The sequence below is a fragment of the Streptomyces xantholiticus genome (assembly GCF_014651015.1).
Lineage (GTDB): Bacteria > Actinomycetota > Actinomycetes > Streptomycetales > Streptomycetaceae > Streptomyces > Streptomyces xantholiticus.
Genome location: NZ_BMWB01000003.1, coordinates 295841 through 411183, shown reverse-complemented (window position 1 = coordinate 411183; position 115343 = coordinate 295841). Strand labels below are relative to the sequence as shown.

Genomic DNA, 115343 nt, shown 5'->3' with positions numbered 1-115343 from the left:
CGGCGCGGGGACGGGGCGTATCTGATGGTCTCCGGCACCGGCGGCGAACTCGACGCCGGGTCGGGGCTGCGTGACGCGCCCTGGCTGGCAGTCGCCGTCGCGGACCGCCCCGCCACCGCCGCATCCGCGCGCATTCGGCTTGCCGCCGTTCTCGACGAGGACGGCGCCCGCGATGCCGCCTCGCATCTGCTGGCCGGTGGCGAGGAAGTGCACTGGGAGGACGGGGACGTCGTCGCCCGCCGCGTGGAACGGCTCGGTGCCGTCGAGCTGTCCGTACGGCCGCTGAGCTCCCCCGATCCGGCGCTCGTGCGGGAGGCGATGCTGGAGGGGCTTCGCCGGGAGGGGCTCGGTCTGCTGCACTGGACGCCCGAGGCGCGGGGTCTGCGCGAGCGGTTGGCGTTCCTGCACCGGGTGCTCGGCCCGCCGTGGCCGGGGGTGTCGGACGCCGAGCTGCTCGATGCGGCCGGCGAATGGCTGGAGCCGGAGCTGTCCCGGGCCCGGCGGCGGGTCGATCTCGGCCGTGTCCGGGCGGGTCAGGCGCTGCAGCGGCTGCTGCCGTGGGCCGGCGGCGAGGCGGCAAGGCTGGACGAGCTCGCACCGGAGCGGATCGAGGTGCCGAGCGGGTCCCGGATACGGGTCGACTACGGTGGCGAACAGCCGGTGCTAGCGGTCAAGTTGCAGGAGCTGTTCGGTCTGCGTGAGACGCCCGAGGTCGCCGGTGTGCCGGTGCTGGTGCATCTGCTCTCGCCCGCCGGGCGGCCCGCGGCGGTCACGGCGGACCTGGCGTCGTTCTGGCGGGAGGGGTATCGGGCGGTGCGGGCCGAGCTGCGGGGCCGCTACCCGAAGCACCCGTGGCCCGAAGACCCTGCCACGGCGGAGCCCACCCGGTTCACGAAGGCCCGGCTCAGATCCTGACCGGCTCGGCGGCGGGCGCTTGTGCCGGGGTGTCCGGGCGTCGGGCGCGTGCCTCGAGCCACAGGGCGAGCCCGAGCAGACTGCCTCCGAGGGCGACGAAGCCCCACGGCAGGTACGAGGTCAGCAGAAGCACCAGACGGCGCTGGGAGGTGACGAGTTCGACGGTGGAGTCGATGTAGTCGGGCCGCATCTTCACATGCCCGGCGAAGGCGGTGACCTTGTCCCGGCCGCCGAGCAGGGAGCCGCCCCGCAGCTCCTCCTGGTGGATCTCCTCGCCGTTGACGGGGGCTCCGGTGACGGGTTCGACCCAGAACATCCGCCTCGTGGTGTACCAGCGGGTGGTGCCGGTCCGCTTCTCCAGGGTGGTCGCGTCGATGCCGGGGATGGGCATCTTCTTCGGATAGGGCACCTTGGTCCAGGGGATGGTCTGCTCGAAGTAGTAGACCTCCAGTCCGCGAAACTGCCGGGTGCCCTTGTAGTGGATGGGGGCGGATGTGCGGGCCTGCGCATCGAAGTACACGTAGTCCCGTTTCTCGGTGAGGAACGGCCACTTGAACTCGATGCCCTCGCGCCGCACGGGTTCGCCGTCGACCGACTCGCCGGTGGCATGCACGGGCTCCTGGGTGTGCGCGTCGAAGATGTAGCGCTCGGGGATCTGGGAGACCGTCCTGCCGTCGGGTCCCTGGACGTAGGAGAGGGAGTCCCAGACCACGACGTCGCGTCCCGCGGCCTGCTCGACCCTTTCCGACTCCGCCACATTGCCCTTGAGGGTCTGCACGATGGTGACGTTGTCGACCTCCTTCGCCTTGAGGGTGCCGTAGTCGAGGAGGGTGGCGGGCTTCGCCTCGAGCACCATCTCCTGGTACTGGCCGGCCGGGACCTTGACGAGCCGCGGGAAGGCATACCAGCGCAGCAGGGGCGCGAGGGCGGCGAAGAAGACGGCGAGTGCGACAAGGACGAGTCCTGCTCTGCGGCGCACGGTTTCCCCCTACTTCCTCTTACTTCTTCGGGCCGGGGACGGTGGTCAGCAGCGGCTCGGGCGAGGTCCGACCGGCGGGCGCACCGATCGCCGTGAGGGTGAGCACGAGTGCGAGGGCGGCGGCCAGTCCGACGGCGGCGGCGACGAGGGAGCGCATGCTCGGCCTCCCGGAACACAGAACTGATAGGGCGTCAGGCCTGGGGCACCGTAGCAACGCGGCTGGAAGAAGAGAACACGCGACACCGCCCCGTCCGGGGTGCGGGACGGGGCGGCGCTGTGGCTCTCTCGGTCAGGCGGTCGGCGAAGGGGAAGGGGCGGGCTCCGGAGTCTGGCTCACCGGCGCCGTGACCTTCAACTCGATGTCCAGGCTGCCGCCACCGGGGGCGGTGAGACGGAGCAGGAAGGTGCCCTCTGTGTCGTCCGCGAAGACCTTGGGCAGTTCGAGGACACCGTCGGCGCCGGTCCTGAGCCCGGTCAGCGTGCGGACGACCTTGCCGTCGCTCTGGAAGTACGGGCCCTTGCCGTTCTCGGCCGCGTTCTCCTTGGAGACGATCATCGTGGCGGTGACCCGGACACCTGAGGCGGCCACACCGTCGCACGCCGCCCTGACGCGGATGACGTCGGCGAACTCGCCACCCGTGGTGGCCTCGAGCGCCTCGGTGTCGGTCCGGACGATGCTGTCCGCTTCCCGTTCGGTGACAGTTGCCGTGAACTCGACTCCGGGCAGGTTGCGCTCGACGACCGTGGCCCGCACCGTGAAGTCGCCGGTCTGCTCACCGGCGATCAGCGCCGGGGCGCTGACCGTGCCGTCGGCGCCGGTGGCCACCACGACACTGGTCCGCTCACCGGTGAAGCGGGTGTCGGTCTCGCCGACGATCATGAACCGGATGGCGACCTTGGTGACGGGCTGCCCCTTGGCGTTCTCCGCGCGGACCGTGGCCCGCTCGGCGAACTCCCGGCCGGCCACGGCCGTCAGCGGCCCGGTGCCGGCGTTCTCGATGCGCGACACGGGCGCCGGGGTCGGCGTGGGTGCCGTCGACGGAGGTGGGGTCGGCGTGGGAACCGGCGTGGGCTTCGCCGGGGTCGGCTTCGGCTCGGGGCTCGGGGTCGGCTTCTGTGCGGGTTTCGAGGGGCTCGGCGTCGGCGTGGGGGGCGGCAGCGGGTCCGAGCTGTCGGGGCCGTCGCCCACCGGCAGCACACCCTGGCCGTCAGGAACCTCGTGCGTGCCGCGCTTGTAGTACTCGAACCAGGAGAGCACCGTACGCAGGTACTCGCGCGAGTGGTTGTAGCCGAGGATCGCCCTGTCGAGGTCGTCCTTGTTGCCGAGGTCCCGGCCGCCGGCGCAGAGATAGCGTCCCGCGGCGAGAGCGGCGTCGTAGATGTTGTTGGGGTCCTTGCGGCCGTCGGCATTGGCGTCCTGGCCCCAGGTCTGCCAGGTCTGCGGGATGAATTGCATCGGCCCGACGGCCCGGTCGTACACCGGGTCGTCGTCATAGGCGCCGTCGTCGGTGTCCGAGATGTTCGCGAAGCCGACGCCGTTGAGTACGGGGCCGAGGATCGGGGAAAGCGTCGTGCCGTTGGCGTCCACCCGGCCGCCGCGGGCCTGGCCGGACTCGACCTTGCCGATCGCGGCGAGCAGTTGCCAGGGGAGCCGGCAGGCGGGGTCGGACGCAGCGATCGTCTGCTCGGCCTGCTTGTACGCGGCGAGAACCGATGCGGGTATACCCGCCTCCCCCGCGCCGAGCTCCGGCAGATCGACCGAAGTGCCGGGCTTGTCCGGTGTGTTCAGCGGCGGAAGGTCCGTGTAGTACGGCGAGTTGCCGGTGACCGGCGTACCGGGTGGCGGGGTGACGTCCGACGCCTCCTGACCGGTACCCGAGGTGGCGGGCGTGACACCGGGCGCCTGTGACGCGGAGAGTGCGGCCACTGCCGCGGCGGCCACGGCCGTCGTCGTCGCTCCCCTGCGCAGCCGGCGTCCGAATTGCGCTGCCATACGTCGTTCCCTCCCCGTCAGCGGCTGTTCGCGCTCTCCCCAGCGCGGACCCACGTGACCCTAGTGCACGGTAAGACATCGGAACACCGGGCGCTGACCGGTTTTCACCACTTCGCCACCTCCTGCTCGTCCCGGATTTCGGACCCGCATTCCCGCAAGGTCATCACGCATACTGGTCGGCACTGATCAGCAACGGTCGCAGGGGGCGTCGCCATGCCGTTCACACTCAGCCACGCCGCGGCGGTGCTGCCGGGCATCCGCAGGGACGGGACCGCGCGCGGACCGCTGTTCGCCTCCGCTCTCGTGCTGGGTTCGTTGGCACCGGACATGACGTACTTCGCGGCCAGTGCCCTTCCCGGCGCGATGGGGTTCGGGACCGTGACGCACGGGCCTCTCGGTGTGCTGACGGTCGACGTCGTCATCACCGCGGCACTGTTGGCGCTCTGGCTGCTGATGCGTGACCCGCTGGTGGCGCTGCTGCCGGCGGCCTGGCGGGGGCGGGCGTACGGCCTGCTGCGGGGCCGGTCCGCGGCCGACCGGCCGCCGCTGGCAACCGCACTGTGGTTCTACGTCTCGGCGGTGATCGGGGCGAGTACGCACGTGGTGTGGGACGCGTTCACCCACTTCGACCGGTGGGGGGTGCGGATGGCACCGGTGCTCGGGGAGACCGTCGCGGGCTTTCCCGTCTACTCGTACGCGCAGTACGGCAGTTCGGCAGTGGCGCTCGTCGCACTGGTGTGGTTCGTGGCCACCGCGCTGCGACGCGTGCCGGCCATGCCTGCCCCGCCCGTTCCCCTGCTCGGCCGCGGTGCCCGCCTGTTGGCGGCCGGGCTGGTCGCCGTGTGCGTGATGGCGGGCATCGTGCACCGCTGCTTGCGCTATTACCAGTACTGGGGCCGGATCAAGACACCGCTCGACATCATCCCGACGGCGTGCTTCGGCGCGGGTGCGGGCCTGGCGGCGGGCCTTGTGCTGTACGCGACGGCGGTACGTCTGCGGGAGCGCAGCCGTCCGCCGGCCGACGCGGATGTGCGGCATGCCGCCGACCTGGACCGCACGGGGGTGTGAGGCGGGGAGAAGCCCCCACCCACCCTCCCCGATAGGGCCTGGCGGCTGTGGGAGGCCTCCACATCCCGGACCTGGGGCTGTCAGCCCCGGAACCCGGGAGCACACGTGGACGCCGACGCCCCCGGTAGCGGCAGCTTCGCGCCGCCTCCTGTGCCTTCCCGGGCGGGCGGGGACAACGGCCGGTTCCCGGGCCGACCAACGGCGCCCTCGGGCCCGCGGCCTGAGGGGCTGGGCTGTAGGAGGGGCGCCCGGAAGTGGAGCGACGCGACTCGCGCGAAGTGAGCCGACCATGCGGCGGAGCCACACAGGTGGTGCAGCACCCTTCCGGACACCTCCCTCCGGAGGCCCGAACCCACTCCCTGCGTGGCGCACGCCCGCAGGGGCACAATGCCAGGATCCGGGCCACGCCCTGAGGGGGCGTGGCCCACCGGGTGCAGCGCGCTCAGTGCGCCGCCGATTCCCAGTCGGGTCCCGCGCCCACCGACACGTCCAGCGGCGCTCGGAGCGACACCGCCGACGACATCTCGCGGCGCACCAGTGCCTCGACCTCCTCGCGCTCCCCCGGCGAGACCTCCAGCACGATTTCGTCGTGGACCTGGAGCAGCAGCCGGGACGACAGCTTCGCCTCCGTCAACGCCCGGTCCACGTTCAGCATGGCGACCTTGACGATGTCCGCCGCCGTGCCCTGGATCGGTGCGTTGAGCGCCATCCGCTCGGCGGCCTCCCGGCGCTGGCGGTTGTCGCTGGTGAGGTCGGGCAGATAACGCCGGCGTCCGAGCATGGTCGCCGTGTAGCCCGTGGCCCGCGCCTCGTCCACGACGCGGCGCAGATAGTCCCGCACGCCGCCGAACCGCTCGAAGTACGTGTCCATCAGGACGCGCGCCTCGGCCGGTTCGATGTTCAGCTGCTGGGAGAGGCCGAACGCGGAGAGCCCGTAGGCCAGCCCGTACGACATGGCCTTGATCTTGCGCCGCATCTCCGCGTCGACGGCGGAGCGCTCCACGGAGAACACCTGGGAGGCGACGGTCGTGTGCAGGTCCTCCCCTGAGGTGAACGCCTCGATGAGGCCCGCGTCCTCCGACAGGTGGGCCATCACCCGCAGCTCGATCTGGCTGTAGTCCGCGGTCATCAGGGACTCGAAGCCCTCACCGACCACGAACCCGCGGCGGATCGCGCGGCCCTCGTCCGTCCGAACCGGCACGTTCTGCAGGTTCGGATCGGTGGACGACAGGCGGCCCGTCGCGGCGACGGTCTGGCTGAACGTGGTGTGGATCCGGCCGTCGGCGGCGATCGTCTTGATCAAGCCCTCGACCGTCGAGCGCAGCCGGGCCTGCTCGCGGTGGCGCAGCATGATGACCGGCAGCTCGTGCTCCGTCTGGGCCGCCAGCCACGCGAGCGCGTCCGCATCGGTGGTGTAGCCGGTCTTGGTCTTCTTCGTCTTCGGCAGGTTCAGCTCGCCGAAGAAGACCTCTTGCAGTTGCTTGGGGGACCCGAGGTTGAACTCGTGTCCCACCGCGGCGTGCGCCTCCTTCACCGCCTGCTGCACGGCTCCCGCGAACTGCTGCTCCATCGCCTCCAGATGGGCGCGGTCGGCGGCGATGCCGCTGCGCTCCATCCGGGCCAGGAGCAGCGAGGTGGGCAGCTCCACGTCGTGCAGCAGCTCGGCCGCACCGACCTCCTGCAGCTTGTCGCCGAACGCCTCACCGAGGTCGAGCACCGCCCGGGCCTGGGCCATCAGCGCGTCGGCCTCGGCCTGCTCGTCTGTGCCGAAGGCCAGCTGCCCGTCCGCGGCGGCCGGGGCCAGCTCCCGATGCAGATACTCCACCGACAGGGCGTCCAGCGCGAAGGACCGGCGCCCCGGCTTGACCAGGTAGGCCGCAAGCGCCGTGTCCATGGTGACGCCGGCGATCTCCCAGCCGTGCTCGGGGAAGACCCGCAGCGCGTCCTTGGCATTGTGCATGACCTTCGGCCGGGACGGGTCGGAGATCCAGGCCGCGAAGGCCCGCTCGTCGGTCTCGTCGAGCTGGGTCGTGTCGAACCAGGCCGCCTTGCCGTCCGCGGCGGCCAGCGCCACCTCGCTGACACTGCCCACACCCAGCGCCCACGCCGAGACGGTGGCCACGCCCAGCGGCTGCGTGCCGTGCTGGTCCAGCCAGTACGCGACCTCCCCCGCGCCCAGCACGGTGCCGTCCAGCTCCACACCGGCCTCGGGCGCCGGGGCCTCCTCCGCCGCGGCTCCGGGGTCGACCGCGAGCAGCCGCTCACGCAGGCTCGGGTTCCGGATCTCCAGGACCTCGAGGAAGCCCTTCAGCGCGGTCCTGTCGTACGGTGCGCGCTCGAGGTCCGCCACGGCCTTGGGCAGCTCCACGTCGCGGACCAGCTCGGTCAGGTGGCGGTTGAGCTTGACGGCCTCCAGGTGGTCGCGCAGCGCCTGGCCGACCTTGCCCTTGACCTCCTCCGCGCGCTCGACGAGCTGCGCGAACGAACCGAACTGGTTGATCCACTTCGTCGCCGTTTTCTCCCCCACGCCGGGAATGCCGGGCAGGTTGTCCGACGGGTCGCCGCGGAGGGCGGCGAAGTCCGGATACTGCTGCGGGGTGAGCCCGTACTTCTCCTCGACCTTGGCCGGAGTGAAGCGGGTGAGCTCGGAGACGCCCTTGGTCGGGTACAGCACCGTGGTGTGCTCGCTGACCAGCTGGAAGGAGTCCCGGTCGCCGGTGACGATCAGCACCTCGAAACCGGCCGCCTCCGCCTGGGTGGCGAGGGTGGCGATGATGTCGTCCGCCTCGAAGCCCTCGACGGCGAACCGCTGTGCGTTCATCGTGTCGAGCAGCTCGCCGATCAACTCGACCTGGCCCTTGAACTCGTCGGGGGCCTTGGAGCGGTTCGCCTTGTACTCCGGGAAATCGGCCGACCGCCAGGTCTTGCGGGAGACGTCGAAGGCCACCGCGAAATGCGTGGGCGCCTCGTCACGCAGGGTGTTCGCCAGCATCGACGCGAAGCCGTAGACGGCATTGGTCGTCTGGCCGCTCACGGTCGTGAAATTCTCCGCGGGCAGCGCGAAGAACGCCCGGTACGCCAGGGAGTGCCCGTCCATGAGGAGCAGGCGCGGTCGGTTGTCTGCCGTCTTCTTCGATGCCGTCTCAGCCACGCCCCCGATCCTGCCATGCACCACTGACATTCCCGACCGCACCGACCTGGCCGCCGTGACTGTCAGCGGGGCGTGACAGGATCGGAGGCACAGCATCGGACGCAAGAGCACAGGCACGGCTCGAAGGAGAGCGCGATGGCCAGCAAACCGCCCGCAGGGGACCCGGTCCAGGATGCCCCTCAGGTCGCGGGCCCACAGCACGCGGCGGTCGGCCTGTCCGCCATCGGCCACACCCTGCGCGTCGCCCAGCAGCAGATGGGCGTGGGCCGCGCGGCCCGCACGCTGCTGAAGGTCAACCAGAAGGACGGCTTCGACTGTCCGGGCTGTGCCTGGCCGGAGGGCGACGACCGCCACGTCGCGGAGTTCTGTGAGAACGGCGCGAAGGCCGTCGCCGAGGAGGCGACCCTGCGCCGGGTGACACCCGACTTCTTCGCGGCGCACCCGCTGTCCGACCTTGCGAGCCGCAGCGGCTACTGGCTGGGCCAGCAGGGCCGGCTCACCCGCCCGATGTATCTCGCCGAGGGCTCCGACCGGTACGAGCCGGTGAGCTGGGAGAGGGCGTTCGCGATCCTGGCCGAGGAGCTCGGTGCGCTCGGCTCCCCCGACGAAGCGCTGTTCTACACCTCCGGCCGCACCAGCAACGAGGCGGCGTTCCTGCTCCAGTTGTTCGCCCGCGAATTCGGCACGAACAACCTTCCCGACTGCTCCAACATGTGCCACGAGTCCTCCGGCTCCGCGCTCACGGAGACGATCGGAATCGGCAAGGGCAGTGTCTCGCTGGAGGACCTGCACCAGGCGGACCTGATCATCGTCGCCGGTCAGAACCCGGGCACCAACCACCCCCGCATGCTCAGCGCCCTGGAGAAGGCCAAGACTTCCGGCGCTCGGATCATCTCGGTGAATCCGCTGCCCGAGGCGGGCCTCGAACGGTTCAAGAACCCGCAGACCGCCCGAGGCATACTCAAGGGCACCGCGCTGACCGACCTCTTCCTGCAGATCCGCATCGGCGGTGACCAGGCGCTGTTCCGGCTGCTGGGCAAGCTGATCCTCGAGACCGAAGGCGCCGTCGACGAGGAGTTCGTCCGCGAACACACCCACGGCTTCGAAGAGTTCGCGGCAGCCGCCCGGGCCGCCGACTGGGACAGCACGCTCGCCGCGACCGGCCTGCGCCGGGACGAGATCGAGCAGGCCCTGCGGATGGTGCTCGCCTCGCGCCGGACCGTCGTCTGCTGGGCGATGGGCCTCACCCAGCACAAGCACTCCGTCGCCACCATCCGCGAAGTGGTCAACTTCCTCCTGCTGCGCGGCGACATCGGCCGCCCCGGCTCCGGCGTGTGCCCCGTGCGCGGCCACTCCAACGTCCAGGGCGACCGCACGATGGGCATCTTCGAGCGGCCCTCCCCCGTCTTCCTCGACGCCCTGGAGAAGGAGTTCGGCTTCGCTCCGCCCCGCCACCACGGCCTGGACGTCGTCCGGTCCATCGAGGCACTGCGCGACGGGAAGGCGAAGGTGTTCTTCGCCATGGGCGGCAACTTCGTGTCCGCGAGCCCCGACACCGCGGTCACCGAAGCCGCGATGCGCCGCGCCCGGCTGACCGTGCACGTGTCCACCAAGCTGAACCGCTCGCACGCCGTCACCGGCCGACGGGCGCTCATCCTGCCCACCCTGGGCCGCACCGACAAGGACGTCCAGGCCGGCGGCCGGCAGGTGGTCACCGTGGAGGACTCGATGGGCATGGTGCACGCCTCCCGCGGCAACCTCCCGCCCGCGAGCCCCCATCTGCTGTCCGAGCCGGCGATCGTGGCCCGGATGGCCCGCGCCGTGCTCGGTCCCGCGTCCACCACGCCCTGGGAGGAGTTCGAGAGGGACTACGGCACGATCCGCGACCGGATCGCGCGTGTGGTGCCCGGCTTCGAGGACTTCAACGCGAGGATCGCCCGCCCCGGCGGCTTCACCCTGCCGCACGCGCCTCGCGACGAGCGCCGCTTCCCCACCGCCACCGGCAAGGCCAACTTCACCGCCGCCCCCGTCGAGTACCCGGAGATCCCCGAGGGCCGGCTGCTGCTGCAGACGCTCCGCTCGCACGACCAGTACAACACCACGATCTACGGCCTCGACGACCGCTACCGCGGCATCAAGGGCGGTCGCAGGATCGTCCTGGTCAATCCCGAGGACGCCCTCGAGCTGGGCCTGGCGGACGGCTCCTGCACCGACCTCGTCGGCGAGTGGAAGGACGGCGTCGAGCGCCGCGCCCCCGGCTTCCGGGTCGTCCACTACCCCACGGCCCGTGGCTGCGCCGCCGCCTACTACCCGGAGACCAATGTGCTGGTCCCGCTGGACTCCACCGCTGACACCAGCAACACCCCCGCCAGCAAGTCCGTGATCGTGCGTCTGGAACAATCACCCACCGTCTAAGCGTTCGCTCAGGCGGCAGGACAAGCGGACAACCACCAGGACCAGACGGTACGACGAACGGAGCCGGCCTCATGGGCGAGCAGACCAGCGTGAAGTTCCCGCAAGGGGTCATCGACGAGTACGCCGAGCTCGGCATGGACCTCCCCGCGCTGTTCTCCGCGGGAAACCTGGGCGCTCGCATGGGGGTGCAGATCGTCGAGGCCTCCGCGGACCGCGTCGTCGGCACCATGCCCGTCGAAGGCAACACCCAGCCCTACGGCCTGCTGCACGGCGGTGCCTCCGCCGTCCTCGCCGAGACCCTCGGCTCCGTCGGCTCCATGCTGCACGGCGGCCCCTCAAAGATCGCCGTCGGTGTGGACCTCAACTGCACCCATCACCGGGGCGTCCGCTCCGGCCTCGTCACCGGCGTCGCCACCCCCGTCCACCGCGGCCGGTCGACGGCCACCTACGAGATCGTGATCACCGACGAGCACGACAAGCGGGTCTGTTCGGCACGCCTCACCTGCCTGCTGCGCGACCTCTCCCAGGAGTGAACACAACGGAGCGGGGCCGGGAAGCCTCCAGGCTTCCCGGCCCCGCTCTGCTTCACCGGCCGTCAGGCCGCGCCCTCACCGAGGTAGGCCTCCCGGATCCTGGAGTCCGCCAGCAGATCCGCCGCCGGACCCGACATCGCGACCTCACCCGTCTCCAGGACGTAACCGCGGTTCGCCAGGCCAAGAGCCTGAGTCGCGTTCTGCTCGACCAGCAGCACCGTCGTGCCCTGCTTGTTGATCTCCTCGATGATCTCGAAGATCTGCTGCACGATCAGCGGCGCCAGACCCATCGACGGCTCGTCCAGCAGCAGCAGCTCCGGCTTGCCCATCAGGGCACGGCCGATCGCCAGCATCTGCTGCTCACCGCCGGACAGAGTGCCGGCCTGCTGCGAGCGCCGCTCGGCCAGACGCGGGAAGAGCGTGAACACCCGGTCCATCTCCGCCGAGTCGACGGAGCTGAAGCGGTACGCGCCCATCTCCAGGTTCTCGCGCACGGTCATCGTCGAGAAGACACGCCGGCCCTCCGGCACATGACCGATGCCGAACTGCACCAGCTCGTGCGACTTGATCCCGTCGATGCGCTCACCGCGGTACAGCACCTGACCGTGCCGCGGCTGAAGCATCCCGGAAATGGTGCGCAGCGTGGTCGTCTTGCCCGCGCCGTTACCGCCGAGCAGAGCGACGATCTCGCCCTTGCGCACCGTCAGATCGATGCCCTTGATCGCCTCGATGGCGCCGTAGAACACCCGCATGCTCTCCAGCTCGAGCAGCGTCTCCTCCGAAGTGCCCGCCGTGCCGGCGTCCTTCTGCAGCTCAGTCGTGGTGCTCACTTGCCGCTCTCCTCGTCCGACGCGGTCCTGCCCGGCGCCGCCTCGTCCGACGACACCGCCTCAGCCGACGCCTCGTCCGGCGCATCGGCCGCCGCAGGCTCGTCCGAAACAGGCTCCTCGGGGCCGGTCTCGTCAGAGGCGGACTCGGCCGACGCCGCCTCCGCCGCCTGCTGCTCCGCGATGACGGCCTGCACCGCCTCCGCCTCCTGCGTCGACGCGCCCAAGTAGGCCTCGATAACCGCCGGGTGCTGCTGCACCTCGCTCGGCGTGCCCTCGGCGATCTTCTTGCCGAAGTTGAGGACCATCACCCGGTCCGCCACCGACATCACCAGACGCATGTCGTGCTCGATCAACAGCACGCTGATGCCCAGCTCGGTGTTGATCCGGCGGATCAGCTGCTCCAACTCCAGCTTCTCCGTCGGATTGGTACCGGCCGCCGGCTCGTCCAGCAGCAGGATCTGCGGATCGGTGGCCAGCGCCCGGGCGATCTCCAGACTGCGCTGGTCACCGTACGACAGGCTGCCCGCGATCTCGTTGAGCTTGTCCTCGAGACCCACGAACTTCAGCAGCCGGTGCGCACGCTCGTCACTGAGCCGCTCCGCCTTCCGGGCATTCGGCAGACCCAGCATGATCGAGACCGGTCCGGCCTTCAGACGGGTCTCCGCCGCGATCTTCACGTTCTCCAGCGCCGTCAGCGCAGAGAACAGCCGGATGTTCTGGAACGTACGCGCCAGACCGATCCGGTTGACGACATGCGGCTGACTGCCCAGCAGGGACTTCTCGTCACCGTCCTTCGAACGGAAGACGATCCTGCCCTCCTGCGGCGTGTACGCCCCGGTGAGCGAGTTGAACAGCGAGGTCTTGCCCGCGCCGTTCGGCCCGATCACCGCCAGGACCTCGCCCCGGCACATATTGACGTCCACATGGTCCAGGCAGGTCAGACCGCCGAACCGCAGCGTCACGTCCGAAGCCTGCAGCACCAGGTCGGTACCACCGGCCGCCGGCTGCGCGCCCGCCGCCGCGTCGCTCTTCACATCGGTGCTCATCAGAACTTGCCTCCCGCCGGCTCGGACATCGCGTCCGCGTCGCCGATGCCTTCCTCCGCCATCTTCAGCTCACGCTGCCTTCGGCGAGAGGGCCAGACACCCTGCGGCCGGTAGATCATCATGATCACGAGCAGCGCGCCCAGATACATGTACCGGTCGGACGGATCCACCCAGTCCTTCAGCGCCTCCGGCAGCCACACCAGGATCGCCGTACCGATCAGGACACCGGGGATCGAACCCATGCCACCGAAGATGACGTAGGCCAGGATCAGGATGGACTGCAGCAGCGGGAAGACCTCGGGATTGATGTACCCGTACTTGCTGGTGAAGATCACGCCCGCGACACCCGACGTCGACGCACCGATCGCGAACGCCATCAGCTTGAACTGCACCGTGTTGACGCCGTTCGCCGCGGCGGCGATCTCGTCCTCGCGAATCGCCGTCCAGGCGCGTCCCACCCTCGAGTGCTCGAGACGCGAGAACAGAATGATCACCAGGACGATGAAGAAGACCAGCAGATACCAGTAAGGCAGCGGCTTGATCGACCACTTGTACTCGATGCCCGCGAAGTCGATCGAGAAGTCCGGGATCAGACGCGCACCCTGCGGACCACCGGTCAGACCGTCCGCGTTCTTGGCGACCAGATAGATGATCTCGTGGAAACCGAGCGTCACGATCGCCAGATAGTCACCCCTGAGCCGAAGCGTCGGAGCACCCAGGAGCAGACCGCAGATCAGACAGGTGACGACGGCGACGGGAATGACCCAGAAGTTGTTCAGCACCACTGGCGGCTCGATCGGCAGCCGGCCCGTCCAGTACGCCGTCGAGTACGCACCCACGGCGAAGAAGGCGAAGAAGCCCAGGTCCAGCAGACCTGCCCAGCCGATCACCACATTGAGGCCGATCGCCAGCAGTGCGAAGATCGCGATCTGGTCGACCAGCACCGTCTGCCAGGTCCGCTCCAGACCCGACGGAATGACCAGGACAAGGATCAGCAGGACCGCGATACCGCCCAGCTTCAACCGCTTGTCCGACTGGAACCGCGTCCGCAGCGAGCCCACCGGGCCGGCGGACGTGGCCGACTTGGCCGACTCCTTCGCCTTGGTCGCGGCGCCCTTGATCGGCGTCGCCGCGAACTCCCGCAGCGCCCACACACCGACCGTGAAGGCCAGCCACAACCACAGCTTGGGGCCCGTGAACGTCGACTCGATGGAGTAGAAGATGTCACGGGTGTTGCCCTGCTCGCCCGTCACCAGGGCCAACAGCACGCCGAGGGCGATCATCGCCCACAGCCGTGAGTAACGCTCCGTCTGGTACCACGCCGTGCGGCGCAGCTTCGCCGCCGCAGACGGCGTCAGACTCTTCGAAGTCTCGGTCGTACTCATGCCGCCCTCCCCACTCGCTCACCGAGGATGCCCATCGGGCGGAACATCAGCACCAGGATCAGCACCACCATGGCCGAGACGCTGCGCCACTCGTCACCGAGCAGCGGCACCGTCATCGTCTCCACGATGCCGATCAGGATGCCACCGAACATCGCACCGCGGATGTTGCCGATACCGCCGACGACGGCGGCGGCGAACGCGGTGATGCCGGGAATGAAGCCCATCGTGTACGACACCTGGTTCAGGTTGGCGAACAGGAAGCCCGCCACACCTCCCAGGACGCCGCCGATGATGAAGGTGCGGGAGATGACCTTGTCGATGTCGACACCCATCAGGCCCGCGACCTCGGCGTCCTGCGCGACAGCGCGGATACCCTTGCCGAGCTTGGTCCGGTTCACGACCAGGTCGAGACCGATCATCATGACCACGGCAGTCGCGAACTGCAGCAGCTGCGTGATGTTCACGCCCGCGCCGAAGATCGTGAAGACGTTGTGGTTGTCGTACATCTCCGGCAGCGGCAACGGGTCACGCCCGAACAGCTTGCCGGCCAGGTTGTACAGGAAGAACGAGGCACCGATCGCGGTGATCAAGAAGATCAGCCGTGGAGCACCACGTCTGCGCAGTGGTCGGTACGCGACCTTCTCCAGGCCGTACGCCGTGACACCACCGAACAATGCCGAACCCGCCATGGCGAGAGCGACGAAGCCTATGGAGGCCACAGCGGTCGGATTGTCCCCCGGATTGACCAGCTGAAGGACGATGAGACTGCCGTAGGCGCCGAGCATGAAGACCTCGCTGTGCGCGAAGTTGATCAGCTGCAGCACGCCGTAGACAAGGGTGTAGCCGATGGCGATGACGGCATACAGCGAGCCGAGCATCACCCCTAGGACGAGATAGTCCCAGAATTCCTGAAGGGACATGGAGCAGACTTCCTTGTGGGAGCTGAGCGGGCCCGGCGCTCGTGGCGACGAGGGCGGCCCGCGGGCGAAACATTCGAATCAGTGAGGCGAACCAGTCAGGGGCCGATCGCCCCACTCCGCGGACGGGGGCCGGGAGAACAACCGCCTCCCGGCCCCCGGTCGCATGGCATCAGCCACTCAAGCCCCAGCGTCAGCCGGCCAGCTCGTTGATGTTGCCCTGGTATCCGATCTTGCCGCCCTTGACCTGGTACAGGTAGACGTCGGTGCCCTTGAACTCACCGTTCTCACCGAAGGAGAAGGTCTTCGTCAGACCCTTGTACGACGCCTTCGCCAGCGCGTCGCGCAGAGCCTCGCGCTCGACGTCGGCGCCCGCCTTCTTGATCTCGGCGATGATCATGTTGGTGATGTCGTACGCCTCGGCGGAGTACGTACCGGGGGCCCGGCCGAACTCCTTCTGGTAGTCATCGGCGAACTTCTTCGTGCCCGCCTCGACGGTGGCGTCGGTGCAGGGGCAGGTGAGGAACCAGTTCTCGGCGGCGTCACCGGCGAGCTCGACGAACTTCATGTCGTTCGAGCCGTCGCCCGAGATGCCCGCGCCCTTGTAGCCGGCGTCCTTCAGCTTCTTCGCGAACGGCGCCAGGTCCTGGTAGTAACCGGCGTAGATCAGCGCGTCGGCCTTGGAGTTGACGACGTCCTTCGCTGTCGCGGAGTAGTCCGGCGTCTTCTGCGGGACGGACTTCTTGACGACCGTGATGCCGGCGTCCTTCAGCCCCTTCTCGGCGACAGTCGCCAGGCCCACGCCGTAGTCGGTCTTGTCGTCGATCAGGTAGACCTTCTTGGCCTTCAGCTTCTTGGCGTAGTAGGTCGCCATGCCGGCGCCCTGCATGTTGTCGTTGGGGACACCGCGCAGGAAGCTGGTGAAGCCGTTCTCCTTGTCCGTCAGCAGCGGGTTGGTCGCCGACGGCGAGACCGTGACCAGACCCGACTCCGCGTACAGCGGCGACGACGTGTTGGTCGGGCCGGAGAAGGCGGGGCCGACCACCGCGGCGACGCTCTCGTCGTCGATGATCTTCTGCGCGGCGGCCGTGGCCTTGTCCGGCAGGCCCTGGTCGTCACCGGCGACGTACTCGAGTTTGAAGTCGAGGTCGCCCTTGGCGTTGGCCTGGTCGATGGCCAGCTTGACGCCGTTCTGCATGTTCTCGCCCAGTGCGACGTTGTCGCCGGAGAGCGGTCCCTGGAAGGCGATCTTCACGGCGCCGTCACCGCTGCCGGAGTCGCCACCACACGCGGTCAGCGCGAGGGCACTCGCTGCCAGCGGTATAGCAAGCTTGACGATGGTCTTGTTCAGCACTACGAACCCCTTGGAGCCGCCCGAACGATCTGTCTGCGGAGGAGATTGGTTTCTCTCCGCAGGACACCGCCAATCGGTGCGGTGTGCGGGGAATGTAATCGCGCGTTCGGGCACACGGATAGGTGACCGAACGATGTGTGATCGCCCTGTGACCTGAGTCATGTGCCGGAAACAGAACACTCCTTACCGGCGACCGGACATCTCAGCAGTGATCCAGAACTTCCCGACATACCTCTACGCGATCTTCACGACCCCTGCGCCGCACCCCTCCGCAAGGCCCTGAACAGGCAATCTCTCGCCTCCGCCACCCCTGCGGTCCGGTCGGAACATGCCCCCGGGCAACCCGCCCCACACACCTCGGACAGCCCCGCCGTCTCACCGGACAGCCATCTCCTGCCTGAACGCGCACCGTAGCGTGCAGCCGTCCGCCGCGCGGCCGAATCGAAAGCCTCCTTCACAACATCCCCAGGAACATCACAGGGCCTCCGGTCACCATGTGACCGGAGGCCCTGCCCGACTTCGCCCGCCGCTACTGCCCCTTCGCGGCCTTCTTCTCCTCGGCGTCCTCGATGACCGCCTCCGCGACCTGCTGCATCGACAGCCGCCGGTCCATCGACGTCTTTTGGATCCACCGGAACGCCGCCGGCTCCGTCAGCCCGTACTGCGTCTGCAGAATGCTCTTCGCCCGGTCCACCAACTTGCGCGTCTCCAGCCGCTGCGACAGATCAGCGACCTCCTTCTCGAGCGTCTTCAGCTCGGTGAACCGCGACACCGCCATCTCGATCGCCGGCACCACGTCGCTCTTGCTGAACGGCTTCACCAGATACGCCATGGCTCCGGCGTCCCGCGCCCGCTCCACGAGGTCGCGCTGCGAGAACGCCGTGAGCATGAGCACCGGCGCGATGGACTCCTCGGCGATCTTCTCCGCCGCGGAGATCCCGTCGAGGACGGGCATCTTCACGTCCATGATCACGAGGTCCGGCCGATGCTCCCGCGCCAGCTCGACCGCCCGCTGCCCGTCGCCCGCCTCTCCGACGACGGAGTACCCCTCCTCCTCGAGCATCTCTTTGAGGTCGAGCCTGATCAGGGCCTCGTCCTCGGCGATGACGACACGGGTCGTCAGCGGCGGGACGTGCGACTTGTCGTCGTCATCGGCGATGGGCTGGGGCGACTCGGGGGCGGTCACGGGGCTCCTCGTTTCAAGACAGGGTGCTCCTCAGAGCCTACCGAGGGGCGACGGACTGCGGGGAACCGGTACACTCCCTTGCAGCTCCCCGCCTGCCCGGTTGGAGGAACTGGTCAGACTCGCGGCACTCAAAATGCCGTGCCCTAGGGCATGTGGGTTCGAATCCCACACCGGGCACCAAAAGCGGATGTTCACCTTTTCGTGAACATCCCTTCTTCACCACTCGGCACACCGCGATCACGCAGAGTGGCACCCATGGATCTCCATGGCACCTGCTCCGAGAGCAGGACGGGGCTCATCGAACGGTGCCCAGCAGCAATGCGGCAAGCGGACGCACCACGCCCCCAACGGCAGCCCGTACAGCATCTCCGTCGCCCGACCGGCGTCCGTCGAGCCCGTGGACGCGCGCCTCGGGCCGAAGTACTGGGTGCCGCCCGCTACTTCAGGCTCTCGCCGATGCGGTGGACGCGGACCAGGTTGGTCGAGCCGGGAACACCCGGAGGGGAGCCGGCGGTGATGATCACGATGTCGCCCCGCCGGCAGCGGCCGATCCTCAGCAGTTCCTCGTCGACCTGGGCGACCATCGCGTCCGTCGATTCCACGTGGGGGCCGAGGAAGGTCTCGACGCCCCAGGTGAGGTTGAGCTGGGAGCGGGTGGCGGGGTCGGGGGTGAAGGCGAGGAGCGGGATCGGGGAGCGGTAGCGGGAGAGGCGTTTGACGGTGTCGCCGGATTGGGTGAAGGCGACGAGGAACTTGGCGCCGAGGAAGTCGCCGATCTCGGCTGCGGCGCGGGCGACGGCGCCGCCCTGGGTGCGGGGCTTGTTGCGTTCGTTCAGCGGCGGCAGGCCCTTGTCGAGGACGTCCTCCTCGGCGGCGGTGACGATGCGGGCCATGGTGCGAACGGTTTCGACGGGGTATTTGCCGACGCTGGTCTCGCCGGAGAGCATCACGGCATCGGTGCCGTCGATGACGGCGTTGGCGACGTCGGATGCTTCCGCTCGGGTGGGGCGGGAGTTGTCGATCATCGAGTCGAGCATCTGGGTGGCGACGATGACCGGTTTGGCGTTGCGCTTGGCGAGTTTGATGGCTCGCTTCTGGACAATGGGGACCTGTTCGAGGGGCATTTCGACGCCGAGGTCGCCGCGAGCGACCATGATTCCGTCGAATGCGGCGACGATGTCGTCGATGTTCTCGACGGCCTGGGGTTTCTCGACCTTCGCGATGACAGGGAGGCGACGGCCTTCTTCGTCCATGACGCGGTGGACGTCGTCGATGTCGCGGCCGTTCCTGACGAAGGAGAGGGCAATGACGTCGGCGCCGATACCGAGGGCCCAGCGAAGGTCTTCGACGTCCTTGTCCGAGAGGGCGGGGACGGAGACGGCGACGCCGGGGAGGTTGAGGCCCTTGTGGTCGGAGACCATGCCGCCTTCGACGACGGTGGTGCGGACGCGGGGGCCGTCGACGGCGGTGACTTCGAGGGCGACTTTGCCGTCGTCGACCAGGATGCGCTCACCTCTGGCGACGTCGGCTGTGAGGCCCCGATAGGTGGTGCCGCAGGTGTGACGGTCGCCTTCGGTGTACTCGGTGGTGATGGTGAAGGTGTCCCCGCGTTCAAGGAGTACGGGGCCTTCGCGGAAGCGGCCGAGACGGATCTTCGGGCCCTGAAGGTCGACGAGGACTCCGACGCTGCGGCCCGTTTCGTCCGAGGCTTTGCGGACGTGCTGGTACCGCACCTCGTGGTCGGCGTAGGTGCCGTGGCTGAGGTTGAAGCGGGCGATGTCCATTCCGGCTTCGACCAGTGCCTTGATCTGGTCGTATGTGTCGGTGGCGGGGCCCAGGGTGCAGACGATTTTCGCTCGGCGCATGTTTCGAGCCTATGTCTTACCGGTCGGTAGAGAATTGGTCGCGTATGACTACTCAACGGCCTTCGCATGAAAGGCTATTGACAAGTGTTGAATTGTGCGCGAGGGCGCTCCGATGAGCGCAGGACGCATGGCGGTCAGAGTTGCGGCGGTGTCATGGTGAAGCGGGCGTTGACCTGGGCGTAAAGCGTCTGGCGTTGTGGTTCGAGGTCCAGGGCGGGGGCCGCCTCTGCGGTTGCGGCTCCGCCGAAGCCACGCATGGAGCCGGGTGCGGCCGGCATTCCGTAGGCAGGCATGGGGGCTTCTGCTCCGATGTCGGCGAGTTCCACGAGGGCGGAGAGCCGGCCACCGATCGCTTCGGCGTATTCACGGGCGCGTTGGACGGCTTCGCGTACCGCTTGGCGGCGGGTTTCACCGTGGGCGGGCGAGTCGGGGCGCAGTGACCACCAGGGGCCGGTGACGCGGGTGAGTTCCAGGTCGGCGAGGCGGGTGGTCAGTTCGCCGAGCGCGGTGAAGTCGTTGAGCACGGCGGTGATGTGGACGCGGCCGTGGTACGCGTGAATACGTTCGCCGCGGCCGTGCTGGGCGAGTTCGGGGGTGACGGAGAAGGCGCCGGTTTCGAGCTTTTCGACCGCTTGGCCGTAGGTCTTGACGAGGTCGAGAGCGGCGGAGTTGCGGCGTGTGAGGTCTTCGAGGGCGGTGCGGCGGTCCTTGCCGCGGGCGCTGATGCTGATGCCGATGCGGGCGATCTCGGGGTCGAATTCCAGGCGCGCCTCGCCTCGTACGGCGACCCGTGGCTGGTCGGGGGTGGCGAACGGGGCGGTGGGAGTGGGGGGTGCGGCATCGGTCATGAGTGGCTCCCTTGTGCGCCGGGCTGGTTGTCCCACTCTTGCATCCGGGTGTGACGACCGGGTCGGACATCGGATCGAAACCCCGCAGGGGTGTTGCGGGAATGGCACGTGGGCCAGAATCTACGCGCGTTGTGCACGTGGGTTGCGCAGGTGATCGAGGGAGACGAAATGCCGTTGAACCGTAGGGCGTTCCTTGAGCGGTCGGCCGCCGCCGGGGCGGGTGTCGCGGTCGCGGGTGCCGGTGCCGCACCCGCCGTGGCCGAGGAGCGGGGCGAGGACCATGGGCACGGGCGTCCGCGGAAGCGGTACTCGTTCACGGTCATGGGCACGACAGATCTGCATGGAAATGTCTTCAACTGGGACTATTTCACGGACCGTGAGTTCGACGACAAGGCACACAACGACGTGGGCCTGGCGAAGATCTCGACGTTGGTGAACCAGGTGCGCAAGGAGAAGGGCCGGCCCAACACGCTGCTGATCGACGCCGGTGACACGATCCAGGGCACCCAGTTGTCGTACTACTACGCCAAGGTCGACCCGATCACGGCGCAGAGTGGTCCGGTGCACCCGATGGCGCAGGCGATGAACGCCATCGGCTATGACGCCGCGGCGCTCGGCAACCACGAGTTCAACTACGGTATCCCGGTGCTGCGCAAGTTCGAGGAGCAGTGCGACTTCCCACTGCTGGGGGCGAACGCACTGGATGCGCAGACGCTGTGTCCGGCGTTCCCGCCGTACAGCATGCACCGGCTGCGTACGCCGCACGGGCGTGATGTGCGGGTGGCGGTCCTGGGGCTGACCAATCCGGGCATCGCGATCTGGGACAAGCAGAACGTGAGCGGCAGGATGGTGTTCCCGGGGCTGGAGGAGCAGGCGGCGAAGTGGGTGCCGAAGCTGCGGTCGATGGGAGCGGTCGTCGTGATCGTGTCGGCGCACTCGGGCTCCAGCGGCACGTCGTCGTACGGTGACCAGCTCCCGTACGTGGAGAACGCGGCGGGTCTGGTGGCCGAGCAGGTTCCCGGTGTCGACGCGATCCTGGTCGGGCACGCGCACACCGAGATACCGGAGTACTTCGTCACGAACAAGGAGACAGGCAGGCAGGTCGTGCTCTCCGAGCCGCTGAAGTGGGGGCAGCGGCTGACGCTGTTCGACTTCGACCTGGTGTGGGAGAGGGGCCGCTGGACGGTCGAGAAGGTCGCGGCGAAGGTCCTGAACTCCAACACGGTCGCGGAGGACCCGAAGATCACCCGGCTGTTGGGTGACGAGCACAGGGAGGTCGTCGCGTACGTCAATCAGATCATCGGCACGTCGACGGTGGCGATGTCCACGGCCGACGCGCCGTGGCGGGACGAGCCGATCATCGACCTGATCAACCATGTGCAGGCTGTGACGGTGAAGGCCGCGCTGGCGGGCGGCGAGTACGCGGGGCTGCCGGTGGTGTCGCAGGCGTCGTGCTTCTCCCGTTCGGCGGTGATCCCGGCGGGCAAGGTGACGATCAAGGACGCCGCGGGGCTGTATCCGTTCGAGAACACACTCGAGGCGCGGCTGATGACGGGTGCGCAGCTGAAGGAATACCTGGAGTTCTCCGCGCGGTACTACGTGCAGACTCCGGCCGGGGCGCCGGTCGACACGTCGAAGCTGACGAACGCGGGCGGGACGCCCGACTACAACTACGACGCGGTGTCGGGACTGACGTACGACATCGACATCGCGAAGCCGGCGGGTGAGCGGATCGCGGGTCTCTCGTTCGAGGGTGCGCCGATCGATCCGGCGGCGCGGTTCGTGCTGGCCGTCAACAACTACCGGGCGAGCGGCGGCGGGAACTTCCCGCATGTGGCCGCGTCCCGGCAGTTGTGGGCGAACTCGGAGGAGATCCGGAACACGATCATCGCCTGGGTGCAGGCGGAGGGCACGGTGGATCCGGCTCGGTTCGCGTCGGTGGGCTGGAGGCTCACCCGGGACGGTGTGCCCGTCTTCTAGGGCCCGTCCGCCGGAACGGCTCATACCTCCGTTTCCAGCGGGGTGAGCGCGGGCGCCTGGCGTGGGATGCCGGGCGCCTCGCGCCGGTCGAGGCCGAAGGTGGTGAAGGCGGTGCGGCGGGGCAGGGGGTAGGGCTCTTTGCCGGTGAGGGTGTTGAGGATGCTCGCGCTGCGCCAGGCGGCCAGTCCGAGGTCGGGGGCGCCGACGCCGTGGGTGTGCCGTCCGGCGTTCTGCACGTACACGGATCCGGTGACGGCCGGATCCAGCTGCAGCCGGAACTCGGCGTCGACGAGGTGCCGTCCGGCGCTGTCAGTGCGCATGTACGGGTCGAGACCTGCGAGGAGGGAGCCGAGCGGGCGTTCGCGATAGCCGGTGGCGAGGACGACGGCGTCGGTGGTGAGCCGGGAACGGGTGCCCTGCTGGGTGTGTTCGAGGTGGAGCTCGACCTTGGTGCCGGCGACGCGGCCGGCGGTGCGGACCGTGACGCCGGGAGTGAGGACGGCGTCGGGCCAGCCGCCGTGGAGGCTGCGGCGGTAGAGCTCGTCGTGGATGGCGGCGATGGTGTCGGCGTCGATCCCTTTGTGGAGCTGCCACTGACGGGGGACGAGGTCGCCGCGGGTCTGTTCGGGCAGGCCGTGGAAGTAGTGGGTGTAGTCGGGGGTGAAGTGCTCCAGGCCGAGCTTGGAGTACTCCATCGGTGCGAAGGCTTCGGTGCGGGCCAGCCAGTGCAGCTTCTCGGCTCCGGAGGGCCGGGCGCGCAGCAGGTCCAGGAAGACCTCGGCTCCGGACTGGCCCGAGCCGATGACGGTCACGTGTTCGGCGGCCAGCAGCCGGTCGCGGTGGTCGAGGTAGTCCGCGGAGTGGATGACCGGGGCGGAGGGTGCGTCGGCGAGGGGGCGCAGCGGTTCCGGGACGTAGGGCTCGGTGCCGACGCCGAGAGCGACGTTGCGGGTGTAGGTGCGGCCGAGGGCTTCGGCCTCGCCGTCGGCGTCGAGCTGGGTGAAGTCGACTTCGAACAGGCCCCGTTCGGCATTCCAGCGGACGGCGTCGACCTGGTGGCCGAAGTGGACTCCGGGCAGACTGTCGGCGACCCAGCGGCAGTAGGCGTCGTACTCGGCGCGCTGGATGTGGAACCGCTCGGCGAAGTAGAAGGGGAAGAGCCGGTCGCGGGAGCGCAGGTGGTTGAGGAAGGTCCAGGGGCTGGCGGGGTCGGCGAGGGTGACGAGGTCGGCGAGGAAAGGGACCTGGAGGGTGGCGCCTTCGATGAGCAGGCCGGGGTGCCATCGGAAGACGGGCCGCTGATCGTAGAAGCAGGCGGCGAGTCCGCCGGGCACGCCGTGGGCCAGGGCGGCGAGGGACAGGTTGAACGGGCCGATGCCGACGCCCACGAGGTCCTGGGGCAGGTCGGCCTGTTCGGTCGGTGGCGTGCCGGTCATCGGGGTGTGCTGCCTTCCACGAGTCGGGTCAGGGCTTCGAGGGCTTCGAGGGTGGTATGGGGGTTGAGCAGGGTCGCCTTGAGCCAGATCCGGCCATCCGCGCGGGCACGGCCGAGGACGGCTCGGCCCTCGGTGAGCAGGGTGCGCCGGATCTGGGCGGTCTCCTCGTCGGAGGCGTCGGCGGGCCGGAACAGGACGGTGGAGAGGGTGGGCCGTTCGTACAGTTCCAGCCGGGGATTCTTCTCGACGAGGTCGGCGAGGTCGTGCGCCGCGGCGCAGGTGCGGTCGACGAGGGCGCCGAGACCGGCGCGGCCGAGCGCTCTGAGGGTGACGGCGATCTTGAGGATGTCGGGCCGGCGGGTGGTGCGCAGGGAGCGGCCGAGCAGATCGGGCAGGCCGGCGTCGGTGTCGTCCTCGGCGTTGAGGTACTCGGCCGTGTGCCCGAGCGGTGCGAGGCGGCCGGCGTCGGGTACGGCGAGCAGCCCGGCAGCGACCGGTTGCCAGCCCAGTTTGTGCAGGTCGAGGGTTACGGAGTGGGCGCGCTCGAGGCCGGCGAGGAGGTGGCGGCGGTCGGCGCTGAAGAGCAGTGGGCCGCCGTAGGAGGCGTCGATGTGCAGTTCGGCGCCGTGGCGGTCGGCGGCGCCGGCGATTGCCGAAAGCGGGTCGATGCGGCCGGTGTCGGTGGTACCGGCGGTGGCGACCACCAGGAGCGGGGGGCCGTGGTGGGCGGCGAGCGTGGCGAGCGTGGCGTCGAGTGCGGCCGGGTCGTGGACGGGGGCGGTGACCGGTTCGGGGAGACCGAGGAGCCAGGCGGCGCGGCGCACCGAGTGGTGGGCGGTGTCGCCGCAGACGGTCCGGACCATTCCGTGACGCTCTCTCGCGAGGAGCAGGGCGAGCTGGTTGGACTCGGTGCCGCCGGTGGTGACCAGGGCGTCGGGAGCGGTACCTCGCGGATACACCTCGCGCGCGAGGACACGGGTGACCCTGGTCTCCAGTTCGGAGGCAGCGGGGGCCTGGTCCCAGGAGTCCATGGACGGGTTGAGCGCGGAGGCGGCGAGGTCGGCGGCGACGGCGAGCGCGAGCGGCGGGGTGTGCAGGTGTGCCGCGCACAGGGGGTCGGCGGGGTCGGCGGCGCCGTGGGCGACGGCGCGGACGAGAGTACGCAGGGCGTGCGCGGCGCCGTCGCCGTGTTCCGGCAGTACCTCGCCAACGGCCTGCCGCACGCGTGCGGCGACGGCGTCCGGCCCGCCGGCCGACACCGGCCCGCCGCGCGCGACGGCGCCCTCGCCGAGGGCGTCGAGCACGAGAGCAAGCAGGGGGCGCAGGGCGTCGGGGCCGGTGATTCCTCCCGCGAGGGGCGGGGTGTGCGGCATGAGGCGGGTCCTTGAGCGAGACGCGGGTGTCACCCAACGGTGACGAGGGGCCCGATGGGGCGCCCGCAGATCTCAACGATCACGACCCGAAAGTGGTATTGCCTTGTGGGAGGGGTGGTTGGGAGCGGTCGGTGCGGTATCGGCTGCCGGGCGGGCGCCGGGCACAAGCGGATTGCTGCGGGTACGGCTCGGCACGGGTGAAGGCCGCTGCGGCCGTGTGGAGGCCGCTGCGCGGCACCTCCCCACCCCGCCCCTTCCCGGAATCGGGCTCCGCCCGGAGCCGGCCATCGCGCGCCCCAGGTGTTCAGAGCCTCGGCCCTGAACACCGCCCCGCGCTCCGCGGGCCGGACCCCGCCCAGGACCCCCGTTACCGCTTCTTCGCGCGGTGTTTTCGGGGACTCCCGCCCAGGGCCGGGTATGCGCAGCGTCGGCAGGACCGGGCACCGCCCGGGCACCGTGCTGCGCTCCGCGGGCAGCACCGGCCCCGAGCCCCGTACCCCACTGCGCGAGCAGCACCAGGCACCCCCGTGGCTCCGTACCGCGGTCCGCGCGGTGTCATCGAACGATGTGCGCGCCTCCATCACGACCTGTGGCCTGGAGGCCGCAGGTGGGTGAGGGCACTCCCCCGGGCGGGCTCCGGCGGAGCGCCGTCGGCGACCGAGGCGCGGGTATCGGGCGGATCACCGGCAGGACGGGCACGCTCCGGCGCCGCCGGGGCTCCCGCAAGGGCCGCGAGGTCGTAGGGGCCCGGGGGGCGGGGCCCACCCCAAAGCTCACGCTCCCCGCACGCGCAGCGCCCTGCGCAAGTCGTCGAGCTGGTCGGCCAGTTTGCGGCGCAGCGCCGGGAGGATGTCCGGTTCGGCGAGGCACGCTTCGCCCGCGCGGAGCGCCTCCGGGTCGACGGCGTGGACGGGGAAGGCGTAGCGGCCGCACGCTTCGGCGATCGCCGGGCCGCGACGCGCGGCGAGGGCGACCGCGTCGGGGTAGAAACGGGGTACGTACTCGCGTACGAGGTCGGCCTGTTCGGGCTGCCAGAAGCCTTGCGCGGTCGCCGCGAACAGGTAGTTCGACAGGTCGTCGGCGGCGAAGAGCCGGGCCCAGGCCGCTGCCTTGGCCTCCGGTGTGGGGAGGGCTGCGCGGCAGCGGGCGGCACCTTCCTGGCCGGTGGCGCTCGGATCGCGTTCGAGTTCGGCGGCGATGGCCGCTTCGTCGGTGGCGCCGAGGACGGCGAGGCGCCTGAGGATGCGCCAGCGCAGTTCGGGGTCGAGCTCGGGGCCGCCGGGCACGCTGCCTTCGGTGAGCCATTCCTGGATCGGTTCCGGCTGGCCGGCGGCGTCGATGTAGTGGCGTACGGCGGTCAGACGGAGTCCCGGGTGGCTGCCGTCCTCGGTGCGGCGCAGCAGGTCGCGGCAGATGCGGGTGAGGGTGGTGAGCGCGGCGGGGCGCTCCTCGGCGGGCAGGTAGCAGTCGGCGATCTGGCCTGCGGCGAAGGCGAGAACGCCTTGGACGACTGCGAGGTCGTTCTCGCGCGGCAGGTGTTCGCAGGCTGCGTCGAGGTAGGCGGTGGCGGCGAGTTCGCCGTCACGGACCATGTCGCGTGCCGCGTTCCACACGACGGCGCGGGTGAGGGCGTCGGGAATGCCGGACAGCAAACCGAGGGCGGCGCGCCAGGAGGTGTCGTCGAGGCGGACCTTGGCGTAGCTGGTGTCGCCGTCGTTGAGGACGACGAGCGCGGGGCGGCGTCCGGGGTGCGGCAGTGTCTCGCCGTCGTTCGGCACGTCGGTCTCGAAGCGGTCCCGGAGCACGAGCGTGCCGGGGTCGATGGGGTCGGTGTCGTATGCGCCGACGGCGATGCGGTGGGGGCGGCTGCCGTCGCGTGCGACGGTCAGCGTCCAGCCGCCGGGTGTGTCGGTGACGGTCGGGGTGAGGGTGTCGACGCCGGTGGTGCGCAGCCAGGACTCGGCCCAGGCATGCACGTCGCGGTCGGTGGCCGCGGCGAGGGAGTCGATGAAGTCGGCGAGCGTGGCGTTGGCGAACTTGTGCCGGGCGAAATGTGTGTTGATGCCGGCGAGGAAGTCCTTCTCCCCGAGCCAGGTGACGAGCTGGCGCAGGGCGGAGGCGCCCTTGGCGTAGGAGATGCCGTCGAAGTTGAGCATCGCGGAGGCGGTGTCGGGGACGGCCTCGGGGTCGGGAGCGACGGGGTGGGTGGAGGGCCGCTGGTCTGCGTCGTAGCCCCAGGCCTTGCGGGCGATCGCGAAGTCGGTCCAGGTGTCGGTGAAGCGGGTGGCTTCGGTGAGCGTCTGGTAGCCCATGTACTCGGCGAACGACTCGTTCAGCCAGATGTCGTCCCACCACTTGAGGGTGACGAGGTCGCCGAACCACATGTGGGCCATCTCGTGGGCGATGACCATGGCACGGGTCTGGCGCTGGGTGTCGGTGACGGCGGAGCGGTAGACGAATTCGTCGCGGAAGGTGACGAGGCCCGGGTTCTCCATGGCGCCGGCGTTGAACTCGGGGACGAAGGCCTGGTCGTAGGAGTCGAAGGGGTAGGGCTCCTCGAACTTCTCGTGGTATCGGTCGTAGCACTGCCGGGTGATGTCGAGGAGTTCGTCGGCGTCCGCGTCGAGGTAGGGGGCCAGCGAGCGTCGGCAGTGGATGCCGAAGGGCAGTCCGGCGTGTTCGGTGCGTACGGAGTGCCAGGGGCCGGCGGCGACGGCGACGAGGTAGGTGGACAGCAGCGGGGTGGGGGCGCAGGTCCAGCGGCCGTCGCCGTCGTGGGTGGCGACGCCGTTGCCGAGCACGGTCCAGCTCCGGGGAGCGGTGACCGTGACCTCGAAGACGGCCTTGAGGTCGGGCTGGTCGAAGGCGGCGAAGACGCGCTGGACGTCGTCCATGAACAGCTGCGTGTAGACGTACGCCTCGCCGTCGCTGGGGTCGGTGAAGCGGTGCATGCCTTCACCGGTGCGGGAGTAGCGCATCTGCGCGTCTATGCGCAGTTCGTGCTCGCCGGCGGTGAGGCCGGTGAGGGGGAACCGGTTCTCGGTGAGGCGGGCGGGGTCGAGGGGCTGTCCGTCGAGCGTGATGGAGCGGAGTTCGGCGGGCTTCATCTCGACGAAGCTGTCCCCTGCCGCTTTCGCGGTGAAGTGGATGACGGTTCGTGAGTCGAAGTTCTCGTCGCCGGTGGTGAGATCGAGGTCGATCGTGTACCGGTGTACGTCGAGTTGACGGGCTCGGGTCTGCGCTTCGCCGCGCGTCAGTACGGACATGGGCCCATGCTGCCTGATGGGCCCGGCTCAGCACACGGGGTGGTGATTGCGCTGTCAGCGCACACCGGGCTCGCGCCGGCCCGGCCGGTCGGCGATCTGCTCATGGTGGCGGATGACCTCGGCGACGATGAAATTCAGCAGTTTCTCCGCGAACGCCGGGTCGAGTTTCGCGCTCTCCGCGAGGTGCCGCAGCCGTTGGATCTGGCGGGCCTCGCGGGCGGGGTCGGCGGGCGGCAGATGGTGTTCCGCCTTGAGGTGGCCGACCTGCTGGGTGCACTTGAATCGCTCGGCGAGCATGTGGACGACGGCCGCGTCGATGTTGTCGATGCTCTCGCGCAGGCGGTTCAGCTCGGCGCGCACGGATTCGTCGATGTCCCTCGTGGTCATGGTCAGGCAGCTTACGTCGAGGTGGCGTGGACGGTCGGCGGGTGTTCAGGGTCCGGGACGCGGCTGCTCCAGCCGCCGGGGACTCCTGCCCTGCTGTTCCCGGAAGCGGATTGGGGCGAGGCCGAGACGGCGGGTGAACAGGCGGGAGAAGTACGCCGGTCTTCGTATCCGACGCGGCGGGCGACGGCGGCGACGGGCAGGTCGGTGCCGGCGAGGAGTTCCTCGGCCCGGCCCAGCCGGATGCCGAGGAGATGGTCCTTGGCGCTGCATCCTGCGCCTCGGCTCATCCCCGGCGTCCCCCACCACTACGGGCCCGACCCCGCCGCAGGCTGGGACGAATGCTTCGCGGGTGCGATGACGATCCGTCACTGGTCGGCCGGGCCGGTCCCGCCGCTGTACGTCCCGGGGCCGGTGCTGCGTACGGGCGGGAACGAGGTGTGGGTGCTGGAGCTGGAGCGTGCGGCGGGCGGAACGCGCGGTGCGCCTGCGGGGGAAGGGGCGGACGGGCAGGCCACGGGGCCTGCCCGTCCTGTGTGCCCGGTGCTCTACAGGTTCGCGGCGGCGGACCTGATCGCGGAGGCGAAGGTGGACACCTCGGTGTAGACGCCGGGGTACCCGGCCCTGGCGCAGCCGTAGCCCCAGCTGACGATGCCGACCTGGATCCAGGCGCCGGCGGTGTCCCTGCGGAACATGGGGCCGCCGGAGTCGCCCTGGCAGGTGTCGACGCCGCCCTCGTTGTAGCCGGCGCAGATCTCCTCGTTCGCGACGAGTTCGTCGTAGGCCTGCCCGCAGGCGGCGTCGGAGACGAACGGGACCTGGGCCTTGAGCAGGTAGCGCTGCTGCGTGCCGCCCTCACGGGCAGCGCCCCAGCCGGCGACGGTGAAGGTGCCGTTGTTGTAGGCCGTGGTGTCGGCGATCTTCAGAGTGGGCAGGTCGATGGGCCGCTCGAGCTTGATCAGGGCCCAGTCCTTGCCGGTGCCGTTGTAGCCGGGGGCCTGCAGGACCTTGGTGGAGCGGACCTTGATGGCGCTGGAGCTGCGGAGATCCACGACGCCGGCGGTGGCGGTGATGCCGGTGTCGTTGCCGGAGCCGCTGACGCAGTGGGCGGCGGTGAGCACGATGTCCTTGGCGTAGAGCGCACCGCCGCAGCCCATGGAGAGCCGGACCATGAACGGGAACTCACCCTGGGCGGCACGGGTGCCGCCCACCACGGGCGGCGGGGCGGCAGAGGCGGAGGTGGGCTGGAGACTGACGGCGGCGAGGACGACGGCACCGGCGGCGAGACATCTCTTGAGCGTGCTCAGAAACTTCAACGGACTGCCTCTCGTGGGGGGTTGAGGGGAACGCCCGCCAGGCCAGAGCTTTATGACATGCGCCCGACAACACGTTGTCCGGAGTATGGGACCGGTCAGCGGACACCACAAGAAGCACCTTTCGGCCAATCCCCCGGCCCCGCGGACGCCGCCCGGCCCCGCCCCGGCCGTAGAGTTGCCGGGCCGTGGGTTCAAGGCCCGTTCGGCCGAGCAGGCGCAGCAGCCGCCAGGCGTGCATGGGGGTACGGGACGTGGCGAACCGCAGCAGCGAGGTGGTGCACGGCTTCCCGCACCTGGAGACCGTGCGGTCGGCGATCACCGCGCTGTACCGGCGGCTCTCCCCCGAGAGCGTGCTCTCCTACGCCCCCAGCGTGCTCCCCGCCGACGTGGCCTTCGGGGAGGACGACGATCTGCATCTCGGCGCGCAACGCGTGGCCCGCGCCCTCGTGCACCATCTGCGGCTGCCGGACGCCCGGGTGATCGTCAGCTTCCGCGAGATGGAACATGCGGCGAGCGTCGAACTCACGGCAGGACCCGAGTACTTCATCGAGCTGAACGACCGATTCCGCACCCATCGGCGGGACATCGGCGCGGCCCTCGCGCACGAGATCACCCATGTGCTGTTGCACCGGCTCGACCTGTCGTTCCCCGGCACCCGCGACAACGAGATCCTCACCGACACCGTGACCACCTACCTCGGCGCGGGCTGGCTGCTGCTGGACGCCTTCCGCGAGGACGCCGTCTCCAGTCAGAAGCTCGGCTATCTGACCCCGGAGGAGTTCGGCTACGTCCTCGCCGGCCGGGCACTGGCCTTCGACGAGGACCCGCGCACCTGGTTCACCAGCCCGCAGGCGTACCACGCCTACACCAAGGGCCGGGCCAGGGCACTGCTCGACGCTCAGCAGCCCCCGCTGACCACCGCCGGCCGGCTGGGCCGCCTCCGCTACGCCAAGGACCGGCGCCGCGCCCAGGAGCACCCGGGCGACCAGCCCGCAGGACCGTATGCGTACGCCTTCGAGCAGGGACCGGACGGACTGCGGGTCTCCTTCCCGTGCTCCACCTGCCACCAGCGCGTCCGGGTACCCGTGCGGGGACGGGTGCGGGCCCGTTGCGGCCTGTGCCGGACCGTTCTCGAATGCGACACCTGAACCCGTTTCCAGGTGCCCCGGACCGGCCGGAACCTGCCCCTCATGTCGAGGACTGCGCTCCCGAACCCGCGCCTCGAACGCCGACGAGATGAGATTCGCCGCCGGGCGGGGCCGGCTCGCCGCGCGCAGCGGAGATTCCATCCCGTCCGAGGGCACCTTCTACGGCCGCCAGGCCGTAGAAGGTACTGAGGACACCGTGCGAAACGCGGTACCGGCGGTCCGGGGCGGAGCCCCGTCTCCCGCCCCCGGGGTGGCGCGGCCCCGGGGCTTGCCGCGGTTCGGGAAGGGCAGTGGGGAAAGGACCGGCCGTCGGCGCGCCGCCCCCGTCCACCACCGGACGTCAGCCCGACGCCCGTCCGGCGGCCCCCCGGCCCCCGCCGCCGCCACGACCGCGGCGGCCACCGCCGCCCGCCGGCTCGCCCTGCCCGGCGGTCCGCCGCGACGACGCCCGGGACGGCGCCTCCCCCGACGCACCCCGCGCCGCCCGGGACGGCGCCTCCGCCGACCCCGGTCGGCGGCGCCGACGGCGCGACGGCGACGACGAGCCGCTCTTAGCGGCGGGCGCGACGGCCGGCTGCGGGACCTCGATCGTCACCGCGACACCCGACGGCTCCCGCGCCCCCGTCAGCCGGCTGAGTTCGTCGTCGCCGGACTTCACCCGTGCCGTGCGCGGGCTGATGCCCGCGTTCGTCATGAGGCGGGTCATCTCGCGGCGCTGCTCCGGCAGGACCAGCGTCACGACGCTGCCGGACTCACCCGCGCGGGCGGTGCGGCCACCGCGGTGCAGATAGTCCTTGTGGTCTACGGGCGGATCGACGTTGACGACCAGGTCCAGGTCGTCGACGTGGATCCCGCGCGCCGCGACGTTCGTCGCGACCAGCGCCGTGACCTGCCCGTTCTTGAACTGGTCAAGGGTCCGGTTGCGCTGCGGCTGCGACCGGCCGCCGTGCAGGGCGGCGGCCCGTACACCGCTGGCCAGCAGCCGCTTGGCGAACCGGTCGGCGGTGCGCTTGGTGTCCACGAAGAGGATCACCCGGCCGTCACGGGCCGCGATGCGTGTGGCGACGGCCTTCTTGTCGGTCTCGTCCAGCACGTGCAGCACGTGGTGCTCCATCGTGGTGACCGCACCCGCGGACGGGTCGACCGAGTGCACCACCGGGTCCGTGAGGAACATCCGCACCAGCCGGTCGATGTTCGCGTCGAGGGTCGCGGAGAACAGCATCCGCTGACCACCCGGCTCGACCTGCTTCAGCAGCGCCGTGACCTGCGGCATGAACCCCATGTCGGCCATCTGGTCGGCCTCGTCCAGAACCGTGATCGCGACGTCGCCGAGTGCGCAGTCGCCGCGTTCTATGAGGTCCTTGAGCCGTCCGGGCGTGGCCACGAGCACTTCGGCGCCGCGCCGCAGGGCACCGGCCTGCTTGGTGATGGACAGGCCGCCGACGACGGTCGCGAGCCGCAACTGCAGCGCCGTCGCATAGGGGGTGAGAGCGTCGGTGACCTGCTGCGCGAGTTCCCTGGTCGGTACGAGCACGAGCGCGAGGGGCGCCCGGGCGGCGGCCCGGCGTCCCGACGTCCGGGCGAGGAGCGCGAGCCCGAAGGCGAGCGTCTTGCCCGAGCCGGTGCGGCCTCGCCCGAGGATGTCCCGGCCGGCGAGGGAGTTGGGGAGCGTGGCGGCCTGAATCGGGAAGGGCTCGGTGACGCCTTGGGCCGCGAGCGTCTTCAGCAGGGCGGCGGGCATGTCCAGCTCGTCGAACGCCGCGACGGCGGGCAGCTCGGGGGTGATGGTCTCCGGCAGGGTGAACTCCTGCGGGGGCGCCACGCTGCGGGCGCTCGCCTTTCCAGAGCCGGTTTTCTTGCCCGAGCCGTATCGATTTCCGGCGCCGGGACGATTGCCACCGGTGTGACGATTTCTGCCGGCGGTTCTGTCCGGTCGTTCGGAGCGGTTCATGCGGAATGTGCCTTCCTGGGGCCGGTGGACAGCAAGAGCCGGGGCCCGCACCGACGAAGGTGCGGGCCCCGGCTGCAGGAGCTGCGAGATACGAGCCCGGCGATCAGGCCGGGAGGATGTTCTCCGCCTGCGGGCCCTTCTGGCCCTGCGTGACGTCGAACGTCACCTTCTGGCCCTCCTGGAGCTCACGGAAGCCCGAGGTGGCGATGTTGGAGTAGTGGGCGAAGACGTCGGCGCCGCCGCCGTCCTGCTCGATGAAGCCGAAGCCCTTTTCCGAGTTGAACCACTTCACGGTTCCAGTAGCCATGTCATTCTCCTAAAACAGGGGCAAGCCGAAAATTCACACCTCGTGAATTTCCTGTCGCCGCCTTGACCCCCATCCGGAGAAGCCGGAAACAATAATGTGCGCCTGAGGAAGCATTCCCGTCAGGCGCACACAAAGTTCATGGGTACCAAAACTGCAACTACCTCACCCTAGCACGCCGGCGCCCGGAAAGCGCGATCATGACACGCCCGGTCATCGTCGCATTCTCGTCAGCGGCGCCGCTGGGTACGCACCGGGCCGCCGGGACTCCATGACCGTACGACCAGCTCGTCTCCCTCCACCGATGTCCTGACGACCTCGTCGAGCTCGATGCGGAAGAGGTGGAACGGCTCCGGCGGCTTGACGTCCTCGACGAAGCGCGACTTGGCCTCAGGCTCGGTGACCTCGTAGGCCCGCCCGGAGATCCGTACGTCCCCGCCGTCCATCGCGTCGTCGGCCCCCGGGTTCGTGTACAGGGCGAAACGCGGGTCGCGCGCGAGGTCCCGGGCCTTGAACGAGTCCGCCATCATGCCGAGCCACAGCTCACCGAAGCGGAAGTTCACCTCCAGGCCGGTCAGCCGGGGCGAGCCGTCCTTGCGGAGGGTGGCCAGGACGTGATGCCGGTACCGCTCGAAACGGCTCTGGACGGATTCGGCGAAAGAGGGTTCGGCCGCCCGGAAGGCTGCCCACGTGGAAGACGTCATTGCTCCATGGAACCGCGGAAGCCCGACACCTCGTGTCCGGTTTCCGCGTCTCCCGGTTTCCGTGTGGCGTGCCGGTGCGGTGACGGCGCGCCGTCCTGGAAGGGGGCACGGGCCACGGCGGGGCGACGGGGAGGCAAGGGCCCCCTGGGGCCGAGGCCGGCCGTGGCGGCCGCTGCCTCGTGTCAGCGGGTCAGCGGGTCAGCGGGTCAGCGGGTCAGCGGACGATGCCCTGGGCGCGCGCCGCCGCCAGCCACTGCGGGAACTCCCCCACCAGCCGGTCGTACAGCTCCGTGTCGGGGACCTGGCGCGGGTCGAGGCCGGCGTGGAAGAAGCCCGCGTTGTCGACGGGGCGTTTGACGGGGACGGCCAACTCGTCGAGCTTCCTGAGGAAGTCGAACTGCGAACTCCGCTTGTTGCCGAAGCCGACGAACTGCCAGAAGAGCGGGAGCTTGGCCGCCTTGCAGAGGTAGCGCTCGGCGGCCAGCTTGTTGATCGGACCGCCGTCGGTCTGGAAGACGACGAGCGCGGGTGCCGTGGAACCACTGTCCAGGTAGTGGTCGATGACGGCGTCCATCGCCAGGTGGTAGCTGGTCTTCCCCATGTGCCCGAGGCCCGAGACGATCTCCTCTATCCGGCCGTGGTGGTTCTCCAGCGCGATGTGGGTCACCGCGTCGACGTCGGTCGAGAAGAACACGACGGGGACGGTGCCGTCGTCGTCGAGATTGGCCGACAGCCCGAGGACGCGGTCGGCGAGGGCCTGGACGCTGCCGTCCTTGTAGTACTCCTTCATGGACCCCGAGTAGTCGACCACCAGATATACGGCGGCGCGCTGCCCGTGCAGGCCGTGCTTCCGGAGCGAGACGCCCGCGGTCTTGTAGAGGCTGACCAGGGCAGGGGCGCTCTGCTCGAGCTTCTGGAGGCTGACGGCCATGCGGGCTCCGTTTCGTCGGACGGGGTGGGGTACGGCGGTCCGACGATATCCCGGGCAGCGCGGGCAACGGGGCGGTCGCCGGGCGCCCTTGACACGCCGACGGGCTCGTTCCCCACCCCAGCCCGCCCCCTTCCCGCCGCACCGCGGGACGGCCTCTCGAGGCGAAACTCCGCCGCCCGCGGGCTGGTTGCCGCGCAGCGGCAATTCCCGCCCGTCGGGCGGCACTTCCCACGGCCGCCCAGGCCGTAGGGGGACATTGAGGACACGCCCGAAGCGCGGTCCGGGACCCCGGCGAAGCCCCGGACCCCTGTCTGACGGAGCGGCGCCGGTCCGGGCGGAGCCCGGTCATTCGTCCGGAGCACGGAGCGGAGCCCGAACGCCGCACGGAGCGCGTTGAACGGGCCAGGGCGGAGCACGGTACACCGGCCAGAGCACGGAGCGGAGCCCGGGGCGGAGCCGGCATGCCTCCGCCCGGGAGGGCGGAACTGGTCCGGGGCCGTCTCCGCCCGGGAGGGCGGAGCTGGTCCGGGGGCCGTCCCGGTGTCGGGAAGATGGGTGGGGACGGCTCCGCACCGGCGCCTCGGGGAACGCCACGGCGCCTGCCGGTCCGGTCGGGGACATGGCAGGCGCCGTGTTCAGTTCCGTACGCCGTTGTACGGGACGTAAAGGGGGGCGGACGGTCAGACCGTCAGCGCCCGGTCCGTCGGCCGGATCGGTGCCGGCAGGGCGCTCGCGCCCGTCAGGTAGCGGTCCACACCGCGCGCCGCCGAGCGGCCCTCGGCGATCGCCCACACGATCAGCGACTGGCCGCGTCCCGCGTCGCCGGCCACGAAGACGCCGTCGACGTTCGTCGCGAAGTCCGCGTCCCGCGCCACGTTGCCGCGCTCGTCGAGGTCGAGGCCGAACTGCTCGACCAGGCCGTTGGACTGGTCGATGCCGGTGAAGCCCATCGCCAGGGTGACCAGCTGCGCCGGGATGCGACGCTCGGTGCCGGGCTTCTGGACGAGCTTACCGTCCTCGAAGGAGACCTCGACCAGGTGGAGCGCCTGGACGTTGCCGTCCTCGTCGCCCTCGAAGTGGGTGGTGGAGACGGAGTAGACCCGCTCGCCGCCCTCCTCGTGCGCGGAGGTGACCTTGTAGAGCATGGGGAACGTCGGCCACGGCTGGTTGGCGTTCCGCTCGTCGCCCGGCTGCGGCATGATCTCCAGCTGGGTGACGGACGCCGCGCCCTGGCGGTGGGCGGTGCCGACGCAGTCCGCACCGGTGTCGCCGCCGCCGATGACGACGACGTGCTTGCCCTCTGCGGTGATCGGCGGGGCGACGAAGTCGCCCTCCTGCACCTTGTTGGCGAGCGGCAGGTACTCCATGGCGAAGTGGACGCCGTTCAGCTCACGCCCGGGGACGGGCAGGTCGCGCGAGACGGTGGCACCGGCCGCGACGACGACCGCGTCGTAGCGGCGGCGCAGCGCGTCGGCCGGCATGTCGCGGCCGATCTCGACCTCGGTGCGGAACTTGGTGCCTTCCGCGCGCATCTGCTCGATGCGCCGGTTGATGTGCACCTTCTCCATCTTGAACTCGGGGATGCCGTACCGCAGCAGTCCGCCGATGCGGTCGGCGCGCTCGTACACGACGACGGTGTGGCCGGCGCGGGTGAGCTGCTGGGCGGCGGCGAGACCGGCAGGGCCGGAGCCGATGACGGCCACGGTCTTGCCGGAGAGGCGCTCCGGCGGCTGCGGGGTGACGTCGCCGGAGTCCCATGCCTTGTCGATGATGGAGACTTCGACGTTCTTGATGGTGACGGCCGGCTGGTTGATGCCGAGCACGCACGCGGCCTCGCACGGAGCGGGGCACAGACGGCCGGTGAACTCCGGGAAGTTGTTGGTGGCGTGCAGCCGCTCGGAGGCGGCGGCCCAGTCCTCGCGGTAGGCGTAGTCGTTCCACTCGGGGATCAGGTTCCCGAGCGGGCAGCCGTTGTGGCAGAACGGGATGCCGCAGTCCATGCAGCGGCCGGCCTGCTTGCTGATGATCGGCAGCAGGGAGCCGGGAACGTAGACCTCGTTCCAGTCCTTGACGCGCTCCTCGACGGGACGGGTCTTGGCGACCTCGCGCCCGGTGGTCAGGAAGCCCTTGGGGTCAGCCATTGGTCGCCGCCTCCATCATCTTCTCGGTGGTCTCCTGCTCGGAGAGACCGGCGAGCTCAGCGGCGTCCTTGGCGGCGAGCACTGCCTTGTACGTGGTCGGGATGATCTTGCTGAACCGGTCCGCGTTCCCGGACCAGTCGGCCAGCAGCTTCTCGGCGACGGTCGAGCCGGTCTCCTCGTGGTGGCGGCGCACGACGTCGTGCAGCCACTGCTTGTCGGTCTCCGAGAGGGACTCGATCGCCTGCAGGTTGCCGGAGTTGACGTTGTCCCGGTCGAGGTCGATCACGTACGCGATGCCGCCGGACATGCCCGCCGCGAAGTTGCGGCCGGTCTCGCCGAGGACGACCGCGTGACCGCCGGTCATGTACTCGCAGCCGTGGTCGCCGACGCCCTCGGAGACGACGAGCGCACCGGAGTTGCGGACGCAGAAGCGCTCGCCGGTCCGGCCGCGGAGGAACAGCTCGCCGCCGGTGGCGCCGTAGGCGATGGTGTTGCCCGCGATGGTGGAGTACTCGGCCAGGTGGTCGGCGCCCCGGTCGGGGCGGACGATCACACGGCCGCCGGACAGGCCCTTGCCGACGTAGTCGTTGGCGTCGCCCTCGAGGCGCAGCGTGATGCCGCGCGGCACGAACGCGCCGAAGGACTGGCCGGCGGAACCGGTGAAGGTGATGTCGATGGTGTCGTCGGGCAGGCCCGCACCGCCGAACTTCTTGGTCACCTCGTGGCCGAGCATGGTGCCGACGGTCCGGTTGATGTTGCGGATCGCGACCTGGCCGCGGACCGGCTGGGCGTCCTCGGCGGTGGCGGCGCTCAGCGCCTCCGCGGCGAGTTCGATCAGCTCGTTGTCGAGGGCCTTCTCCAGGCCGTGGTCCTGCTCGACGACCTGGTGGCGCACCGCGCCGTCGGGCAGTTCGGGCACGTGGAAGAGGGGGTCGAGGTCGAGGCCCTGGGCCTTCCAGTGGTCGACGGCCCGCTCGGTGTCGAGGAGTTCGGCGTGGCCGACGGCCTCCTCGACGCTGCGGAAGCCCAGCTCCGCGAGGATCTCGCGGACCTCTTCGGCGACGAACTCGAAGAAGTTGACGACGAACTCGGCCTTGCCGGAGAACCGCTCGCGCAGCACCGGGTTCTGCGTGGCGATGCCGACCGGGCAGGTGTCCAGGTGGCAGACGCGCATCATGACGCAGCCGGAGACGACGAGCGGCGCGGTCGCGAAGCCGAACTCCTCGGCGCCGAGGAGCGCGGCGATGACGACGTCGCGGCCGGTCTTCAGCTGGCCGTCGGTCTGGACGACGATGCGGTCGCGCAGGCCGTTGAGCAGCAGGGTCTGCTGGGTCTCGGCGAGGCCGAGCTCCCAGGGCCCGCCCGCGTGCTTCAGGGAGGTCAGCGGGGAGGCGCCCGTACCGCCGTCGTGGCCGGAGATGAGGACGACGTCCGCGTGGGCCTTGGAGACACCGGCGGCGACCGTGCCGACGCCGACCTCGGACACCAGCTTCACATGGATGCGAGCGGCCGGGTTGGCGTTCTTGAGGTCGTGGATCAGCTGGGCCAGGTCCTCGATGGAGTAGATGTCGTGGTGCGGCGGCGGCGAGATGAGGCCGACGCCGGGCGTCGAGTGACGCGTCTTGGCGACCCACGGGTACACCTTGTGGCCGGGCAGCTGGCCGCCCTCACCGGGCTTGGCGCCCTGGGCCATCTTGATCTGGATGTCGTCCGCGTTGACCAGGTACTCGCTGGTGACGCCGAAGCGGCCGGAAGCGACCTGCTTGATGGACGAACGGCGCTCGGGGTCGTACAGGCGCTCCGGGTCCTCGCCGCCTTCGCCGGTGTTGGACTTGCCGCCCAGCTGGTTCATGGCGATGGCCAGCGTCTCGTGCGCCTCCTTGGAGATGGAGCCGTACGACATGGCGCCGGTGGAGAAGCGCTTGACGATCTCGGAGACGGGCTCGACCTCGTCGATGGAGATCGGCTCGCGGCCGGACTTGAAGCCGAACAGGCCGCGCAGCGTCATCAGCCGCTCGGACTGCTCGTTCACCCGGTCCGTGTACTTCTTGAAGATGTCGTACCGCTTGTTGCGCGTGGCGTGCTGCAGACGGAAGACGGTCTCCGGGTCGAACAGGTGCGGCTCGCCCTCGCGGCGCCACTGGTACTCGCCGCCGATGTCCAGCGCGCGGTGCGTGGCGGCGATGCCGGAGGCCGGGTACGCCTTGGCGTGCCGGGCGGCGACCTCCTTGGCGATGACGTCGAGGCCCGCGCCGCCGATCTTGGTGGCGGTGCCGTTGAAGTACTTCTCGACGAAGGCGTCGTCGAGACCGACGGCTTCGAAGACCTGCGCGCCGCGGTAGGAGGCGACCGTGGAGATGCCCATCTTGGACATGACCTTCAGGACGCCCTTGCCGAGGGCGTAGATCAGGTTGCGGATGGCCTTCTCGGGCTCCAGGCCCTCGATGAAGGTGCCGGCGCGGACCAGGTCCTCGACGGACTCCATCGCAAGGTATGGGTTGACCGCGGCGGCGCCGTAGCCGATGAGCAGCGCGACGTGGTGGACCTCGCGGACGTCGCCGGCCTCGACCAGCAGGCCCACCTGGGTGCGCTGCTTGGTGCGGATGAGGTGGTGGTGCACGGCGGAGGTGAGCAGCAGCGACGGGATCGGCGCGTGCTCGGCGTCCGAGTGGCGGTCGGACAGGACGATCAGGCGGGCGCCGCCCTCGATGGCGGTGTCGACCTCGCCGCAGATCGCCTCGATACGGGCGGCCAGGGCGTCGCCGCCGCCGGAGACCCGGTAGAGGCCGGACAGGGTGGCGGCCTTCATGCCGGGCATGTCGCCGTCGGCGTTGATGTGGATGAGCTTGGCCAGCTCGTCGTTGTCGATCACCGGGAAGGGCAGCGTGACGCTGCGGCAGGACGCCGCGGTCGGCTCCAGCAGGTTGCCCTGGGGGCCGAGCGAGGAGTGCAGCGAGGTGACGAGCTCCTCGCGGATGGCGTCCAGCGGCGGGTTGGTGACCTGCGCGAACAGCTGGGTGAAGTAGTCGAACAGCAGCCGGGGGCGCTCGGACAGGGCCGCGATCGGCGAGTCGGTGCCCATGGAGCCGAGCGGCTCGCCGCCGGTGCGGGCCATCGGCGCCAGGATGACGCGCAGCTCTTCCTCGGTGTAGCCGAAGGTCTGCTGGCGACGGGTGACGGACGCGTGGGTGTGGACGATGTGCTCGCGCTCGGGAAGGTCCTCGAGCTCGATCTCACCGGCCTCCAGCCACTCCCGGTAGGGGTGCTCGGCGGCGAGGGCGGACTTGATCTCGTCGTCCTCGATGATGCGGTGCTCGGCGGTGTCGACGAGGAACATCTTGCCGGGCTGAAGACGGCCCTTGCGGACGACCTTGGCGGGGTCGATGTCCAGGACGCCGACCTCGGAGGAGAGGACGACGAGACCGTCGTCGGTGACCCAGTAGCGGCCGGGGCGCAGGCCGTTGCGGTCGAGGACCGCGCCGACCTGGACGCCGTCGGTGAAGGTGACGCAGGCCGGGCCGTCCCAGGGCTCCATCATCGTGGAGTGGTACTGGTAGAAGGCGCGCCGGGCCGGGTCCATGGAGTCGTGGTTCTCCCACGCCTCGGGGACCATCATCAGCACGGAGTGGGGCAGCGAACGACCGCCGAGGTGCAGCAGCTCCAGGACCTCGTCGAAGGACGCGGAGTCGGAGGCGTCCGGGGTACAGACGGGGAAGATCCGGTCGATCTTGCCGGCGCCGGAGTTGAAGAGCTGGGTGGCGAGCTGCGACTCACGGGCGCGCATCCAGTTGCGGTTGCCCTTGACCGTGTTGATCTCGCCGTTGTGCGCGACGAAGCGGTACGGGTGGGCCAGCGGCCAGCTCGGGAAGGTGTTCGTGGAGAACCGCGAGTGGACGAGCGCCACGGCGGTGGCGAAGCGCCGGTCCGAGAGGTCCGGGAAGAAGGGCTCCAGCTGGCCGGTGGTCAGCATGCCCTTGTAGACGATGGTGCGCGCGGAGAGCGACGGGAAGTAGACACCGGCCTCGCGCTCGGCGCGCTTGCGCAGCACGAAGGCCTTGCGGTCCAGCGCGATGCCCTCGCTGGCACCGTCGGCGACGAACAGCTGCTGGAAGCCGGGCATGGTGGCGCGGGCGCCGTTGCCGAGGAGGTCGGGGGTGACGGGGACCTCGCGCCAGCCGAGGACGGTCAGGCCCTCTTCGCGGGCGATCGTCTCGATCTTCGAGATGGCGGCCTCGTTGTCCTCGGCGTCCGCCGGGAGGAAGCCGATGCCCACGGCGTACGAGCCGGCCGCGGGCAGGTCGAAGTCGGTGACCTCACGCAGGAATGCGTCGGGGACCTGGAGCAGGATGCCCGCGCCGTCGCCGGAGTCGGGCTCGGAGCCGGTGGCACCGCGGTGCTCGAGGTTTCGCAGTACGGTCAGCGCCTGCTCGACCAGCTCATGGCTGGCAACACCGGTGAGGGTGGCCACGAACCCGACACCGCAGGCGTCGTGTTCGTTACGGGGGTCGTACATCCCCTGGGGGGCGGGGCGACCGTCCATGGGCGACCAGGCGTCGGAACGCATCGGCTCTCCCGTCGTCGTCGTGGCATGTGCAGTGCCGAGGGACGACGTTGGCCCTCCGCGAAATTTCGTGCAGGTTACATGATGGAGTGCTTCTCGGAAAGCGGATAGCCCATTCCAGCATGCGGACACCGCGTCAGCGGTGAAGGGGGTCCGACGGACGGATTCGGCGTTGACCGGATGTCCGGAGGACGTTCGCAGAGCAGGCCTCATTGCCCACAGCGTCTACGGCTGATGCCCCGGGATTGCGGAATCGAAACCACCGGGTAACGGCTACTTATGTTGCGCCTTGCATAGTGTCTCACCCTGAGGCGACTTCGCGGCAGGACGTACGTCACAGGGTCCGTGACAAATCCCGAAAAAGCGAACGCACCGGCTCAGGCACTGCCGGTGCGGCGCGATTCCAGGGGGTGCGCGGCGTCACACAGCGGCGCCGATGAGCGCACCCAGACCGTATGTGACCGCGGCGGCCGTGCCGCCGAGAGCCAGCTGGCGCAGGCCACTGAACCACCAGCCACGGGCCGTGACCTTCGCCACCAGGGCACCACAGGCGAAGAGTCCCACGAGCGCCAGCAGCACCGCCGGCCACAGCGCGCTCGCACCGAGCAGGTACGGCAGCACCGGCAGCAGCGCGCCGAGCGCGAACGCACCGAAGGAGGAGAGCGCGGCGACGAGGGGCGAGGGCAGGTCGTCCGGGTCGATGCCGAGCTCCTCCCGGGCATGGATCTCCAGCGCCTGCTCGGGATCCTTCGAGAGCTGCATCGCAACCTCGCGGGCGAGCGCCGGCTCCACTCCGCGGGCGACGTACAGCGCCGCCAGCTCCTCCATCTCGTCGACCGGGTGCTTACGCAACTCCCGTCGCTCCACGGCCAGTTCGGCCTCGACCAGCTCCCGCTGGGAGGCGACGGAGGTGTACTCGCCGGCCGCCATCGAGAACGCGCCCGCGGCGAGACCGGCCAGGCCCGTGATCACTATCGTCTGCTGGGAGACGGCACCGCCTGCGACGCCGGTCATCAGCGCGAGGTTGGAGACCAGTCCGTCCATCGCCCCGAACACCGCCGGGCGCAGCCAGCCGCCGTTGACGTCACGGTGCGTGTGGTTGTCACGGTGCGCCTCGTGAAGTGCGGCTTCGGTTTCGATGATGGACACGGATCTCCCCTTCTCCGGCAGCGGCCCTGGTTGGCGCGGCTCCCCTTCGGCGTCCTCGAAGATACGCTGAATGTAAGGGGCGTACCAGCAAGGCAGGCTTTACTTACTTGCGCCTCAGGAATGGGCGAAGCGGGTGACAGAAACGTTTCTCCGACTCGTCGTGCGCAGCTCGTGGCACAGATCCGGGAACAAGGCTCGCGCGCGCGAAGGGGACCTTCATGGAAGTGCTGGCAGCATCCGGCTCCGGTTCCGCAGCCGCCCTGCTGGACCGGGCCCGCGGCGCGCTCCTCGGCCTCGCGGTCGGTGACGCGCTCGGGGCGCCGGCGGAGAACCTGCGCCCCTCGGAGATCCGTCGCCGCTGGGGCCGTATCGAGGACTTCGTGAGCGACGACCCCGCGGGCACCGACGACACCGAGTACGCGATCTTCTCCGGCCTGCTGCTCGCCAGGCACGGCTCCGCGCTCACCGTGGCCCACGTCGAGTCGGCGTGGCACCAGTGGATCGCCGACCTGGACGAAGGACCGTTCCGGGGGGCGGGCTTCAGCGAGCGCGGCACCCTGGAAAATCTCCGCAGGGGCCTCGCCGCCCCGATCTCGGCCCAGCACCGGCACGCATGGAGCGACGGTCTCGCGATGCGGGCGGCTCCCTTCGGCGTCTTCGCGGCCGGCCGGCCTGCGGAGGCCGCACGGCTTGTGACGATCGACGGCAGCGTCAGCCACGACGGCGAGGGCATCTACGGCGGCCGGGCCGTGGCGGCGGGGGTCGCGGCGGCGATGGGCGGGGCGGGACCGGCGGGAGTGATCGGCGCGGCGCTGTCCGTCGTGCCGATGGACTCCTGGACGGCCCGCTCCATGCGCCGCGCGGTCGTCGCGGCGGGTCGGACGTACCCGGACACGCTGTCGATGGAGCGGGCGGTCCGCTCGGCGGTCGTCATCGGTGGCTACCCGTGGACGGACCTGGCGCCGGAGGCCGTCGGCCTGGCGTTCGGCGCGTTCGCGGCGGCGCGGGGCGACTTCCGCACGTCGGTGCTGACCGCAGTCAACATGGGCCGCGACGCCGACACCACCGCGGCGGTCGCGGGTGCGCTGGCCGGCTCGGTCGCCGGCTCGGGAGCGATCCCCGAGGAGTGGGCGTCGGCGATCACTCCGGTCCGCGGCAGCTGCCTCCCGTCGATGCGCGGCTACCACGTGCTGGACATCGCGGACCTGCTGACCCCGGACGACGACCCCGGCGACACCCCGTGACCCCGGCCGACGCGGCCCACGGGTCCGCCCCCTACAGGGAACGCACCCCCGAGCCCGGGGCGGCCGGCGCCCCGGGTCAGCCCTCCGGCGGGGGGCCGGGTGCCGTCCGGGACCTGACGCGGGCGGCAACGGTCGCCGGGCCAGGGCTTCTGGAAGGAACGTTCGCCGGTCTGGCAGCCGCGCCGGGCACGCCACCCGCCGGCCGCGCGACCGCGCCGCAGCTCGCCTCCGGATGCGAAACGCCGGAGGCGACGCCCGCCGGGCACGGGACGACCACCGGCCGGACGGCGGTGCCGGCCCGGACGGCGACGACACCCCTCGCGCACACCGCCGCGGCGGGGGACGGTCAGGCCGGGGGCACCATGGCGCCGCGTCGCCCACCGGTGGACGGCGCCCCGTCGGAAGGCGGCGCAGACCGGCGCGGTCCGCGGTACACGGGCCGGATTCACGGTATCCGGGCAGACACGGTCGGTGCCGGCGCGCAACGCGGCCCGCGCGACGAGGTCCTCCCAGCACTCGGAGACGATCGGCGGCGTATCGAGGGGCTGCTCCTCGGGCTCGCGGCCGGTGACGCCGCCGGATGGCCGGCCGCCCGGCACCGGGCCGCGCGCATGCCCGAGTGGACGCGGCGCCTCACCCGGGAGCTCGACACCTTCGCCGAACAGAACGCCACGACGACCCTCCCCGTCCCCATCGCGCTCAACCAGCCGCCGGAGCCGCTCCGGCTCGGCCCCTCCGACGACGCCGAATGGGCGGCGTTCGCCGCGCAGACCGTGCTCACCGCCGCCGGGGAGCTCTTCCACCACCTCGCCCCGGCCCGCCGTATGCGTGCCGCGATCGACCTCGCGTGGAACTCGCTCGCCGGTCAGGTCGCCGCGGCCGCTGAGCGCGCGCCAGAGGTCGAGTCCGCCGTACTTCCCCTGCGTGCCCGGATCTCCGTGCGCGCGGGGCTCGGCAATCTGGCGACCGGGCTGCGCCCCCCGGCGACCGGCCACGACAATCCGCACTACTTCGACGACGCCGCCTGTGTGCGGGCCGTCGTGCTCGCCGTGGTCCACCCGGGCGATCCGGCCGGCGCCGCCGTGCTCGCCGAGTTCGACGCCCGGTACACCCAGGACGGCGACGGGGTGCACGGCGCCCGCGCCATGGCCGCCGCCGTCGCCGCCGCGCTCGGAGGCGCCGGCGTGGACGACGCCGTCGACGCCGCGCTCGCCGAACTCCCCGAGGCCACCGAGATCGGCCGTAACGCGCACCATGCCGTCAAGCTGGCCCGCGACGCGTCGGGCGCGTTCGAACTCGTACCCCTGCTCGAGCACCAGATCGTCGACCACGTCTACAGCTACGGCATCGCGGCCGCGGAGACCGTACCGGTCGCGCTTGCCGTCGCCACCGCCGCGCGCGGCAAGGTCGCGGAGGCTGTGCCCACGGCCGTCTGTCTCTCCCGTGTCGCGGACTCCGCCCCCGCTCTCGCGGGCGCGCTGACCGGAGCGCTCGGTGGCGGCGCGGCCATGCCCATCACATGGCGGGACGCCTGCCGGACGCTCGCCGGCTGCGCGCTGCCCCGCCTCGCCGGGACGGATCTCGTGGAGCTCGCCGCGCTGCTCGAAGCCGCGCTGTGCCCTGCGACAGGGCGGGCGACCGGCCCCCTGTCCGGCGCGGGTTGACCGAAACCCGGCGCGAGGTCCGCCGAACACAGCCACCCCAGGTGGACAATTCGGACATGACGACGACTACGGCGGTGACGAACACGGCCGCGGAAGCGGCGGCCCCGACTCTCCCACTCGACGACCGGATCACCGGCAGCCTGGTCGGAGCGGCTGTCGGCGACGCCCTCGGCGGCCCCGTCGAGGGTTACGCGCCCGACCAGATCCTGGAGCGCCACGGCGGGCGGGTCAGCGGCATCGTCGGCCCGTGGCACGGGGAGGACTGGCGCACCGCCCGCCCGATCGCCCCGTACCACAAGGGCGACGGCCACATCACCGACGACACCCTGATGACCCACGCGCTGATCGGGGTGTACGCCACGGTCCGCGACCACCTCGACGCGTACGCCGTGGCCGACCACCTCGTCCCCGATCTCATCACCAACCCGCGCTGGATTCCCGAGCTCGAGGCCGAGGCCATTCCCCTGCAGCGGCTGTTCCTCGCCGAGAAGTGGCTCGTCGCGCGGCTGCACTACGGACACCACGACCCGCGCGAAGCGGGCACGGGAAACATCGTCAACTGCGGTGCCGCGATGTACATGGCGCCGGTCGGCCTGGTCAATGCGGCCAACCCGGCGGCCGCGTACGCCGAGGCCATCGACATCGCGGGAGCGCACCAGTCCTCGTACGGGCGGGAGGCGGCCGGGGTGTTCGCGGCGGCCGTCGCCGCGGCGTGCCTGCCGGGCGCCACGCCCACGTCGGTCGTCGAGACGGCGATGGCCCTGGCGAAGGACGGCACCCAGGCGGCGATCGAATCGGTGGCGGAAGCGGCCGCGCGGTACACCGACTTCGAGTCGGCGCTGGTACCGCTGCGGGCGGCGGTCGCGCCCTTCGACACCGTCGGCCCCGACTACCGGGCACCGTCGCTGGGCGCCCGCCGCCCCTCCCGCCTCCACTCCATCGAGGAACTCCCGATCGCGCTCGGCATGCTGCTCGTCGGCGGCGGCGACTACCGCCGTACGGTCCTGTCGTCCGTCAACTACGGCCGCGACTGCGACTCGATCGCCACGATGGCGGGGGCGATCGTGGGCGCGTTGAACGGCGCGGCGGCCGTACCGGCCGAGTGGGCCAAGCGGGTCGCGGAGGCAAGCCGTGTCGACCTGCACGCACCGGCCGCCGAACTGGCCGATGTGACAAGGGAGATCTACGCCCTGGACAGGGAGCGGCGCCGGGCCCACGAGGCGGCGTTCACCTCCCTGACGGTCACCGCGCGATGACAGGAACGCTGCGTCTGACCTGGGTGCAGCCGGAGGATCTGATCGGCCACGAACTGCGCCAGGCGGAGGAGGACGGCAGGGACGTGGCCGCCGTCCGCGACCGATGGCTGAGGGCGGGCGGGACACCGGCTCCGGAGCGCGCGGGCGCGTCGCCAAGGCCGGTGTCACCGGAATTGCGCGCACTGGCAGAGCAGCTGCTGGACGAGCTGGCCCGACTGCCTTCCCCGCTGGCAGGGGACGAGCCGACGTCCCTGTCCCTGATCCGCGCGTCGCGCGCCGGAGTCCGGGGGGCCGGCGAAGCGTCGGACGAGGACGCGGCATCCGACCAACGGCCCGGGCGGAACCGCGGGCTCGAGGACGTGCTGCACGCCGCGTGGCTCGGGCGCGCCGTCGGGTGCCTGCTGGGCAAGCCCGTCGAGAAGCTGCCGCTGCACGCGATCCGTGACATCGCCCGCGCCACCGGCAACTGGCCGCTCACCACCTGGTTCACCGCCAGGGGCCTGCCGGAGGAGCTCGCCGCCGCCCACCCCTGGAACCGGCGCAGCGCGCCGAACTCGCTCGCCGAGAACATCGACGGCATGCCGGAGGACGACGACCTCAACTACCCCCTCCTCGGTCTTCTGCTCCTCCAGCGGCACGGCAGGGACTTCACCACCACCGACGTGGCACGGCTCTGGCTGGACGAGCTGCCCGCGGGGCGGACGTTCACCGCGGAGCGCGTCGCCTACCGCAACCTCCTCTGCGGCATCGAGCCGCCGCACACCGCCTGTCACCGCAACCCGTTCCGTGAGTGGATCGGCGCCGCCATCCGTGCCGACGTCCACGGCTGGACCAATCCCGGCGCCCCCGCGGCCGCCGCCGCCCAGGCGTACCGGGACGCGGCACTCACCCACACCGCGAACGGTGTGTACGGCGCCATGTTCACCGCGGCCGCCGTCGCCGCGGCGGCCGCCGGCAGCGTCGATGTGCACGGGGCGATCGCCGCCGGGCTGACCGTCGTCCCGCCCCGCTCGCGTTACGCCGCAGCCGTGCGCTCGGGCGTCGAAGCGGCCCGCGCCCACGCCGACTTCGCCGACGTCGTCGACAGCATCCACCGCCAGTACGGCGCTTACCACTGGGTCCATGTCCTCCCCAACGCCACACTGCTCGCCGCCGCCCTCACCCACGCCGACGGCGATTTCACCGGCTCCATCTGCCGAGCCGTCTCCGGGGGACTCGACACCGACTCCAACGGTGCGACGGCCGGTTCGCTCGCCGGCCTGCTGGCCGGACACCCGGGCGCCCTGCCCGACCGCTGGACCGCCCCGCTGAAGAACCGGCTCGCGACCTCCGTCGCCGGCTTCGACGGCGTCGGCTTCGACACCCTCGCCCGTCTCACGCTCAAGGAGGCCCACCGCCCATGACCGGCATCGTGGTGCTCGGCAGCACCAACATGGACCTCGTCGCCTTCGTCGCGCACGCGCCGAAGCGCGGGGAGACCGTCACCGGACGCGAGTTCCGTACGATCCCCGGCGGCAAGGGCGCCAATCAGGCCGTCGCCGCCGCCCGCGCCGGAGGTGAGGTCGCGATGATCGGCGCGGTCGGCTCCGACGCCTTCGGCCCGCAACTGCGCCACACGCTCGAGTCCTGCGGTGTCGACACCGACCTGCTCAGGACCACCGAAGGTCCCTCCGGCACGGCGCACATCGTCGTCGACGACGAGGGCGGCAACGCGATCGTCGTCATCCCCGGCGCCAACGGCACCGTTACCTCCCTCGCCCACGGGGAGGAGGCCCTCATCGCCACCGCCGACACCCTGCTCCTCCAGCTCGAACTCCCGCTCAGCGCTGTGCTCGACGGTGCCGAGGCGGCCCGCCGCCACGGGGTGCGGACCGTCCTCACGCCCTCCCCCGCCCAGCCACTGCCGCCCGAACTCCTCGCCGCCACCGATCTGCTGGTCCCCAACGAGCACGAGGCCGCCACGATCACCGGCATCGCCGACCCGCACTCCGCGGCGCAGGAACTGCTGCGCCAGGTCCCCGCGGTGGTCATCACCCTCGGCTCGGCGGGCTGCCTCTACGCCGCCCGCGACACCGAGCCGATCACCGTCCCCGCTCCTTCGGTGACGGCCGTGGACACCACCGCGGCGGGCGACACCTTCGTCGGCGCCCTCGCCGTGGCGCTCGGCGAGAAGAAACCGGTCACGCAGAGCCTGGCCTGGGCCTGCACGGCCGCCGCCCTGTCCGTCCAGCACCCGGGAGCGTCCTCCTCCATGCCGTACCGTTCCGAGATCGACGCCGCCTCATGAGCGCCTCCTCCTCTGCGCCCCTTCCGCTGCGGGGTCTGCGCGTCCTCGACCTCGCGACCCTCTTCGCCGGCCCGCTGTGCGCCACGATGCTCGGCGACTTCGGCGCCGAGGTCATCAAGGTGGAGCACCCCACCCGCCCGGATCCCTCACGTGGCCACGGGCCCGCCAAGGACGGTGTCGGCCTGTGGTGGAAGGTCCTCGGCCGCAACAAGCGGAACGTCACCCTCGATCTGTCAGCCCCGGGCGGGCGGGACACCTTGCTGCGTCTCGCCGCGACCGCGGACGTGGTGGTCGAGAACTTCCGCCCCGGCACCCTGGAGAGATGGGGACTCGGCTGGGAGGAACTGAGCGAGGCCAACCCCCGGCTGGTCCTCACCAGGATCACCGGCTTCGGGCAGTTCGGCCCGTACTCCCACCGGCCCGGCTTCGGCACGCTCGCCGAGGCCATGAGCGGTTTCGCCGCCGCCACCGGCGAACCGGAAGGCCCGCCGACGCTGCCCCCCTTCGGTCTCGCCGACTCCGTCGCCGCCCTCGCCGCCGCCTACGCCGTCATGACCGCGCTCACCGCCCGCGCCACCACCGGCCGCGGCCAGGTCGTCGACCTGGCGATCATCGAACCGATCCTGGCGATGCTCGGACCGCAGGCGCTCTGGTACGACCAGCTCGGATACGTACAGCCACGCACCGGGAACCGCTCCCGCAACAACGCCCCCCGCAACATCTACCGCACCGCGGACGGCAGTTGGCTGGCCGTCTCCACCTCCGCCCAGTCCGTCGCCGAACGCGTCATGCACCTGGTGGGCCGGCCCGAGTTCGTGGACGAGCCCTGGTTCGCCTCCGGCAGCGGCCGCGCCGAGCACGCCGCCGAACTCGATGCCGCCGTCGGCGGCTGGATCGCCCGCCGCACCCGGGACGAGGCAGTCGACGCCTTCGAGAAGGCGGAGGCCGCGATCGCTCCCGTCTACGACATCCGCGACGTCATGGACGATGCCCAGTACCGGGCGCTGGGCACCATCACCGAAGTCCCGGATCCGGAGCTCGGCCCGCTGCGTATGCAGAACGTGCTCTTCCGGTTGTCGGAGACCCCTGGCGGCATCCGGTGGGCGGGCCGTCCGCACGGCGCCGACACCGAAGAGGTCCTGGCCGAAGTCGGCCTGACGCCTGCCGACATCACCGCACTACGCACCCAAGGGGCGCTATGACCATCCCTCTCACCTGGCTCTACGTCCCCGGCGACCGCCCCGAGGTAGTACGCAAGGCGCTCGCCTCCGACGCCGACATCGTCATCGTCGACCTGGAGGACGCCGTCGCCCAGGGGCGCAAGCCGTACGCCCTCGACGCCACGGTCGAACTGCTGTCGGCTCCCCAGCCTGTCCCCGTACATGTCCGCATCAACTCCCCCCATGAGGTGGAGGCCCTCGCCGAGCTGCCGGGCCTCAGTGCACTGCGTATCCCCAAGGTCGCATACGCCACTGACGTCCAGCAGATCGCGGCCCGTGCACCGGGCGTCCCGCTGTACCCGCTCATCGAGTCGGCGCTCGCGGTGGAGCACGCGTACGCCATCGCCACGGCGCACGACGCGATCGCCGGTATCGCACTCGGCGAGTCCGATCTCCGGGCGGACCTCGGACTGCGCGGCGACGCCGGTCTGGACTGGCCGCGCACCCGTACGGTGCTGGCAGCCAGGGCCGCCGGTCTCGCGCCGCCGCCCCAGTCGGTCTTCCCCGACATCCTGGACCTCGACGGCCTCTACGCCTCCTGCTCCCACGGCCGCTCCCTCGGCTTCCTGGGCCGCGCGGCCATCCATCCGCGGCAGTTGCCCGTCATCGAACGGGCCTTCTTGCCGACCCGGGAGGAGATCGAGGCGGCCGAGGAGATCGTCAAGGCTGCCGCGGCAGACGCGGGAGCGCTGGCGTTGCCGGACGGCCGCTTCGTGGACGCGGCGGTGGTGGCGGCGGCCCGTCGGACGCTGGCGCTGGCGGAGCGGGAGGGCGAGGGCGAGGGCGAGGGCGAGGGCGAGCGGGACTGACGGGGGCGGCGCCTCAATCCCCGCCGGCGATTGAGGCGCGGGCCCCGGGCGCGGGCCCCGCCAGGACCGACCGGCTCTGAGGGCGCCTCCGCCGGCCGCCAGGCCATGGGGGTGGCCGGAGGTGCGAGCGCCCACCGGCACCGCGAGCCAACGGGGGCCCGGGGGCGGAGCCCCGGAAACACAGTGCGGGGCGCGGGTCCGGGCCGGGGCCCGGTTGGGAAAAGGGCGGGATGGGGGGTTGGGGGTGGGGGAAGGCACGCCGCAGGCGCGCGGCGCACCACCGTCACGCCTTGCCCGGCGACTCCGCCGCATCAGCCGCATCCGCCGGCGACGCGTCCTCGGACTTCGCCGTACCGGCCTCGTCCTGCGGAGCGCCGTCCTCCGGATCCGCCGCCTCGTCGCGCTTCGACAGTTCCGCCACCGACGGCTCCACCACTTCCTCGCGTCCCGGCCGCAGCCGCGACGAGATCACGATGTACGCGACCGCCAGCAGGAAGAGCAGAATCGAGGTCCAGACGTTCAGCCGCAGGCCGAGGATGTGGTGCGCCTCGTCGACGCGCATGTACTCGATCCAGCCGCGGCCGACGCAGTACGAGGCGACATACAGCGCGAACGCCCTGCCGTGACCCAGCTTGAAGCGCCGGTCGGCCCAGATGACCAGCAGCGCGACGCCGATGCACCACAGGGACTCGTACAGGAACGTGGGGTGGTACAGGCCCGCCTCGCGGTTCGCGCCCTCGCTGATCTTCAGTGCCCAGGGCACGTCGGTCTCGCGGCCGTACAGCTCCTGGTTGAACCAGTTGCCCCAGCGGCCGATCGCCTGAGCGAAGGCGATACCGGGCGCGAGGGCGTCGGCCCAGGCGGGCAGTGGGATACCGCGGCGGCGGCAGCCGATCCAGGCGCCGACCGCGCCCAGCGCGATCGCGCCCCAGATACCGAGGCCGCCCTCCCAGATCTTGAAGGCGTCGACCCAGTTCTCACCTTCGCTGAAGTACAGCTGGTAGTCGGTGATCACGTGGTAGAGCCGGCCGCCGACCAGGCCGAACGGCACGGCCCAGACAGCGATGTCGGCGACCGTCCCGGCCTTGCCGCCCCGGGCGACCCAGCGCTTGTTGCCGTACCAGACGGCTACGAAGACGCCGATGATGATGCAGAACGCGTAGCCGCGCAGCGGAAGCGGTCCGAGATGGATCACTCCGGTCGACGGGCTGGGAATGTAGGCGATGTCCATGGCAGGACCGACGCTACCCTGCCGGGCGGGAGGGACGGCAACCCACCCGGCAACGTCTGGGTAACGGGCCAGGTCCCGGGCCGGTTCGGGCCGGGGCCGCGGACGGCGGCACCCGCCGAACCGTTGACGCGAGGACCGGCCGGGCCCGCCCGTGTGTGTCCCGCGTCAGGAGGCCGACGCCTCCGGGCTCGTGCTCCCGTCCCCGCCCTGTGCGGCCGGGCGCTCGCTGCCCGGCGGCTTGTTCTCGTTCGCCTCCTTGACCCACTTCTTGAAGTTGGCGACGGAGATCTGCTCCTTGCCCTTGGTCGGGAAGATCGACTCTCCGTTGAGCAGGACGGTCGGGGTGCCGCGGAAGCCGCCCGCCTGGAAGGCGTCGTTCGACTTCTTGACCCAGACGTCGTGCTTGCCCTCATCCACACAGCTGCGGAACGCGGGCGTGTCGAGGCCCTCGACCTTGCCCGCGAGCTCGATCAGCCTGCCGTTGTCGGCGAAGGCGTCGTCCGGCTCCGGCGGCTGGTTCATGTAGAGCACGTCGTGGTACGGGGCGAACTTTCCGGCGTCCTGGGCGCACGCCGCCGCGTTCGCCGCGCGCAGGGAGCCGCTGCCGCCCATGTTCCCGTCGATGATGGTGGCGAGGTGGTACTCGATCTTGATCTGGCCGGCCTGCTCCAACTCGTGGATCGTGTCCCGCAGAGCGTTCTCGAACTGGGCGCAGGCGGGGCAGCGGAAGTCCTCCCACACGGTGAGGGTGGACGGGGCGTCCGTCGCGCCGACCGGGATGGCGACCTGCTCCTCGCCCTGTACGCCGCTCGGCGCGAGCAGCGGCCCGGCCTCCGTGGCGCCACCGTCCTCCTTGCCGCTGTTGGCCGCGATCAGACCGACCACCGCGGCCAGCCCGAGCACGCCCACGACGGCCGACGCCACGATCAGGGTCCTCCGGCGCTTCTCGCGTGCCTTGTCCCGCGCCCGTTCCTGCTGGAGTCGCTCGCGGGCGACCCGCCTTCGCTCTTGGTTCTCGCTCACACCCCGCAAACGAACCGGGGAGGCGCGGGCGCGCCTCCCCGGTCACTGATCCACTCGTACGAGCTACGCCGTACCGCGCACCCCCCGGGACAGTTCGCCTGCCAGTTCCCGTACGGCGGCGACGGCCGCGTCGTTGTCGGCGGCGTCCAGCATCCGCTTGACGAACGCCGAGCCGACGATCACACCGTCCGCGAAGGCCGCGACCTCCGCGGCCTGCGCCGGGTTCGACACACCGAGGCCCACGCAGACCGGAAGGTCCGTCGTGGCGCGGGTGCGGCGCACCAGGTCCTGAGCCTGTTCACCGACCGACTCACGGGTGCCGGTGACACCCATGAGCGACGCCGCGTAGACGAAGCCGGAGCCTGCTGCGGTGATCCGGGCGAGGCGGGCGTCCTTGCTGCTCGGCGCGACGACGAAGACGGTGGCGAGGCCGTGCTTCTCGGCGTGCTCCCTCCACAGCCCGGCCTCCTCCACCGGCAGGTCGGGCAGGATGCACCCGGCGCCGCCCGCCTCGGCCAGCTCGGCGGTGAACCGCTCGACGCCGTAGCGGTCGATCGGGTTCCAGTACGTCATCACGAGGACCGGCTTGCCGGTGGCCTCGTGCGCCTCACGGACCGTACGCATCACATCCGCGATCCTGACGCCGCCGCGCAGGGCGATGTCGTCGGCGGTCTGGATGACCGGGCCGTCCAGGACGGGGTCGCTGTGCGGCAGCCCGACCTCCACCACGTCTGCGCCGCCGTCGAACGCGGCCTTGACCGCCTCGATGCCGACGTCCACGGTCGGGAAACCGGCGGGCAGGTACGCGATGAGCGCCGCCCGGTTCTCGTTCCTCGCCGCGGCGAGGGCACTGTTCAGCAGTTCGATGTTGCCGCTCACTTCGCGTCCCCCTGGATCTCGGCGGCGCCGTTGTCGGCCGACGCGTCGGCCTCCACCCGGGCGTCGGTGTCGTACAGCCCGAAGTAGCGGGCGGCGGTGTCCATGTCCTTGTCGCCCCGGCCGGAGAGGTTGACCAGGATCAGCCCGTCCTTGCCGAGCTCACGGCCGAGGTCGAGCGCGCCGGCCAGCGCGTGCGCCGACTCGATGGCCGGGATGATGCCCTCGGTCCGGGAGAGCAGCCGCAGGGCCTGCACCGCCGCGTCGTCGGTGACCGCGCGGTACTCGCCGCGGCCCGAGTCCTTCAGGTACGAGTGCTCGGGGCCGATGCCGGGGTAGTCCAGGCCGGCCGAGATCGAATACGGCTCGGTGATCTGGCCCTCGTCGTCCTGGAGGACGTAGGAGCGGGAGCCGTGCAGGATGCCCGGCTCGCCCGCGGTCAGGGTCGCCGCGTGCTCACCGGTCTCGATGCCGTGGCCGGCGGGCTCGCAGCCGACCAGCCGGACGCCGGCGTCCGGGATGAACGCGTGGAACAGGCCGATGGCGTTCGACCCGCCGCCGACGCAGGCGACGGCCGCATCGGGCAGGCGCCCCGCCCGCTCGAGGATCTGGCGCCTGGCCTCGACGCCGATGACGCGGTGGAAGTCACGCACCATGGCGGGGAAGGGGTGCGGGCCCGCAACCGTGCCGAAGAGGTAGTGGGTGCGGTCCACATTGGCCACCCAGTCGCGGAACGCCTCGTTGATGGCGTCCTTGAGGGTGCGGCTGCCGGACTTCACGGCGACGACCTCGGCGCCGAGCATCCGCATCCGGGCGACGTTCAGCGCCTGCCGCTGGGTGTCGATCTCACCCATGTAGATCGTGCAGTCGAGGCCGAAGAGGGCGCAGGCTGTGGCGGTTGCCACGCCGTGCTGCCCGGCGCCGGTCTCCGCGATGACGCGGGTCTTGCCCATCCGCTTGGTGAGCAGGGCCTGGCCCAGCACATTGTTGATCTTGTGGGAACCGGTGTGGTTCAGGTCCTCCCTCTTGAGGAAGACCCGCGCGCCGCCGGCGTGCTCGGCGAACCGGGGCACCTCGGTCAGGGCGCTGGGGCGGCCCGTGTAGTCGACCATGAGCGCGTCGAGCTCGGCGGCGAAGGCCGGGTCGGACTTGGCCTTGTCGTACTCGACGGCGACCTCGTCGACGGCGGCGACGAGGGCCTCGGGGATGAATTTGCCGCCGAAGGCACCGAAGTAGCCGTCGGCGTTGGGAACTTGACCCTCCGGGTCAGGAATGAAGTAGTCGCTGGACATGGCGACGGTTCTCCCTTGTCGGGGCGGGGCCCCGGGACGTGTCGGGTATGGGGGCGAAGTGCGCGCACGGGGCCGCTGCGCGGGGCCGTTTCCTGCCCCACCCTGCCGAACCGGGCTCCGTCCGGACCCTTACCGCCCTGCGGGCGGCGTACCGCGCTCCGCGCGGTGTCCTCGGACTCCCCCTACGGCCGGAGCCCTAGGGGCACCTCTCACGCCGCCAGGCGTGGGAGGAGTACCCGCGGACCGGCTGCACATGCAGCCGGCCCTGCCGCGTTCGAGGCGCGGGTACGGGATGGGTCCCCCAGGCCACCGGGCCCGAGGAAGAAGCCCCCGGTTACGGGAAAGAGCGGGGTAGGGACAAGCAGACCCGCAGGAAACGGCCTAGTGGCCGGTGCGCGCAGGCGCGCCGCGCCATCGCATGCCGTTGACCTGCCCCGGCTCGTCCCCGATCACGTACCGCACGCGCCGCCCGTGCACCCGCCGCGCCGGTGCCCGGCAGCCGCGCGGGCGGCAGCCACGGGCGAGGCGCGCATACGGATCGCGGGGCGCTCCGGACGCCGCTCCCGCGTACGCGGGCGTAGCCGCGAGCGGTTCGGAGCGGCGGCAGGCAGCGGTCATGTCCGGCTCAGCTCCGACCGTGCCGCAGCGCCGGGTGCGCCCCCGCGGCCACCAGGTCGGCGACAGCCGACTTGGGGTCGCGACCGGTCACCAGGGACTCGCCGACGAGAACGGCGTCGGCGCCGGCGTTGGCGTAGGCGATCAGGTCGTGCGGGCCGCGCACACCCGATTCGGCGATCTTGACGATATGGGCCGGGATCTCGGGGGCGACCCGCTCGAAGGTGGAGCGGTCCACCTTGAGGGTCTTGAGGTCACGCGCGTTGACGCCGATGATCTTCGCCCCGGCGTCGACGGCGCGCTCGGCCTCCTCCTCGTCGTGCACCTCGACCAGCGGGGTCAGCCCGATCGATTCGGCCCGCTCGATCAGCGAGACCAGGGCCTCCTGGTCGAGCGCGGCGACGATCAGCAGCACGACGTCGGCGCCGTACGCCCGCGCCTCCCACAGCTGGTAGGCGGTGACGATGAAGTCCTTGCGGAGCACCGGGATGTCGACTTTGGCGCGCACGGCCTCGAGGTCGGCCAGCGATCCGCCGAAGCGGCGCTCCTCGGTGAGCACGGAGATGATGGCCGCACCGCCCGCCTCGTAGTCGGCGGCGAGCCCGGCCGGGTCGGCGATCGCGGCGAGCGCGCCCTTGGACGGGCTGGAGCGCTTGACCTCGCAGATCACCTTGACGCCTTCGCCGCGGAGCGCGGCGACGCCGTCCTTGGCCGCGGGAGCCTTGGCGGCGCGCTCCTTGAGCTCGTCGAGGCTGACACGCGCCTGCCGCTCTGCCAGGTCGGCGCGCACACCTTCGATGATCTCGTCGAGCACACTCACGCGAGCGGCCCCCTTCCGGGACGGTGTTGATGGAACAGGATCAGCCATCTCGATGGTATCCGCAGCAGCGCCCAGGGATCGCATCCGGTGGGTGCCTGTCCCACTACCTGGGACTTCATGGCGCGAGCGCGGACCCGAACGGCAGGTTCCGCACCACGCTGAAGATCATCAGCGCACCGCCCGCCGCCCACCACCAACCGGTGGAGAGACCGATCCTCAGCGGACGGTTCTGCAGGGCGCGAATCAGCCACACCACCCACACGACGGCGAACACGGCGTAGCCGACCGTGGCGGCGGCGTTGGCGCCGAACGCGGTGGCCAGGTCGCCGTGGATGAACGCGTGGGCGCTGCGCAGTCCGCCGCAGCCGGGGCAGTAGATGCCGGTGATGCGCAGCAGCGGACAGACGGGGTAGTGGCCGGGTTCGTTCGGATCGACGGTCCCGACGTATGCGAAGGCAGCCGCAACACCGGCGATCACGCCGAGCGGCGCGGCCAGGCGTCGCGCCGGGGACGCGTGTGGCGCGCGGAGCGTGGCGGACCCGTCTGCCGGGCCCCGTCCGCCCCGGGCCCCGGCCGGGGCGGGCGCCGGAGCCCGGCCGACGGGACCGCCCTCCCGGCCCGTACCGGCAGCAGCGCCGCCCCGCGCCCCGGGCCCGATGGACGCGTGCCGGGGCGGTACGCCGGCCCGGTCGGCCGGCGCGCCCGGCGCAGGAGGCCCCACCGGGGCGGGTCTGCCGTGCGAGGCCGTGGCGGGCGTCGCCTCCCGGCCCAGGGCGCCGGACGCGGCGGCCGGACCCGCGGGAGGGCCGCCGCGGGCGCCGGACGCGGCAGCCGGACCGGCCGGAGGCCTGTCCGCCGGGGCGGGCGGCCCGGCGGGCGCTCCCTGGGCGGGGCGGGGGGTGGGGGAAGAAGGCGTGGCGTCCACGCGGTGATTGTCCACGTTCAACGGCAGCGGCGCAGCCCGGTCGAACCGGGCTGCGCCGTCGTGCGACATCTGCTCTGCCGGGTCAGACCGCCGCGCGCTCCCGGGCAGCCGCGCGGTCGCGGGCCTCCAGCACCTCGTCGGACTCATTCGGCGTGCCGAGGCCGGCCATCTTCATCGCGCCGCCGACGACCGCGCCGAGCAGGATGAGGGCGAAGCCGGCCCAGAAGCCCGCCGGGCTGTTCGCCACCATGAAGACGCCTGCGACGCAGAAGCCGATGAAGGCGATGATGCTGCCGGTCCAGGCGGCCGGGGTGTGTCCGTGGCTGCTGCCCGCCATGAGTTGCTCCTCGTTTCCAGTGCGATGTCGTGAGCCGGTGCTCGTGCTGAGCCGGACGCTCGCTGTCATTCTTCCGTACGCCGGGATGGGCGCCGACCTGGGGTCGGATCAGGACCCGATCAGGGTCATCCCTCGCGTGTCGGGTCCTCGCCGCGGTCCAGGGCCTTCCACAGGTCCTCGGGGCGGTCGGGGTCGACCGGGCGCTCCTGGCGGGCGCGGGGGCTGCCGTCTCGTTCGTAGCGGCCCGACATGGACGGCCAGGCTCGGCCGTACCGGAGGGCGAGGAGTCCGGCGAGAAGGATCAGCACACCGCCGGCTGCGGTGACGTAGGGCCAGATCGTGTGCGAGAGCGCCTCGACGGTGGCGGCCGCGTCGCCGGTGGTGCGGGCGGCCTCCGCGTCGAGCGCGCCGGTGTCCGACGCGCCGAGGAGCGCGGCCGTGGCGACACCGGCGCCGCTCAGGGACAGCAGCGCGGCGACGAGGAGCCGGCCGGCTCGGCGCACCGCGAAGACGGCGACCAGCGCGGCCAGGCCGACGATGGCGAGCGCAGTGGGCACGCCGGTGACGTCGGAGCCGCTGGCGTCGAGGGAGACGGATCCGCCGCCGACCGACGCGGCGCCCTCTGCCCAGATCCGGCCGGCGGCGAGCAGGACGACGGTCGCGCCGGCGGCGCCGAGGAACAGGGCGGCGGCCAGGCTGCGGCGGCTGCTCGTGGCGGCCGTCGCGGCTGCGGCTCGGGGCTGGGGTACGGGTACAGCGCTCACGCGCCCCACTATCCCTTACCGCCCGTCCGATCACCCAGGCGGTTGGCGGTGTGGACGGCGCGCAGCACCGCGGCGGCCTTGTTGCGGCACTCCGTGTCCTCGGCGACCGGGTCGGAGTCGGCCACGACACCGGCTCCGGCCTGCACATACGCCGTGCCGTCGCGCAGCAGGGCGGTGCGGATGGCGATGGCGGTGTCGGAGTCGCCCGCGAAGTCCAGGTAGCCGACGGCGCCGCCGTACAGCCCGCGACGCGAGGGCTCGAGCTCGTCGATGATCTGCATGGCGCGCGGTTTGGGCGCACCGGAGAGAGTGCCCGCGGGGAAGCAGGCGGTGAGCACGTCGAAGGCGCTGCGGCCGTCCGCCACCCTTCCGGTGACGGTGGAGACGATGTGCATGACGTGGGAGTACCGCTCGATCGACATGAAGTCGACGACCTCGACGCTGCCGGGCTCGCAGACGCGACCCAGGTCGTTGCGGCCGAGGTCGACGAGCATCAGGTGCTCGGCGCGCTCCTTCGGGTCGGCGAGCAGCTCCTCCGCGAGGTCGTGGTCCTCCTGGGGCGTGGCCCCGCGCGGGCGGGTGCCGGCGATGGGGTGGACCATGGCCTGCCCGTCCTCGACCTTGACCAGTGCCTCGGGGCTGGAGCCGACGACGTCGAAGCCGTCGAAGCGGAAGAGGTACATGTACGGCGACGGGTTGGTGGCCCGCAGGACGCGGTAGACGTCCAGCGCGCTCGCCGTGCACGGGGTCTCGAACCGCTGCGAGGGCACCACCTGGAAGGCCTCGCCGGCCCGGATGCGCTCCTTGATGTCCTCGACGGCCGCCTGGTAGTCCGTGCCACCCCACAGCGCGGAGAACTCCGGCAGCTCGGAGGCGGGCAGCGCGGCCGGCGAGGAGGCGAGCGGCCGCGCCAGGTCGGCCTCCATGGCGTCGAGGCGGGCGACGGCGCCGGCGTACGCCTCGTCCACCCCGGTGTCGAGGTCGTTGTGGTTGATCGCGTTGGCGATCAGCAGGACCGTGCCGTCCCAGTGGTCGAGAACCGCGAGGTCGGAGGTGAGCAGCATGGTCAGCTCGGGAAGCTCGAGGTCGTCGCGCTCGCCCGGGCCGATCCTCTCCAGCCGCCGCACGATGTCGTAGCCGAGGTAGCCGACCATGCCGCCGGTGAAGGGCGGCATCCCGGAGGCGAGGTCGCGCGGAGTGTGCAGGACCTCGACGGTCTCCCGCAGGGCGTGCAGCGGATCGCCGTCGAGCGGGACGCCGACGGGCGGGTTGCCCAGCCAGTGCGCCTGCTCCTCACGGACGGTCAGCGTCGCGTCGGAACGTACGCCGATGAAGGAGTAGCGCGACCAGGAGCGGCCGTTCTCCGCCGACTCGAGCAGGAACGTGCCGGGGCGCTCCGCAGCCAGCTTGCGGTACAGCCCGACAGGGGTGTCGCCGTCCGCGAGAAGCCGGCGGCTGACAGGGATGACGCGGCGGTCGGCGGCGAGCTTGCGGAACGTCTCGGGATCCATGGCGCCAGACCCTACTTGTCCAGCAGTACGTCGGCGTCGAAGCAGGTGCGGGCCCCGGTGTGACAGGCGGCACCGACCTGGTCGACCTTGACGAGGACGGTGTCGGCGTCGCAGTCCAGGGCCACGGACCTGACGTGCTGGACGTGACCCGAGGTGTCGCCCTTCACCCAGTACTCCTGACGGCTGCGCGACCAGTAGGTGCAGCGGCCGGTGGTCAGGGTGCGGTGCAGCGCCTCGTCGTCCATCCAGCCGAGCATCAGCACCTCACCGGTGTCGTACTGCTGGGCGATGGCGGGAATCAGCCCGTCGGGGCTCCGCTTGAGGCGGGCGGCGACGGCCGGGTCGAGGCTACTGGCGGGGACACTGCTGGTCATACCGCCATTGTGCCGTGCCGAAGTCGGTGGACGGGCGGTGCGTCCACTGGGCGGACCCGTTGCCCCCGCCGTACGCTGACGGCCATGTCGACCCATGCCAAGCGTGAACGGCTACTGCTCGCGGACCTGTTGGAGGCGGTCGGCCCGGACGCGCCGACCCTGTGCCACGGCTGGCGGGCCCGGGAACTCGCCGCCCATGTGGTGATGCGCGAGCGGCGGCCCGATGCGGCAGGCGGGATACTGCTCCGCGCTCTCAAGGAGAGGGCTGAGCGGATCCAGGCCGAGCTCGCCGCGAAGCCGTACGACGAGCTGGTCCACCTGATCCGTACCGGACCGCCGCGGATGTCCCTGTACGGGATCAAGCAGATCGACGAGGCCGCGAACACGGTGGAGTTCTTCGTGCACGCGGAGGACGTACGGCGGGCGCAGCCGGAGTGGACTCCGCGCACCCTGGACCGTGTCTTCGAGAACGTCCTGTGGTCGCGACTCGAGAAGGCCGCCCGGCTGCTCTGCCGCAAGTGCCCCGTCGGGCTGGTGCTGCGCAGGTCCAACGGCCAGACGGTGGTGGCCCACAAGGGCACTCCGGTGGTGACGGTGACCGGCGAGGCGGGCGAACTGACCCTGTTCGCGTTCGGCCGGCAGGAGGCGGCGCGGGTCGACCTGGACGGCGAGAAGGACGCGGTCGCCCGGCTGCGCGACACCACGCTCGGGTTCTAGCCTCCACCCGCCCTCCGGGCGGTCAGCGGCCCTGTGCCCACTCGGCGGACGGCTCGTTCGTGTCCCGGGGCACGACCTGGGACACGGGGCCCGTCCACCGTGTCTCGAGCCGACCACGGCCAGCAGGAAGCCGGCCGGGACGGTGACCGGCCCAGCCCGGGATCTGGAGCGGGAACCAGGGAAGTCACGGTCGGGGAAGAGCGAGGCCGGCCTGCCGGAGGCGGCCGGTGAGCAGGCCGTCACCACGGCGATCAGCGGCAGCGTCCCGTACACCGCCCAGCGCACCCCGGCGGCCGTGAAGTGTGGGTGGAACAGCGCGTACAGGAGCACCGGCGGCAGCACGGAGGCGGCCGCGGCGAGCCAGAACGAGAGCAGCACCTGCGGGTTGCGTCCGCAGGTCTGTGTCGGGACGAACACGGGGAGGGCTCCGACGGCGGCGACCGCCCGGCGCGCCAGGCGCATCTCGCCGGCGATCGAGCGGCGCCCCCGGGCGCCCTGGCCCGACGGCCCGGCCGGGGGCGCCCCCGGCCGCCCTGGCCCGACGGCCCGGCGGGGGTGTACATGGGACGACCTACCGGATACGTCACCCATGGGGCCGGTGCTGCGTACAGCGATCGGCCCGGCTTCGGTGCCGGCGCACAGGCCGGGGCCGTGCGAGGTGTGCGGCGGCACACCCCGACTGCCTCAGGACTCCAGCAGTCGGCGAGCGGTGAGGGCGAGCGAGACCTCGACGACGTCGGACGGCCGGGACAGCGAGCGGCCGGTGAGCTGTTCGAAGCGGCGGAGCCGGTTGAGGACCGTGTTGCGGTGGCAGTAGAGCCGGGTGGCCGCGCGCTGGGCGGAGCCCTCGGCGTCGAGCCAGGCCCTGAGGGTTTCGACGAGGAGGTCGCGGTCGGCGGGGTCGATCCCGTACAACGGGCCCAGCACGCGCTCGGCGAGCGCCCGGCCGAGGTTCGGGGAGGAGACGACGACGGCGGCGGGAAGGTGGTCGTCGAGGAGCACGACACCGCCGCTGCGGGGGCACGCCTGCAGCGCGGTGCCGGCGAGCCTTCGGCCCTCGCCGATCGCGGCGAGCCCGATGACCTCCGAGCCGATGCCCACCCGTACGCCGGGTGCGGCGCGCAGTTGGGCAGCGAGCGCGGCGGGGTCCACAGGGCCCGCGGCGCGCGTTTCGCCTTCCGGGGCGTCGGCCAGGCCGTCGAGGGGCCGGGCGCCTGCCCCCCGCCCCTCGGCCGCCAGATGCACGATGCCCAGTTCCGCCTCCGGGGTGGGGTGCCACACCACGGGTGTGCCCGGCGGGAGGGTGACCGGCGGGCCGGCCGAGTGCGGACGGGGCGCGACGGCCGCGATCACCACGAAGCGGCCGTCCTCCGGGACGCCGAGCAGCGCCGACGCGTCGGGCAGGTCGGTGATGCGGGCCGTCCCGTCGAGCAGTGCCGCGGTCGTCAGCCGCAGGCGGTTCTCGCGGCGCCACGCCATCCGGCGTTCGGCCTCCCGGTAGGCGTCGGCGACGATGGCACAGTGCTCGTCGACGAAATTCCAGACGTCCGCCGCGACATGGACGAGCAGCCGTATGTCCTCGGGGTGGCGCCGCGCGGTCTCGTCCACCAGGCCCTGCCACACCATCGCACCGCCCATGCGGAACGCGTGCAGCACCGCGTCGAGCGGGACACCCTGCTCGGCACGGGAGGCGCCGATCATCCGCGAGGTGCGCCGGGCGATGTCCCGGCACTCCCGGGGACGGATCAGGGAGGCCACGTTGTGCAGGAGCGACTGGTGGACCTCCTGCCACACCTCGGACTCGTCGGCCTCGATCGCCGCCCGGTAGGCGGGCTCCTGTCGGCGCAGCTCGCCGACCAGGGCGGTGGTCAGACCGGCGACGTCGTCCAGCAGAACCTGCGCCGCACGGTGCAGTACGGCGATCGCCTCCGCGTCCAGCAGGGAGCGGGTGCGGGGCAGAGCCGCGTGTGTCGCGGGCACTGCCCTGACGCGCGAACGTACGAGATTCGACATGGGCGGCCTCCACCAGGAGTCGGCTCGCTCCGGCGCGGCGCGGGACACGCAGCCGCCGGATCTACCTGACGTTCGCAGAATGGCATACCGCCCGGTCGGTACCCAGGGTTTTGCGGCATTCTTCTCATCACGGTCCAGCAACGCGCCGGTACGGCCTCAGGGGCAGGAGCACTGGACCGCGGCCGGCAGCCGCCGGTTCCCCGCTGCCCACCCGCGCAGTTCGCCCCGTACGACGGGCGTCCGCCCGGTCCGTCAGCGGGTCGAGCAGCGCTCCGGCGGCGGTGTCGTCGAGCGGTCCGAGCCGTAGCCGCGGCCGGCCGGTGGAGGCGTCGCGGCTACCGGCCCGCCGGCGGAGAGCAGGACCGCGGCACGGTCGCCGGGCGCGAGGCGGCGCGCCGGGAACCCGGCACATCGGCAGGTCCACCGGTCCTGCCGACCCGGCCGCGCGGCGGCCGGGTCGGTCACAAACCCTCAGCGGACCTGGTGGCCCGCCTCCCGCAGCGTCTCCTTGACCTGCGAGATCCGCAGGTCACCGAAGTGGAACACCGACGCCGCGAGCACCGCGTCCGCACCCGCGCCGACGGCCGGCGGGAAGTCGGCGAGCCGGCCGGCGCCGCCGGAGGCGATCACCGGGACCGTGACGTGCTTGCGGACGGCGGCGATCATCTCGGTGTCGTAGCCGTCCTTGGTGCCGTCGGCGTCCATGGAGTTCAGCAGGATCTCCCCGGCCCCCAACTCGGCGGCGCGGTGGGCCCATTCGACGGCGTCGATGCCGGTGCCCCTGCGGCCGCCGTGCGTCGTCACCTCGAAGGAGCCCTGTGGGGTGCGCCTGGCGTCGACGGAGAGCACCAGCACCTGGCGGCCGAACCGCTCGGCGATCTCGCGGATCAGTTCGGGGCGTGCGATCGCCGCCGTGTTGACGCCCACCTTGTCCGCGCCCGCGCGCAACAGCTTGTCGACGTCCTCGGCGCTGCGCACGCCGCCGCCGACGGTGAGCGGGATGAAGACCTGCTCGGCGGTGCGGCGCACCACGTCGTAGGTGGTCTCCCGGTCGCCGGACGAGGCGGTGATGTCGAGGAACGTCAGCTCGTCGGCGCCCTCCGCGTCGTACAGCTTGGCCATCTCGACGGGGTCGCCCGCGTCGCGCAGGTTCTGGAAGTTGACGCCCTTGACCACCCGGCCCTTGTCGACGTCCAGGCAGGGGATCACCCGTACCGCGAGGGTCATTCGGCATCTCCATCGGTTCCGGCCGGCCGGTACGCCTCGACCTCCACCTCGACGACCAGCGAGGGGTCGACGAAGCCGGAGACCACGAGCATCGACGCGGCCGGCCGGACCGCGCCGAAGATCTCCTTGTGCGCGCGCCCGACCTCGTCCACGTCGCGGGCGTGCGTGATGTACATCCGGGTGCGCACGACGTCCTCGGCGCCCAGCCCGAGCTGCTTCAGCGCGTCGATCGCCACGCCGAAGGCGGTGACCGTCTGCTCGTACGGGCTGCCGGCGGCGATCTCGCCGCCGACGATCGACGTGCAGCCGGAGACCAGGACCAGCCCGTTCGGGAGCTGGACGGCGCGGGAGTAGCCGAAGGACTCCTCCCAGGGGCCGCCGGAGTTCAGCCGGCGTACGGAACCGGTCATTCGGACACCGCCGCGAGGGCCTCCTCGAGCGTGAACGCCTTGGCGTACAGGGCCTTGCCGACGATGGCACCCTCGACGCCGTCGGTGACCAGGGAGGCGAGGGCCCGCAGGTCGTCGAGACTGGACACACCGCCGGAGGCGACGACCGGCTTGTCGGTGGCGGCGCAGACGTTCCTCAGCAGCTCGAGGTTGGGGCCCTGGAGGGTGCCGTCCTTGGCGATGTCGGTGACGACGTACCGGGCGCAGCCCTCGGAGTCGAGGCGGGCGAGGGTCTCGTACAGGTCGCCGCCGTCGCGGGTCCAGCCGCGGCCGCGCAGTGTCGTGCCGCGTACGTCGAGACCGACGGCGATCTTGTCGCCGTGCTCCGCGATGACCTTGGCGACCCACTCGGGGGTCTCCAGCGCCGCGGTGCCGAGGTTGACGCGGCGGCAGCCGGTGGCGAGCGCGGCCTCCAGCGACGCGTCGTCGCGAATGCCGCCGGACAGCTCGACCTTGATGTCCATGGCCCCGGCGACCTCCGCGATCAGCTTGCGGTTGTCGCCGGTGCCGAAGGCGGCGTCCAGGTCGACGAGGTGGAGCCACTCGGCTCCGGCGCGCTGCCAGGTGAGCGCGGCCTCGAGGGGCGAGCCGTAGGACGTCTCGGTACCGGACTCGCCATGGACGAGGCGGACGGCCTGACCGTCGCGGACGTCGACTGCGGGAAGGAGTTCAAGCTTCGGCATCAGAGCGTCTCGATCCAGTTCGTTAGCAGCTGGGCGCCGGCGTCGCCGGACTTCTCGGGGTGGAACTGGGTGGCCCACAGGGCACCGTTCTCCACGGCGGCGACGAACCGCTCGCCATGCTCGGCCCAGGTGACCTGGGGTGCGCGCATGGCCGGGTTGGTGACTTCCAGACCCCACTCGTGCACCGCGTAGGAGTGCACGAAGTAGAACCGGGCGTCGTCGTCCACGCCGGCGAAGAGCCGGCTGCCGGCGGGGGCCTCGACCGTGTTCCAGCCCATGTGCGGCACGACGGGGGCCTGGAGCGGTCCGACGGTGCCGGGCCACTCGTCGAGGCCCTCCGTCTCCACGCCGTGCTCGATGCCGCGGGCGAAGAGGATCTGCATGCCGACGCAGATGCCCATGACGGGGCGTCCGCCGGACAGCCGGCGGTCGATGATCCATTCGCCGCGGGCCTTCTTCAGGCCGTCCATGCAGGCGGAGAAGGCGCCGACGCCGGGGACGAGCAGTCCGTCGGCGTTCATCGCCTTGTCGTAGTCGCGGGTGATCTCGACGTCGGCACCGACACGGGCGAGCGCGCGCTCGGCGGAGCGGACGTTGCCGAACCCGTAGTCGAAGACGACGACCTTCTTCTGTGGCGTCGTTGTGGTCATCCCCAGATCCCCTGAATCCGCATCACACCGGCGATCAGACACATCGCGGAGGCCCCGGCGAGCAGCACGACGGGCCCCTTCGGCATCTTCTGCTTGGAGAACGAGTACACACCGCCGGCGAGGAACAGCCCGACGACGATGAGAATGGTCGACAGGCCGGTCACCGTGTCTCCTCGATCGCTTCTCCGCCCGCGCCGGGGGTACCGCCCGCCGAAGGCAGGGGGAGCGAAGGCGCGGGCATCGTGTTCGTCAGCAGCCCGGCGGCCGCGCGTGCGTCGCTCACAACGCACCCTTCGTGGAAGGCAGGATGCCCGCCGCGCGAGGGTCGCGCTCCGAGGCGTACCGCAGTGCACGGGCGAGCGCCTTGAACTGGCACTCCACGATGTGGTGGGCGTTGCGCCCGTACGGGACGTGGATGTGCATCGCGATCTGCGCCTGGGCGACGAAGGACTCGAAGATGTGCCGGGTCATCGTCGTGTCGTAGGCGCCGATCATCGGCGCCATGTTCTCCGGCTCGGTGTGCACCAGGTACGGGCGGCCCGACAGGTCGACGGTGACCTGGGCCAGGGACTCGTCCAGCGGCACGGTGCAGTTGCCGAAGCGGTAGATGCCGACCTTGTCGCCCAGGGCCTGCTTGAAGGCGGCACCGAGCGCGAGGGCGGTGTCCTCGATGGTGTGGTGGGTGTCGATGTGCAGGTCGCCGTCGGTCTTGACGGTGAGGTCGAAGAGGCCGTGCCTGCCGAGCTGGTCGAGCATGTGGTCGTAGAAGCCGACGCCGGTGGCGACATCGACCTTGCCGGTGCCGTCGAGGTCGATCTCGACGACGACCGAGGTCTCCTTCGTGGTGCGCTCGACCCGTCCTACGCGGCCGCTCATGAACTGTGCTCCTTCTTCAGTGCGCGAACCGCATCGAGGAACGCGTCGTTCTCTTCGGGCGTGCCCGCGGTGACCCGCAGCCATCCCGGTACGCCGTTGTCGCGGACCAGCACGCCCCGGTCGAGGATCTGCTGCCACACCGCGTGGGCAGCCCCCTCGCCGTCGAATCGCCCGAACTGCACGAAGTTGGCGTCGGACTCGGTGACCTCGTAGCCGATGGCCCGCAGCTCCGCGACCAGCCGGTCCCGCTCGGTCTTCAGCTGCTCGACGTACCCGAGCAGCGTATCGGTGTGCTCGAGGGCGGCGAGCGCGGTGGCCTGGGTGACGGCGGACAGGTGGTACGGCAGGCGCACCAGCTGGACGGCGTCGACCACGGCGGGGTGCGCCGCCAGATATCCGAGGCGCAGTCCGGCGGCGCCGAACGCCTTGGACATGGTCCGGGAGATCACCAGGTTCGGGCGGCCCTCGATCAGCGGCAACAACGAGGGGCGGTGGCTGAATTCCACGTACGCCTCGTCGACGACCACCAGCGACGGCTTCGCCGCCTGCGCGGCCTCGTACAGGGCGAGGACCGTGTCGGCGTCGACGGCCGTGCCGGTGGGGTTGTTCGGCGAGGTGATGAACACCACGTCCGGACGGTGCTCGGCGATCGCCGCCTGTGCCGCGGCGGTGTCGATGGTGAAGTCCTCGCCGCGCGGGCCGGAGATCCAGCCTGTGCCGGTGCCGCGCGAGATCAGGCCGTGCATCGAGTACGACGGCTCGAAGCCGATCGCGATGCGGCCCGGACCCGCGAAGGTCTGCAGCAGCTGCTGGATGACCTCGTTGGAGCCGTTGGCGGCCCAGACGTTCTCGCGGGAGACCGGGTGGCCGCCGGTACGGGTGAGGTAGCGGGCCAGCTCGGTGCGCAGTTCGACCGCGTCCCGGTCGGGGTAGCGGTTGAGCTCGCGGGCCGCGTCGCGCACCCGCTCCGCGATGCGCTCGACCAGCGGCTCCGGCAGCGGGTACGGGTTCTCGTTGGTGTTCAGCCGGACCGGGACGTCGAGCTGGGGCGCGCCGTAGGGGGACTTGCCGCGCAGCTCGTCGCGGATGGGGAGGTCGTCGATGGTGAGGTCGGTCACTGCCCCGGCACCTTCCACTCGAAGCGGGCCTTGAGGGCGGCGCCGTGCGCCGGCAGGTCCTCGGCCTCGGCGAGCGTCACCACGTGGTGGGTGATCTCGGCGAGGGCGTCCCGCGTGTAGTCCACGATGTGGATGCCGCGCAGGAAGGACTGGACGGACAGGCCGGAGGAGTGGCAGGCACAGCCGCCGGTGGGCAGGACGTGGTTGGACCCGGCCGCGTAGTCGCCCAGCGAGACGGGGGCCCACGGGCCGACGAAGACCGCGCCCGCGTTGCGGACCCGGGCGGCGAGAGCGGCGGCGTCGGCTGTCTGGATCTCGAGGTGCTCGGCGCCGTAGGCGTTGACGACCTTCAGTCCGTCCTCGATGTCGGAGACGAGCACGATCGCGGACTGCCGCCCGCTGAGCGCCGGCTTGATCCGGTCCTCGACGTGCTTGGTCGCGGCGACCTGCGGCTCCAGCTCCCGCTCGACCGCGGCGGCCAGCACCTCGGAGTCGGTGACCAGGACGGCGGCGGCCAGGGGATCGTGCTCGGCCTGGCTGATCAGGTCGGCGGCAACGTGGACCGGGTCGGCGGTGTCGTCGGCGAGGACGGCGATCTCGGTGGGACCGGCCTCCGTGTCGATGCCGATCCGGCCGGTGAAGTAGCGCTTCGCGGCGGCGACCCAGATGTTGCCCGGGCCTGTGACCATGTTCGCGGGGGCACAGGTCTCGGTGCCGTACGCGAACATCGCGACGGCGGTGGCGCCGCCGACCGCGTACACCTCGTCGACGCCGAGCAGCGCGCAGGCGGCGAGGATCGTCGGGTGCGGAAGGCCCGCGAACTCCTTCTGGCCCGGCGAGGCCAGCGCGATCGACTCGACGCCCGCCTCCTGCGCCGGGACCACGTTCATGATCACGGAGGAGGGGTAGACCGATCGGCCGCCGGGCGCGTACAGGCCGACGCGGTCGACCGGCACCCATTTCTCGGTGACGGTGCCGCCGGGGACGACCTGGGTGGTGTGCTCGCTGCGGCGCTGGGCTCGGTGCACGATCCTGGCCCGGCGGACGGACTCCTCCAGTGCGGCCCGCACCTCGGGGTCGAGCTCGTCGAGCGCCCTGGCCAGGGCGGAGGCGGGCACCCTCACCTGGTCGAGCCGGACGCCGTCGAACTTCTCCGCGTACTCGATCAGCGCCGCGTCGCCACGATGATGCACGTCCTCGCAGATCGGCCGCACCTTCTCCAGGGCGGCTTCCACATCGAACTCGGCACGGGGCAGCAGGTCGCGCAGAGCGCCACCCTCGGGGAGGGCGTCGCCGCGCAGATCGATTCGAGAGATCACGTAGACAATTCTCTCAGACCGAATCCGGCCCCTGTTTTTCCGTATCACTGGCTGATATGCCCCACCCGTCTCCCGGCCACCACCTCTCATCGAGGCGCAAAAGCGCCACCCCTGTTATCTCGGGTTGACCATCACCACTAGCGTTCAGGCCGTCACTCAGCGGGAAGAACAACTGTACGAGCCAACGAAGCGGAGGGGCGGCAGTGACCGAGCCGCTGGACGACGGGCCTCCGGACGGGCTGAGCCCGACCGAGCTGGACATGTGGAACGCCTTCAGGAACGGAAGCACGCACGACCTCAGCGACACGGATCCCCTGCTGAACGATCCCTTCTCGGCCCTCACCTGGGGCCCCGAACGCAGCGTCCGCGCGTCGATCGTGGCCCGGCTGCTGCTGAGCGGTCCTGCCGCACGGCCCGGCCGGGTCGCCGCACTCAAGCTGCGCGGGGTGCAGATCACCGGCACCCTCAAGCTGGCCGGCGGCAGCATCGCCCCCTACGTCGAGCTGCACGGCTGCCGGTTCGAGAACGAGCTGCTGATGCCGGAGGCGCACTTCACCACGGTGCGCATGGTCAGCTGCGCGATCCCGCGGATCGAGGGGGCCAGGCTGCGCACGGAAGGCGATCTCCATCTGCCGCGCTGTCGCGTCGATCACGGAATCCGGCTCACCGACGCCCAGATCGGCACGGACCTGCTGATCAACCAGATCCATGTGCGGCCGGACCGCCGGGGCCGGGCCATCACCGCCGACGGGCTGTCGGTCGCCCAGGACCTTCAGGCCGAACTGATAGAGACCTACGGTGAGTTCAGCCTCCGCGGCGCGAAGGTCGGCGTCTCGCTCAGCCTTCGGGGCAGCCGGCTGCGGGCGGCAGCGGAGCGCCGCGCGCTGAACGCCCCGCAGCTGAGCGTGGAGCGCACCCTCTACATGACGGGTGCCTGGGTGAGTGTGTCCACCGGAAACCAGGGCGCCACTCCCCCGTTCGGCACCTCCACGTCGTACGGCACACCCGAGCGCGGCTCGCGGCTGCAGCCCTTCGAGTGCCACGGCGGCGTCCGGCTCGACGACGGGCGGTTCGGCGACGCCGTGGACCTCCAGCGGGCGCGGTTCGTGCTGAGCCCGCGCGAGGAGCTGTCGCTGCGCCGGATCTCCACCCCCGAACTGCGTTTCAACGCGGAGCGCCCCGAGGAGGGGCGGGTCGTCCTGAACGGCGCCAAGGTCGTGACGCTGATCGACCTGGCGGCGAGCTGGCCCGGCCCCGGCGGCCTCGCGATGGGCGGTTTCGTCTACGAGAACCTGGTGCCGTACGAGGAGTTCCCCCTGTCGCGGCGGTTGGAATGGGTGGCCTCCGCGACGCCGGAGTACTCCCCGGAGCCGTATGAGCGGCTCGCGACCGTGCTGCGCAACAGCGGCGAGGACGCCGACGCCCGGGAGGTGCTGCTGGCGAAGCAGCGCCGCCGCAGGGAGACGCTGCCGCTGGCGGGGAAGCTGTGGGGCTACCTGCAGGACTTGACGGTGGCGTACGGCTACCGGCCCGGCCGGGCGGCACTGTGGATGGCGGTGCTGTGGGCCGCCGGAGCGATCGCCTTCGCACAGGTCGCCCCGCCGCCCATCAAGCCCGACGAGCATCCGGAGTGGAACCCCGCGCTGTACGCCCTGGATCTGCTGGTGCCGGTGATCAATCTGGGCCAGGACGGCCACTGGCGGCTGCAGGGCGGATGGCAATGGGCGGCCGCCGTTCTGGTGCTGCTGGGCTGGATCCTCGCGACCACCGTCGCGGCGGGAGCCAGCCGGCTGCTCCGTCGCGGCTGAGCCATTTTCTTTACCGTCTCTTGGCTTCGGTCGAGACAACCATTCCGTTGCCACCAAAGCTTCACAGGTGTCCCCCTGGCGCGGCGCTCACCTGCGGGTTTTCAATGGTCCGCACCATGTCATTGCTTCGCGCCATGATCCGTACCGCGCGCGTGATCCGTCATACGCCCCGGCTCGCCGACGGCCTCACGCCCGCCGAGGCGGTACTGCTCGACGCCCCCGACGACCGGCTCGGCCCGGCGCTGGTCGCCGCTGCCGTCGGGGAGTACGAACCGGCCGCGAAGCTGCTGGCGACCACACGGGAATCAGCCGAATGGGAGAACCGCGACCGGTACGTCGTGCGGCTCGCGGCCTTCGCCAGGAACCGGGCCGCATGGCTCGGCGACTGGCTCGCCGCCTCCCCCCACGACGCGGACGCCCTCGTCGTCAAGGCCGAGCTCGCGGTACGCAGGGCCTGGGAGTCGCCGGCCCGCCCGGAACTGCTGCGGGAGGTGGGCCCGCTGATCGACGCGGCGGCAGAGGCCGAGCCGGGCGACCCCGTGCCCTGGCGGATCGCGCTCGACCACGCGCGCGGCACGCACGCCACGCACACCGCCTTCGAGTCGCTCTGGGAACGGGCCGTGCGCCGCTCCTCGCACCACTACGGCTGCCATGTGGCGGCGCTCAAATACCTCTCGGCCCAGTGGTACGGCTCGCACAGCGAGTGCTTCGACTTCGCGGAGAAGGCCGCAGAGGACGCCCTGCCCGGCTCGCTGGTCCAGGCGCTGCCGGTGCGGGCGGCCTTCGCCCAGCTGCTCGGCGGGGAGGCGCGGACCTCCGTGCAGGACGACCGGATCGACGCGGCGGCCGACCTCGCGGTCACGCTCTCCGGCGAGTACGGCCCCGGTGACCCGTGGCCCGCCGAGGTGCGCAATCTGCTCGCGTACGTGCTGGTGGCGCGGGGACGCTGGGACGAGGCGCTGGCACAGTTCCGGCTGATCGGCCCGTACGCGACGTCCTTCCCTTGGTCGTCGGTGACCGAGGACCCGCTGGGCCGGTTCCTCCAGACCCGGGACGGCGCACGGATCGAGGTCGCGGCGGCGACACCGCTGCGTGGACGGCTGGGCGCGGCGGCGCTTCCCACTGCGGCCGGACCGTAGAGCGAGCGGGGGGAGAGGACCGGCCCGGTTGCCCGGCCATTACTCTTGCCGCTGTGACCACCGCTCGCCTGCCGCTCTTCCCGCTGAACTCGGTACTGTTCCCGGGCCTTGTGCTGCCGCTGAACATCTTCGAGGAGCGATATCGCGCCATGATGCGCGAGCTGCTGAAGACGGACGAGGAAGAGCCGCGGCGCTTCGCCGTGGTCGCCATCCGGGACGGGCGCGAGGTCGCGCCCGCCGCGCCCGGGATGCCCGACCAGACGGCGGTCGTCGAACGCGGCCCTGCCTCCGGATTCGGCCCCGACCCGATCCAGGCGTTCCACCGGGTGGGCTGCATAGCCGACGCGGCGACCATCCGTGAACGCGGGGACGGCAGCTTCGAGGTGCTCGCCACCGGGACGACCCGCGTCAGGCTCCTGTCCGTCGACGCGAGCGGCCCGTTCCTGACGGCGGAGCTCGAGGAGATCCCGGAGGAACAGGGCGAGGGCGCGGGAACCTTGGCGGAGGGTGTGCTGCGGGCCTTCCGCAGCTATCAGAAGCGCCTGGCGGGGGCACGGGAGCGGTCGCTGTCGACGGGCGCGGAACTCCCCGACGAGCCGTCGGTCGTCTCCTACCTGGTCGCCGCGGCGGCTGTGCTCGACACCCCGGCGAAGCAGCGCCTGCTCCAGGCGCCGGACACGGCGACGCGGCTGCGCGAGGAACTGACGCTGCTGCGCGCGGAGACGGCGGTGCTGCGGCATCTGCCGTCGCTGCCGGCGGTGGATCTGACATGGCGGCCGACGAGCCCCAACTGACGCGAGGAGCCCTGGCCTTGGCGAAGAACGCGGCGAAGAAGGCGAAGAAGCACTCGGGGGGTACGCCCGCGACGGTCGCCCTGACGGCGGCGGGAACGCCGTTCACGCTGCACGCATACGACCACGACCCGGCGACGCCCTCGTACGGCGAGGAGGCCGCGGAGGCGCTCGGCGTCTCCCCCGACCGGGTCTTCAAGACCCTCGTCGCGGACGTCGACGGCGCCCTGACCGTGGCGGTCGTCCCCGTCGCGGGCCGGCTCGACCTGAAGGCCCTCGCGGCGGCGGTAGGCGGCAAGCGGGCGGCCATGGCGGACCCGACGGCGGCGGAGCGCACGACGGGCTACGTCCGCGGCGGCATCTCCCCGCTGGGACAGCGGAGGCTGCTGCCGACGGTGGTGGACGCGTCGGCGTCGGAGCACGAGACGGTGTGTGTGTCGGCGGGGCGCCGGGGCCTGGAGGTCGAGCTTTCCCCGACGGACCTGGTCGCGCTGACCTCCGCGACCCTGTCCCGGATCGCCCGCGTCTAGCTCTGGGGCCACGCCCCCCAGCCCGCCCTTGCCGAAGTCGGCCTCCGGCCCCTGCAGCGGGCGGCCGCGACCGGCAGCACCCGGTCCTTCAGCGGCAGCCCCCGCGGTCGGCCGTTGCGGCGGCGCAGGACCCGTCCGCCACGCTGTGCGCGCGGTGGATCGGGGCTCGGCCCCGCACCCCTCGCCAAACGCGGCGGGGCTGACTTCGCGGAGCGAAATCCAGCCCGTCCGGCGATCGGGGACACCGCGAGCGCGGCGCGGTACGGGGCGGGTCCTGCCCCGATTTCGGGATGGGGTTACCACCCACGCCGCCACCGTAGGGGAGGACGGGAAGGAGGGGAGCAGCCCCGCGCAGCGCACCACGACACCCGCACGTCACACGTGCACGCCCCGGCCCGCGCGCCCCGGCGGGAAAAGCGTCACTGCGTCGGCGGCGCAGCCCAGTCGGGTTCCGGGTCGCGGGGCCCGAACAGCGCCGTCAACCCCAGGTGCACCACCATCGCCGCCACCGACCACGCCAGCAACGCCCCCTTCGCCCCCAGCTCCAGATACGCGTCGAAGGTGACCCCCTCGCCGACCTCCCGCGCATGCGCCACCACGTCCCGCGGCGGGCCGAACCACACGCCGATGCCCCAGCCCAGCAGCGAAGCGAGCAGGCCGCCCACCGCCAGGGCGAGGACCAGCGCCATGCCGCCGCGCCGGCGGAAGAGGAAGACCGCCACCGCGCTCAGCGCACCGAGACCGACCGCCAGCAACACGAACGTGCCGTCGGCGCCGATCGCCGCCTCTCCCTCCGTGTCCTTGAGGAAGACGCCCTCCCTGTTGGAGATCAGCGGCACCCGGGGCGCCAGCCACAGCCACAGCAGGCCCAGTGCCACGCCGGCAAGCGTCACGGCCACCAGGACCAGCGCGGAGTCCCGCAGGTCCTTCCGCAGTTCCGCGGCCGCCGCGGCCTGGTCCTTCGCGGACTCGTGGGCGTACATCGAGGACGGCCCCGGCCCGGCGGGCGGCGCCTGCCAGGGGCTGCTCTCCGGCGAGGAGTCGTGCGGCTGGTGCGGCGGCGTCAGAGGTGCGGTCACCCCGCCATCGTGCCAGGCCTGCCCTGGCGACGCCTCACCGGACCGCCGCCCGCCGGTAGGCCCATGTCGCGACCGCCAGCGAGACGACTCCGACCGCCCCGCACACCGCGAGGTCGAGGCCCACGGCGGCCCAGTCCGGGTGGGCGTCGAAGGTCCGGGCCATGGCCTCGACCCCGTACGTGGAGGGCAACAGATCGCGCGCGTACGAGACGGGCCCGGGCAACCGGTCGGCGGGGAGCACGCCGAGCAGCAGCGCCGCGGACATGCCGAGCTGCCCGCACAGTGTGGCCAGTTCCTGACGAGGCGCCAGCAGTCCGAGGGCCGCGCCCAGCCCGGCGAGGGCCGCACCGGACAGCGGGATGACCGCGGCCAGCACCCACAGATGGGTGAGCGGCAGCTGGAACAGGACGCTGCCCGCGACCGCCGTCACCACCGTGCCCGGCACGGTGAAGGAGGCGTACGCGGCCGCCGCGCCCAGCACCACGGCGGCGGGCGGCACGGGGAGCGTCGCGTAGTGGTCGAGGCCGCCGCCGGCACGCAACTGCCCGAAGTACTGCGCGAGCAGGTTGAGCGCGACGAAGGCGACGACGAGTACGCTCGCGCCGGCGACGACCGCCCGCGCCTCCGTTCCGCCGTCGACGACGCCCCGCATCAGCACCATGATCCCGACGGACTGGAAGGTCGCCACGAACAGCAGCGGGATGCGGGCGACCCGCGCCCGCGACAGCTGCGCCCGGTACACGGCGGCCAGCGCCGGTAGCAGGTGGGCCCTCGGCGCGAGCGGCGCGGCGGTCTCCTCCTCCGCCACCGCTGCGCGTGCGGCGACCGCCGCGGCGGATTCCGCGGACACGATGCTCACGCCTTGACCAGCCCCTTCGTCGCGTTCCCTCCGAGTGCCAAGTAGACGTCCTCCAGGCTCGGCGTGGTCAGTGTGAAGTCGTCGAGCGCGGCGAACGCCGCTCCGCCGGTCACCGCGGCGACCGCCGCCCGCGCCTCCTCCGGCGCGAGCCGCAGGACCCACCGCCGTCCGAACTCCTGTGCAAAGCCGCGGAGGGCTGCGACCTCGGGCACGTCGAGGGGGGCGCGGTCACGCCACATCAGGTCGACCCGTACCTCGCCGGCGACCCGTTCCTTCAGTCCGGAGGGGGTGTCACAGGCGATGACCCGGCCGTGCTCGAGGACGGCGACCCGGTCGAGAACGGTCTCGGCCTCGATGACGTTGTGGGTCACGAGCAGCACCGTCGCGCCGTGCTCGGCGCGGCGCCGGTCGACGGCCGCCCAGACGGCGCGCCGTGCGACGGGGTCCATACCGGAGGTGGGCTCGTCGAGCACCAGCACCGGCCGCTCCCCCACGAGCGTCGCGGCGAAGCAGGCGAGCCGGCGCTGGCCGCCGGACAGTTTCTTCAGGGGACGGGCGGCGAGGCCGGTGAGCCCGAGTTCCTCGAGCACGGCGTCCCGCTCGACGCGCGCCTCGCGCGCGGCCAGTCCGCGCAGCCGTCCGGTGGTTTCTGCGGCGAGGGCGACGGTCAGCTCGTCGAGTGCGGTGGACTCCTGGCCGAGGTAGCCGATGAGCCGGGCGGCGCGCTCCGGGTGGCGTACCAGGTCGTGGCCGAGGACGTGGACGCTGCCCGCGTCGGGGCGCATCAGTCCGGTGAGCTGCCGCACCAGGGTGGACTTGCCCGCGCCGTTGGGTCCGAGCAGGCCGAAGATCTCGCCGCGCCGCACTTCGAGGCTGATCCCGTCGGTGGCACGCACCTCGGGTGTCCCCGGCGTGCCCCGTCTGCCGCGCGCGGCGGGGTACGTCTTGACCAGATCCCGCACCAGGCACACCGTACTCACGAGGTACGAGACTACGGGGTCCGTCCGCCCCGGATGCCCTCGGGCCCCGGGTGCTCTCCCGTCGGGCCGTGCTCGGCGGCCGTCCGTACGTCGATCTCGCGCCAGAATCCCGCCCGGATCGCGTACCGGTCGTGTTCGTCGATCTGGTCGTCCTTGTGGGCCAGGAGTCCGAAGCGGGCGGCGTAGCGGAGCAGTTCTCCGTCGATGCGGTGCGGGATGCGCGGGTACAGGGTGGACAGCTTGTGCAGATGGCCGTTCTCCGGCAACCGCTCCATCCAGCGCCGTGCGAAGACCTGGCCGACCTCGAACGGGTCGCCGCCGACGGTGGTGATGTCCTCCTCGCGGTCGGCCCAGCGCTGTTCGGCGCTGGTGAGCTGGGCCAGGGTCGGCAGGGAGGCGGTCTCCGGAGGCTCGCCCAGCGTTCCGCCGCCGGGCCGTTCGATCCAGCCCTTGTCGGAGGACCAGCGCAGCGTGGCGCTCGGCGGGTGGGGCACGGCGGCCGGCGCGGGGTGGTGGCCGTGGGCGCGCAGGCCGGCGAGGTCCTTGGGGGTGGGCACGCCCTTGGTGGGGACGGGCGCGGGCTCCGTGCCGTTCTCCGTGGGCTCGGTCCTGGCGGCGCCTCGTACGGCGTCCTCGGCGCGCTCGGCGGCCGCGGCGAGCGCGGACTCGGGCAGGGGCGCCGACAGGATGGCCGCGATCTCGGGCCGGGGCACCGGCGGGGGCGCGCAGATGCCGGTGAGTTCCTTGGCCTGCACGGCCCGGGTGATCCACATCCGGTCCAGCACCCGGCGTTCGTCGGCCTCGGCGACGAGGTCCTCCGACTGGTTGTAGTCGCCGTCCGCGGCCTGCACGGCCCAGAGGTGGACGGCGACGCCGTGTTCCTTGGCGGACATCAGGCCGGGCAGCAGGTCGCCGTCGCCGGTCACCAGCACCACGTCGGAGCAGGCCCGGTTCCTGGCCAGTTCGGTGAGTTCCGCGTGCATCGCGGCGTCGACGCCCTTCTGTGCCCAGCGGCCGTCGCTGCGGGTCAGAGCGCCGAGCCGGACGGTTACGCGGGGCATCACGCGCAGCCGGCGGTGCTCGGGCTGGGGGACGCGGTCGGGGGCGCCGTCGAACCAGTAGATGCGGAGCAGGGGCCGCTGGGTGTCGGCTTCGGCGAGTTCGCGAAGGCCCTGGATGAGGGCGGCATGGTCGACGGTGATCCGCGATCGCGCGGGCTCTCCGGCGAGAAGGCTGGCAGCAGCGCCCAGCAGGTAGCCGGCGTCCACCAGGACGACGCAGCGGTCCACGCGTACCACCCTCTTTCACGAGCTCAACGGTGCGTCGGATCGGGGATTGTTCCGGCTTTCCATCGAGTCTGCCCGACCACGGGAGGGTTAACGGCCGGAACTCGATCATCGGCGTGGCGGATCGGATCCGTACCTCTGTACCCCGGGCGATTACGGTCCGCGATGATCCAAAATGCGACGGTTATACGCTTATGTGAGTCTGGTCGCGGCCCTGGCCCCTACACCCCAACAGGAGGCACCCCATGGCCAAGAACAAGAAGCAGGATCGTGCTCAGAACCAGTCCTCTGCCGCCGAGCGCGGCGCCCAGCAGGCTCGCAGCTCCTCGATGGAGGCGCAGGCCGAGCAGCGGGCGCAGGCGGTCACTCCGTCCGATGTGGCCCACAAGGGCCGGCAGAAGCGCTTCGGCCACAACTGACCGGCCGGCCTTGACGCATGACGCGTAACACCTGACGCCAGAAGGGGCGCTCCCGTGACGACGGGAGCGCCCCTTCTGCGTGCGTGGCCTTACGCGGGCACGGTCAGCCGGCCAGACAGGACGGGCCGAGCAGCACCTTGAGGTCGCCGAAGAGCGCGGGGTCGGGCTGCACCCGGTGCCGGTCGAGCCGCAGGACCGTGGTCTTGCGGGGGCCCTGGAGCTTGATCCGGACCTCGGTGTTGCCCTTGTGGTGGCTGAGGATCTCGCCGAGCCGGCTGACCATGGGCGGGGTGACCTTGACCGTCGGGATGGTCACCACCACCGGCGCGTTGGTGCCCGCCGAGGACAGGTCGGGAACCATCAGCTCCATCGCGACCAGCCGCGGAACGTCCTCGCGCTTGTCGAGCCGGCCCTTGACGAACACCACGGTGTCCTCGACGAGCTGGGTGGAGACGAGCTGGTACGTCGCCGGGAAGAACATGCACTCGATGGAGCCGGCCAGGTCCTCGACGGTGGCGATCGCCCAGGCATTGCCCTGCTTGGTCATCTTGCGCTGCAGGCCTGAGATGATGCCGCCGATGGTGACGACCGCGCCGTCCGCGTGCTCTCCGCCGGTGAGCTGGGAGATCGCGGCGTCCGTCTTGTCGGACAGGACGTGCTCGATACCGAAGAGCGGGTGGTCGGAGACGTACAGGCCGAGCATCTCGCGCTCCTGCGCCAGCAGATACGACTTCTCCCACTCGACGTCGGAGAATTCGACGTCGAGTCCGAAGCCCGGCTCGTCGCTCGCCTCGTCGCCCATGCCGCCGAAGAGGTCGAACTGCCCCTCGGCCTCCTTGCGCTTGACCGCGACCACGTTGTCGATCATCGACTCGTGATGGGCGACGAGGCCCTTGCGGGTGTGGCCCATCTCGTCGAAGGCGCCGGCCTTGATGAGGGACTCGATGGTGCGCTTGTTGCAGACGACGGCCTCGACCTTGTCGAGGAAGTCGGGGAAGGAGCTGTACTTCCCCTTCGCCTTACGGGACTTGATGATGGACTCGACGACGTTCTGTCCGACGTTGCGCACGGCGGTGAGGCCGAAGAGGATCACATCGTCGCCCTGAGCGGCGAAGTTCGACATGGACTCGTTGACGTTGGGCGGGAGGACCTTGATGCCCATGCGCCGGCACTCGTTCAGATAGACGGCCGACTTGTCCTTGTCGTCCTTGACCGAGGTGAGCAGCGCCGCCATGTACTCCGCGGGGTGGTTCGCCTTGAGGTACGCCGTCCAGTAGGAGACCAGGCCGTACGCGGCGGAGTGCGCCTTGTTGAATGCGTATCCGGCGAAGGGGACCAGTACGTCCCACAGGGCCTGGATGGCCTCGTCGCTGTAGCCCTTCTCGCGGGCGCCCTTTTGGAAGAGGACGAAGTTCTTCGCCAGTTCGTCGGGCTTCTTCTTGCCCATCACGCGACGGAGGATGTCGGCCTCGCCGAGCGAGTACCCGGCGATGATCTGGGCGGCCTTCTGGACCTGCTCCTGATAGACGATCAGGCCGTAGGTGACGTCCAGGACCTCCCTGAGCGGCTCCTCCAGCTCCTTGTGGATCGGCGTGATCTCCTGCTGCTTGTTCTTGCGCAGGGCGTAGTTGGTGTGCGAGTTCATGCCCATCGGGCCCGGGCGGTAGAGCGCGGACACGGCGGAGATGTCTTCGAAGTTGTCGGGCTTCATCAGCCGCAGCAGGGAGCGCATGGGCCCGCCGTCGAACTGGAAGACGCCGAGGGTGTCGCCACGCTGCAGCAGTTCGAAGGTCTTGGGGTCGTCGAGCGGGAGGGCGAGCATCTCCAGGTCGATGCCCTTGTTGGACTTCACCATCTTGATGGCGTCGTCCATGATCGTGAGGTTGCGCAGACCCAGGAAGTCCATCTTCAGCAGGCCGAGCGACTCGCACTGCGGGTAGTCCCACTGGGTGATGGTCACACCGTCGGTGTGCCTGACCCACACAGGGACATGCTCGGTGATGGTCTCGCTGGACATGATCACGCCGGCTGCGTGCACACCCATCTGCCGGACCAGACCCTCGACGCCCTTGGCGGTGTCGATGACCTTCTTGACGTCCGGCTCGTTCTCGTACATCGCGCGGATCTCGCCGGCCTCGCTGTAGCGCGGGTGGGAGGGATCGGTGATGCCGTTGAGGTCGATGCCCTTGCCGAGGACGTCGGCGGGCATGGCCTTGGTGAGCCGGTCGCCCATCGCGTACGGATAGCCGAGCACGCGGGCGGAGTCCTTGATCGCGTTCTTCGCCTTGATCTTGCCGTACGTGCCGATCATGGCGACCTTGTCGGCGCCGTACTTCTCGGTCACGTATCTGATCACCTCGACGCGCCTGCGCTCGTCGAAGTCGATGTCGACATCGGGCATGGAGACGCGCTCGGGGTTGAGGAACCGCTCGAAGATCAGACCGTGCGGGATCGGGTCGAGGTCGGTGATGCCCATGGCGTAGGCGACGATCGAACCGGCCGCGGAACCACGGCCGGGGCCCACCGCGATGCCCTGGTTCTTGGCCCACATGATGAAGTCGGCGACGACGAGGAAGTACCCCGGGAACCCCATCTGGATGATGACGTCCATCTCGTACTCGACCTGCTTCTGGCGGTCCTCGGGGATGCCGCCCGGATAGCGGCGCTCCATGCCGCGCCGGACCTCCTCCTGGAACCAGGTCACCTCGGTGTACCCGTCGGGGATGTCGAACTTCGGCATCAGGTCGCGCTTCTCGAACATCCCCTCCGTCTCGATCTGCTGGGCGACCAGGAGGGTGTTGCGGCAGCCCTCCTGCCAGGCGTCGGAGGAGTCGATCGCGTACATCTCGTCGGTCGACTTGAGGTAGTAGCCGGTGCCGTCGAACTTGAAGCGGTCGGGATCGGAGAGGTTCTTGCCGGTCTGGATGCACAGCAGCGCGTCGTGGGCGGGGGCCTCGTGCGCATACGTGTAGTGGGAGTCGTTGGTCACCAGCGGCGGGATGCCGAGCTTCTTGCCGATCTCCAGCAGGCCGTCACGGACGCGGCGCTCGATTTCGATGCCGTGGTCCATCAGCTCCAGGAAATACCGGTCCTTGCCGAAGATGTCCTGGTATTCGGAGGCGGACTTCAGGGCCTCGTCGAACTGCCCCAGACGCAGCCGGGTCTGCAGCTCACCGGAGGGGCAGCCGGTGGAGGCGATCAGTCCCTCCGACCACTGCGCGATGGTCTCCTTGTCCATCCGGGGCCACTTCTGCAGCCAGCCCTCCGCATACGCGTCGGACGAGAGCCGGAAGAGGTTGTGCAGACCCGTCGCGTTCGCCGCCCAGATGGTCTTGTGGGTGTAACCACCGGAACCGGAGACGTCGTCCCGCTTCTGGTGCGGCTGACCCCACTGGATCTTGCGCTTGTTGCGCCGGGACTCGGGCGCGACATACGCCTCGATGCCGATGATGGGGGTGACCCCGGCCTTCTGCGCGGAGTGGAAGAAGTCGTACGCCCCGTGGAGATTTCCGTGGTCGGACATGGCGATATGGGTCATGCCCATCTCGTTGCACGCGTTGAACATGTCCTTGAGCCGCGCAGCACCGTCCAGCAGCGAGTACTGGGTGTGGACGTGAAGGTGCGTGAAGGGCGGCTTGGTCACGGCGACGGGCCTCCGAAGAACAGTGGGCGACAGGCTGCGGGCAGTCCGGGGGGACAGCCTGGAAGTCTACGTCGCCGGACTGACAGCCCGATGGAAACGCTGCGGGGCGACGCCCCTCTTACGAGGGGTGGCCGTCGGGTTGACGGGTGGGCACTCCTGCGTACCTTCATGCGTTGGACGGGGCGGAAACGCCGTCCCCATTGCCATGCACCAGGAGGCACCCCGCGATGCCGGTCCCGCAGCCCACCGCCGAGCAGCGCGGCGAGGAGATCCTCGCCGTCTTCGACACCGCCTTCGGCGAGCTCCTGGCCGCCGACCCGGCCGCCTTCCGGGTCAAGTTCCGCAAGATGGCGGCCTCGGCGTTCGCCTTCTACCGGGGCACGGCATGCCTGTTCTACAACGACCTGGAGCGGGAGCAGCTCGCCGGCCCCTACCTGGACGAGCGCACGGGCCGGGTGTGGATCCACGGCGATCTCCACGCGGAGAACTTCGGCACCTACATGGACGCCAACGGCCGGCTGATCTTCAACGTCAACGACTTCGACGAGGCCTATGTGGGCCCCTTCACCTGGGACCTCAAGAGGCTCGCCGCATCGCTGGCCCTGCTCGGCTACACCAAGGCGCTCAGCGACGACCGGATCACCGAGCTGGTGCGGATCTGCGCGACCGCCTACCGGGAGCGCATCCACGCGCTGGCGACCGGGGCCAAGGACGACGACGTGCCGCCCTTCACCCTGGACACGGCGGACGGGCCGCTGCTCGGGGCGCTGCGAATGGCGCGCTCGCTGACCCGGTTCTCGCTGCTGGACTCGATGACGGAGATCCGCGACTTCGAACGCCGGTTCGCCTCGGGCGGGGGTTCCATCGAGCTGGACGCGGCCACCCGGTACAAGGTGCTGGCCGCCTTCGACGGCTACCTGGAGACCCTGCCCGAGTCCAGCCTGGCCCGCCCCGACTCCTACCGGGTCAAGGACGTCGTGGGCCGGCGCGGCATCGGCATCGGCTCGGCCGGCCTGCCGTCGTACAACATCCTGCTGGAGGGCAACAGCGACGCCCTCGAGAACGATGTCGTGATCTACATGAAGCAGGCACAGACACCCGCGGTCTCCCGGCACATCACCGACCCGGAGGTCCGCGGCTACTTCCAGCACGAAGGGCATCGCACGGTGATCTCCCAGCGCGCCCTCCAGGACCACGCCGACCCCTGGCTCGGCTGGACCGAGCTCGACGGCTCCGGTCAGCTGGTCGCCGAGGTCTCTCCGTACGCGGTGGACCTGGACTGGTCCGACATCGACGACGTGGAGGAGATCGCGGCCGTCGTGGCCGACCTCGGCCGGGCCACGGCGACCATGCACGCCGCCGCGGACGACGAGAGCGGGCACTCCCTGGTGCCGTTCTCCACCGAGCGGGCCATCGACGCGGCGATCGCCGCCGACGAGGAGGGCTTCGGCGAACTGCTCGTGGACTTCGCGCACGGCTACGGGGCCAGGGCCCGGGCCGACCACCAGATCTTCGTGGACCTGTTCCGCAACGGCCGTATCCCGGGCCTGTAGGACCCCCTGACCTCGGCGGACGCCTTTAAGGGGCTCTTAGGAAACGCATGGCACACTCGGCTGCGATGGACATCTCCGGAATGCAGCTCAGAGGGCTGCGGGCAGCGATCTTCACGGCACTGGTCGTGACGTTGTCCGCCGCCTCCCATGTGCTGCTGTCCCGGGCCCCGCTTCCGCTGACCACGGTCGCCGCGCTCGCCGCCGCCGTGTTCACGGTGGCCTTCGCCTTGTCCGGCAAGGAGCGCGGGTTCTGGCGCATCGCCGGGCTGCTGATCCCGCTGGAGCTGGCCGCGGACACCGTCTTCACCACCGGACAGCACGTCTGTTACGGCCCCGCGGGCGGCCCGGTCGCCGGTTCGCTGCGTACCTTCGGCTTCGACGTGCTGTGCGGCGGCGAGGTCGGCGCGGCACTGCCGGGTACGGCACTGCCCGTGGACGAGCAGGGGCTCGCGGCCCTGCTGCGCACCGCCGACCCGGCCCAGCCGTGGCTGCTGCTTGCCGCCCATGTCGGCGTCGGTCTGCTCGCCGCGGCCTGGCTGCGGCGCGGCGAGTCCGCGGTGGCCGGGCTGCTGCGCACGGTCGGCGACTTCGCCTTCCGGCCGCTGCTGCTGGCCGTCGCCACCGTGCACGCACCTGGTCCCGGGCGGCGGGGCCCGTGCCCGCGGCCGTACACGCCCCGCACCGCGCGCACCCGGCTGCTGGTGCACTCCGTGGGACGGAGGGGACCCCCGCGTTCCGTCGCGCTCTGCGCCTGAACCGAGATCCCTCTTTTCGTACGTCCCCCATGTGTCCCCACACGGAGTGAATGATCATGAGCAAGCGCAACAGCCAGGCCAACAAGGCGGCGGCCCGCGAGCGGCTGCGCCAGGAGCGTGAGCGCCAGGCCAAGAAGGACAAGGTCCGCAGGCAGCTGACGGTCGCGGGTACGGCCGTCGTGGTGCTCGCGATCGCCGGCGGCATCGGATACGGCATCCTGCAGGCCAACAAGCCGGGCCACTGGGAGGCGGTGGCCGAACAGTCGGACGTCACCGCGCCGAAGAACACGGCCGGTGAGAACGGCACGACGGTCTCAATCGGCAAGGACAGTGCGAAGAAGACGCTGGAGCTGTACGAGGACTCCCGCTGCCCGGTCTGCGCGACCTTCGAGCAGGCGGTCGGCGAGACGGTCGAGAAGGACGTCGACGCCGGCAAGTACAGGATCAGGTACGTCGGTGCCACCTTCATCGACGACGCCACCAACGGCGAGGGCTCCAAGAACGCGCTCAGCGCGCTCGGCGCGGCGCTGAACGTGAGCCCCGACGCATTCCTCGCGTACAAGTCGGCGCTGTACTCGGCCGAGTTCCACCCGGAGGAGAACGACGACAAGTTCGCCAAGGACTCCTATCTGCTGCAGGTCGCCGACTCGGTGCCCGCGCTCAAGGGCAACGAGGAGTTCAAGAAGAACGTCGAGGACGGGACGTTCGACGCCTGGGCGATGAAGATGTCGCAGACGTTCGACAAGAGCGGGGTCAAGGGCACCCCGACCCTGAGGATGGACGGCAAGAACGTGACCGCGAAGGGCAGCGACAACGCGCCCATGACGGTCCAGGAGTTCACCGCGGCGATCGACAAGGCGCTGGGGGGCTGACCCGTCTCCTGATCGCTGGTCACTGATCCGCGCGCTCCGGGCTGCCACCAGCAGACCGGAGGGAAACACCCCGGTTGACCGCTCCGGATGGGCGGGCGAACTTTCTCCGTTCGCCCGCCCTTTCGACGTACTGATCAGTAATCTGATCGGCCGTGACCAGTCGATTTTCCTCAACCCCCAGTCGCCGCACGGTCGTCAAGGCCGCTGCCGCCACTGCCGTCGCCGTGCCCGTCCTCGCGGCGGCCGCCTCCCCCGCCACCGCCGCGGAACAGGCTCCCGCGTTCCTCCACGGCACCGCCTCCGGCGACCCGCTGCCCGACGGCGTACTGCTGTGGACCCGTGTCACCCCGAGCCCCGACGCCCTGCCGGGTTCCGGCCTGGGCGCCGAGACGGAGGTGGCCTGGGAGGTCGCCGAGGACAAGGACTTCGCCCGGATCGTGGCCCGTGGCACCACCACCTCGAAGACCGCCTCCGACCACACCGTGAAGGTGGACGTACGCGGCCTGCGCCCCGGCACCTCCTACTGGTACCGCTTCACCGCGGGCGCCACCGTCTCGCCCGCGGGGCGCACGCGCACCGCCCCTGCCGCGGACGCGGCCACTCCCGGGGTGCGTTTCGGCGTGGTGTCCTGTGCCAACTGGGAGGCCGGCTGGTTCTCCGCGTACCGTCATCTGGCCGCGCGCAGCGACCTCGACGCGGTGCTGCATCTCGGCGACTACATCTACGAGTACGCGACCGGCGGCTACCCGGAAAAGGAGTACGCCGTACGGCAGCACGAGCCGGGACACGAGATCGTGACGCTCGCCGACTACCGGCTGCGGCACGCCACCTACAAGACGGACCCCGATCTGCAGGCGCTGCATGCCGCGCACCCGCTGATCGCGATATGGGACGACCACGAGTTCGCCAACGACGCGTGGACCGGCGGCGCGGAGAACCACACGCCCGGCGCCGAGGGCGAGTGGGCGGCCCGGGTCGCGGCGGCCAAGCAGGCCTACTTCGAGTGGATGCCGGTCCGCGCGTCCACCGAGGGCACGGTCTACCGCCGACTGCGGTTCGGCAAGCTGGCGGATCTGCATCTGCTGGATCTGCGCTCGTTCCGCTCGCAGCAGACACGCATCGGCAACGGTGACGTGGACGACCCGGACCGCACACTCACCGGCCGGGCGCAGCTGGACTGGCTGAAGGCGGGCCTCGCGGCGTCCGATGCGTCCTGGCAACTGGTCGGTACCTCGGTGATGGTCTCGCCGGTCGCCTTCGGCTCCCTTCCCGCCCATCTGCTGGAGCCGATCGCCGAGTTGACGGGGCTGCCCAAGGAAGGGCTGGCGGTCAACGTGGACCAGTGGGACGGCTACACGGACGACCGCCGGGAGCTGCTGGCGCATCTGACGCAGCGCGGTATCGAGAACACCGTCTTCCTCACCGGCGACATCCACATGGCGTGGGCGAACGACGTCCCGGTCAGGGCTGCGACATATCCACTCTCCCCTTCGGCGGCGACCGAGTTCGTCGTGACGTCGGTGAGCTCCGACAACCTGGACGACCTCCTCCATGTCGCCCCGGGCACCGTCTCGCTGGTCGCCTCGGCCGCGGTGCGGGCCGCCAACCGCCATGTGAAGTGGGTCGACATGGACGCGCACGGATACGGCGTCCTGGACGTCACCGCCGAGCGCTCCCAGATGGACTACTACACGATCTCCGACCGGACGAAGCAGGACGCATCGTCGTCGTGGTCCCGGTCCTACCGGACCCTCAGCGGAACGCAGAAGGTCGAGCGGGTGAACCAGCCAGTGCGCTAGGGGCTATTTTCGGCCATACGCCGATGCGTTAACAGAAGATCACATCACTACGACGGGTGGCGCGTTCCGCACCATGAATGCGGACACACCACCCGTCGTCGTCACTGCATTCGTTACGTGCAGATCTCAACCCTCGGACATGACCGAAACCTTTCTCCCCGATGTCCGCAATCACCCATGGATCGATTGGGCTTGAACGATCCTCTTCAAGATCTGACATGCACCCGTAATCTCCCCGCGGTGGCCAGTAAAGGCCCCCTCACAACCCCCCGCGAGGAGACGTAATGCGTGCTCTTGCCCGTATATCCCCCCGACTGCGCCACCGCGCAATCGGTACGGCGATCATGGCCGGAACCCTGGCCCTCGCCCCGTTCTCCACCCCCGGCAGCGTCGCCGCTCCGAAGGCGTCCGTGTCTGCCGCGTCCTTGGCCGACGAGTGCGCCGAGCAGGACGCGCACGCGAGCGCCACGGCCCGTGAGACCCGGCCCGGCGCCGGCCACGCCCATGAGCCGAACGAGATCTCCGAGACCAAGGCCAAGGCCATGGACGCGGACCTGAGGAAGAGACTCGAAGCTGCCCGTACGAGCGGACGCGGCTTCTCCGCCACCGCCGCGACCACGATCCCGGTCTACTTCCACGTCATCCACGACGGGGAGACCGGCAAGCTCACGAGCAGCCAGATCGACAGCCAGCTCGCCGTCCTGAACGCGGCCTACGCCGGCCAGGGCACCGGCAACGTCGACTCCGGCTTCCAGTTCACCCTGGCCGGCACCGACTACACGAACAACGCGTCCTGGTACAACCTGAACTCCGGCTCCACCGCGGAGAAGGAGATGAAGTCCACCCTCCGCCAAGGCGGCGCGAACGCGCTCAACTTCTACACCGCCAAACTCGGCGGCGGCCTGCTCGGCTGGGCGACCTTCCCGTCCTCGTACCGGTCGAACCCGTCCATGGACGGCGTGGTCGTGCTCGACGCCTCGCTGCCCGGCGGCACCGCCACCAACTACGCCGAGGGCGACACCGCCACCCACGAGGTCGGCCACTGGATGGGGCTGTACCACACCTTCCAGGGCGGCTGTAACGGCAACGGCGACTACGTCACCGACACGCCGGCCGAGAAGAGCCCCGCGTACGCCTGCCCGACCGGCCGCGACACCTGCGCCAGCAAGACCGGTGTGGACCCGATCCACAATTTCATGGACTACACGTACGACGCGTGCATGTACCAGTTCACCTCCGGCCAGGTGCAGCGGATGAAGGACCACTGGACCGCCTACCGCGCCTGACCCACCCGACCGGTCCGCCCGGCGCGCCTCGTGCGTGCCGGGCGGACCGCCGCGTTCCGCCCCGGCTTCCTCAGAGCGTCTCGAGGAACCCGAGTGCCGCGCGCCAGGCCTGCTCGGCCGACATCTCGTCGTAGTCCGGCAGACCGGGATCGGTGAACAGATGCCCGGCCCCTGGATAGCGGTGCACCTCGACGTCCGCGCCCGCCCGCTGCATCCGCAGGTACCACGTGTTCAGCCAGTCGTCGGTCTCGAAGGGATCGGGACTGGCGACATGCAGTTGTACGGGCAGGTCGTCGATGCTCGCCCCCTCGGCGATGTCCGACGTGCCGTGCAGGAGCAGCAGCCCGCGCGCCTTCTCGTCGGCGAGCGCCAGATTCTGCGCGAGCGCCCCGCCGAGCGAGAACCCCGCGTACACCAGCCCCTGGTCGGAGTACGGTGCGGCAGCGTGGACCGCCCGCCGCAGCAACTCGTCCTTGCCGATCCTCTCCCCGAGCTCCCGGCCCTGTTCGACGGTCTCGGCGGTTTGTCCTTCGAAAAGGTCGGGCACGCGAACCTCGTGCCCGGCGGCACGTAGCCGGTCCGCGGCCGCGTGCACCGCCGGTCGCAGACCGAAGGCCGAATGGAACAGGATGATGTTCATCCGGCCATCCTGCCAGCCGCCTTCGCCACCAGGAGTCAAGAAGACATGGAGAACATACTGCGCCCGTTGGCCGTCATCGGCGGAGCCGTCCTGCTGGCCCTGGCGCTCGGCTGGGCCGTCGACCGGCTGCTGCGCCGCGTCGACGAACGCCACCCGGAGACGCCGCTGTGGGACATGCTGCGCAGGTGCCGTCTGCCGTTCCAACTCGTGCTGCTCGGGGCGCTGCTGAGGGGGGCGTACCGCGAGACGCACTGGTCGCTCGTCGAGCGGCACGAGGCGGGCATCGGCCATGTGCTGTCGCTGGTTCTGATCGGCGCGAGCGCCTGGCTGGTGACGCGGATCGTCTCCGCCGTCGTCGAGTCCTCGTACACCCGTTACGCGACCTCCACCCGCGACCCCGCGCGGGTCCGCCGGGTGCGGACCCAGATCACGCTGATCATGCGGATCGTCACGGCGATCGTCGCGGTCGTGGCGGTCGCGGCGATGCTGCTGACATTCCCCGGCATGGAGAAGTTCGGTGCCTCGATGCTGGCCTCCGCGGGCATCATCGGCATCGTCGCCGGTGTGGCCGCCCAGTCCACCCTCGGCAATCTCTTCGCCGGCTTCCAGATCGCCTTCGGCGACATGGTACGGATCGGTGACACCGTGGTGGTCGACGGCGAGTGGGGCGTGGTCGAGGAGGTGACGCTCACCTTCCTCGCCGTACGGACCTGGGACGAACGCCGCATCACGATGCCGGTGTCGTACTTCACCAGCAAGCCGTTCGAGAACTGGTCGCGCGGCGGCGTCCAGATGACCGGCACGGTCTACCTGCAGCTCGACCACTCGGCGCCCGTCGCGCTGATGCGCGAGAAGCTCCAGGAGATCCTCGAGGACTGCAAGGCCTTTGACGGCAGGGACTGGAGCCTGGCCGTCACGGACAGCACGCCGAGCACCATCGAGGTACGGGTGGTCGTTACCGCGAAGGACGCGGACGACATCTGGACGGCGCGGTGCACGGTGCGTGAGCAGATGATCGCCTGGCTGTGCGAGAAGCACCCGTACGCGCTGCCGCGGATCGCGACGGCGGCGGCGCCGCTGCGGCCGGACGGCCAGTGGCCGGTGCGCGAGGTGGCGCCGCGGGCGGAGGAGATCCACAGCAACAACGCGGGCGACTACACGCCGGACGCGAACGGCGCTCCGCGCACCGGCCGCGGCTGACGCGCCACCGCCGCCCAGCGCCGGCAACGGTCCGGAAGCCGCCCGGGCCGCGCTGTTGCCGCGAGGGTGCCGCGCATCCTGACGCGCGGTCAGGAAACGGGCAGCACCCGTCGCATCGCCAGATGCGGAATGCCCGCGTCCAGGAACTCGGCCCCGTACGCCGCGTACCCCAGCCGCTCGTAGAAACCCAGCGCATGGGTCTGCGCGTGCAGGTCGACCGCCGCGAGGCCCCGCGCGCGTGCCGCGTCCTCGATCGCCCGGACCAGTGCCGCGCCCACGCCGAGGCCGCGCGCCGCTCCCCTCACCGCGAGCCGGCCCAGTGAGCCGACCGTGAGGTCGCCGCCGGTCTTCCCGAGGGCCGATGCTCCGTGCAGCAACCGGCCGGTGCCGAGGGCCACACCGTCGGCGCCCACGGCGAGGACATGGATCGTGTCCGCGTCCTCGGCGTCGTAGCCGTCGTACTCGATGCCCTCCGGCACCTGCTGCTCTGCGACGAACACCTCCTTGCGGACCGCGAAGCACGCCTCACGGTCGGCGGTGCCGAGAGCGACCCGCACGCTGTAGGCAGCCGTCATGCGCTCTCCGCGGTGATCCGGTCCAGTGCCTGCTGGAGGTCGTCCGGGTAGCTGCTCTCGAACTCCACCCACTGGCCGTCCGACGGGTGCTCGAAGCCGAGGCGCACCGCGTGCAGCCACTGCCGGGCCAGACCGAGCCGCTTCGCCATCGTCGGGTCCGCGCCGTACGTCAGGTCCCCCACGCAGGGGTGGCGGTGCGCCGCCATGTGCACCCGGATCTGGTGGGTGCGGCCGGTCTCCAGCTTGATGTCGAGCAGCGACGCGGCGCGGAACGCCTCGATCAGGTCGTAGTGCGTCACCGACGGCTTGCCCTCCGCCGTGACCGCCCACTTGTAGTCGAGGTTCGGATGACGGCCGATGGGCGCGTCGATGGTGCCGCTCAGCGGATCCGGGTGGCCCTGCACCAGGGCGTGGTAGCGCTTGTCGACGACGCGGTCACGGAACTGCTGCTTCAGCAGGGTGTACGCACGCTCCGACTTGGCGACGACCATCAGCCCGGACGTGCCGACGTCGAGGCGGTGCACGATGCCCTGGCGCTCGGAGGCGCCCGACGTGGAGATGCGGTACCCGGCGGCGGCGAGCCCGCCGATGACGGTGGTGCCGGTCCACCCCGGGCTCGGATGCGCGGCCACACCGACCGGCTTGACGATCACGACGATGTCGTCGTCGTCGTGCACGATCTCCATGCCCTCGACCGGTTCCGCCACGATCTGCACCGGCGCGGGTGCCTGCGGCATCTCGACCTCGAGCCAGGCACCGCCGTGCACCCGCTCGGACTTGCCGACGACCGAGCCGTCGACCAGCACCTTCCCGGCGGCGGCCAGCTCGGCCGCCTTCGTACGGGAGAAGCCGAACATCCGGGAGATGGCGGCGTCCACACGCTCACCCTCCAGACCGTCGGGTACGGGCAGGGTGCGGATCTCGGGAATCGTACTCACCCGTCGAGTATGCCTTGTCAGTCCTTGTGGACCGTCCCGTCGGGGTCAAGGCCCTTGAAGGAGAGCAGCACGATCAGGACGCCGCCGCACACGATCGCGGAGTCGGCGAGGTTGAACACGGCGAAGTGCGCGGGCGCGATGAAGTCCACGACCGCGCCCTCGAAGACGCCGGGCGAACGGAAGATCCGGTCGGTCAGATTGCCGAGCGCCCCGCCCAGCAGCAGTCCGAGGGCGAGCGCCCAGGGACCGCTGTAGAGCTTGCGCGCCAGACGCACGATCACGACGATCACGGTCGCCGCGATGAAGGTGAAGATGATGGTGAAGGCCTCACCCATGCCGAACGCGGCGCCCGGGTTCCGTACCGCCTCGAACTTCAGCCAGTCGCCGATGATCTGGATCGGCTCGTGGTGCTCCAGCTTGGCCACCACGAGCAGCTTGCTGCCGAGGTCGAGCAGGTAGGCGACGAGGGCCACCGCGAACAGCATGGCGATCTTGCGCTTGCCCGTCGGCGGCTCGGCGGGCGCCGCAGCCTCGTCGTCAACATCTGGCGTACCGATGATGCGCTCCGCCTCTGCCACGTGAGTCCCTCAACCTAGGTGCCTGATTGGACGAGGGTACGGCACGCCTTCGCCCGATCAGCTCCTGCGCTCCTGCTTCTGTTTGCACTCGACGCACAGGGTCGCACGCGGGAAGGCCTGCATCCGGGCCTTTCCGATCGGCTTGCCACAGCTCTCGCAGAGACCGTACGTCCCGGTGTCGAGCCGCTGCAGCGCACGCTCGGTCTGCTCGAGCATCTCGCGGCCGTTCGCCGCAAGCGCCATCTCGTGCTCGCGCGTGATGTTCTTGGCGCCGGCGTCGGCCTCGTCGTCCCCGGCGCCGTCGCCGGAGTCCCGCATCAGGCCCGCGAGGGCGGCCTCGGAGGAGGTGATCTCGGCGTTCAGCCGGGCCGCCTCGCCCTCGAGCTCCGCCCGCGCCTCGTCGACCTCCTCCTGGGTCCACGGGTCCTCGCCCGGCCGTACCGCCAGCTCACCCGGCGGCGTCGTGGCCGCCGTACGGGCCGTGGACACCGCCACGGTGCTCCCGCCTGCGACTGATGCCCTACCCGCGGTCTTCTTCGCTGCCACCGTCCTGGCTCCTGTCTGCTTCGCGGCCTCGGCCGCCCCCTCGGCCGCGGGCGCGGCCCTCTTGGCGGCGGTCGCCTCGTCGACGACCTCCTTGGTGACCGGCCCGGGCGCCACGTCGGCCCCCGCCCCGGTCTTCTTCCCGGCCCTGCCGGGAGTGGTCTTCCTGACCGCCCCACCGGCCGTCTCTTCGCCCGCGGGCTTGCGGGCCGCCGCCTTCTTGGGCACCGCCTTCCTGGGCGCGGTCTTGCTGGGCGCCGTCTTCCTGGGGCCGGCCGGCTCGGCCGCGGACTTCTTGGCGGCCGTCTTCTTCGCCGCGGCCTTCTTGGACACCGTCCTCTCTGCCGCCGTCTTCTCTGCCGCCGTCCTCTCTGCCGCCGTCTTCTTCGCCGCGGCCTTCTTGGGCGCCGGTGCCGTGGGGCGCTCGGCGGCGGCGCTGCCGTGGGGCTGCCCCTTCGGGGCGGGCCTACTGGCCGCTGCCTTCTTCGTCGAGCCCGCCGCCGTCTTCCTCGAGGTCCGTGAGACACCACCGGTCGCCGGCTTCCCGGACGCTGTCTCCAAGGCTGTGGACGTCTTCGACGTGGACTTCCGGGGCGTGGTCGTCCTCCCGGGGGGCTCGTGGGTGGTCCTTCCGGACTTCGCTACCGCGGCGGCGGAACGCTCGGACGCCGTCGTGTCGGCAGTCTTCTTCGCCTCCATGGCCGCGGCCCCTTCACATATTGTGATCTTGCTCGCGAATCGTGCTGGGACGATAAATCGACCCCAGCCCCGCGGCAACGGGGCACGCCGCCGGTTGGGCCCGCCCCGGGCTGCGAGAAGCCGGGCCTGCATCCGTTGTGCCCAGCTCCCCGCCCAGTAATCCGCCCGGTGGCGTGCGTCGTGCCCGGTCGGGACCCGTGTGGCCATTCGGGTGGGCCGCGCCGCCGCCCGAAAAGCGGTCGGCCGGTCCTCGTAGGGCCCCGTACACTGGGCGCAGCGAAAGGCGTGGATGGGGACGAGTAGCGTCGTACGCAGCCATGAGCGACCCGGGGACGGTGAGAGCCCGGGGGCCGGCGCGACGTGAAGCATCACCCCGGAGCCGCCGGAAGAAAGCCGCGGAGACTGTGCCGCGGCCGGTAGAACCGGCATCGCGACCCCAATGAGGGGGCGGTGACCTGTGCACCGCCAAGGAGGGTGGTACCGCGGGAGCCGGCCGAACAGCATCGGCGCTCTCGTCCCTCCGACGGAAGAGAAGCTGTCCGCCGGAGGAGTTCGTAGATGACACCCCCCCAGTACCGTCAGGTGCCGGCTCAGGTCGACCTGCCCGCGCTCGAGCACGCCGTGCTCGACTTCTGGCGCGAGAGCAAGATCTTCGCCAAGAGCCTCGAGCAGTCCGAGGGCCGCCCCGAGTGGGTGTTCTACGAGGGCCCGCCCACGGCGAACGGCATGCCGGGCGCGCACCACATCGAGGCCCGCGTCTTCAAGGACGTCTTCCCCCGCTTCCGCACCATGCGCGGCTACCACGTGGCCCGCAAGGCCGGCTGGGACTGCCACGGTCTGCCGGTGGAGCTGGCCGTCGAGAAGGAGCTCGGGTTCTCCGGCAAGAAGGACATCGAGGCGTACGGCATCGCCGAGTTCAACGCGAAGTGCCGTGAGTCGGTGACCCGGCACACGGACGCGTTCGCCGAGCTGACGACGCGCATGGGCTACTGGGTCGACCTGGACGACGCCTACCGCACGATGGACCCGGACTACGTCCAGTCGGTGTGGTGGTCGCTCAAGGAGATCTTCAACAAGGGCCTGCTGGTCCAGGACCACCGTGTCGCCCCCTGGTGCCCGCGCTGCGGCACCGGCCTCTCGGACCACGAGCTGGCGCAGGGCTACGAGACGGTCGTCGACCCGTCCGTCTTCGTGCGCTTCCCGCTGACCTCCGGCCCGCTGGCGGGCGAGGCCGCGCTGCTGGTATGGACGACGACCCCCTGGACGCTGGTGTCCAACACGGCGGTCGCCGCCCACCCCGAGGTCACCTACGTCGTGGCGACGAACGGTGACGAGAAGCTGGTCGTCGCCGCGCCGCTGCTGGAGAAGGCGCTCGGCGAGGGCTGGGAGGTCACGGGCACGACGTTCACCGGTGCCGAGATGGAGCGCTGGACCTACCAGCGCCCCTTCGAGCTCGTCGAGTTCCCGGGCGTCAGCGGGGGGACCGACGGGCGCAGTCCCGCAGAGGCCCACTACGTCGTCAACGCCGACTATGTGACGACCGAGGACGGTACGGGTCTGGTCCACCAGTCCCCCGCCTTCGGTGAGGACGACCTCAAGGTCTGTCGCGCCTACGGCCTGCCGGTCGTCAACCCGGTCCGCCCCGACGGCACCTTCGAGGAGGACGTCCCGCTGGTCGGCGGCGTCTTCTTCAAGAAGGCCGACGAGGCGCTCACGGCCGACCTCCAGGCCCGCGGCCTGCTCTTCAAGCACATCCCGTACGAGCACAGCTACCCGCACTGCTGGCGCTGCCACACCGCCCTGCTCTACTACGCACAGCCGTCCTGGTACATCCGCACCACGGTGATCAAGGACCGGCTGCTCGCCGAGAACGAGGCAACCAACTGGTTCCCCGACTCGGTCAAGCAGGGCCGGTACGGGGACTGGCTGAACAACAACATCGACTGGGCCCTGTCCCGTAACCGCTACTGGGGCACGCCGCTGCCGATCTGGCGCTGCGAGGAGAAGCACCTCACCTGCGTCGGCTCACTCGCCGAGCTGTCGGAGCTGACCGGCACCGACCGGTCGGGGCTCGACCCGCACCGCCCGTACATCGACGAGGTCACCTTCGCCTGCCCGCACGACGGCTGCGGGCAGACCGCGACGCGCGTCCCGGAGGTCATCGACGCCTGGTACGACTCGGGTTCGATGCCGTTCGCGCAGTGGGGCTACCCGTACAAGAACAAGGAGATCTTCGAGAAGCGCTACCCGGCGCAGTTCATCTCCGAGGCCATCGACCAGACCCGCGGCTGGTTCTACACGCTGATGGCCGTCGGCACCCTGGTCTTCGACAAGTCGTCGTACGAGAACGTGGTCTGCCTCGGCCACATCCTCGCCGAGGACGGCCGCAAGATGTCCAAGCACCTGGGCAACATCCTGCAGCCGATCCCGTTGATGGACCAGCACGGCGCGGACGCGGTCCGCTGGTTCATGGCAGCCGGCGGCTCGCCGTGGGCCGCGCGGCGCGTGGGTCACGGCACGATCCAGGAGGTCGTGCGCAAGACGCTCCTCACGTACTGGAACACGGTGGCCTTCCAGGCCCTGTACGCCCGTACGTCCGGCTGGGCCCCCTCCGCCGCCGACCCGGCGCCGGCCGAGCGCACGGTCCTCGACCGCTGGCTGCTCTCCGAACTCCACGCGCTGGTCGACCAGGTCACCCAGGCAATGGAGGCGTACGACACCCAGCGCGCCGGCAAGCTGCTGTCCGCCTTCGTCGACGACCTCTCGAACTGGTACGTGCGCCGCTCGCGCCGTCGGTTCTGGCAGGGTGACGCGTCGGCGCTGCGGACCCTGCACGACGTGGTGGAGACGGTCACACGGCTCATGGCGCCGCTGACCCCGTTCATCACCGAGCGGGTCTGGCAGGACCTGGTCGCGCCCGTGGCCCCGGACGCGCCGGAGTCGGTGCACCTCGCCTCGTGGCCGGTCGCCGACCTGGACGCGATCGACCCGACACTGTCGTCCCAGATGGCGCTGGTGCGCCGCCTGGTCGAGCTGGGTCGTGCGACGCGTGCCGAATCCGGTGTGAAGACCCGCCAGCCGCTCTCCCGGGCGCTGGTCGCGGCGACCGGCTTCTCCTCGCTCTCCGAGGAACTGCAGGCGCAGATCACGGAGGAGCTGAACGTCTCGTCGCTGGCTTCCCTCTCCGAGGTCGGCGGCTCGCTGGTCGACACCACGGCCAAGGCCAACTTCCGGGCGCTCGGCAAGCGCTTCGGCAAGGGCGTGCAGGACGTGGCCAAGGCGGTCGCGGCGGCGGACGCTGCCGCGCTGTCCCTGGCGCTGCGCTCCGGCGAGGCGACGCTGGAGGTGGGCGGCCAGACGATCACGCTCTCCCCGGAGGAGGTCATCATCACGGAGACCCCACGGGAGGGCTGGTCGGTCGCCTCCGACTCGGGCGCGACGGTCGCCCTCGACCTGGAGATCACGGAGGAACTGCGGCGGGCCGGTCTGGCCCGTGACGCGATCCGTCTCATCCAGGAGGCCCGCAAGAACAGTGGCCTGGACGTGGCGGACCGGATCGCCCTGCGGTGGTCCTCCGAGGACCCCGAGGTCGCCTCGGCGCTCTCCGAGCACGCGTCGCTGATCGCGGACGAGGTGCTGGCCACGGACTTTGCGACCGGGGAGGCCGACGGGTCGTACGGCGACCCGTTCACGGACGACGGCCTGTCGCTGACATTCCGCCTGCGCAAGGCGTAACGCGCGGCGAGCACGCCGGCGCACCGGGCCCGGCCATGGGTGGCCGGGCCCGCTGTCTTCTCCCCGCCCCTTCCCGACCGGGGTGAGCCCCGGACCCCGTACCGCGCTTCGCACGGTGTTCCGGGGGCTCCGCCCCCGCTCCCCGGCGGCTCAATCGCCGGCGGGGCTGATTTCGCTGCGCGTCAGCCCGTCCTGGGCACTCCTCCTACCCCTGACGGCGTGGGAGGCACCCGCACCCACGGCGGCCGCTGGGCCGTAGGGGAGCTTGAGGACACCGCCCAAAGCGCGGTACGGGGTCCGGGGGAAGAGCCCCGAGCAACCCCCCGAAGGGGCCTGCGGGGCCCGGGGCTTGCCCGGGATCGGGAAGGGGCGGGGAGGGGAACCGCTCCGCGCAGCGGCCGGCCCCCACCCGCGCCGGCACGCGCAAAGGGCCGGGCCCTGGACGTGGAACACGTCCAGGGCCCGGCCCCGCAGTCTGCCGACGGCTACGCGCGCTCCGCGCGCAGCGCCGTCAGTTGTCGTCCTCGTCGATCAGGAAGCCCCGCATCGGCGACGGTGCCTGCTGCATCGGCTGCGGCGCCTGCGGCCGCACCGGTGCCATCGGCTGGGTCATCGCCGGGGACATCTGCTGCTGGCCGCCGTAGGACGGACCGGACGGCGAGGGGCCGCCGTGGCCGCCCATCGTCTGACCGCCGCCGTAGGACGGGGCGCTCGCGCCTGCCGGGGCCATGGAAGGCGCCGGGGACGGCGGCAGCGACGCGGCCGCCGGGGAGCGCGGCGGGGCCAGGGAGTCGTCCGCCTGGGTCTCCAGCTGGCGCAGCTGGCTCTCCAGGTAGGACTTCAGCCGGGTCCGGTACTCGCGCTCGAAGCCCCGCAGGTCCTCGACCTTGCGCTCCAGCGTGGCGCGCGCGGACTCGAGGGAGCCCATGGCGACGCGGTGCTTCTCCTGGGCGTCCCGCTCAAGGGCGTCGGCCTTGGCGCGGGCGTCCCGCTCGAGGCCCTCGGCGCGCGAACGCGCCTCGCCGACGATCTTGTTGGCCTCGGAACGGGCCTCGGCGATCGCCTGGTCGGCGGTCTGCTGGGCCAGCGAGAGGACACGCGCGGCGCTGTCGCCGCCGGGAGCCTGGCCCATCGGACCGGGACCCTGCGGGCCACCGTGACCCATGGGGCCGCCCATCGGGCCGCCCATGGGTCCGCCCTGCATCGGGCCGGGGCCCATCGGGCCGCCCGGGCCCTGCGGGCCGCCGTGGCTGGGACCGGCCGGCAGCTGAGGGGCCCCACCGGGCAGCTGGGGCGGACCCATCTGCGGGGGCTGCTGCTGGACCGGGGGTCCCGATATGGCGGCAGGCACCGGTGCGCCGGGTCCGCCCGGGCCACGGCCGTCCTGTGGCTCGGGAGGTTTGCGCATGCCCTGCTGCTGGTTCTGCGCGGCCGCACGGGTCGCCGCGGCCAGCTTCGCGCGCAGGTCCTCGTTCTCGCGGAGCAGACGGGTCAGCTCGGACTCGACCTCGTCGAGGAAGGCATCGACCTCGTCCTCGTCGTAGCCTTCTCGGAGGCGGACGGTCGTGAACTGCTTGTTCCGCACGTCCTCGGGAGTCAGCGGCATCTCTTCTTCACCTCTACGTAGTCGTCGGCAGTCGGCAGGACCGTATCGCTCACATCGAGTTCCCCAAGCCGCGCACGATGGAGATCAGGATGTAGACGATGATCATCAGAACGAAGAAGGACAGGTCGAGTGCCACGCCCCCGAGACGCAACGGCGGGATGAATCGCCGCAGAAGCTTGAGCGGTGGATCGGTGACAGTGTAGGTGGCCTCAAGAACGACCACCATCGCCTTGCCGGGTTGCCATGAACGGGCGAACTGGAAGACGTAGTCCATGACGAGCCGGAAGATCAGCACGACAAGGAAGCACATCAGCGCGATGTAGACCACATCCAGTGCGACGCCCATCCCGCGCTTCCCTCTCCCCTGGCTCTCGTGTCACCGGCCGTACGGCCGGTCGTTCCCGGTGTCTTTTCTCAGCTCTGGTTGAAGAACCCGCCCTCTGCGATGCGGGCCTTGTCTTCCGCCGTGACATCGACGTTAGCAGGCGACAACAGGAACACCTTCTGCGTCACTCGCTCAATGCTGCCATGCAGACCGAAGACGAGTCCCGCGGCAAAGTCGACAAGTCGCTTCGCGTCCGTATCGTCCATCTCCGTGAGGTTCATGATCACGGGGGTGCCTTCGCGGAAGTGTTCCCCGATGGTACGGGCCTCGTTGTAGGTCCGCGGATGCAGTGTGGTGATGCGGTAGGGCTCCCGCTCGGACACGACCTTGGGCATGATCACCGGTGCGTTCTTCTCCATGCTCGGGCGTTCAGGTGTGATGGATGCCACGGGGGCGATCCGTGCCGGACGACCACTGTCGATCGGAAGGGCGACGGGCTCACGCTGCGCCGGCGGCGCCGCCACCCGCACCGGCTCCTCGCGCTCCATCTGACGTGGGGGCGTGTGCCGCCGATGCTCCCGCTCGGGCTCCGGCTCGGGTTCGAAGTCGTCATCGGGGTCGAAACCCCGGCCGTCGTACCCATCGTCCTCCACGAGGCCGAGGTAGACCGCCATCTTGCGCATCGCGCCGGCCATTCTCTGAGTCCTCCGCTCTGTGGTGGATCGGCATTCGTCACCAAGTGCCCGCGATCCACTCGGTCTGCCCGCTTTGTGCAGGAATGACCATATTTTCTACTGTGGTCCGACTTGCTTCGCGACGTTACCCGAGCCGGGGGCGGACTCCGAGTACCGCCGTACCGACGCGCACATGTGTCGCTCCCGCCGCCACGGCCTGCTCGAGGTCCGCACTCATCCCTGCTGACACCATGTTCGCAGCCGGATGGGCCGCGCGCAGGCCGGATGAGAATTCCATCAGCCGCTCGAACACCGCCTGTTGCCGTCCCGCGTACGGTCCGGCGAGCGGCGCGACGGTCATCAGCCCGTCGAGCCGCAGTCCCGGTGAGCCGGCCACCGCCGCGGCCAACTCCTCGATCCCGTCCGGCGCGATCCCGCCCCGGGCCCCCTGCTGCCCCGACTCCGCGTCGAGCGCGACCTGGATCAGGCAGCCGAGCTCCCGCTCCGCCCGTACTGCGGCGGCCGAAAGGGCGGAAACGAGCTTCGGCCGGTCGACGGACTGCACCACATCGGCATAACTCGCGACAGAACGGACCTTGTTGGTCTGCAATTGACCGACGAAATGCCAGTGAAGGTTCAGATCCGTGCATGCGGCCGCCTTGGGAGCCGCGTCCTGATCGCGGTTCTCCGCCACATGACGCACACCGAGTTCATGGAGGATGCGCACATCGCTCGCCGGATAGGTCTTGGTGACCACGATGAGCGTCACCTCCTCCCGGGCACGGCCCGCTGCCGCACAGGCGGCGGCGATACGTTCCTCCACCGCGGCCAGGTTCCCGGCGAGTTCGGTTCTCCGGTCGGTCATGAAGTGTCCCGGTCCTCCAGCCAGACGTATCCGGCGAGCCGCCCGGTGGTGCGGTCACGGCGGTACGAGTAGTGGTCACGCGATTCGAGGGTGCAGACCGGCGACTTCCGGCGGTCGCGGACCCCGAGCGCCTCGAGCTGGGCGTGCACCCCCGCCGTGACGTCGACGGCCGGGGTGCCCCAGCTGGTCTCCGACCAGGCGGCGGGCTCGACGGCGGCCACTTCCGACCGCATCTGCTCGGGTACTTCATAACAACGACCGCAAACGGACGGTCCCGTACGGGCGATGATGCGTTCCGGCTCGGCGCCCAGCTTCCGCATCGCCTCGACGACGGCGGGCACGACGCCCGCGACCATTCCGGGGCGTCCAGCGTGTGCCGCACCCACGACCGAGGCGACCGGGTCGGCGAGCAGGACCGGGGTGCAGTCGGCGGTGAGCACCGCGAGGGCGAGGCCGCGCCGCGCGGTGACGAGTGCGTCGACCTCCAGGGCCCTGCCGTCCCCCCAGGGCCCGGTCACCTCGGCCACGTCGTTGCCGTGGACCTGGTTCATCCAGACCACCTGGGCGGGGTCGAGTCCCAAGGACTTGGCCGCGATCGCACGGTTGGCCAGCACGGCCTCCGGGTCGTCCCCGACGGCGCCGCCGAGGTTCAGCTCCTCGTACGGAACGGCGCTCACCCCGCCCCACCTGTCGGTGAAGGCGAAGTGCGCGCCGCTCTCGTCTATCGCGTCGTGCTGCACTGTCACTTCAGGAAGTCCGGGACATCCAGCTCTTCCGCCTGGCTGTCCGGGTACGGACGGGCCGGCGGGACCTGCGCCGACCCGGACGACGAGCCCAGGTCGCTCGCGACCGGGGCCGGCTCGACGGAGGTGGGCTCCTCGCGAACCGGTACGGTGCCGAGGCCGCCGGCCGGGCGGGGGCTGTCGGCGCCGCGGGCCGGGGTGGAGGTCTGCTCCTCGCGCTTGGCGGACGCGGAGCCGATCACGTTCTCCCGGCGGGCGGGCGGCTGACCGCCGTCGAAGCCGGCCGCGATCACGGTGACCCGGACCTCGTCGCCGAGCGCGTCGTCGATGACGGCACCGAAGATGATGTTGGCCTCGGGGTGGGCGGCCTCGCTGACCAGCTGGGCGGCCTCGTTGATCTCGAACAGGCCGAGGTCGCTGCCGCCGGAGATGGAGAGCAGCACACCGCGGGCGCCGTCGATGGACGCCTCGAGCAGCGGCGAGGAGATGGCCATCTCGGCCGCGGCCACCGCGCGGTCGTCGCCCCGGGCGGAGCCGATGCCCATGAGGGCGGAGCCGGCCTCGGACATCACGGACTTGACGTCGGCGAAGTCGAGGTTGATCAGACCGGGGGTGGTGATGAGGTCCGTGATTCCCTGGACACCCGACAGCAGCACCTGGTCGGCGGACTTGAACGCGTCGAGGACGCTGACCTGGCGGTCCGAGATGGACAGCAGCCGATCGTTGGGAATGACGATGAGGGTGTCGACCTCTTCGCGGAGCTCGGCGATGCCGTCCTCCGCCTGGTTCGCGCGCCTGCGGCCCTCGAAGGTGAACGGGCGGGTGACCACGCCGATCGTCAGGGCACCCAGCGAACGGGCGATGTTGGCGACGACGGGCGCGCCGCCGGTGCCGGTGCCGCCGCCTTCACCGGCGGTGACGAAGACCATGTCGGCCCCCTTGAGGACCTCCTCGATCTCCTCGCGGTGGTCCTCTGCCGCCTTGCGACCGACTGCCGGATTCGCTCCGGCGCCGAGGCCTCGGGTCAGTTCGCGGCCGACGTCGAGCTTGACGTCGGCGTCGCTCATCAACAGCGCCTGGGCGTCCGTGTTGATAGCGATGAACTCGACGCCCTTGAGACCGACCTCGATCATTCGGTTGATGGCATTGACACCACCGCCGCCGACACCGATGACCTTGATGACTGCGAGGTAGTTCTGCGGTGCTGCCACGTCGAAGGCCTCTCGCCTCGAGTTACGTGTCGCCGCCGCGCGGGCCGCGCTGCGACGACTGATGTCGAATTGGGACGGCCCGACCAGCCGGCTGCCGACCCGAACCCTAACGCTGAAGTTTAGGGTTACCAGTGTGTCTGTTCCCTGGACTCTTCCGAACAGGACACTAAGTCGACAAGTGGCGCCCGTTCAACGAACACGCCGAACCTCCCGTTTTTCTTTTCACCCTATGTGATCACGCACAGCCGTGACCAACCAGGGTGCTGGCCAGCACGGATGAGCGTCAACTCCCGGACGTGGCAGGCGCGCTGGGCGCACTCACATCGAAGTACCCGGCCTTCGGAGCTGCTTTCATGAGTGCCTCGAGTGCGCGGGCCTTCGCCTCCCCCGCCTCGGAGCTGCCCCACACCACGGTGCGATTGCCGCTCAACTTCAGGGAGATGTAGTCGTACGAGACTACTTTCATACTCTTCAGATCGGCGGTGACTTTCGGGGGCAGATCGCCTTGGACCCGGACCGCCTCCGCGAGCAGCCGGTCCGGGCCGAATCGCTTCAGGCTCGGCGAGCGGTCAACTTCGAGCCGGAGCAGGGGAACATCCTTCGGCGCCTTGACGACCGTGGCGAACCGGACTCCGTCCGCGTCCACTTCGACGAACTTTTCGCCCTTTTCGAGCAGCAGGACCGGCTTTCGTTCGATGACGACCAGTTCGATGCCGTGCGGCCACGCCCGCCCGACTTCGACCGAGTCGATACGCGGCAGTGCCCGCACCAGCCGGGCCTCGACGGCGTCCGTGTCGACCGAGACGAGCGGCTCCCCGATCGGCACCTTCGCCGCGGCCTCCACCTCGGCCGGGGTGAGCACGTCCGTGCCGGTGGTCTCCACGTGTTCGGCGCGCAGCCACGAGGAGCCGTAGAGCAGCCAGAGGACACCGGCGACGAGCAGGAGCGCGGCGAGGGCGATCAGCAGGAAGCGGGGCCCGGGCCGCCGGAAGCGGCCGGGGGGCGTGTCCACCCGGGACGGACGGCCCTTGCCGTCCGCCCCGTTCGGTCCGTCCGGCCCGCCGGAGGGGCCCGGCGTACTGCGTTTCGCGGTGGTCGGTCCGGCCACGCTCCCTGCCTTCTCACGCCTTGCGGCGTGCAGCAATCGCCTCGTACACCATTCCGACGAGCAGGTCGTCGGCGTCCCTGCGGCCGAATTCGGCGGCCGCACGCGACATCTCGTACAGCCGGTGCGGATCGGCGAGCACCGGAAGGACGTTGCCATGGACCCACTCGGGGGTCAGCTCGGCGTCGTCGACCAGCAGTCCGCCGCCGGCCTTCACCACCGGCTGGGCGTTGAGCCGCTGTTCGCCGTTGCCGATCGGCAGCGGCACGTAAGCGGCGGGCAGGCCCACGGCGGAGAGTTCGGCGACGGTCATCGCGCCCGCACGGCAGAGCATCATGTCGGCGGCGGCGTACGCGAGATCCATCCGGTCCACGTACGGTACCGGCACATAGGGCGGCATGCCGGGCATGTTGTCCACGCGCGGCACTTCGTTCTTCGGTCCGACCGCGTGCAGGATCTGGATTCCGGAGCGCTGGAGCACCGGGGCGATCTGCTGGGTCACCTCGTTGAGGCGGCGGGCTCCCTGCGAGCCGCCGGAGACCAGCAGCGTCGGCAGATTGGGGTCGAGACCGAAGGCCGCGCGCGCCTCGGGGCGGACCCTGGCGCGGTCGAGCGTCGCGATGGTGTGACGCAGCGGGATGCCGATGTAGCGGGCACCTCGCAGCTTGCTGTCGGGGGTGGCGACGGCGACTCCGGCGGCGTACCGCGAACCGATCTTGTTGGCCAGACCGGGGCGGGCGTTGGCCTCGTGGATGACGATCGGCACGCCGAGGCGCTTGGCGGCGAGATAGCCGGGCAGCGCCACATAACCGCCGAAACCGACGACGCAGTCCGCCTTCGTACGGGCGAGGATCTGCTCCGCGGCCTTGATGGTGCCGCGCAGCCGCCCCGGGACGGTGATCAGTTCCGGGGTGGGCTTGCGCGGCAGCGGGACGGCGGGGATGAGCGCCAGTTCGTAGCCGCGCTCCGGCACGAGCCGGGTCTCGAGGCCGCGCTCCGTACCGAGGGCCGTGATGCCCACGGTCGGGTCCTGCCTGCGCAGGGCGTCCGCGAGGGCGAGCGCGGGCTCGATATGGCCGGCGGTCCCCCCACCGGCGAGTACGACATGCACCGAAATTCACCGCTCTCCGGACGGACGCTTCTTGACGCGCCGTCTCATCGACTTCCATCTCACCCCGGGCCTCCGCACGGCCAGGGCAGCCTTCGCCGCGGGTTCCTCTCGCGCGAAGGCGATCAGCAGCCCGACGGCGAACATCGTCGGCAGCAGAGCGGACCCTCCGTAGGAGAACAGCGGCAGCGGGACGCCGGCGATCGGCAGCAGACCGAGCACCGCACCGATGTTGACCATGGCCTGAGCCGTGATCCACGTGGTGACGCCTCCCGCCGCGTACCTCACGAAGGGGTCCTCCGTGCGTCCGGCGACGCGGATACCCGCATAGCCTAGAGCCGCGAACAGAGCGAGCACCGACAGCGTCCCCGCCAGGCCCAGTTCCTCCCCGGCGATGGCGAAGATGAAGTCAGTATGCGGTTCGGGTAGTTGGCCCCATTTTTCCACACTTGCACCGAGGCCGGAACCGAACCATCCGCCTGAGGCAAGAGCATAGATGCCGTGCACTGCCTGCCAGCACTCGCCTTCCGGACCGAGGTCGATCGCCCCGATGCACTCGAGCCGGGACATCCGGTTCTCGCTGGTCCTGATCAGCATCAGCCCTCCGAACCCGGCGATGCAGAGCACCCCGCCGAAGAGCCGGGTCGGCGCCCCCGCGAGCCACAGCAGACCGAACAGGATCGCGGTCAGGATGATCGCCGTGCCCATGTCGCCACCGAGCATGATCAGGCCGAGCAGGAGGAAGGCGACGGGGACGAGCGGGACCAGCAGGTGCTTCCACTGGGTCAGCAGCCGCCGGTCCTGCTTGCGGGCCAGCAGGTCGGCACCCCACAGGATCAGGGCGAGTTTGCCGAATTCACTGGGCTGCAGCTGGAACGGGCCGCCGAGATAGATCCAGTTCTGGTTGCCGTTGACCGCATGCCCTATCCCCGGGACCTGGACCAGCACCATCAGGAAGACGGTGACCATCAGGAGCGGGTAGGCCAGGGCCCGGTGCAGCTTCACCGGCATACGGGAGGCGACCAGCAGGAGGACCGTGCCGATGATCGCGGCGACGAACTGCTTCTGGAAGAAGTACGAGGCGGGCAGCGAGTACTCCAGCGCCTGGATCATCGACGCGGAGTAGACCATGACGAGACCGAGCACGGTGATCAGCAGGCTGCTGCCCAGGATCAGGTAGTACGCGGTGAGCGGGCGGTCCCAGGCCCTGCGCGCCTGCTCGTACAGCCGCCGCGGCCCGCGAGGTCCCTTGGGACCGCGGGATGCGCTCGGCACCCGCGTCCCACCGCCCCGCACGCCGGACGCCCGGCGCGTCTCCCCCCCGACCCGGCTCCGCAGCGCGATGCCGGCTCCGCCGGTGAGGGCGGGTACGCGCCCTGCGGGCATGATGCCGGCCGCCCCGGCGAGGGCGGGCACCGGGCCTGCGGGCAAGAGCCCGGCGATCCACGCCCCTGCGACGCGTACCGCGCCCCCGGCGGCGGCTGCCAGGCCCGGCGCACGGCGACGAGGTGCCGGGGCCACGCCCCGGGCGGCGCCGCCGCCGTAGCCGTGCGCGACGGGCCGACTGCGCGGGCCCTGCCGGACCCAGGACCCCGCCCTGCCGACGCGCCCTGGGGCCACCGGAGCAACGCTCCGGTGCACGACGCAGCCGTCGGCGCGCGGCGCGGCCGTCCCGGCGGTGTCGGGGGCCGCCGGGGCGGCAGAGGCACCCACCGGGGGCGGCGGAGCCGTCCGCCCGCCGTCGGCCGCTTCCCTGGCCGCGGGCGCACGGCCCGGCGGTACGGAAGAAACATCCACGGTCGTCCGCGCCGCGGCCTCGGTGGTGTGCGGGGCCGCCGCGGGACGTGCGGGCTCCGGGGTGGTGCGGGCCGGCCGGCGGGGCGGCGGGGCGGCCCCGGCGGCGGGGACAGGGAGGGTGTCTCCCGGGCCCAGGGGCCCGTCGGTGGGCGGCATGGTTGCTGTCCCTCCAGTCGTGCCCGGCACCTGCCGGACCTCGCGGCTGTCAGGCGTGCTCGTCGGCGAGGGCCCGGACCGCTTCCGCGAAGGCCTCGCCCCGCTTGTTGTAGTTGGTGAACATGTCCATCGAGGCGCAGGCCGGTGCCAGTAGCACCGTGTCTCCGGGCCGGGCGAGCGAGGCCGCCTCCCGTACCGCCGCGGACATCGCCCCAGTGTCGGTCCGCTCGAGGTCGACGACCGGGACCTCGGGCGCGTGTCGCGCGAGGGCTTCGCGGATCAGGGCGCGGTCGGCCCCGATGAGGACGACGCCCCGCAGCCGCTTCGCCGAGGCCGTGACCAGCTCGTCGAAGGTGGCGCCCTTGGCAAGTCCCCCGGCGATCCACACGATCGGCTCGTACGCGGCCAGAGAGGCCTCCGCGGCGTGCGTGTTGGTCGCCTTGGAGTCGTCGATGTACGCGACGCCCGCCACGTCCGCGACGTGCTCGATGCGGTGCGGGTCGGGCCGGAAGGCGCGCAGTCCGTCCCGTACCGCGGCCGGCTCGACACCGAAGGCGCGGGCCAGCGCGGCGGCCGCAAGGGCGTTGGCGATGTTGTGCGGCGCCGGCGGGTTGACGTCGGCGACCTCTGCGAGCTCCTGCGCCTGCTTCTGGCGGTCCACCACGAACGCCCGGTCGACCAGGAGGCCTTCCACGATGCCGAGTTGGGACGGCGCAGGCGTGCCGAGCGTGAAGCCGACGGCTCGGCAGCCCTCCTCGACGTCCGCCGCGCGGACCAGCTCCTCGGTCGCCGGGTCGGCGACGTTGTAGACGCAGGCGACTGTGTTGCCCTCGTAGATACGGCCCTTGTCCGCGGCGTACGCCGCCATGGAGCCGTGCCAGTCGAGGTGGTCGGGCGCGAGGTTGAGCACGGCCGCGGAGTGGGCGCGCAGGGAGGGCGCCCAGTGCAACTGGTAGCTGGAGAGCTCGACGGCGAGCACGTCGTACTGCTCGTCGCCGAGGACTACGTCGACGATCGGTGTGCCGATGTTGCCGATCGCGGCCGTCCGCAGGCCGGCCGCCGTGAGGATCGAGGCGAGCATCCGGGTGGTCGTCGTCTTGCCGTTGGTGCCGGTGATCGCCAGCCACGGCGCCGCTTCCGGGCCGCGCAGCCGCCACGCGATCTCGACGTCGCCGACGACGTCGACACCGGCGGCCGCCGCCGCGGCGAAGAGCGGGCTGGACGGCTTCCAGCCGGGCGAGGTGACCACCAGGTCGGTACCGGCCGGCAGGGTCTCTGCGTCACCCAGGCGCACGGCGATGCCCAGTTGGGCCATCTCGGCGGCGCGCGCCGCGTGCGCCTCACCGGATCCGCCGTCCACGACGGTGACCTTCGCGCCGAGCCCGGCCAGGGCGCGCGCGGCACTGATGCCGCTCACTCCGAGGCCGGCGACGGTGACGTTCCTGCCCTGCCAGTCGCTCACTTGTCGGCTGCCCATCCCGCGTAGAAGAGCCCGAGACCCACGATCACGCACATGCCCTGGATGATCCAGAACCGGACCACCACAAGGACTTCGGACCACCCCTTGAGTTCGAAGTGGTGCTGCAGCGGCGCCATCCTGAAGACCCGCTTGCCGGTCATCTTGAAGGAACCGACCTGGATCACCACGGACATGGTGATGAGGACGAACAGCCCGCCGAGGAGGGCGAGCAGGAACTCCGTACGGGAGCAGATCGCGAGGCCCGCGAGCGCGCCGCCCAGGGCGAGCGAGCCGGTGTCGCCCATGAAGATCTTGGCGGGTGACGTGTTCCACCACAGGAAGCCGAAGCAGGAGCCCATCAGCGCGGACGCCACGACCGCGAGGTCGAGCGGATCACGTACCTCGAAGCAGGCGTTGGGGTTGGTCAGGGTCAGCGCGTTGGCGCAGGACTCCTGGAACTGCCACAGCCCGATGAAGGTGTACGCACCGAAGACCATCACCGACGCACCGGTGGCCAGGCCGTCCAGACCGTCCGTCAGGTTCACGCCGTTCGACATCGCGAGAATCATGAACAGCGCCCAGACGACGAACAGCACCGGGCCGATCGACCAGCCGAAGTCGGTGATGAACGACAGCTTGGTGGAGGCGGGGGTGAGACCCCGCAGGTCTGCGAACTGCAGTGACAGCACGGCGAAGGCGATGCCGACGATCAGCTGTCCGGCCATCTTCGCCTTGGCCCGCAGACCGAGCGACCGCTGCTTGACGATCTTGATGTAGTCGTCGAGGAAGCCGACCAGGCCCATGCCGGCCATCAGGAAGAGCACCAGGACACCCGAGAAGGTCGGGTCCTCACCGGTGATCACCTTGGCGAGCGCGTACGCGATGAGTGTGGCGAGGATGAAGGAGATGCCGCCCATGGTGGGCGTGCCCTTCTTGCTGCCGTGGGTGCGTGGGCCGTCGTCGCGGATGAACTGCCCGTATCCCTTGCGGGCCAGCAGCTTGATCAGCAGCGGGGTACCGATCAGCGTCAGGAAGAGACCGATGGCTCCCGCGAAGAGGATCTGCCTCATCGGACGGCACCCTCACCCTCGAAGCCCTCGAGCAGAGCCTGTGCGATCCGCTCCAGACCGACCGACCGGGAAGCCTTCACCAGCACGACGTCTCCCGGGCGCAGCTCACTGCGCAACAGGTCGACCGCCGCCTGCGCGTCGGACACGTGCACCGACTCCTCACCCCACGAACCCTCGTTGTATGCGCCCAGTTGCATCCAGGACGCTTCCCTGCCCCCGACCGCGACGAGCTTGCCGACGTTGAGCCGGACGGCGAGCCGTCCGACCGCGTCGTGCTCGACGAGTGCCTCGTCACCGAGCTCGGCCATCTGGCCGAGCACCGCCCACGTACGGCGCCCCTTGCCCATGGCGGCCAGTGCACGCAGTGCGGCACGCATGGACTCGGGGTTCGCGTTGTAGGCGTCGTTGACGACCGTCACGCCGTCCGGACGCTCCGTGACCTCCATCCGCCAGCGGGAGAGGGTGCCGGCTTCGGAGAGCGCCAGGGCGATCTCGTCGGCGGGCATGTCCAGCTCATGGGCGACGGCGGCCGCGGCGAGCGCGTTCGACACGTGGTGCTCACCGTACAGCCGCATGGTCACGTCACTGCACCCGGTGGGTGTGTGGAGCGTGAAGGTGGGTTGTCCGTGCTCCGTGAGCCGGACATTCTCGGCACGTACGGCGGCGTCGTCGGCCTCCCCGAACAGCAGCACACGGGCTTCGGTACGGGATGCCATGGCGCGGACCAGCGGGTCGTCCGCGTTGAGCACGGCGACGCCGTCCTTCGGCAGCGACTCGACGAGTTCGCCCTTGGCCTGCGCGATCTGCTCGCGGCCGCCGAACTCGCCGATGTGTGCGGTGCCGACGTTCAGCACGAGGCCGATCCGGGGCGGGGTCAGTCCGGTGAGGTAGCGAATATGGCCGATTCCGCGCGCTCCCATCTCCAGCACCAGGTGCTGGGTGTCCTGGGTGGCACGCAACGCGGTGAGGGGCAGGCCGATCTCGTTGTTGAGGGAACCGGGTGTCCAGACAGTGGGTGCCTTGCGCTGGAGCACCTGTGCGATCAGGTCCTTGGTGCTGGTCTTCCCGGCCGAGCCGGTGAGCGCGACGACCTTGGTGCCGAGGCGTTCGACGACGGCGCGCGCCAGGCGTCCCAAGGCGTTCTGCACGTCGTCGACGACGATGGCGGGCACCCCGAGGGGGCGGGTGGCCAGTACGGCCACAGCGCCCTCGGCCACCGCGCGCTCCGCGTAGTCGTGGCCGTCGACGTTCTCGCCCCGGAAGGCGGCGAACAGGCTGCCGGGTTCCACCGCGCGGGAGTCGATCACGACGGGGCCGGTGACGAGGGTGGCCGGATCCGGTATGTCGTGGGACTGCCCGCCGACGATTTCGGCGATCTCGGCGAGGGAGAGGGCGATCACTGGGTCATCCCTGACTGTTCTTGACGGCTGCGCCGCTGAGCGAGCGTTCGATGGCTGCGCGCAGCACCTGGCGGTCGTCGAACGGGCGGACCACTCCTGCGATGTCCTGGCCCTGTTCGTGGCCCTTGCCCGCGACGAGCACGGTGTCGCCCGGCTCCGCGCGAGCGACTGCCGCGGCGATGGCGGCGGCCCGGTCCTCGTGGACCATGACGTCCCCGCGTTCGTGGATCGGCACCTCCGCGGCGCCGGCCAGCATCGTGGCGAGGATCGCGAGAGGGTCCTCACCGCGCGGGTTGTCGGAGGTCAGTACGGCGGTGTCGGCCAGTCGTGCGGCCGCGGCGCCCATGGGGCCGCGCTTGGTCCGATCGCGGTCGCCGCCGCAGCCGAGCACGATGTGGATCTTGCCCTCCGTGACCTTGCGCAGCGAGCGCAGGACGGATTCGACGGCGTCGGTCTTGTGCGCGTAGTCAACCACCGCGAGGTACGGCTGGCCGGCGTCGACGCGCTCCAGCCTGCCCGGCACGCCGGGGACGGCGGCGATGCCGTCGGCGGCGGTCTGCGGGTCGAGCCCGGCGACGGTGAGGGTGACGACGGCGGCGAGGGTGTTGGCGACGTTGAACGGGCCGGGCAGCGGCGCCTGAGCGCGTACCCGCTCACCCCCGGGGCCGACCGCGGTGAACGTCGAGCCATGGGTGCCCACTTCGACGTCCTCGGCCCGCCAGTCGGCGTCCGGATGCCCCTCGGCGGAGAAGGTGGTGACGGGCACCGTGGCCTCGCCCGCGAGCCTGCGGCCGTAGTCGTCGTCGAGGTTGACGACCGCTTCCTTGCTGCGCCGCGGTGTGAACAGCTGCGCCTTCGCCTGGAAGTAGTCCTCCATGTCGGAGTGGAATTCCATGTGCTCGGGGCTGAGGTTGTTGAAGACGGCGATGTCGAAGACACAGCCGTCGACCCGGCCGAGCACGAGCGCGTGGCTGGAGACCTCCATGGCGACCGAGTCGGCGCCGCGTTCACGCATGACCGCGAACAGCGCCTGCAGGTCGGTCGCTTCGGGTGTCGTGCGCTCGGACTTGATGCGCTCGTCGCCGATGCGCATCTCGACCGTGCCGATCAGGCCCGGGGAGCGGCCGGCCGCCTTGAGGCCGCCCTCGACGAGGTAGGCCGTGGTGGTCTTCCCCGAGGTGCCGGTGATGCCGATCTGCAGCAGATCGTTGCCGGGGTGGCCGTAGATCTCCGCGGCGAGCTCACCCATCTTGCCCCGCGGGTCGTCGGTGACGAGTACCGGAAGGCCGGTGGCCGCCGCGCGTTCGGCGCCCGTCTCGTCGGTGAGGACGGCGGCCGCTCCCAGGTCGGCGGCCTGGGCCACGAAGTCGGCGCCGTGGAGGCGCGCCCCGGGCAGTGCGGCGTACACGTCGCCGGGGCGTACCGCCCGCGAGTCGTGGGTGATGCCGGTGACCTCCGCGGCGCTCTCGGTCTGCACCCCCAGCCTGGCCGCCAGCTCCGCGAGCTTCGTCGGGCGGGGCCGGTCCGGACGGGGCGCTCCCGGATGTTTCGCGGGGGCGTCCTGCTGGGTGGTTGGAGACTGATCAGCGTGTGGCACGGCGGTGAGCGTACCGGGCGCACCGGGCGCGGGCGAAAATGAGGGTCGGTCCCCTGGTCGGTTCCCGGAATCGGGGGTGATCGTCGTCACTGGTGGTACCTCCGGTCACTCGCCGGGTTCGAAGGTCACGGGCAGTTTGGCGGGGCCCTTGCCGGTCGGGGCGACCTGCAGGGTCTTGAGCGCGAACGCCATGACCTTTTGGTAGATGGGTCCGCAGATCTGTCCGCCGAAGTAGCTGCCCCTGGTGGGGTTCTGGATGGCGCAGTAGACGGTGATCTGCGGGTCGTCGGCCGGTGCGAAGCCGGCGAAGGAGGCGGTGTAGCCCTTGTAGACGCCCAGTTCGGGGTCTACGCGGTTGGCCGTTCCGGTCTTGCCCGCGACGCGGTAGCCGGGAATGCGGGCCTTGGTTCCGGTGCCCTCCTCGTCGTCGACGACCGACTCGAGCATGGTGGCGAGGGTCCGGGCGGTCTTCTCGCCGACGACCCGGGTCTTCTCCGGCTCCTCTGCAGGGGTGAAACGCCCGTCCGGGCCCCTGGTGCCGCGGACCAGTGTGGGTTCGATGCGTACGCCGCCGTTGGCGATGGTCGAGTACACGGAGGCCGCCTGCATGGCGTTGATCGACAGGCCCTGGCCGAAGGGGATCGTGTACTGCTGCGAGGTGGACCAGTCGTGCGGCTGCGCGAGGATGCCCGGGGTCTCGCCCGGGTAGCCGAGTCCGGTCGGGCTGCCCATGCCGAACTTGCGCAGATAGGAGTGGAGCACCCGGTTGGCCTCCGGCTGGGTCTTCCCGAGCTGACCGGTGGCCAGGATCGTGCCGATGTTGCTGGACTTGGCGAGGACGCCGTTGAGGGTGAGGTACCAGGTGGGGTGGTCGATGTCGTCCTTGAAGAGCCGGTCGCCGCGGTGGAGCCGGTTGGGGACGACGACATGGGTGCCGGGGGTGGCCTTCTTCTCCTCGAGCACGGCGGCCATGGACATCACCTTGGCGGTGGATCCGGGTTCGAACGCGTCCTGCAGCGCGGCGTTGCCGAGCGTGCCGGGGGTGATGGTGCCGAGGTCGCCCGGGTCGTAGCCGGGGGCGTTGGCCATGGCGAGGATCTCGCCGGTGCGGGTGTTCTGCACGATGACGTAACCGCGGTCGGCCTTCGACTTCTGGACCTGCTCCTCCATGGCCTGCTGAGCGGCCCACTGGATGTCGCGGTCGATGGTGAGCTCGACGTCGGAGCCGGGGACGGCGGGCACCTCGCGGGAGGTGGCGGTGGGCACGCGGCGGCCGCCGGACTGGGCGTAGGTGATCGTGCCGTCCTTGCCGGCGAGCGTCTCGTCGAGCATGGACTCGATGCCGGCGCCGCCGCGGTTGGCCGCGTTGACGAAGCCCAGTATCCCGGCGGCGAGATCGCCGTTGGGGTAGACGCGCTTGCTGCTGGGTTCCTGGAAGACACCGGCCAGTACGTTGGCCCCGGGGCCGCCCCTGCGTTTGTCGGCGGCGGCCTTCTCCGCGTAGACGCCCTTGAGGTCCTTGATCTGGTTCCACACCTGCGGGGTCTGGCGGCGGGCCAGCACGGCGTAGCGGGAGCCGGGCTTCTTGAGCTTCTTGGCGAGCTCGGCGGGCTCCTTGCCCAGGATGGGGGCGAGCAGCTGCGCGGCCTGTTCCGGCGCGTTGGGCGACTTGCTCTCGTTCGGCGTGAACATCTTCGGGTCGGCCGTGATGTCGTGGGCGTCGACGCTGGTGGCCAGCGCGATCCCGGCGCGGTCGGTGATCTCGCCGCGTTCGGCGGCGAGCGTGTGGCTGAGGTAGCGGTTCTTCTCCGCCTTGGCCGCATAGGCGCTCGCGTCGACGGCCTGCACCTGAAGCAGCCGGACCACGAACGCGAGCATGACCAGGGTGAGGCCGAGGCTGACCAGCCTCAGCCTGGGGCGCGGGCTGCCGAGCCGGACGCGACGGGGCGCCGGGCGCCGGGCGTCGCGTGCCGGCCTGCGGGCGGCGGGGCGCTGCCCGGACCGCTGTACGGAGCGCTGGGGGGACTGCGCGGAGGGCCGTCGTGCCGGGCCTGGCACACGGCGCCGCGGTGGTTCCTTGGGGGGCACTGC

96 protein-coding genes, 1 tRNA gene and 1 pseudogene (1 of these 98 cut by a window edge) are annotated in these 115343 nt (G+C 70.9%); 28 read left to right on the top strand and 70 right to left on the bottom strand.

The features are described 5' to 3' along the window. Window positions 1-915, top strand: partial view of an ATP-dependent helicase HrpB gene (gene hrpB / locus IE198_RS08355; protein WP_189884304.1) — the 3' portion only. The gene continues 1587 nt to the left of window position 1, outside the view; only the last 915 of its 2502 coding nucleotides appear in the window; the start codon falls outside the window, past its left edge; the stop codon is at window positions 913-915. On the opposite strand, the gene pgfA is transcribed toward hrpB, so the two are convergent. The 3 genes from pgfA to IE198_RS08340 form a co-directional block, all read right to left on the bottom strand. Further along, the gene (gene pgfA / locus IE198_RS08350; RefSeq protein WP_189884302.1) at window positions 905-1894 is read right to left on the bottom strand and encodes a cell envelope lipid trafficking protein PgfA; all 990 of its coding nucleotides are present in this window, start codon (window positions 1892-1894) and stop codon (window positions 905-907) included. The genes hrpB and pgfA overlap by 11 nt on opposite strands. A 19-nt stretch (window positions 1895-1913) precedes the next feature. Then, window positions 1914-2051, bottom strand: coding sequence for an SPW_0924 family protein (locus IE198_RS08345; protein WP_189884300.1), 138 nt, complete (start codon window positions 2049-2051; stop codon window positions 1914-1916). A 132-nt stretch (window positions 2052-2183) separates the two neighbouring features. Continuing rightward, entirely contained in the window at window positions 2184-3887 is a 1704-nt protein-coding gene (locus IE198_RS08340) for a lytic transglycosylase domain-containing protein (RefSeq protein WP_189884298.1), read from the bottom strand. 213 nt (window positions 3888-4100) lie between these two features. Between IE198_RS08340 and IE198_RS08335 the strand changes: the two genes are divergently transcribed. Beyond that, complete coding sequence (locus IE198_RS08335; protein ID WP_189884296.1) at window positions 4101-4955, top strand: DUF4184 family protein; 855 nt, start codon at window positions 4101-4103, stop codon at window positions 4953-4955. A 442-nt stretch (window positions 4956-5397) separates the two neighbouring features. Here the strand turns inward: IE198_RS08335 and polA are convergent, their stop codons facing one another. Next, entirely contained in the window at window positions 5398-8106 is a 2709-nt protein-coding gene (gene polA, locus IE198_RS08330) for a DNA polymerase I (protein ID WP_189884294.1), read from the bottom strand. Window positions 8107-8241: 135 nt separating this feature from the next. Here polA and IE198_RS08325 point away from each other — a divergent pair, with 135 nt between their 5' ends. Together IE198_RS08325 and IE198_RS08320 are read left to right on the top strand one after the other, a co-directional pair. Beyond that, window positions 8242-10521 (top strand): FdhF/YdeP family oxidoreductase, encoded by a 2280-nt coding sequence (locus IE198_RS08325; RefSeq protein WP_189884292.1) that lies wholly within the window; start codon window positions 8242-8244, stop codon window positions 10519-10521. Window positions 10522-10592: 71 nt separating this feature from the next. After that, the gene (locus tag IE198_RS08320) at window positions 10593-11054 is read left to right on the top strand and encodes a PaaI family thioesterase (RefSeq protein WP_189884290.1); all 462 of its coding nucleotides are present in this window, start codon (window positions 10593-10595) and stop codon (window positions 11052-11054) included. Window positions 11055-11116: 62 nt separating this feature from the next. On the opposite strand, the gene IE198_RS08315 is transcribed toward IE198_RS08320, so the two are convergent. From IE198_RS08315 to IE198_RS08290, 6 genes are all read right to left on the bottom strand, one after another. Further along, the gene (locus IE198_RS08315) at window positions 11117-11884 is read right to left on the bottom strand and encodes an ABC transporter ATP-binding protein (protein WP_189884288.1); all 768 of its coding nucleotides are present in this window, start codon (window positions 11882-11884) and stop codon (window positions 11117-11119) included. Continuing rightward, window positions 11881-12930, bottom strand: coding sequence for an ABC transporter ATP-binding protein (locus IE198_RS08310; protein WP_189884286.1), 1050 nt, complete (start codon window positions 12928-12930; stop codon window positions 11881-11883). The genes IE198_RS08315 and IE198_RS08310 overlap by 4 nt, the downstream gene beginning before the upstream one ends. Further along, window positions 12930-14315, bottom strand: coding sequence for a branched-chain amino acid ABC transporter permease (locus IE198_RS08305; RefSeq protein ID WP_189884284.1), 1386 nt, complete (start codon window positions 14313-14315; stop codon window positions 12930-12932). The genes IE198_RS08310 and IE198_RS08305 overlap by 1 nt, the downstream gene beginning before the upstream one ends. Continuing rightward, window positions 14312-15235, bottom strand: a complete 924-nt coding sequence (locus IE198_RS08300; protein ID WP_189884282.1) for a branched-chain amino acid ABC transporter permease — start codon at window positions 15233-15235, stop codon at window positions 14312-14314. Before IE198_RS08300 ends, IE198_RS08305 begins: the two co-directional genes overlap by 4 nt. 190 nt (window positions 15236-15425) lie before the next feature. Continuing rightward, window positions 15426-16586 (bottom strand): branched-chain amino acid ABC transporter substrate-binding protein, encoded by a 1161-nt coding sequence (locus tag IE198_RS08295; RefSeq protein ID WP_189884280.1) that lies wholly within the window; start codon window positions 16584-16586, stop codon window positions 15426-15428. Window positions 16587-17115: 529 nt separating this feature from the next. Then, window positions 17116-17772 carry an ANTAR domain-containing response regulator gene (locus IE198_RS08290; protein WP_189884278.1) on the bottom strand — a complete coding sequence of 219 codons (657 nt, stop codon included), beginning with the start codon at window positions 17770-17772 and terminating at the stop codon, window positions 17116-17118. A gap of 94 nt (window positions 17773-17866) precedes the next feature. Here IE198_RS08290 and IE198_RS08285 point away from each other — a divergent pair. Then, a tRNA-Leu gene (locus IE198_RS08285) sits at window positions 17867-17952 on the top strand. 257 nt (window positions 17953-18209) lie between these two features. On the opposite strand, the gene pyk is transcribed toward IE198_RS08285, so the two are convergent. Together pyk and IE198_RS08275 are read right to left on the bottom strand one after the other, a co-directional pair. Further along, on the bottom strand, window positions 18210-19637 hold the full coding sequence (gene pyk, locus IE198_RS08280) for a pyruvate kinase (RefSeq protein ID WP_189884276.1): 1428 nt from the start codon (window positions 19635-19637) through the stop codon (window positions 18210-18212). Window positions 19638-19771: 134 nt separating this feature from the next. Then, the gene (locus IE198_RS08275) at window positions 19772-20485 is read right to left on the bottom strand and encodes an SIMPL domain-containing protein (protein WP_189884274.1); all 714 of its coding nucleotides are present in this window, start codon (window positions 20483-20485) and stop codon (window positions 19772-19774) included. A 168-nt stretch (window positions 20486-20653) separates the two neighbouring features. Between IE198_RS08275 and IE198_RS08270 the strand changes: the two genes are divergently transcribed. Then, window positions 20654-22465 carry a bifunctional metallophosphatase/5'-nucleotidase gene (locus tag IE198_RS08270; protein WP_189884272.1) on the top strand — a complete coding sequence of 604 codons (1812 nt, stop codon included), beginning with the start codon at window positions 20654-20656 and terminating at the stop codon, window positions 22463-22465. A 20-nt stretch (window positions 22466-22485) separates the two neighbouring features. Here the strand turns inward: IE198_RS08270 and IE198_RS08265 are convergent, their stop codons facing one another. From IE198_RS08265 to IE198_RS08245, 5 genes and pseudogenes are all read right to left on the bottom strand, one after another. After that, window positions 22486-23901 (bottom strand): lysine N(6)-hydroxylase/L-ornithine N(5)-oxygenase family protein, encoded by a 1416-nt coding sequence (locus tag IE198_RS08265; RefSeq protein ID WP_189884270.1) that lies wholly within the window; start codon window positions 23899-23901, stop codon window positions 22486-22488. Continuing rightward, the gene (locus tag IE198_RS08260; RefSeq protein WP_189884268.1) at window positions 23898-25274 is read right to left on the bottom strand and encodes a pyridoxal phosphate-dependent decarboxylase family protein; all 1377 of its coding nucleotides are present in this window, start codon (window positions 25272-25274) and stop codon (window positions 23898-23900) included. The genes IE198_RS08265 and IE198_RS08260 overlap by 4 nt, the downstream gene beginning before the upstream one ends. A gap of 773 nt (window positions 25275-26047) precedes the next feature. Then, the gene (pepN, locus tag IE198_RS08255; protein WP_189884266.1) at window positions 26048-28540 is read right to left on the bottom strand and encodes an aminopeptidase N; all 2493 of its coding nucleotides are present in this window, start codon (window positions 28538-28540) and stop codon (window positions 26048-26050) included. A 54-nt stretch (window positions 28541-28594) separates the two neighbouring features. After that, complete coding sequence (locus IE198_RS08250) at window positions 28595-28927, bottom strand: chorismate mutase (protein ID WP_189884264.1); 333 nt, start codon at window positions 28925-28927, stop codon at window positions 28595-28597. A gap of 11 nt (window positions 28928-28938) precedes the next feature. Beyond that, window positions 28939-29208 (bottom strand): annotated as a pseudogene (locus tag IE198_RS08245) (helix-turn-helix domain-containing protein); the annotation flags it as partial. Here IE198_RS08245 and IE198_RS08240 point away from each other — a divergent pair. After that, complete coding sequence (locus IE198_RS08240) at window positions 29186-29530, top strand: hypothetical protein (RefSeq protein ID WP_189884417.1); 345 nt, start codon at window positions 29186-29188, stop codon at window positions 29528-29530. The pseudogene IE198_RS08245 and the gene IE198_RS08240 overlap by 23 nt on opposite strands. Here IE198_RS08240 and IE198_RS08235 read toward each other — a convergent pair. Next, window positions 29473-30240, bottom strand: a complete 768-nt coding sequence (locus IE198_RS08235; RefSeq protein ID WP_189884262.1) for a S1 family peptidase — start codon at window positions 30238-30240, stop codon at window positions 29473-29475. The two genes, IE198_RS08240 and IE198_RS08235, sit on opposite strands and share 58 nt — an antisense overlap. A 236-nt stretch (window positions 30241-30476) precedes the next feature. Here IE198_RS08235 and IE198_RS08230 point away from each other — a divergent pair, with 236 nt between their 5' ends. Further along, complete coding sequence (locus tag IE198_RS08230; protein ID WP_189884260.1) at window positions 30477-31388, top strand: hypothetical protein; 912 nt, start codon at window positions 30477-30479, stop codon at window positions 31386-31388. Between the two features lie 340 nt (window positions 31389-31728). Here IE198_RS08230 and IE198_RS08225 read toward each other — a convergent pair whose 3' ends face one another. The 7 genes from IE198_RS08225 to IE198_RS08195 all read right to left on the bottom strand — a co-directional run bounded on the left by IE198_RS08225 (window position 31729) and on the right by IE198_RS08195 (window position 43129). After that, the gene (locus IE198_RS08225) at window positions 31729-33339 is read right to left on the bottom strand and encodes a DEAD/DEAH box helicase (protein ID WP_189884258.1); all 1611 of its coding nucleotides are present in this window, start codon (window positions 33337-33339) and stop codon (window positions 31729-31731) included. A gap of 103 nt (window positions 33340-33442) precedes the next feature. Then, entirely contained in the window at window positions 33443-33646 is a 204-nt protein-coding gene (locus tag IE198_RS08220; RefSeq protein WP_005318814.1) for a cold-shock protein, read from the bottom strand. Between the two features lie 227 nt (window positions 33647-33873). Continuing rightward, on the bottom strand, window positions 33874-34347 hold the full coding sequence (locus IE198_RS08215; protein WP_189884256.1) for a pyridoxamine 5'-phosphate oxidase family protein: 474 nt from the start codon (window positions 34345-34347) through the stop codon (window positions 33874-33876). 214 nt (window positions 34348-34561) lie between these two features. After that, complete coding sequence (locus tag IE198_RS08210; RefSeq protein ID WP_189884254.1) at window positions 34562-35278, bottom strand: vWA domain-containing protein; 717 nt, start codon at window positions 35276-35278, stop codon at window positions 34562-34564. A 680-nt stretch (window positions 35279-35958) separates the two neighbouring features. Next, window positions 35959-37419, bottom strand: coding sequence for a glutamate synthase subunit beta (locus tag IE198_RS08205; RefSeq protein WP_189884252.1), 1461 nt, complete (start codon window positions 37417-37419; stop codon window positions 35959-35961). Next, window positions 37412-41983 (bottom strand): glutamate synthase large subunit, encoded by a 4572-nt coding sequence (gltB, locus tag IE198_RS08200; protein WP_189884250.1) that lies wholly within the window; start codon window positions 41981-41983, stop codon window positions 37412-37414. The genes IE198_RS08205 and gltB overlap by 8 nt, the downstream gene beginning before the upstream one ends. A 417-nt stretch (window positions 41984-42400) precedes the next feature. After that, on the bottom strand, window positions 42401-43129 hold the full coding sequence (locus IE198_RS08195; RefSeq protein WP_189884248.1) for a VIT1/CCC1 transporter family protein: 729 nt from the start codon (window positions 43127-43129) through the stop codon (window positions 42401-42403). Between the two features lie 218 nt (window positions 43130-43347). Here IE198_RS08195 and IE198_RS08190 point away from each other — a divergent pair, with 218 nt between their 5' ends. From IE198_RS08190 to IE198_RS08160, 7 genes are all read left to right on the top strand, one after another. Further along, window positions 43348-44373 carry an ADP-ribosylglycohydrolase family protein gene (locus IE198_RS08190; RefSeq protein WP_100106645.1) on the top strand — a complete coding sequence of 342 codons (1026 nt, stop codon included), beginning with the start codon at window positions 43348-43350 and terminating at the stop codon, window positions 44371-44373. Between the two features lie 362 nt (window positions 44374-44735). Continuing rightward, the gene (locus tag IE198_RS08185) at window positions 44736-46037 is read left to right on the top strand and encodes an ADP-ribosylglycohydrolase family protein (protein WP_189884409.1); all 1302 of its coding nucleotides are present in this window, start codon (window positions 44736-44738) and stop codon (window positions 46035-46037) included. A 56-nt stretch (window positions 46038-46093) separates the two neighbouring features. Then, on the top strand, window positions 46094-47293 hold the full coding sequence (locus tag IE198_RS08180) for an ADP-ribosylglycohydrolase family protein (RefSeq protein ID WP_189884246.1): 1200 nt from the start codon (window positions 46094-46096) through the stop codon (window positions 47291-47293). Further along, window positions 47290-48696 carry an ADP-ribosylglycohydrolase family protein gene (locus IE198_RS08175; protein ID WP_189884244.1) on the top strand — a complete coding sequence of 469 codons (1407 nt, stop codon included), beginning with the start codon at window positions 47290-47292 and terminating at the stop codon, window positions 48694-48696. Before IE198_RS08180 ends, IE198_RS08175 begins: the two co-directional genes overlap by 4 nt. Beyond that, entirely contained in the window at window positions 48693-49580 is an 888-nt protein-coding gene (gene rbsK, locus IE198_RS08170; protein ID WP_189884242.1) for a ribokinase, read from the top strand. The genes IE198_RS08175 and rbsK overlap by 4 nt, the downstream gene beginning before the upstream one ends. Then, on the top strand, window positions 49577-50782 hold the full coding sequence (locus IE198_RS08165; protein WP_189884240.1) for a CaiB/BaiF CoA transferase family protein: 1206 nt from the start codon (window positions 49577-49579) through the stop codon (window positions 50780-50782). The genes rbsK and IE198_RS08165 overlap by 4 nt, the downstream gene beginning before the upstream one ends. After that, window positions 50779-51609: an HpcH/HpaI aldolase/citrate lyase family protein gene (locus IE198_RS08160; RefSeq protein ID WP_189884238.1), complete on the top strand. Its 831-nt coding sequence runs from the start codon at window positions 50779-50781 to the stop codon at window positions 51607-51609. The genes IE198_RS08165 and IE198_RS08160 overlap by 4 nt, the downstream gene beginning before the upstream one ends. Window positions 51610-51892: 283 nt before the next feature. Here the strand turns inward: IE198_RS08160 and lgt are convergent, their stop codons facing one another. The 11 genes from lgt to hisI all read right to left on the bottom strand — a co-directional run bounded on the left by lgt (window position 51893) and on the right by hisI (window position 61377). Then, on the bottom strand, window positions 51893-52840 hold the full coding sequence (lgt, locus tag IE198_RS08155; RefSeq protein WP_189884237.1) for a prolipoprotein diacylglyceryl transferase: 948 nt from the start codon (window positions 52838-52840) through the stop codon (window positions 51893-51895). Window positions 52841-53005: 165 nt separating this feature from the next. Continuing rightward, entirely contained in the window at window positions 53006-53863 is an 858-nt protein-coding gene (locus tag IE198_RS08150; RefSeq protein WP_189884234.1) for a DsbA family protein, read from the bottom strand. 63 nt (window positions 53864-53926) lie between these two features. Then, the gene (gene trpA / locus IE198_RS08145) at window positions 53927-54742 is read right to left on the bottom strand and encodes a tryptophan synthase subunit alpha (RefSeq protein WP_189884232.1); all 816 of its coding nucleotides are present in this window, start codon (window positions 54740-54742) and stop codon (window positions 53927-53929) included. Further along, window positions 54739-56031, bottom strand: a complete 1293-nt coding sequence (gene trpB / locus IE198_RS08140; RefSeq protein WP_189884230.1) for a tryptophan synthase subunit beta — start codon at window positions 56029-56031, stop codon at window positions 54739-54741. The genes trpA and trpB overlap by 4 nt, the downstream gene beginning before the upstream one ends. A 381-nt stretch (window positions 56032-56412) precedes the next feature. After that, window positions 56413-56649: a tryptophan biosynthesis modulator TrpM gene (trpM, locus tag IE198_RS36310; protein WP_373299798.1), complete on the bottom strand. Its 237-nt coding sequence runs from the start codon at window positions 56647-56649 to the stop codon at window positions 56413-56415. Window positions 56650-56656: 7 nt separating this feature from the next. Next, entirely contained in the window at window positions 56657-57466 is an 810-nt protein-coding gene (gene trpC / locus IE198_RS08135) for an indole-3-glycerol phosphate synthase TrpC (RefSeq protein WP_189884228.1), read from the bottom strand. A gap of 115 nt (window positions 57467-57581) precedes the next feature. Further along, window positions 57582-57944, bottom strand: coding sequence for a DUF2752 domain-containing protein (locus IE198_RS35050; RefSeq protein WP_373299797.1), 363 nt, complete (start codon window positions 57942-57944; stop codon window positions 57582-57584). A 529-nt stretch (window positions 57945-58473) separates the two neighbouring features. Further along, complete coding sequence (locus IE198_RS08125) at window positions 58474-58728, bottom strand: HGxxPAAW family protein (protein WP_189884225.1); 255 nt, start codon at window positions 58726-58728, stop codon at window positions 58474-58476. Between the two features lie 125 nt (window positions 58729-58853). Then, entirely contained in the window at window positions 58854-59501 is a 648-nt protein-coding gene (locus IE198_RS08120) for a TIGR02234 family membrane protein (RefSeq protein ID WP_189884223.1), read from the bottom strand. Further along, on the bottom strand, window positions 59501-61003 hold the full coding sequence (locus IE198_RS08115; RefSeq protein ID WP_189884221.1) for an anthranilate synthase component I: 1503 nt from the start codon (window positions 61001-61003) through the stop codon (window positions 59501-59503). The genes IE198_RS08120 and IE198_RS08115 overlap by 1 nt, the downstream gene beginning before the upstream one ends. 11 nt (window positions 61004-61014) lie before the next feature. Further along, window positions 61015-61377 carry a phosphoribosyl-AMP cyclohydrolase gene (gene hisI, locus IE198_RS08110; RefSeq protein WP_100106657.1) on the bottom strand — a complete coding sequence of 121 codons (363 nt, stop codon included), beginning with the start codon at window positions 61375-61377 and terminating at the stop codon, window positions 61015-61017. A gap of 84 nt (window positions 61378-61461) precedes the next feature. Between hisI and IE198_RS08105 the strand changes: the two genes are divergently transcribed. Next, window positions 61462-62094: a TIGR03085 family metal-binding protein gene (locus IE198_RS08105; RefSeq protein WP_189884219.1), complete on the top strand. Its 633-nt coding sequence runs from the start codon at window positions 61462-61464 to the stop codon at window positions 62092-62094. Between the two features lie 684 nt (window positions 62095-62778). On the opposite strand, the gene IE198_RS08100 is transcribed toward IE198_RS08105, so the two are convergent. The 10 genes from IE198_RS08100 to hisD all read right to left on the bottom strand — a co-directional run bounded on the left by IE198_RS08100 (window position 62779) and on the right by hisD (window position 70429). Next, a complete protein-coding gene (locus tag IE198_RS08100) occupies window positions 62779-64107 on the bottom strand; it encodes a PucR family transcriptional regulator (protein WP_189884217.1) in 1329 nt (442 codons plus the stop codon). Window positions 64108-64578: 471 nt separating this feature from the next. Next, on the bottom strand, window positions 64579-65334 hold the full coding sequence (gene hisF / locus IE198_RS08095; RefSeq protein WP_189884215.1) for an imidazole glycerol phosphate synthase subunit HisF: 756 nt from the start codon (window positions 65332-65334) through the stop codon (window positions 64579-64581). Beyond that, window positions 65331-65744, bottom strand: a complete 414-nt coding sequence (locus tag IE198_RS08090) for a RidA family protein (protein ID WP_189884213.1) — start codon at window positions 65742-65744, stop codon at window positions 65331-65333. The genes hisF and IE198_RS08090 overlap by 4 nt, the downstream gene beginning before the upstream one ends. Next, a complete protein-coding gene (gene priA, locus IE198_RS08085) occupies window positions 65741-66466 on the bottom strand; it encodes a bifunctional 1-(5-phosphoribosyl)-5-((5-phosphoribosylamino)methylideneamino)imidazole-4-carboxamide isomerase/phosphoribosylanthranilate isomerase PriA (RefSeq protein WP_189884211.1) in 726 nt (241 codons plus the stop codon). Before priA ends, IE198_RS08090 begins: the two co-directional genes overlap by 4 nt. Beyond that, window positions 66466-67116 carry an imidazole glycerol phosphate synthase subunit HisH gene (gene hisH / locus IE198_RS08080; RefSeq protein ID WP_189884209.1) on the bottom strand — a complete coding sequence of 217 codons (651 nt, stop codon included), beginning with the start codon at window positions 67114-67116 and terminating at the stop codon, window positions 66466-66468. Before hisH ends, priA begins: the two co-directional genes overlap by 1 nt. Beyond that, entirely contained in the window at window positions 67113-67280 is a 168-nt protein-coding gene (locus IE198_RS08075) for a CG2302 family histidine operon protein (protein WP_189884207.1), read from the bottom strand. The genes hisH and IE198_RS08075 overlap by 4 nt, the downstream gene beginning before the upstream one ends. After that, window positions 67277-67399: a hypothetical protein gene (locus tag IE198_RS36070; RefSeq protein ID WP_268246464.1), complete on the bottom strand. Its 123-nt coding sequence runs from the start codon at window positions 67397-67399 to the stop codon at window positions 67277-67279. The genes IE198_RS08075 and IE198_RS36070 overlap by 4 nt, the downstream gene beginning before the upstream one ends. Further along, a complete protein-coding gene (gene hisB, locus IE198_RS08070) occupies window positions 67396-67992 on the bottom strand; it encodes an imidazoleglycerol-phosphate dehydratase HisB (RefSeq protein ID WP_100106664.1) in 597 nt (198 codons plus the stop codon). Before hisB ends, IE198_RS36070 begins: the two co-directional genes overlap by 4 nt. Beyond that, a complete protein-coding gene (locus IE198_RS08065) occupies window positions 67989-69110 on the bottom strand; it encodes a histidinol-phosphate transaminase (protein WP_189884205.1) in 1122 nt (373 codons plus the stop codon). The genes hisB and IE198_RS08065 overlap by 4 nt, the downstream gene beginning before the upstream one ends. Beyond that, a complete protein-coding gene (gene hisD, locus IE198_RS08060) occupies window positions 69107-70429 on the bottom strand; it encodes a histidinol dehydrogenase (RefSeq protein WP_189884204.1) in 1323 nt (440 codons plus the stop codon). Before hisD ends, IE198_RS08065 begins: the two co-directional genes overlap by 4 nt. 203 nt (window positions 70430-70632) lie before the next feature. Between hisD and IE198_RS08055 the strand changes: the two genes are divergently transcribed. From IE198_RS08055 to ybaK, 4 genes are all read left to right on the top strand, one after another. Further along, complete coding sequence (locus tag IE198_RS08055) at window positions 70633-72237, top strand: oxidoreductase (protein ID WP_189884202.1); 1605 nt, start codon at window positions 70633-70635, stop codon at window positions 72235-72237. 104 nt (window positions 72238-72341) lie between these two features. Then, window positions 72342-73376 carry a hypothetical protein gene (locus tag IE198_RS08050; protein WP_189884200.1) on the top strand — a complete coding sequence of 345 codons (1035 nt, stop codon included), beginning with the start codon at window positions 72342-72344 and terminating at the stop codon, window positions 73374-73376. Between the two features lie 53 nt (window positions 73377-73429). After that, window positions 73430-74170 carry an LON peptidase substrate-binding domain-containing protein gene (locus IE198_RS08045; RefSeq protein WP_189884198.1) on the top strand — a complete coding sequence of 247 codons (741 nt, stop codon included), beginning with the start codon at window positions 73430-73432 and terminating at the stop codon, window positions 74168-74170. Continuing rightward, window positions 74146-74697: a Cys-tRNA(Pro) deacylase gene (gene ybaK / locus IE198_RS08040; RefSeq protein WP_189884196.1), complete on the top strand. Its 552-nt coding sequence runs from the start codon at window positions 74146-74148 to the stop codon at window positions 74695-74697. Before IE198_RS08045 ends, ybaK begins: the two co-directional genes overlap by 25 nt. Before the next feature lie 419 nt (window positions 74698-75116). On the opposite strand, the gene IE198_RS08035 is transcribed toward ybaK, so the two are convergent. From IE198_RS08035 to IE198_RS08020, 4 genes are read right to left on the bottom strand one after another with little or no spacing between them, the layout of a single operon-like run. After that, window positions 75117-75776 carry an ABC transporter permease gene (locus IE198_RS08035; protein WP_189884194.1) on the bottom strand — a complete coding sequence of 220 codons (660 nt, stop codon included), beginning with the start codon at window positions 75774-75776 and terminating at the stop codon, window positions 75117-75119. A gap of 34 nt (window positions 75777-75810) precedes the next feature. Continuing rightward, on the bottom strand, window positions 75811-76635 hold the full coding sequence (locus IE198_RS08030; protein ID WP_189884192.1) for an ABC transporter permease: 825 nt from the start codon (window positions 76633-76635) through the stop codon (window positions 75811-75813). Then, a complete protein-coding gene (locus IE198_RS08025) occupies window positions 76632-77597 on the bottom strand; it encodes an ABC transporter ATP-binding protein (protein WP_189884407.1) in 966 nt (321 codons plus the stop codon). Before IE198_RS08025 ends, IE198_RS08030 begins: the two co-directional genes overlap by 4 nt. Window positions 77598-77626: 29 nt before the next feature. After that, window positions 77627-78913 (bottom strand): NYN domain-containing protein, encoded by a 1287-nt coding sequence (locus IE198_RS08020; RefSeq protein ID WP_189884190.1) that lies wholly within the window; start codon window positions 78911-78913, stop codon window positions 77627-77629. A gap of 233 nt (window positions 78914-79146) precedes the next feature. On the opposite strand from IE198_RS08020, the gene IE198_RS08015 reads away from it, so the two are divergent. Next, window positions 79147-79320 (top strand): hypothetical protein, encoded by a 174-nt coding sequence (locus IE198_RS08015; RefSeq protein WP_189884188.1) that lies wholly within the window; start codon window positions 79147-79149, stop codon window positions 79318-79320. 103 nt (window positions 79321-79423) lie between these two features. Here IE198_RS08015 and dnaE read toward each other — a convergent pair whose 3' ends face one another. Further along, window positions 79424-82963, bottom strand: a complete 3540-nt coding sequence (dnaE, locus tag IE198_RS08010) for a DNA polymerase III subunit alpha (RefSeq protein WP_189884186.1) — start codon at window positions 82961-82963, stop codon at window positions 79424-79426. A gap of 227 nt (window positions 82964-83190) precedes the next feature. Between dnaE and IE198_RS08005 the strand changes: the two genes are divergently transcribed. From IE198_RS08005 to IE198_RS07985, 5 genes are all read left to right on the top strand, one after another. Continuing rightward, window positions 83191-84516 carry a DUF2252 domain-containing protein gene (locus IE198_RS08005; protein WP_189884184.1) on the top strand — a complete coding sequence of 442 codons (1326 nt, stop codon included), beginning with the start codon at window positions 83191-83193 and terminating at the stop codon, window positions 84514-84516. A 65-nt stretch (window positions 84517-84581) separates the two neighbouring features. Next, window positions 84582-85271 (top strand): hypothetical protein, encoded by a 690-nt coding sequence (locus IE198_RS08000; RefSeq protein ID WP_189884404.1) that lies wholly within the window; start codon window positions 84582-84584, stop codon window positions 85269-85271. Window positions 85272-85327: 56 nt separating this feature from the next. Continuing rightward, entirely contained in the window at window positions 85328-86143 is an 816-nt protein-coding gene (locus tag IE198_RS07995) for a DsbA family protein (RefSeq protein WP_189884182.1), read from the top strand. 152 nt (window positions 86144-86295) lie between these two features. Then, window positions 86296-87942, top strand: coding sequence for an alkaline phosphatase D family protein (locus tag IE198_RS07990; RefSeq protein WP_189884180.1), 1647 nt, complete (start codon window positions 86296-86298; stop codon window positions 87940-87942). Between the two features lie 284 nt (window positions 87943-88226). Continuing rightward, entirely contained in the window at window positions 88227-89228 is a 1002-nt protein-coding gene (locus IE198_RS07985; RefSeq protein WP_229833791.1) for a zinc metalloprotease, read from the top strand. Between the two features lie 70 nt (window positions 89229-89298). On the opposite strand, the gene IE198_RS07980 is transcribed toward IE198_RS07985, so the two are convergent. Next, window positions 89299-89868 (bottom strand): dienelactone hydrolase family protein, encoded by a 570-nt coding sequence (locus IE198_RS07980; protein WP_189884178.1) that lies wholly within the window; start codon window positions 89866-89868, stop codon window positions 89299-89301. A 45-nt stretch (window positions 89869-89913) separates the two neighbouring features. Between IE198_RS07980 and IE198_RS07975 the strand changes: the two genes are divergently transcribed. Continuing rightward, a complete protein-coding gene (locus IE198_RS07975) occupies window positions 89914-91068 on the top strand; it encodes a mechanosensitive ion channel family protein (RefSeq protein ID WP_189884176.1) in 1155 nt (384 codons plus the stop codon). Window positions 91069-91157: 89 nt separating this feature from the next. On the opposite strand, the gene IE198_RS07970 is transcribed toward IE198_RS07975, so the two are convergent. The 4 genes from IE198_RS07970 to IE198_RS07955 are packed head-to-tail and all read right to left on the bottom strand — an operon-like array spanning window position 91158 to window position 94401. After that, window positions 91158-91643, bottom strand: a complete 486-nt coding sequence (locus tag IE198_RS07970; RefSeq protein WP_189884174.1) for a GNAT family N-acetyltransferase — start codon at window positions 91641-91643, stop codon at window positions 91158-91160. After that, entirely contained in the window at window positions 91640-92581 is a 942-nt protein-coding gene (locus IE198_RS07965; protein ID WP_189884172.1) for an RluA family pseudouridine synthase, read from the bottom strand. The genes IE198_RS07970 and IE198_RS07965 overlap by 4 nt, the downstream gene beginning before the upstream one ends. A 17-nt stretch (window positions 92582-92598) precedes the next feature. Further along, on the bottom strand, window positions 92599-93159 hold the full coding sequence (gene lspA / locus IE198_RS07960; protein WP_189884170.1) for a signal peptidase II: 561 nt from the start codon (window positions 93157-93159) through the stop codon (window positions 92599-92601). A 57-nt stretch (window positions 93160-93216) separates the two neighbouring features. Beyond that, on the bottom strand, window positions 93217-94401 hold the full coding sequence (locus tag IE198_RS07955; RefSeq protein ID WP_189884168.1) for a TraR/DksA C4-type zinc finger protein: 1185 nt from the start codon (window positions 94399-94401) through the stop codon (window positions 93217-93219). 558 nt (window positions 94402-94959) lie between these two features. On the opposite strand from IE198_RS07955, the gene ileS reads away from it, so the two are divergent. Further along, on the top strand, window positions 94960-98136 hold the full coding sequence (ileS, locus tag IE198_RS07950; protein ID WP_189884166.1) for an isoleucine--tRNA ligase: 3177 nt from the start codon (window positions 94960-94962) through the stop codon (window positions 98134-98136). A 511-nt stretch (window positions 98137-98647) separates the two neighbouring features. On the opposite strand, the gene IE198_RS07945 is transcribed toward ileS, so the two are convergent. From IE198_RS07945 to IE198_RS07880, 14 genes are all read right to left on the bottom strand, one after another. Further along, window positions 98648-99742: a DivIVA domain-containing protein gene (locus IE198_RS07945; RefSeq protein ID WP_189884164.1), complete on the bottom strand. Its 1095-nt coding sequence runs from the start codon at window positions 99740-99742 to the stop codon at window positions 98648-98650. A gap of 49 nt (window positions 99743-99791) precedes the next feature. After that, window positions 99792-100088 carry a YggT family protein gene (locus IE198_RS07940; protein WP_005318710.1) on the bottom strand — a complete coding sequence of 99 codons (297 nt, stop codon included), beginning with the start codon at window positions 100086-100088 and terminating at the stop codon, window positions 99792-99794. A gap of 68 nt (window positions 100089-100156) precedes the next feature. Next, a complete protein-coding gene (locus IE198_RS07935; RefSeq protein ID WP_100106685.1) occupies window positions 100157-100762 on the bottom strand; it encodes a cell division protein SepF in 606 nt (201 codons plus the stop codon). Window positions 100763-100886: 124 nt separating this feature from the next. After that, window positions 100887-101606: a YggS family pyridoxal phosphate-dependent enzyme gene (locus IE198_RS07930; RefSeq protein WP_189884162.1), complete on the bottom strand. Its 720-nt coding sequence runs from the start codon at window positions 101604-101606 to the stop codon at window positions 100887-100889. Continuing rightward, window positions 101603-102352: a peptidoglycan editing factor PgeF gene (gene pgeF, locus IE198_RS07925; RefSeq protein WP_189884160.1), complete on the bottom strand. Its 750-nt coding sequence runs from the start codon at window positions 102350-102352 to the stop codon at window positions 101603-101605. The genes IE198_RS07930 and pgeF overlap by 4 nt, the downstream gene beginning before the upstream one ends. Beyond that, window positions 102349-103560: a cell division protein FtsZ gene (gene ftsZ / locus IE198_RS07920; RefSeq protein ID WP_189884158.1), complete on the bottom strand. Its 1212-nt coding sequence runs from the start codon at window positions 103558-103560 to the stop codon at window positions 102349-102351. The genes pgeF and ftsZ overlap by 4 nt, the downstream gene beginning before the upstream one ends. 283 nt (window positions 103561-103843) lie before the next feature. Then, complete coding sequence (locus tag IE198_RS07915) at window positions 103844-104668, bottom strand: cell division protein FtsQ/DivIB (protein ID WP_189884156.1); 825 nt, start codon at window positions 104666-104668, stop codon at window positions 103844-103846. Window positions 104669-104681: 13 nt separating this feature from the next. After that, complete coding sequence (gene murG, locus IE198_RS07910) at window positions 104682-105776, bottom strand: undecaprenyldiphospho-muramoylpentapeptide beta-N-acetylglucosaminyltransferase (protein ID WP_189884155.1); 1095 nt, start codon at window positions 105774-105776, stop codon at window positions 104682-104684. 6 nt (window positions 105777-105782) lie between these two features. Beyond that, window positions 105783-107159 carry a putative lipid II flippase FtsW gene (ftsW, locus tag IE198_RS07905; RefSeq protein ID WP_189884400.1) on the bottom strand — a complete coding sequence of 459 codons (1377 nt, stop codon included), beginning with the start codon at window positions 107157-107159 and terminating at the stop codon, window positions 105783-105785. Between the two features lie 616 nt (window positions 107160-107775). Further along, window positions 107776-109203: a UDP-N-acetylmuramoyl-L-alanine--D-glutamate ligase gene (murD, locus tag IE198_RS07900; RefSeq protein ID WP_189884153.1), complete on the bottom strand. Its 1428-nt coding sequence runs from the start codon at window positions 109201-109203 to the stop codon at window positions 107776-107778. Beyond that, window positions 109185-110255, bottom strand: a complete 1071-nt coding sequence (gene mraY / locus IE198_RS07895; protein ID WP_100106693.1) for a phospho-N-acetylmuramoyl-pentapeptide-transferase — start codon at window positions 110253-110255, stop codon at window positions 109185-109187. The genes murD and mraY overlap by 19 nt, the downstream gene beginning before the upstream one ends. Continuing rightward, window positions 110252-111655: a UDP-N-acetylmuramoyl-tripeptide--D-alanyl-D-alanine ligase gene (locus tag IE198_RS07890; RefSeq protein ID WP_189884151.1), complete on the bottom strand. Its 1404-nt coding sequence runs from the start codon at window positions 111653-111655 to the stop codon at window positions 110252-110254. Before IE198_RS07890 ends, mraY begins: the two co-directional genes overlap by 4 nt. Window positions 111656-111659: 4 nt before the next feature. Further along, window positions 111660-113342 (bottom strand): UDP-N-acetylmuramoyl-L-alanyl-D-glutamate--2,6-diaminopimelate ligase, encoded by a 1683-nt coding sequence (locus tag IE198_RS07885; protein WP_189884149.1) that lies wholly within the window; start codon window positions 113340-113342, stop codon window positions 111660-111662. 15 nt (window positions 113343-113357) lie between these two features. After that, window positions 113358-115340: a peptidoglycan D,D-transpeptidase FtsI family protein gene (locus tag IE198_RS07880; RefSeq protein ID WP_189884147.1), complete on the bottom strand. Its 1983-nt coding sequence runs from the start codon at window positions 115338-115340 to the stop codon at window positions 113358-113360. Between the last annotated feature and the right edge of the window lie 3 nt (window positions 115341-115343).

What these genes read in the sequence shown, in the direction of transcription:
- IE198_RS08345 (WP_189884300.1), bottom strand. Translation starts at nt 2,051, where the DNA reads ATGCGCTCCCTCGTCGCCGCCGCCGTCGGACTGGCCGCCGCCCTCGCA.
- IE198_RS08340 (WP_189884298.1), bottom strand. Translation starts at nt 3,887, where the DNA reads ATGGCAGCGCAATTCGGACGCCGGCTGCGCAGGGGAGCGACGACGACG.
- IE198_RS08335 (WP_189884296.1), top strand. Translation starts at nt 4,101, where the DNA reads ATGCCGTTCACACTCAGCCACGCCGCGGCGGTGCTGCCGGGCATCCGC.
- IE198_RS08325 (WP_189884292.1), top strand. Translation starts at nt 8,242, where the DNA reads ATGGCCAGCAAACCGCCCGCAGGGGACCCGGTCCAGGATGCCCCTCAG.
- IE198_RS08320 (WP_189884290.1), top strand. Translation starts at nt 10,593, where the DNA reads ATGGGCGAGCAGACCAGCGTGAAGTTCCCGCAAGGGGTCATCGACGAG.
- IE198_RS08310 (WP_189884286.1), bottom strand. Translation starts at nt 12,930, where the DNA reads ATGAGCACCGATGTGAAGAGCGACGCGGCGGCGGGCGCGCAGCCGGCG.
- IE198_RS08305 (WP_189884284.1), bottom strand. Translation starts at nt 14,315, where the DNA reads ATGAGTACGACCGAGACTTCGAAGAGTCTGACGCCGTCTGCGGCGGCG.
- IE198_RS08300 (WP_189884282.1), bottom strand. Translation starts at nt 15,235, where the DNA reads ATGTCCCTTCAGGAATTCTGGGACTATCTCGTCCTAGGGGTGATGCTC.
- pyk (WP_189884276.1), bottom strand. Translation starts at nt 19,637, where the DNA reads ATGCGCCGAGCGAAAATCGTCTGCACCCTGGGCCCCGCCACCGACACA.
- IE198_RS08275 (WP_189884274.1), bottom strand. Translation starts at nt 20,485, where the DNA reads ATGACCGATGCCGCACCCCCCACTCCCACCGCCCCGTTCGCCACCCCC.
- IE198_RS08270 (WP_189884272.1), top strand. Translation starts at nt 20,654, where the DNA reads ATGCCGTTGAACCGTAGGGCGTTCCTTGAGCGGTCGGCCGCCGCCGGG.
- IE198_RS08265 (WP_189884270.1), bottom strand. Translation starts at nt 23,901, where the DNA reads ATGACCGGCACGCCACCGACCGAACAGGCCGACCTGCCCCAGGACCTC.
- IE198_RS08260 (WP_189884268.1), bottom strand. Translation starts at nt 25,274, where the DNA reads ATGCCGCACACCCCGCCCCTCGCGGGAGGAATCACCGGCCCCGACGCC.
- pepN (WP_189884266.1), bottom strand. Translation starts at nt 28,540, where the DNA reads ATGTCCGTACTGACGCGCGGCGAAGCGCAGACCCGAGCCCGTCAACTC.
- IE198_RS08250 (WP_189884264.1), bottom strand. Translation starts at nt 28,927, where the DNA reads ATGACCACGAGGGACATCGACGAATCCGTGCGCGCCGAGCTGAACCGC.
- IE198_RS08230 (WP_189884260.1), top strand. Translation starts at nt 30,477, where the DNA reads ATGGGGGTACGGGACGTGGCGAACCGCAGCAGCGAGGTGGTGCACGGC.
- IE198_RS08225 (WP_189884258.1), bottom strand. Translation starts at nt 33,339, where the DNA reads ATGAACCGCTCCGAACGACCGGACAGAACCGCCGGCAGAAATCGTCAC.
- IE198_RS08220 (WP_005318814.1), bottom strand. Translation starts at nt 33,646, where the DNA reads ATGGCTACTGGAACCGTGAAGTGGTTCAACTCGGAAAAGGGCTTCGGC.
- IE198_RS08215 (WP_189884256.1), bottom strand. Translation starts at nt 34,347, where the DNA reads ATGACGTCTTCCACGTGGGCAGCCTTCCGGGCGGCCGAACCCTCTTTC.
- IE198_RS08210 (WP_189884254.1), bottom strand. Translation starts at nt 35,278, where the DNA reads ATGGCCGTCAGCCTCCAGAAGCTCGAGCAGAGCGCCCCTGCCCTGGTC.
- IE198_RS08205 (WP_189884252.1), bottom strand. Translation starts at nt 37,419, where the DNA reads ATGGCTGACCCCAAGGGCTTCCTGACCACCGGGCGCGAGGTCGCCAAG.
- gltB (WP_189884250.1), bottom strand. Translation starts at nt 41,983, where the DNA reads ATGCGTTCCGACGCCTGGTCGCCCATGGACGGTCGCCCCGCCCCCCAG.
- IE198_RS08190 (WP_100106645.1), top strand. Translation starts at nt 43,348, where the DNA reads ATGGAAGTGCTGGCAGCATCCGGCTCCGGTTCCGCAGCCGCCCTGCTG.
- IE198_RS08185 (WP_189884409.1), top strand. Translation starts at nt 44,736, where the DNA reads ATGGCGCCGCGTCGCCCACCGGTGGACGGCGCCCCGTCGGAAGGCGGC.
- IE198_RS08180 (WP_189884246.1), top strand. Translation starts at nt 46,094, where the DNA reads ATGACGACGACTACGGCGGTGACGAACACGGCCGCGGAAGCGGCGGCC.
- IE198_RS08175 (WP_189884244.1), top strand. Translation starts at nt 47,290, where the DNA reads ATGACAGGAACGCTGCGTCTGACCTGGGTGCAGCCGGAGGATCTGATC.
- rbsK (WP_189884242.1), top strand. Translation starts at nt 48,693, where the DNA reads ATGACCGGCATCGTGGTGCTCGGCAGCACCAACATGGACCTCGTCGCC.
- IE198_RS08165 (WP_189884240.1), top strand. Translation starts at nt 49,577, where the DNA reads ATGAGCGCCTCCTCCTCTGCGCCCCTTCCGCTGCGGGGTCTGCGCGTC.
- IE198_RS08160 (WP_189884238.1), top strand. Translation starts at nt 50,779, where the DNA reads ATGACCATCCCTCTCACCTGGCTCTACGTCCCCGGCGACCGCCCCGAG.
- lgt (WP_189884237.1), bottom strand. Translation starts at nt 52,840, where the DNA reads ATGGACATCGCCTACATTCCCAGCCCGTCGACCGGAGTGATCCATCTC.
- trpB (WP_189884230.1), bottom strand. Translation starts at nt 56,031, where the DNA reads ATGTCCAGCGACTACTTCATTCCTGACCCGGAGGGTCAAGTTCCCAAC.
- trpM (WP_373299798.1), bottom strand. Translation starts at nt 56,649, where the DNA reads ATGACCGCTGCCTGCCGCCGCTCCGAACCGCTCGCGGCTACGCCCGCG.
- IE198_RS08125 (WP_189884225.1), bottom strand. Translation starts at nt 58,728, where the DNA reads ATGGCGGGCAGCAGCCACGGACACACCCCGGCCGCCTGGACCGGCAGC.
- IE198_RS08115 (WP_189884221.1), bottom strand. Translation starts at nt 61,003, where the DNA reads ATGGATCCCGAGACGTTCCGCAAGCTCGCCGCCGACCGCCGCGTCATC.
- hisI (WP_100106657.1), bottom strand. Translation starts at nt 61,377, where the DNA reads ATGACCAGCAGTGTCCCCGCCAGTAGCCTCGACCCGGCCGTCGCCGCC.
- IE198_RS08105 (WP_189884219.1), top strand. Translation starts at nt 61,462, where the DNA reads ATGTCGACCCATGCCAAGCGTGAACGGCTACTGCTCGCGGACCTGTTG.
- IE198_RS08100 (WP_189884217.1), bottom strand. Translation starts at nt 64,107, where the DNA reads ATGTCGAATCTCGTACGTTCGCGCGTCAGGGCAGTGCCCGCGACACAC.
- hisF (WP_189884215.1), bottom strand. Translation starts at nt 65,334, where the DNA reads ATGACCCTCGCGGTACGGGTGATCCCCTGCCTGGACGTCGACAAGGGC.
- IE198_RS08090 (WP_189884213.1), bottom strand. Translation starts at nt 65,744, where the DNA reads ATGACCGGTTCCGTACGCCGGCTGAACTCCGGCGGCCCCTGGGAGGAG.
- priA (WP_189884211.1), bottom strand. Translation starts at nt 66,466, where the DNA reads ATGCCGAAGCTTGAACTCCTTCCCGCAGTCGACGTCCGCGACGGTCAG.
- hisH (WP_189884209.1), bottom strand. Translation starts at nt 67,116, where the DNA reads ATGACCACAACGACGCCACAGAAGAAGGTCGTCGTCTTCGACTACGGG.
- hisB (WP_100106664.1), bottom strand. Translation starts at nt 67,992, where the DNA reads ATGAGCGGCCGCGTAGGACGGGTCGAGCGCACCACGAAGGAGACCTCG.
- IE198_RS08050 (WP_189884200.1), top strand. Translation starts at nt 72,342, where the DNA reads ATGGTCCGCACCATGTCATTGCTTCGCGCCATGATCCGTACCGCGCGC.
- ybaK (WP_189884196.1), top strand. Translation starts at nt 74,146, where the DNA reads ATGGCGGCCGACGAGCCCCAACTGACGCGAGGAGCCCTGGCCTTGGCG.
- IE198_RS08015 (WP_189884188.1), top strand. Translation starts at nt 79,147, where the DNA reads ATGGCCAAGAACAAGAAGCAGGATCGTGCTCAGAACCAGTCCTCTGCC.
- IE198_RS08005 (WP_189884184.1), top strand. Translation starts at nt 83,191, where the DNA reads ATGCCGGTCCCGCAGCCCACCGCCGAGCAGCGCGGCGAGGAGATCCTC.
- IE198_RS08000 (WP_189884404.1), top strand. Translation starts at nt 84,582, where the DNA reads ATGGACATCTCCGGAATGCAGCTCAGAGGGCTGCGGGCAGCGATCTTC.
- IE198_RS07995 (WP_189884182.1), top strand. Translation starts at nt 85,328, where the DNA reads ATGAGCAAGCGCAACAGCCAGGCCAACAAGGCGGCGGCCCGCGAGCGG.
- IE198_RS07985 (WP_229833791.1), top strand. Translation starts at nt 88,227, where the DNA reads ATGCGTGCTCTTGCCCGTATATCCCCCCGACTGCGCCACCGCGCAATC.
- IE198_RS07980 (WP_189884178.1), bottom strand. Translation starts at nt 89,868, where the DNA reads ATGAACATCATCCTGTTCCATTCGGCCTTCGGTCTGCGACCGGCGGTG.
- IE198_RS07975 (WP_189884176.1), top strand. Translation starts at nt 89,914, where the DNA reads ATGGAGAACATACTGCGCCCGTTGGCCGTCATCGGCGGAGCCGTCCTG.
- IE198_RS07970 (WP_189884174.1), bottom strand. Translation starts at nt 91,643, where the DNA reads ATGACGGCTGCCTACAGCGTGCGGGTCGCTCTCGGCACCGCCGACCGT.
- IE198_RS07955 (WP_189884168.1), bottom strand. Translation starts at nt 94,401, where the DNA reads ATGGAGGCGAAGAAGACTGCCGACACGACGGCGTCCGAGCGTTCCGCC.
- ileS (WP_189884166.1), top strand. Translation starts at nt 94,960, where the DNA reads ATGACACCCCCCCAGTACCGTCAGGTGCCGGCTCAGGTCGACCTGCCC.
- IE198_RS07945 (WP_189884164.1), bottom strand. Translation starts at nt 99,742, where the DNA reads ATGCCGCTGACTCCCGAGGACGTGCGGAACAAGCAGTTCACGACCGTC.
- IE198_RS07940 (WP_005318710.1), bottom strand. Translation starts at nt 100,088, where the DNA reads ATGGGCGTCGCACTGGATGTGGTCTACATCGCGCTGATGTGCTTCCTT.
- IE198_RS07935 (WP_100106685.1), bottom strand. Translation starts at nt 100,762, where the DNA reads ATGGCCGGCGCGATGCGCAAGATGGCGGTCTACCTCGGCCTCGTGGAG.
- IE198_RS07930 (WP_189884162.1), bottom strand. Translation starts at nt 101,606, where the DNA reads ATGACCGACCGGAGAACCGAACTCGCCGGGAACCTGGCCGCGGTGGAG.
- ftsW (WP_189884400.1), bottom strand. Translation starts at nt 107,159, where the DNA reads ATGCCCGCAGGGCGCGTACCCGCCCTCACCGGCGGAGCCGGCATCGCG.
- murD (WP_189884153.1), bottom strand. Translation starts at nt 109,203, where the DNA reads ATGGGCAGCCGACAAGTGAGCGACTGGCAGGGCAGGAACGTCACCGTC.
- mraY (WP_100106693.1), bottom strand. Translation starts at nt 110,255, where the DNA reads ATGAGGCAGATCCTCTTCGCGGGAGCCATCGGTCTCTTCCTGACGCTG.